The organism is Stieleria maiorica (genome assembly GCF_008035925.1).
Lineage (GTDB): Bacteria > Planctomycetota > Planctomycetia > Pirellulales > Pirellulaceae > Stieleria > Stieleria maiorica.
In genome coordinates this window covers 3409254-3524596 of the sequence record NZ_CP036264.1, presented here as the reverse complement: position 1 = coordinate 3524596, position 115343 = coordinate 3409254, and the positions used below count along the sequence as shown (strand labels likewise).

The 115343-nt window shown below is 59.0% G+C and carries 79 protein-coding genes (2 of these 79 cut by a window edge); 41 read left to right on the top strand and 38 right to left on the bottom strand.

What is annotated here, in order from left to right; genetic code table 11:
• The 3 genes from Mal15_RS12160 to Mal15_RS12150 all read right to left on the bottom strand — a co-directional run.
• Window positions 1-125, bottom strand: the start of a protein-coding gene (locus Mal15_RS12160; RefSeq protein WP_147868008.1) for a glycosyltransferase. 1222 nt of this gene lie to the left of the window's left edge; only the first 125 of its 1347 coding nucleotides appear in the window; the start codon lies at window positions 123-125; the stop codon falls past the left edge of the window.
• Window positions 126-334: 209 nt separating this feature from the next.
• Window positions 335-2161, bottom strand: coding sequence for a sigma 54-interacting transcriptional regulator (locus Mal15_RS12155; RefSeq protein WP_147868007.1), 1827 nt, complete (start codon window positions 2159-2161; stop codon window positions 335-337).
• Between the two features lie 400 nt (window positions 2162-2561).
• Window positions 2562-4409: a carbon starvation CstA family protein gene (locus tag Mal15_RS12150; RefSeq protein WP_147868006.1), complete on the bottom strand. Its 1848-nt coding sequence runs from the start codon at window positions 4407-4409 to the stop codon at window positions 2562-2564.
• A 245-nt stretch (window positions 4410-4654) separates the two neighbouring features.
• Between Mal15_RS12150 and Mal15_RS12145 the strand changes: the two genes are divergently transcribed.
• The 4 genes from Mal15_RS12145 (at window position 4655) to Mal15_RS12130 (ending at window position 10969) form a co-directional block, all read left to right on the top strand.
• On the top strand, window positions 4655-5722 hold the full coding sequence (locus Mal15_RS12145) for an NAD(P)/FAD-dependent oxidoreductase (protein WP_233903419.1): 1068 nt from the start codon (window positions 4655-4657) through the stop codon (window positions 5720-5722).
• 588 nt (window positions 5723-6310) lie between these two features.
• A complete protein-coding gene (locus Mal15_RS12140) occupies window positions 6311-8068 on the top strand; it encodes a divalent metal cation transporter (RefSeq protein WP_147868004.1) in 1758 nt (585 codons plus the stop codon).
• A gap of 226 nt (window positions 8069-8294) precedes the next feature.
• Entirely contained in the window at window positions 8295-9542 is a 1248-nt protein-coding gene (locus tag Mal15_RS12135) for a PQQ-binding-like beta-propeller repeat protein (protein ID WP_147868003.1), read from the top strand.
• 299 nt (window positions 9543-9841) lie between these two features.
• A complete protein-coding gene (locus Mal15_RS12130) occupies window positions 9842-10969 on the top strand; it encodes an EF-hand domain-containing protein (RefSeq protein ID WP_147868002.1) in 1128 nt (375 codons plus the stop codon).
• Window positions 10970-11258: 289 nt separating this feature from the next.
• Here the strand turns inward: Mal15_RS12130 and Mal15_RS12125 are convergent, their stop codons facing one another.
• Both Mal15_RS12125 and Mal15_RS12120 read right to left on the bottom strand, forming a co-directional pair.
• Complete coding sequence (locus Mal15_RS12125) at window positions 11259-13694, bottom strand: sulfatase-like hydrolase/transferase (protein WP_147868001.1); 2436 nt, start codon at window positions 13692-13694, stop codon at window positions 11259-11261.
• A gap of 471 nt (window positions 13695-14165) precedes the next feature.
• On the bottom strand, window positions 14166-14501 hold the full coding sequence (locus Mal15_RS12120) for a Rieske (2Fe-2S) protein (RefSeq protein WP_147868000.1): 336 nt from the start codon (window positions 14499-14501) through the stop codon (window positions 14166-14168).
• 213 nt (window positions 14502-14714) lie between these two features.
• Between Mal15_RS12120 and Mal15_RS12115 the strand changes: the two genes are divergently transcribed.
• The 5 genes from Mal15_RS12115 to Mal15_RS12095 all read left to right on the top strand — a co-directional run bounded on the left by Mal15_RS12115 (window position 14715) and on the right by Mal15_RS12095 (window position 23717).
• Window positions 14715-17528 (top strand): M16 family metallopeptidase, encoded by a 2814-nt coding sequence (locus Mal15_RS12115; protein ID WP_233903418.1) that lies wholly within the window; start codon window positions 14715-14717, stop codon window positions 17526-17528.
• 1004 nt (window positions 17529-18532) lie between these two features.
• Window positions 18533-19411 (top strand): glycosyltransferase family 2 protein, encoded by an 879-nt coding sequence (locus tag Mal15_RS12110; RefSeq protein WP_233903417.1) that lies wholly within the window; start codon window positions 18533-18535, stop codon window positions 19409-19411.
• 150 nt (window positions 19412-19561) lie between these two features.
• A complete protein-coding gene (locus tag Mal15_RS12105; RefSeq protein WP_147867998.1) occupies window positions 19562-20872 on the top strand; it encodes a PQQ-binding-like beta-propeller repeat protein in 1311 nt (436 codons plus the stop codon).
• 259 nt (window positions 20873-21131) lie between these two features.
• Window positions 21132-21791 carry a hypothetical protein gene (locus Mal15_RS12100; RefSeq protein WP_147867997.1) on the top strand — a complete coding sequence of 220 codons (660 nt, stop codon included), beginning with the start codon at window positions 21132-21134 and terminating at the stop codon, window positions 21789-21791.
• Window positions 21792-21794: 3 nt separating this feature from the next.
• The gene (locus tag Mal15_RS12095) at window positions 21795-23717 is read left to right on the top strand and encodes a hypothetical protein (protein ID WP_147867996.1); all 1923 of its coding nucleotides are present in this window, start codon (window positions 21795-21797) and stop codon (window positions 23715-23717) included.
• A gap of 122 nt (window positions 23718-23839) precedes the next feature.
• Here Mal15_RS12095 and Mal15_RS12090 read toward each other — a convergent pair whose 3' ends face one another.
• Window positions 23840-25285 (bottom strand): sulfatase, encoded by a 1446-nt coding sequence (locus tag Mal15_RS12090; protein ID WP_199773853.1) that lies wholly within the window; start codon window positions 25283-25285, stop codon window positions 23840-23842.
• A gap of 297 nt (window positions 25286-25582) precedes the next feature.
• Here Mal15_RS12090 and Mal15_RS12085 point away from each other — a divergent pair, with 297 nt between their 5' ends.
• The 3 genes from Mal15_RS12085 (at window position 25583) to Mal15_RS12075 (ending at window position 31037) form a co-directional block, all read left to right on the top strand.
• The gene (locus tag Mal15_RS12085; protein WP_147867995.1) at window positions 25583-28024 is read left to right on the top strand and encodes a PSD1 and planctomycete cytochrome C domain-containing protein; all 2442 of its coding nucleotides are present in this window, start codon (window positions 25583-25585) and stop codon (window positions 28022-28024) included.
• Between the two features lie 2 nt (window positions 28025-28026).
• Window positions 28027-29502 (top strand): DUF1501 domain-containing protein, encoded by a 1476-nt coding sequence (locus Mal15_RS12080; protein ID WP_147867994.1) that lies wholly within the window; start codon window positions 28027-28029, stop codon window positions 29500-29502.
• 245 nt (window positions 29503-29747) lie between these two features.
• Complete coding sequence (locus tag Mal15_RS12075) at window positions 29748-31037, top strand: hypothetical protein (RefSeq protein WP_147867993.1); 1290 nt, start codon at window positions 29748-29750, stop codon at window positions 31035-31037.
• Here Mal15_RS12075 and Mal15_RS12070 read toward each other — a convergent pair.
• The 18 genes from Mal15_RS12070 to Mal15_RS34030 form a co-directional block, all read right to left on the bottom strand.
• Window positions 31005-32522 carry an FHA domain-containing protein gene (locus Mal15_RS12070; protein WP_147867992.1) on the bottom strand — a complete coding sequence of 506 codons (1518 nt, stop codon included), beginning with the start codon at window positions 32520-32522 and terminating at the stop codon, window positions 31005-31007. The two genes, Mal15_RS12075 and Mal15_RS12070, sit on opposite strands and share 33 nt — an antisense overlap.
• 48 nt (window positions 32523-32570) lie before the next feature.
• Complete coding sequence (locus Mal15_RS12065; RefSeq protein ID WP_147867991.1) at window positions 32571-33092, bottom strand: hypothetical protein; 522 nt, start codon at window positions 33090-33092, stop codon at window positions 32571-32573.
• 76 nt (window positions 33093-33168) lie between these two features.
• A complete protein-coding gene (locus Mal15_RS12060) occupies window positions 33169-34473 on the bottom strand; it encodes a TIGR02270 family protein (protein WP_147867990.1) in 1305 nt (434 codons plus the stop codon).
• 194 nt (window positions 34474-34667) lie between these two features.
• Window positions 34668-35582, bottom strand: a complete 915-nt coding sequence (locus Mal15_RS12055; RefSeq protein ID WP_147867989.1) for a hypothetical protein — start codon at window positions 35580-35582, stop codon at window positions 34668-34670.
• A 6-nt stretch (window positions 35583-35588) separates the two neighbouring features.
• Window positions 35589-36554, bottom strand: coding sequence for a DUF4150 domain-containing protein (locus Mal15_RS12050; RefSeq protein ID WP_147867988.1), 966 nt, complete (start codon window positions 36552-36554; stop codon window positions 35589-35591).
• Between the two features lie 19 nt (window positions 36555-36573).
• Complete coding sequence (locus Mal15_RS12045) at window positions 36574-37617, bottom strand: 3-oxoacyl-ACP synthase (protein WP_147867987.1); 1044 nt, start codon at window positions 37615-37617, stop codon at window positions 36574-36576.
• A gap of 12 nt (window positions 37618-37629) precedes the next feature.
• Window positions 37630-38724 (bottom strand): DUF2169 family type VI secretion system accessory protein, encoded by a 1095-nt coding sequence (locus Mal15_RS12040; RefSeq protein WP_147867986.1) that lies wholly within the window; start codon window positions 38722-38724, stop codon window positions 37630-37632.
• 6 nt (window positions 38725-38730) lie between these two features.
• A complete protein-coding gene (locus Mal15_RS12035; RefSeq protein WP_199773852.1) occupies window positions 38731-39258 on the bottom strand; it encodes a DUF6484 domain-containing protein in 528 nt (175 codons plus the stop codon).
• Between the two features lie 3 nt (window positions 39259-39261).
• Window positions 39262-41352, bottom strand: coding sequence for a type VI secretion system Vgr family protein (locus tag Mal15_RS12030; RefSeq protein WP_147867985.1), 2091 nt, complete (start codon window positions 41350-41352; stop codon window positions 39262-39264).
• Between the two features lie 176 nt (window positions 41353-41528).
• Complete coding sequence (locus Mal15_RS12025) at window positions 41529-42011, bottom strand: Hcp family type VI secretion system effector (RefSeq protein ID WP_147867984.1); 483 nt, start codon at window positions 42009-42011, stop codon at window positions 41529-41531.
• Between the two features lie 192 nt (window positions 42012-42203).
• Window positions 42204-43181 carry an FHA domain-containing protein gene (locus tag Mal15_RS12020; protein WP_147867983.1) on the bottom strand — a complete coding sequence of 326 codons (978 nt, stop codon included), beginning with the start codon at window positions 43179-43181 and terminating at the stop codon, window positions 42204-42206.
• Window positions 43181-44359 (bottom strand): DUF2169 domain-containing protein, encoded by a 1179-nt coding sequence (locus Mal15_RS12015; RefSeq protein WP_147867982.1) that lies wholly within the window; start codon window positions 44357-44359, stop codon window positions 43181-43183. The genes Mal15_RS12020 and Mal15_RS12015 overlap by 1 nt, the downstream gene beginning before the upstream one ends.
• The gene (locus tag Mal15_RS12010; RefSeq protein ID WP_147867981.1) at window positions 44356-45462 is read right to left on the bottom strand and encodes a hypothetical protein; all 1107 of its coding nucleotides are present in this window, start codon (window positions 45460-45462) and stop codon (window positions 44356-44358) included. Before Mal15_RS12010 ends, Mal15_RS12015 begins: the two co-directional genes overlap by 4 nt.
• A 51-nt stretch (window positions 45463-45513) precedes the next feature.
• Window positions 45514-46488, bottom strand: coding sequence for a DUF2169 family type VI secretion system accessory protein (locus Mal15_RS12005; RefSeq protein ID WP_147867980.1), 975 nt, complete (start codon window positions 46486-46488; stop codon window positions 45514-45516).
• An 8-nt stretch (window positions 46489-46496) separates the two neighbouring features.
• On the bottom strand, window positions 46497-46916 hold the full coding sequence (locus tag Mal15_RS12000; RefSeq protein WP_147867979.1) for a hypothetical protein: 420 nt from the start codon (window positions 46914-46916) through the stop codon (window positions 46497-46499).
• Between the two features lie 26 nt (window positions 46917-46942).
• Entirely contained in the window at window positions 46943-48928 is a 1986-nt protein-coding gene (locus Mal15_RS11995) for a type VI secretion system Vgr family protein (protein WP_147867978.1), read from the bottom strand.
• Between the two features lie 169 nt (window positions 48929-49097).
• Window positions 49098-49580 (bottom strand): Hcp family type VI secretion system effector, encoded by a 483-nt coding sequence (locus tag Mal15_RS11990; RefSeq protein ID WP_147867977.1) that lies wholly within the window; start codon window positions 49578-49580, stop codon window positions 49098-49100.
• Window positions 49581-49782: 202 nt separating this feature from the next.
• Entirely contained in the window at window positions 49783-54546 is a 4764-nt protein-coding gene (locus Mal15_RS34030; protein ID WP_167546755.1) for a hypothetical protein, read from the bottom strand.
• Window positions 54547-54742: 196 nt separating this feature from the next.
• On the opposite strand from Mal15_RS34030, the gene tssK reads away from it, so the two are divergent.
• The 17 genes from tssK to Mal15_RS11900 all read left to right on the top strand — a co-directional run bounded on the left by tssK (window position 54743) and on the right by Mal15_RS11900 (window position 77600).
• Window positions 54743-56203, top strand: coding sequence for a type VI secretion system baseplate subunit TssK (gene tssK, locus Mal15_RS11980; RefSeq protein WP_147867976.1), 1461 nt, complete (start codon window positions 54743-54745; stop codon window positions 56201-56203).
• Window positions 56204-56263: 60 nt separating this feature from the next.
• Window positions 56264-56902 carry a DotU family type IV/VI secretion system protein gene (locus Mal15_RS11975; protein WP_147867975.1) on the top strand — a complete coding sequence of 213 codons (639 nt, stop codon included), beginning with the start codon at window positions 56264-56266 and terminating at the stop codon, window positions 56900-56902.
• 22 nt (window positions 56903-56924) lie between these two features.
• Window positions 56925-58610 carry a type VI secretion protein IcmF/TssM N-terminal domain-containing protein gene (locus tag Mal15_RS11970; RefSeq protein ID WP_147867974.1) on the top strand — a complete coding sequence of 562 codons (1686 nt, stop codon included), beginning with the start codon at window positions 56925-56927 and terminating at the stop codon, window positions 58608-58610.
• Window positions 58611-58621: 11 nt separating this feature from the next.
• Window positions 58622-59029: a hypothetical protein gene (locus Mal15_RS11965; protein WP_147867973.1), complete on the top strand. Its 408-nt coding sequence runs from the start codon at window positions 58622-58624 to the stop codon at window positions 59027-59029.
• Window positions 59026-59748: a sigma-70 family RNA polymerase sigma factor gene (locus Mal15_RS11960; RefSeq protein WP_167546753.1), complete on the top strand. Its 723-nt coding sequence runs from the start codon at window positions 59026-59028 to the stop codon at window positions 59746-59748. Before Mal15_RS11965 ends, Mal15_RS11960 begins: the two co-directional genes overlap by 4 nt.
• A 57-nt stretch (window positions 59749-59805) precedes the next feature.
• Entirely contained in the window at window positions 59806-60954 is a 1149-nt protein-coding gene (gene tssA, locus Mal15_RS11955; protein ID WP_147867971.1) for a type VI secretion system protein TssA, read from the top strand.
• A 131-nt stretch (window positions 60955-61085) separates the two neighbouring features.
• Entirely contained in the window at window positions 61086-61604 is a 519-nt protein-coding gene (gene tssB / locus Mal15_RS11950) for a type VI secretion system contractile sheath small subunit (RefSeq protein WP_147867970.1), read from the top strand.
• Between the two features lie 67 nt (window positions 61605-61671).
• Window positions 61672-63171: a type VI secretion system contractile sheath large subunit gene (tssC, locus tag Mal15_RS11945; protein ID WP_147867969.1), complete on the top strand. Its 1500-nt coding sequence runs from the start codon at window positions 61672-61674 to the stop codon at window positions 63169-63171.
• 140 nt (window positions 63172-63311) lie between these two features.
• Window positions 63312-64892 (top strand): type VI secretion system contractile sheath large subunit, encoded by a 1581-nt coding sequence (gene tssC / locus Mal15_RS11940; RefSeq protein ID WP_167546752.1) that lies wholly within the window; start codon window positions 63312-63314, stop codon window positions 64890-64892.
• A gap of 201 nt (window positions 64893-65093) precedes the next feature.
• The gene (locus tag Mal15_RS11935; protein WP_147867967.1) at window positions 65094-65900 is read left to right on the top strand and encodes a type VI secretion system accessory protein TagJ; all 807 of its coding nucleotides are present in this window, start codon (window positions 65094-65096) and stop codon (window positions 65898-65900) included.
• Entirely contained in the window at window positions 65901-66395 is a 495-nt protein-coding gene (tssE, locus tag Mal15_RS11930) for a type VI secretion system baseplate subunit TssE (RefSeq protein WP_147867966.1), read from the top strand.
• Window positions 66392-68233 (top strand): type VI secretion system baseplate subunit TssF, encoded by a 1842-nt coding sequence (tssF, locus tag Mal15_RS11925; protein ID WP_147867965.1) that lies wholly within the window; start codon window positions 66392-66394, stop codon window positions 68231-68233. The genes tssE and tssF overlap by 4 nt, the downstream gene beginning before the upstream one ends.
• Window positions 68197-69342, top strand: coding sequence for a type VI secretion system baseplate subunit TssG (tssG, locus tag Mal15_RS11920; RefSeq protein ID WP_147867964.1), 1146 nt, complete (start codon window positions 68197-68199; stop codon window positions 69340-69342). Before tssF ends, tssG begins: the two co-directional genes overlap by 37 nt.
• Window positions 69343-69387: 45 nt before the next feature.
• Window positions 69388-72183, top strand: coding sequence for a type VI secretion system ATPase TssH (gene tssH / locus Mal15_RS11915; RefSeq protein WP_147867963.1), 2796 nt, complete (start codon window positions 69388-69390; stop codon window positions 72181-72183).
• Between the two features lie 61 nt (window positions 72184-72244).
• Entirely contained in the window at window positions 72245-74182 is a 1938-nt protein-coding gene (locus Mal15_RS11910; protein ID WP_147867962.1) for a serine/threonine-protein kinase, read from the top strand.
• A gap of 96 nt (window positions 74183-74278) precedes the next feature.
• Entirely contained in the window at window positions 74279-76180 is a 1902-nt protein-coding gene (locus Mal15_RS11905) for a WD40 repeat domain-containing protein (protein WP_147867961.1), read from the top strand.
• A gap of 61 nt (window positions 76181-76241) precedes the next feature.
• Entirely contained in the window at window positions 76242-77600 is a 1359-nt protein-coding gene (locus tag Mal15_RS11900; RefSeq protein ID WP_147867960.1) for an SHD1 domain-containing protein, read from the top strand.
• A 125-nt stretch (window positions 77601-77725) separates the two neighbouring features.
• On the opposite strand, the gene Mal15_RS11895 is transcribed toward Mal15_RS11900, so the two are convergent.
• From Mal15_RS11895 to Mal15_RS11885, 3 genes are all read right to left on the bottom strand, one after another.
• Window positions 77726-77995 carry a hypothetical protein gene (locus tag Mal15_RS11895; protein WP_147867959.1) on the bottom strand — a complete coding sequence of 90 codons (270 nt, stop codon included), beginning with the start codon at window positions 77993-77995 and terminating at the stop codon, window positions 77726-77728.
• Between the two features lie 336 nt (window positions 77996-78331).
• On the bottom strand, window positions 78332-78571 hold the full coding sequence (locus Mal15_RS11890; protein ID WP_147867958.1) for a hypothetical protein: 240 nt from the start codon (window positions 78569-78571) through the stop codon (window positions 78332-78334).
• A gap of 96 nt (window positions 78572-78667) precedes the next feature.
• Complete coding sequence (locus Mal15_RS11885) at window positions 78668-79366, bottom strand: hypothetical protein (protein WP_147867957.1); 699 nt, start codon at window positions 79364-79366, stop codon at window positions 78668-78670.
• A 244-nt stretch (window positions 79367-79610) separates the two neighbouring features.
• On the opposite strand from Mal15_RS11885, the gene Mal15_RS11880 reads away from it, so the two are divergent.
• Window positions 79611-80714, top strand: coding sequence for a baeRF3 domain-containing protein (locus tag Mal15_RS11880; RefSeq protein ID WP_147867956.1), 1104 nt, complete (start codon window positions 79611-79613; stop codon window positions 80712-80714).
• Between the two features lie 6 nt (window positions 80715-80720).
• Complete coding sequence (locus tag Mal15_RS11875) at window positions 80721-81308, top strand: O-methyltransferase (protein WP_147867955.1); 588 nt, start codon at window positions 80721-80723, stop codon at window positions 81306-81308.
• Between the two features lie 34 nt (window positions 81309-81342).
• On the opposite strand, the gene Mal15_RS11870 is transcribed toward Mal15_RS11875, so the two are convergent.
• The gene (locus Mal15_RS11870) at window positions 81343-82650 is read right to left on the bottom strand and encodes a Gfo/Idh/MocA family protein (RefSeq protein WP_147867954.1); all 1308 of its coding nucleotides are present in this window, start codon (window positions 82648-82650) and stop codon (window positions 81343-81345) included.
• A gap of 201 nt (window positions 82651-82851) precedes the next feature.
• On the opposite strand from Mal15_RS11870, the gene Mal15_RS11865 reads away from it, so the two are divergent.
• Entirely contained in the window at window positions 82852-85494 is a 2643-nt protein-coding gene (locus Mal15_RS11865) for a M1 family aminopeptidase (protein ID WP_167546750.1), read from the top strand.
• Window positions 85495-85734: 240 nt separating this feature from the next.
• Here the strand turns inward: Mal15_RS11865 and Mal15_RS11860 are convergent, their stop codons facing one another.
• The 3 genes from Mal15_RS11860 to Mal15_RS11850 form a co-directional block, all read right to left on the bottom strand.
• The gene (locus Mal15_RS11860) at window positions 85735-86631 is read right to left on the bottom strand and encodes a rhomboid family intramembrane serine protease (RefSeq protein WP_147867952.1); all 897 of its coding nucleotides are present in this window, start codon (window positions 86629-86631) and stop codon (window positions 85735-85737) included.
• A gap of 40 nt (window positions 86632-86671) precedes the next feature.
• Entirely contained in the window at window positions 86672-87211 is a 540-nt protein-coding gene (locus Mal15_RS11855) for a DUF1579 family protein (RefSeq protein WP_147867951.1), read from the bottom strand.
• A gap of 224 nt (window positions 87212-87435) precedes the next feature.
• Window positions 87436-90996 carry an aminotransferase class I/II-fold pyridoxal phosphate-dependent enzyme gene (locus Mal15_RS11850; RefSeq protein WP_147867950.1) on the bottom strand — a complete coding sequence of 1187 codons (3561 nt, stop codon included), beginning with the start codon at window positions 90994-90996 and terminating at the stop codon, window positions 87436-87438.
• A 680-nt stretch (window positions 90997-91676) separates the two neighbouring features.
• Between Mal15_RS11850 and Mal15_RS11845 the strand changes: the two genes are divergently transcribed.
• Window positions 91677-92975 carry a hypothetical protein gene (locus Mal15_RS11845; protein WP_233903415.1) on the top strand — a complete coding sequence of 433 codons (1299 nt, stop codon included), beginning with the start codon at window positions 91677-91679 and terminating at the stop codon, window positions 92973-92975.
• Between the two features lie 603 nt (window positions 92976-93578).
• Window positions 93579-95255, top strand: a complete 1677-nt coding sequence (locus tag Mal15_RS11840; protein WP_147867949.1) for a cation:proton antiporter — start codon at window positions 93579-93581, stop codon at window positions 95253-95255.
• Between the two features lie 35 nt (window positions 95256-95290).
• Here the strand turns inward: Mal15_RS11840 and Mal15_RS11835 are convergent, their stop codons facing one another.
• Window positions 95291-96769, bottom strand: coding sequence for a sulfatase (locus Mal15_RS11835; RefSeq protein WP_147867948.1), 1479 nt, complete (start codon window positions 96767-96769; stop codon window positions 95291-95293).
• Window positions 96770-97117: 348 nt separating this feature from the next.
• Here Mal15_RS11835 and Mal15_RS11830 point away from each other — a divergent pair, with 348 nt between their 5' ends.
• Together Mal15_RS11830 and Mal15_RS11825 are read left to right on the top strand one after the other, a co-directional pair.
• A complete protein-coding gene (locus Mal15_RS11830; protein ID WP_167546749.1) occupies window positions 97118-98278 on the top strand; it encodes an FG-GAP repeat domain-containing protein in 1161 nt (386 codons plus the stop codon).
• Window positions 98279-98644: 366 nt separating this feature from the next.
• Entirely contained in the window at window positions 98645-99703 is a 1059-nt protein-coding gene (locus tag Mal15_RS11825; protein ID WP_167546748.1) for an ROK family protein, read from the top strand.
• A gap of 7 nt (window positions 99704-99710) precedes the next feature.
• Here the strand turns inward: Mal15_RS11825 and Mal15_RS11820 are convergent, their stop codons facing one another.
• Window positions 99711-101276 (bottom strand): sulfatase, encoded by a 1566-nt coding sequence (locus Mal15_RS11820; protein WP_199773851.1) that lies wholly within the window; start codon window positions 101274-101276, stop codon window positions 99711-99713.
• Between the two features lie 178 nt (window positions 101277-101454).
• On the opposite strand from Mal15_RS11820, the gene Mal15_RS11815 reads away from it, so the two are divergent.
• Window positions 101455-102273, top strand: a complete 819-nt coding sequence (locus Mal15_RS11815; RefSeq protein ID WP_147867945.1) for an ABC transporter ATP-binding protein — start codon at window positions 101455-101457, stop codon at window positions 102271-102273.
• A gap of 182 nt (window positions 102274-102455) precedes the next feature.
• Here the strand turns inward: Mal15_RS11815 and Mal15_RS11810 are convergent, their stop codons facing one another.
• Window positions 102456-103142, bottom strand: a complete 687-nt coding sequence (locus tag Mal15_RS11810; protein ID WP_147867944.1) for a 3-keto-disaccharide hydrolase — start codon at window positions 103140-103142, stop codon at window positions 102456-102458.
• Window positions 103143-103209: 67 nt separating this feature from the next.
• A complete protein-coding gene (locus Mal15_RS11805) occupies window positions 103210-105360 on the bottom strand; it encodes a Tex family protein (RefSeq protein ID WP_233903414.1) in 2151 nt (716 codons plus the stop codon).
• Between the two features lie 326 nt (window positions 105361-105686).
• Between Mal15_RS11805 and Mal15_RS11800 the strand changes: the two genes are divergently transcribed.
• Window positions 105687-106448, top strand: a complete 762-nt coding sequence (locus Mal15_RS11800) for an exodeoxyribonuclease III (RefSeq protein WP_147867943.1) — start codon at window positions 105687-105689, stop codon at window positions 106446-106448.
• Between the two features lie 209 nt (window positions 106449-106657).
• Window positions 106658-107908: a CehA/McbA family metallohydrolase domain-containing protein gene (locus Mal15_RS11795; RefSeq protein WP_233903413.1), complete on the top strand. Its 1251-nt coding sequence runs from the start codon at window positions 106658-106660 to the stop codon at window positions 107906-107908.
• Here Mal15_RS11795 and Mal15_RS11790 read toward each other — a convergent pair whose 3' ends face one another.
• From Mal15_RS11790 to Mal15_RS11780, 3 genes are all read right to left on the bottom strand, one after another.
• Complete coding sequence (locus Mal15_RS11790) at window positions 107909-110374, bottom strand: YidC/Oxa1 family insertase periplasmic-domain containing protein (protein WP_147867942.1); 2466 nt, start codon at window positions 110372-110374, stop codon at window positions 107909-107911.
• 195 nt (window positions 110375-110569) lie between these two features.
• On the bottom strand, window positions 110570-111796 hold the full coding sequence (locus tag Mal15_RS11785; RefSeq protein WP_147867941.1) for a protein-L-isoaspartate(D-aspartate) O-methyltransferase: 1227 nt from the start codon (window positions 111794-111796) through the stop codon (window positions 110570-110572).
• Between the two features lie 189 nt (window positions 111797-111985).
• Complete coding sequence (locus Mal15_RS11780) at window positions 111986-112756, bottom strand: class I SAM-dependent methyltransferase (protein WP_167546747.1); 771 nt, start codon at window positions 112754-112756, stop codon at window positions 111986-111988.
• A gap of 138 nt (window positions 112757-112894) precedes the next feature.
• Between Mal15_RS11780 and Mal15_RS11775 the strand changes: the two genes are divergently transcribed.
• Window positions 112895-114271: a DUF1501 domain-containing protein gene (locus tag Mal15_RS11775; RefSeq protein ID WP_147867939.1), complete on the top strand. Its 1377-nt coding sequence runs from the start codon at window positions 112895-112897 to the stop codon at window positions 114269-114271.
• A 380-nt stretch (window positions 114272-114651) separates the two neighbouring features.
• Window positions 114652-115343, top strand: partial view of a DUF1549 and DUF1553 domain-containing protein gene (locus Mal15_RS11770; RefSeq protein ID WP_147867938.1) — the start only. 1813 nt of this gene lie beyond the right edge of the window; the window shows 692 of its 2505 coding nt (coding positions 1-692); its start codon is at window positions 114652-114654; the stop codon falls past the right edge of the window.

Below are 115343 nucleotides of genomic sequence, written 5' to 3'. Positions count from 1 at the left end.
CCCGGCGCCGAGAGGATGGCCAAGGGGCGACCGGACGAGGTGTTCAATTCGGACGAAAATGTTCGGGTGATCGGTCGACTCGGGTCGCAGGTGGGATCAGCCGTTTCACGCAAGCGTACGGGCATATCAGAATGAAGACGACAAACCGATGCCCTTAGGCTCACACGCTACCACTGAAGTTCATTTGTCATCAGCCGTTTCGCTCGAGCGGCCTTCCCGTCGGGTCTAATTTAGCGGGGTTGGTTCGAAGCCCGATGCGTGAGCGAGGTGCGCCGCGTGGCCCCTCGCTCACGCTTCGGGCTGGCATCATCGCACCGTTTCTGGTCGGACCGCTTTAGCGATCGATTTCGTATTCGGTGAGTTTCCGGTATGCAGTGGCGCGGCTGATCCCCAGCAATTTCGCGGCTTCGGGGACACTGCCGCCGGTTCGTTCGAGTGCCTTGGTGATCAATCGTTTTTCCCATTCGTCGATTCGAAACGTATCGAGTCGACTGATGCCGGCATCACGCAGCCCCAGATCATCGGATTGGATCTCATCGCCGTCGGCCATCACGATCGCGCTGTCGATGACGTTTCGCAGTTGTCGAATGTTCCCCGGCCACATGTATTGCCGCATTCGGTCGCGAGCTTCTTTGGAAAGCTTCAACCTGGCGCGGCCGTGCTGCATGCGAAAGTGTTCCAGGAAATAGTCGATCAACAAATCCAAATCGTCGCCCCGTTCTCTCAGCGGAGGCAGCAACAATTCGAACACGGTCAATCGATAGAACAAGTCTTCGCGGAAACGTTTCTCTCGGACGAACTCCGCCAGGTCGCGGTTGGTCGCCGCGATCACACGGACATCGACGTGGACTTCCTGGGTTCCGCCGACCGGCAAAAACGGATGGCCTTCGAGAATCCGCAGCAATTTTGCTTGTCCCTCCAGCGTCAGCTCTCCGATCTCATCGAGAAACAACGTGCCGGTGTGGGCCTGTTGGAACCAACCTTCGTGATCGCTATCGGCACCGGTGAAGGAGCCTTTCTTGTGTCCGAACAGTTGGCTTTCGATCAACTCTGATGGGATCGCCGCACAGTTGACGGTCAACATGGGGCGTTTGGAACGTTTGCTGCTGCGATGGACGGCGCGGGCGACCAGTTCCTTGCCACAGCCGCTTTCCCCACGAACCAGCACGCAACCGTTGGCTGCCGCGACGCGGGCGATCTTTTCCTTCAACCGCAACATCACCGGGCTTTCGCCGATCAATTCATCCGTGTCGGCGTTTCGTTTGGCGATCTGTTTGGCCTCGACACGCAATTGGTCATGCTGCAGGGCGCGGTCCAATCCGACCGCCAACAATCGGGCCGCCGCGATCGCCAATTCAAAGTCGATTTCGTTGAATGACGGTCGGTTGCGGTACAAATGCAGGATCCCGATGTTCGCTTCGTTGGTGTCCAGCGGGACATAGATCGCGTCGGACCAGACGGACTTTGCCGGCAGCTTTTCTTGCAACTCCTCGTCCGAGGAGCGTTTGTCGTTGACCCAGATGGCTTCCCCACCGCCGACGACGCGGCGCAGGATACCGCGGCTGACTTTGACCTTGTCGACTTCGTCGGTCGGTTCGACCTTGTGCGGGCGTTGGCGGCCGTCACCGCCGTCAAAGGAAAGTCCCACGGCATCGGCGCTGGTGCGATCGCGAAGCAATTTCAACACCGAATCGATCACTTCATCCGGATTTTCCAGCCGCAGCATCGAAAGGCTTAGCAGGTACAGATCGAACAAATAGCCGGCATGGGCGACGTCACGCATCGGGTCGTCGGTCGAACGCGTGTCGATCAGCGAGACGTCTTGGATGATCGTCTGGAACGCATCGTCCAATTCGGCACTGTCGGAGGACGGATCGATGAAACGCATTTCCGTCCCGCCGATCGTCAGCACACACTGATCGGCGATTTGGGCCGAATCGATCTTTTGGCCGTTGACCAACGTCCCGTTGCGGCTGCCGGTGTCACGGACCTGCCAGCGATCATCCTCGTAGAACACGACCGCGTGAAACCGGCTGCAAACCGGATCGGACAGCATGATTTCACAGCTCGATCCGCGACCGACGTGCATCGGCCGTTGTGGGTCCAACGGATAATGGCGGCCTTTCTCGGGCCCGGTTTCAACCGCAAGATACGCGACCATGATTCATTCACGTCGTGGGGTAACATCGGCGACCGACCGAAAGCAATCTTCGCCTTCCCTGCTGCCGACTCCCACCATGATAATCAGAATCTCATTTTAAGACTAGAGAGATGAGAGTCCTGGTGCTGCGTTCCCCTTCGATGTTTCGGTTCATGGGGGGCGAGAAAAAGGGTCAGGCATGAATGGCACGGGCTTAGTGAGCCGACGGCGCTAGCCGCGGGCCTTGATATGCCTTTAACACGGCGGTCAGGCCCGAGGCTAGCGCCTACGGCTCAGCGTCTTGGCTTAACCCCGTGCCATTCGGGTCAGGCCTAGGCGCCAAGTTTAGACGACACCCTCCCCGGAGAGGGTGTCTATATGGGTAGCCAACCTGCAGCCATCCAATCGACGTCTCCGTGGATCAGCCGCCGGACCCCGCGGCGGTCTCGGCTGGTGTTTCCAGCACACCTTGACAGCGTCCCCAGACCATCACGCCTTCGACGACCATCCAACCCTGGAGCGCCAGGATCGAAAATCCGAAGGTCGTCAACACGACGTTCCCCGCGGGCAGCCAGTTGTAAAACAGGTCGTACGTGATCGCCCATGCCGGCATCAGCAACATGATGAACATCGGGATCATGATCGACGCCAGCGGTTTACTGCGGCGGGCCAAAAAGATCAGTGCGACCATCAGCGCCAGACCGGCCAGCAACTGATTGGTGGCCCCGAACAGGGGCCACAACACCAACCCGCCCGTGCCGGGGCTTTCACCGGCAAACACGGCGATTGTCAATCCGACGCCGACGGCGATTCCGGTCGCCACGTATTTGTTGGCCAGCGGTTTGGCACCGGCCGAAAGCGCCAGTTCGCTGATCACATAGCGTTGCAGGCGTGTGGCAGTGTCCAGGGTTGTCGCGGCGAAACAGGCGACCAGGACCGCCATCGTCGCGATGGCCAGTCGCAGGGGCAGCCCGAGCGCGGACAAGAAATTTGCACCGCCGTCAACAAACGCCCGCAGCTTCTTTGCCAGATCTTGCTTTTTCCACCCTGCATCGGGCTCTCCGTCGGCCCCGGTCCGATAGTACTCCCGCCAGGCCTGGTTCCCGGACACATCGGCACGTTCGATCGTGACCACGGATGTTCCTCCGCCACCGGTCGTCGTCACGCTGCGATGGAGCGGTCCCATGCCCACGCCGGCCGAGCAAGCCAAGATTACCAACACCGCCAACATGCCTTCCAGCAGCATGCTGCCGTATCCAACCGCCTGTGCGTCGCTGGCTTTTTCGAGCTGTTTACTGGTCGTGCCGCTGCTGACCAAACAGTGGAATCCGCTGCAGGCACCACAGGCGATCGTGATAAACAGAAACGGAAACATGCTGGGCGCATCGGCGGGGACTTCGCTGGCAATCATCGGCGCCGATTCGGTCAATTGAGCTTGTCCGGTCAATGAAGCGATGCCCAACCCGCCCAACAACAACGCCAACGCCACGAACAGTTGCAAACTGTTGATATAGTCGCGCGGCTGCAGCAACAACCAAACGGGCAAGACCGAGGCGATGAAGGCGTAGATCAGCAGCGCGATGGTCCAGACGACCGTCGGCGTCCAGAACAAGCTCTCGCTGGGCAAATAGGGCTTCAGGTCAAGGGGCAGGTGATACGCGCCCACGTAGACTGCGACGTACAGCACGGCCAATCCGACCAGGCTGGGAATCACCAACCCGCCTCCGCTGCGATAGCGCAATCCGATGATGACCGCGATCGGCATCGCGATCCAAACGCTCAGCACCGATTCGGGATAGATCGAAAAGATTTTGGCGATGACCAATCCGAAGACCGCCAAGACGACTGAGAGCGCGAGCGAGAGCACGATCAGAAACAGCACTTTGGCACGTGGAGAGATCAACCGACCGGCGGCCTGTCCGATCGTTTGCCCTTTATTGCGGATCGAGATCACCAAGGCGGCCAAATCGTGGACGCCCCCGATCAAGATCGACCCGAAAACGACCCACAACAACGCCGGCAACCAGCCCCAAAACACTGCCAATGCCGGTCCGACGATCGGTCCCGTCCCGGCGATGCTGGTGAAATGGTGGCCGAACACGATCGATTTCCGAGTCGGGACGAAGTCCACATCGTCGCGGCATTCCTCGCTAGGCATCGTCGCGTCGTCGCTCAACCCGAACAGCCGTTTGGCCAGCCAGCGGCCATACGTGTTGTAGGCGATGACGAATCCGACCATCGACAAGACGGCGACAAAAAGAGTGCTCATGGGCAGAGGCGGCCAGGGGGTATGAAATGGCGGGAGGGGGCCCGGGAGGGCCATTCAATCGAAACGGCCGAGTTTAACCGATCGGCAACGGTTTGTCGTTTCCAGTCTCCATCAATTCCGCCCACGCCGGGGCGATTACGGCCCGTTCCAGGACCTGGCCGGCCCGTACCATGGAACAGCCGCGGACACGGTCCTATAATCCCCAACCCATTCGCAAGAACCATCTCTGCAGGAGTTCTCACACGGTGAGCAACGAGATCGAAAAAACCATCATCATCGGCAGCGGACCTGCCGGTTGGTCCGCCGCCATCTATGCCGCTCGGGCGAACCTGAACCCGGTCGTCTATGAAGGGACCGTCAAACCGGAAATGATCCCGCTGGGGCAATTGGCGTTTACGACCGAAGTGGAAAACTTTGCCGGTTTTCCCGCCGGTGACATCCGCGCGTTCGTCGAATCGGCGGTGGACAAGGACCGCCACTGGAACCTGCCGCCGGTCCCCCAAGGCCACGAGCGCGACGGCAAGCCGCACTACGCGGTTCAAGGCGTCGAGCTGATGGAATTGATGAAGCAGCAGGCGCTCAACTTCGGCACCCGTGTGGTCGGCGAAGATATCGTGTCGGTGGATTTCAGCGGGCCGATCAAAAAGCTGACGACCAGCGGCGGCGCAACGGTCCAGGCCCACACCGTGATCATCGCCACGGGCGCCCGGGCGAATTACCTGGGGCTGCCCAGCGAAGAGGAATACAAGAACAAGGGCGTCAGCGCCTGTGCGGTCTGTGATGGGGCGTTGCCGATCTACCGCAGCAAGCCGCTGGCCGTCGTCGGTGGCGGTGACTCCGCGGTCGAAGAAGCCACGTATCTTGCCAACCTGAAAGGCGCCGACACGATCTACTTGCTCGTACGACGCGACGAAATGCGGGCCAGCAAGGTCATGCAGGAACGCGCGATCAATCACCCCAACATCGACATCCAGTGGAACACGGTCGTCGAGGAAGTCCAGGGCGACGGCAACCTGGTCAATAACCTGCGCGTCAAAAGCACCGTCGACGATTCGCAGCGAGACCTGAAAGTCGGCGGGATGTTCGTGGCCATCGGCCACACGCCCAACACGTCGTTCCTGGAAGGAGCCGTCGACATGAACGATAGCGGCTACATCCGCTGGACCAAATCGTTCCGCACCAACACCTCGGTCGACGGCGTGTTCGCCGCGGGCGATGTGGCCGACGATTACTACCGCCAAGCGATCACCTCGGCCGGAACCGGCTGTATGGCCGCCCTAGACGCCGAACGCTACCTGGTCGAACTGGAATAGCCCATCTCGCCACGAACGACGGTCCCTTCCGGGCCGTCGCTCGATCGCACTGTACGACGGTCCCTTCCGGGCCGTCGCTCGGTCGCACTGTACGACGGTCCCTTCCGGGCCGTCGCTCGATCGCACTGTACGACGGTCCCTTCCGGGCCGTCGCTCGATCGCACTGTACGACGGTCCCTTCCGGGCCGTCGCTCGGTCGCACTGTACGACGGTCCCTTCCGGGCCGTCGCTCGATCGCACTGTACGACGGTCCCTTCCGGGCCGTCGCTCGATCGCACTGTACGACGGTCCCTTCCGGGCCGTCGCTCGATCGCACTGTACGACGGTCCCTTCCGGGCCGTCGCTCGATCGCACTGTACGACGGTCCCTTCCGGGCCGTCGCTGCTTTCTTGCATCCTTCCGCAACGAAGCTCGTCATCAACAATAGGGATGCGTACGCGCAAAGTTTTGGGGAGACGGGAGCTCTTTTCGATCGGGGTACCTGAGATGATTCGGTTGGTATCCACCTCACACACCAGCCCCATCTTCGGCTATATTTCGCGACTGACTCCCCCCGCTCCCACCTCCTTCTCTTTTGTCGCGTTATCGATGTCCGATCAACCCAACCCCGGTTCCGACACTTCCGCCGCGTCTGCTCCTCAAGTCAGCGAGAAAGTGCTCGCCGACCGCAAATTGTTGCTCGACGCACAGGCGAGCGGAAAAACGCTTTCGACCTACGTGCGATTGTCCGGACCGGGATGGTTGCAGGCGGCGATCACGCTGGGCGGAGGCTCTTTGGCCGGAGCACTGTTTTTGGGCGTGTTGGGCGGGACCAGCATGCTCTGGTTGCAACTGCTGGCGATCACGATGGGCGTGATCATGCTCTCGGCGATCAGCTACGTGACCTTGTCGACCGGGCGGCGGCCGTTCGAAGCGATTAACAGCGAGATCAACCCGGCGCTGGGATGGGGCTGGATCATTGCCACGGCGATGGCCAACATCATCTGGTGCATGCCGCAATTCAGCCTTTGTTACGACGCGATCGACAAGAACCTGGCCAACCTTGCCGGCGGCGGCGGGCTCGGCGATGCAACCAGCACCAAGATCATCGTCACGATCGTCTTGTTTCTGGCCGCCGGGTTTGTCGTGTTGCTCAACACCAAACAGGGAAGGGCGGCCAAGCTGTTTGACATCGTGCTCAAGTCGCTGGTCGGTATGGTCGTGATCTGTTTCTTCGGCGTCGTGGCGTTACTGGCGATCAATGGGGAACTGGAATTCGGTGGGATCCTGGCCGGGTTCATTCCCGATCTGTCGCAGTGGAACAATCCCGCCGGCGAAATGACGTCCGTCGTTGCCTCGCTGGGGCAAACCGAACAAACCTATTGGACCAGCCAATTGGTTTCCACGCAGCGTTCGGTGATGATCGCCGCGGCGGCAACCGCGGTGGGGATCAACATGACATTCTTGCTGCCGTATTCGATGCTCGCGCGAGGCTGGGACAAACCGTTCCGCGGCTTGGCCCGATTCGATTTGTCGACCGGCATGGCGATCCCGTACGTGGTGGTGACCAGTTGCGTCGTGATCGCATCGGCATTTTCGCTGCACAACACCATCGACGATTCGTTGGCCAGCAACGATTTGGCCACCATGCAACAAAGTCCCTATTACAACGGTGTTGAACCGATCTTGTTGGGACGCGTGGATCATGAACTGGGTGCCGAAGCAGCCGAGTCGATGTCGATGGACGAGAAGTTACGGCGTGTGGCTGCACTGAGCGTCGAAGAAAAACGCGTGGCATTGTCGCTGGTCAAGCGAAACGCGTTTCAGTTGTCCGGCACGTTGGAACCGCTGTTGGGTCAATCGCTCTCCAATCTGGTCTTCGGACTCGGCGTGTTCGGGATGGGATTCTCGACCATCGTGATCTTGATGCTGATCAACGGCTATGCGTTCCGTGAGATGATGGGCCAACCCGACGGCGCGGTTCCGTTTGTTGTGGGTTGTTTGGTCGCGGGGCTTAGCGGAGCGACCTGGTGGTACCTGTGGGACGGCGAAGCCAAGTTCTGGCTGGCCATCTTTGCCAGCACGTTCGGGATGATGCTGTTGCCGATCGCCTACGTGACCTTTTTCCTGATGATGAACAACAAACGGATTCTCGGGGCGGAGAAACCGACCGGGGGACGCATGGTGGCCTGGAACGTCTTGATGCTGTTCGCGGTGATCGGAGCGATCGTGGCGGCCGTTTCGGCGATCGGTGAAAAAGCCAACGATCCGAAATCCTTCCCCGTGATCATCGGCCTGATCGTGGTCTACGGTATCGCGGTCGTGATCGGGTTCGTGAAGAAACGTGGCGGGGCTGTCGCGGGTTAAATGTCAACACCTGGCGAATGGGTGTGCCGCCCGGACGCTGGCGCGAACCGGCTGATGTCAAACGATTATCAGCCGTTTGGCGCGAGCCTACGGCGCCTTCCCTTATTGCCGATGCCCGTGCCATTCGGGTCGATTTTTGCTTCCTTTCTAAATGCGATCGGATCGATTATTCTGGGCGGGTCATCATCCCGCCTGTTCGGTCCCACCTGCGAATTCCAGAGTGAAAATGAAAAACGTCGTCCTGTTTGCGGCCGCCTGCTTCACCGTTGCTTCTCCCGTCAGTTTCGCCGAAGACTGGCCCCAGTACCGTGGGGTTGCCGCCGATGGGAAATCGGCCGAGTCGATCGGCAAGGCGGACTGGAGCAACGGACCGAACGTCATTTGGAAGACGGAAACCCCGTTGGGCTTCAGTTCCTTTGCCGTCGCAGAGGGCCGCCTGTTCACCGTGATCGCGACCGAAGGATCGGAGGTGTTGTTGACACTCGATGCGACCTCGGGTGATCAGCTGTGGCGATTGCCGATGGGCAGCAGTGAGTACGAACAGGGCGGCGGCAATGCGGGCGCCGCGGGCAACATGGGCGGCGACGGTCCGCGATCGACCCCCGCAGTCTCCGACGGCAATGTTTACGTTTATGACTCCTACATGGTGCTCCGCTGCGTCGATGCCGAAACCGGAAACCTGGTTTGGAAACAAGACATCATCAACGACTTCGCCGGCCGCAACATCCGATGGCTGAACGCCTCCAGCCCGCTGGTCGATGGCGACGTGGTGTATGTCAGCGGTGGCGGCGCGGGACAAAGCTTCCTGGCGTTCAACAAGAACGATGGCCAGCTGATCTGGAAAAGCGGTGATGAAACTATCACCCACGCGACGCCTTCCTTGGCGACCATCAACGGCAAAAAACAATTGGTCTACTTTGTGCAATCGGGTCTGGTCGCGGTCGATGCGTCGACGGGTAGCGAACTATGGCGGACCGAATTCCCGTTCAGCGTTTCCACCGCAGCCTCACCGGTCATCGAAGGCAATCTGGTGTATTGCTCTGCCGGCTACGGCGTCGGTGCCGGACTATTCCAGGTTCAAGGTGGCGGCAAGGTCGACGAGGTGTGGTTCAAGGCGAACGAGCTGATGAACCACTGGAGCACCCCGATCGTGCACAACGGACACCTGTACGGGATCTTTGAATTCAAAAAATACGGCCGGGCGCCGCTGCAATGTGTCGAACTGGCGACCGGTGAAATCAAGTGGAAAGAATACGGGTTCGGCCCGGGCAACTGCATCTTGGTCGGCGAAAAACTGGTCGTGTTGTCCGACGCCGGTGAAGTCGTGATCGCGGCGGCCAGCCCCGACGCCTATCACGAATTGGCCCGAGCCGACGTGCTGAGCGGAAAGTGCTGGTCGACGCCGGCGTACAGCGACGGACGCATCTACGTCCGCAGCACCGAAGAAGCGGCCTGCATCGAGATCGGAAACTGAAGCGGCAAAACCAGCCGCTCGGCACCCCATCATTCTGCCCCGTATCATTCTGCCATCTCTCCCCAGCCTTCCGCCGACTCGAAAGCGCCCGGTGGGTGGGAGAGGAGGTGGGAAGATTTAGGAGGTAAGAAGATTGGCCGAATCGAATGGGTGGTTTAATTCATCATTTTCTCACCCCCAAAATTTTCTTACCTAATTTCCGCAGCGTTCTCGCTACGTCCCAGCGCATCGCCCGAATCGAATAGAATCACGGGGGTGGATAACCTCCCCCGCGATTCGCATTCCGTATTCGGTGCCTCATGCTCAAGTCTCTACTTTGCATCGCTCTTTCGACCGCCGTGCTTGCCGGCACGTGCCCGGCACAGATCCTCTCTGGCGACAAAACGGATCTCTTCGCATTGGTCATCGCGCCGATCGATCTGACCGATGCATCGCGTTCGATGACCGTTTACGACACCAATGAAGACGGTGCAATCGACAAAGACGAACAAACGCGGATCCGCTGGCAAGATGAAATCGACCAGTACGATCTCAACCGCGACGGCAAACTAACGCACCTGGAACTGTGTGTCCGATTCGCGAAGATTCGAGACGATTCGGGAGTGACCCAGCAGGTCATCAACAACGCCAAAGTGTTTTTGCGACGACACGACAAGAACGGCAACGGCCAGCTCGATCCCGACGAGATCGCGAACGGCTGGCCGAGCAATCCTGAAGAATTCGACGCCAACCACGACGGCGTGATCACGCTTGCCGAAATGGCAAAACAATTCGCTTACATGGCCGGATTGCGCCGCGAAATGGGGATCGAGCAAGTCGATCAAGTCACCGCGATTCGCACGGTGCGAAAACTTGACGCGGACAAGGATCAAAAGCTGGACAAAGACGAACAGCAAGGGGCATATCTGCCTCTGCCCGCGAAAGAATTTGACGAAAACGACGACGGAAAACTGGGCATCATGGAAATCGCGACGATGCTGGCCAAATACCGTCGCGATTCCGGAATGAGCAAGTCGGACCTCGCGAAGGTGCGTTCGCTATTTGAACGATACGACCGAAACTCCGACGGCATGATCGACCAGACCGAGTTCACCGCCGGGGATGTCTTCGGAGCTACAGCGAGAGGGAATCCGCTGAACGAATTTGACGAAAACAAAGACGGTCAGTTGACGCAAGCGGAAGTCCAACAGACGATCGCCCGGACACGGAAATCACTCGGCTTTAACGACGACGATCTCGCCGAAGCCAGAAAGTTGCTCACCCGCCACGACAAAGATCGAAGCACGTTTATCGAGGAAGCGGAGTTCTACGAGTCGCCTGTTTCTGGCCAGCTCGCCAACTCCGTTTTGAAACAGGCCGACGGTGACGATGACAAACGCGTTTCGCTGATCGAATTGGCCAAGTACATCGCCAATCAGAAAGACTGAACCTTCGGGCCAGACGGCAGAGCCAGACTCGGAGCCCCGTCACGCCAGTCGTGTCCGACCGATCGCTGACTAGCTTTCCCATCATTCTGCCCCCGCATCATTCTGCCCCCACATCATTCTGCCTTCTATCGTTTTGCCCCCATCGTTTTGCCCCCATCGTTTCGCCCCCTCTTCTTGCTGCCTCACTCCGGCTACGACCGCCGATGACAGAGCGTGGTGGCTGGTCGGAGAGGCAGGAAGATTTTTTGGGTAGGAAAACGGACGCCATGGCATGCACAGCATGCCCTACTCAGTCACCCTTTGCAGCATCGATTACGAAGTCGACTAACTTTTGGCTGCGGAAGAAACCTTCCCAGAAATTGTGGCCTTGCCCATCGACACGCTCCAACGTGATCGCGGCTTCATTGCCGGCCGATTTGTAGGCCGATTCCAACACCGCCGAATTCCGCTCGATCGGAACCACGCGGTCTTCGGTTCCATGAATCACGTAAACCGGGATCCCCGCTTCGGCGACCACGTTCAAGTTCTTCGCAGGGTTCAGTTCCTGCTGTCGCTGCTCTAATGCTTCCGGCGTGACCCCATAGACCGGTGCGGCGCGTTCGACGCCCGGATAGCTGGTGTAGTCGAGCACCGGGTAGATCCCGCCGATCGCCGCGACGCGCTCGGGACGTTCGATCGCGAACCGGCTGACGTACAACCCGCCACGGCTTCGGCCCAACAATGCCGGCTTGGTGCTGTAGCCTCGCGAGACCATTTCGTCGTACAGGGCGTCGAAGAATGGTTGACTGTGCGGGCTACCGTAGGCTTCACCCACATCGATTCCCGCGACCGCGATGCCGGCATTGAGGAATTGCCGGTGCATCCATTGCTCGTGCTTGTCGGGGTATCGAGACAGGGCGGGGGCATAGAAAATCCAGGGCATTCCCAGTTTGGACTTTGCCGGCGAATCAGGCTTCATCAGAAACGCGTGGCGGTCGGCGACAAAGAACGTTTCACCGCCGGGCAACACCTGCGAGCGTTTGATCCGCCCGGCTTGCTGGGCCTTGGACATCACGTCGGATTGACGCGTCCATCGGGATCCTTTGCTCAGATCCTGAGCTGACAGATCTTCGGTGGCAAGTTCAACCGATTCGGCAAGTTGCTTCTCCCAAGCGGCAACCAATTCGGCCAGCTTCTCGGCATGCGGCAACGCGAGATCGACGGATTCGATCCGATCGTTCGAAAGGTCGTACAATTCCCATGGCTCACCGACCGGTGAAACCGCTTTCCAGCGGCCCTGCCGGATCGCTCGATGTCCGTCGTGGTACCACCAAAGCGTTCGCTCTTCGGCCGAGTGTTGCGCGTCCAGGTCCGCCAGGAAACTGATCCCAGGCGGTGCAGGGGCGCCATCCGGATGCGTCGCGCCGGTCAGTTCGAGCAGCGTTGCGGCGACGTCGATGACATGCTGGGGATTGCGTCGGAATTGGCCGTCGTCCTTGATTCGATTGGGCCAGGAAACGATGAACGGCGTCGCGATCCCGCCTTCATGCGTCCACGTTTTGTGGCGGCGAAACGGGGTGTTGCAGGTCGTCGACCAACCGGGCCCCAGGCAAAGATACGTCAGTGCCGACCCCGGTGGCTCGTTGGGATCGTGCCCATCGCCACGGACCATGATTTCGGCGCTCGCCCCGTTGTCGGACAGGAACATGACGATCGTGTCGTCCCAACAACCCATCGACCGGACTTGATCCAAGACCCGTCCGATGGCGATGTCCATTCGATGGACCATGGCCGCATGGATCGCCATCTTGGTCGCCTGGAATGATTTCTGTTTGTCCGTCAATTGATTCCACGGAACAGGCCGATTGGTTTCTCCCTCACCCAGGATCTCAAAGGCTTCGGGAAAGTGATACGGAGGCCCCAGGTCGCGTTCGACCGATGAAACGCGATTGGCGGTTTCAGGATCCAAAATCCCCATCGCCTGCATCCGTTGCCAGCGTTGTTTGCGGATCGAATCCCAGCCGTCGGTGTAGGTGTCGGCGTAGACCGCGATGTCTTCGGGCAGGGCGTGCAGCGGAAAGTGGGGCGCGGTGAAAGCCAGGTATTGAAAGAACGGCTCTTCGGCGTGCTGTGCGGCGTGTTCCTTCAAGTTTTCAACCGCGTCGTCAGCCATCGAGCTGGTCAGGTACTCATCATCGCGGAACTCCAGCGGCTGCTTCGGTTTTTCGTTGGCGTCCAGCTTGGGGCTGAAATAGCGTCCCACTTGGTTGAGTGACGTTTTGTCGAAGCCGCATTTGGTCGGCGTGCTATCGATGTGCCATTTACCGGTGTGGTAGGAGCGATAGCCGACCTGAGACAGCATCTGCGGAAGCAGCACGGCCCAATCGGGTCGCAGGCCACGGTTGCCGCCGCCACTGGGGACTCCCGGCAAAAAGTCACGTCGAATCTGTTGGGCATAGTAGCCCGTCAGCATCGAACCGCGCGTCGGCCAACACCGCCCGGTGTTGTAGAACTGGGTGAAGCGCAATCCGTTGTCCGCCAGTGCATCCAAGTTCGGCGTCTGGATCTCGCCGCCGTAGCAACCCAGATCAGAGAACCCCAAATCGTCGGCCAGGATCAAGACGATGTTGGGACGCTTGGTCGATTCGGCCCGGAGGACTGCCGGAGCGACGCACAGCGTGAAAAGGAATGCAGTGGCGAAGACTGCCTGTGTAACGATGGGACGTCGCGGAAAACGCGTGGACATTCGGCTGCAACCAGGCGAGGGGGAGGTGGGGAATCGCAAGGATTTCGTGAGATCGTGCCTCAGTTTGACGCCTCGCCAACCAATTCTCAAGCAATTTCAGCGCAGCGGTCGAAGCGACCGAGGCATCGCCGGTGTTCAGTGTGTGTTACATGATGGGATAACGAACAATGGGCTAAACGATGGGGGCAAAACGATGGGAGCAAAACGATCACAACCTAAAACTGTTTTGCCCCCAATGATTTGCCGTTGCATTTTGGTCGGAGCAACGATTCTGCGATGAGACCAATAGGACACATAGGACTGATAGGTCCCATCTGTCGTATTCGTCCTATCGATCTTCAGGGCCATTCACCGCGGCGGTCAGGCCCACAACACGGACTCGGCACTTTTGAGCGGTCTGTCAGTGGACGGTCCATCGCAAGTGCCGGAATTGCGTCCGCTGTCTCGTGGGAACGCCTCGCTCTGCAATGCCTAGATCTGGACCTCCAACCGGCCGTCTTTCTCGCGCACCGGGAAGGTCCGCTGGAGGGGTTGGCGGTTGACCGTTTGGATTCCGGTGGCCAGCTCGTATTGCCAACCGTGCCAGGGGCAGGTCACGCAGGTCTTTCCCGCGTCGGTCTGGGACAGTTCTCCTTTGGCGACCGGGCCGCCTTGATGCGCGCACAACCCGTCAATTGCATACAGCGAATCGCCATCTCGGAAGATCGCGATGATGTGCTCGCCCACCACCACTTCGATCGCCTGGCCGTCGGAAAGCCGGTCGGCGCTGGCGACATCGATCCATGTGTTTTGGGAATCTGGTTCCATGGTTCCTGTGAATTTTGGGGCATCGGACGCAGATCGGTGCCCCACGCGCTTCGGTAGGTCCGGCCGACCGGGCGATACCAGTTTGGCTGCCGGGCGCCGGATCGCATCCCCAGCTATGTCCAGCCGGCCCCTGCGATACAATACCCGCAATGACTCAATCATGCGATCGCGACATGCCGGTCCAATCGAAACTGGAAAAGACGGAGTTTGAAAGTGAAGCGAATCATCCGCCCTATGGCCGCGTCCTGCGTCGTCACACTGTCCCTGATGCTCGGCGCTGCCGCCGGGCAAGACGGTGCGGCCGCCGAAACGTCGACCGAAACCAACCAAAATGACGGTGAACAATCACCGAAGGAACTGATGAAAGTCACCGAAATCGAAGGCATCTCAGAATACAAGCTGGAAAACGGCGTCCGCGTGCTGCTCTTTCCCGACGACAGCAAGGAGGTCGTGACAGTCAATATGACCGTCTTCGTCGGTTCCCGGCATGAAGGGTACGGCGAAGCCGGGATGGCACACCTGCTGGAGCACATGCTGTTCAAGGGGACCCCGGCTCACCCGGCGATCCCCAAGGACCTGACCGAGCGTGGGGCGAATTTTAACGGCACCACCTGGGTCGATCGCACCAATTACTACGAGACGCTGCCGGCCAGCGAAGAGAATCTGCGATTCGCCTTGGAACTGGAAGCCGACCGTTTGATGAACAGCTTCATCAAGGGCGAAGACCTGGAAAGCGAAATGACGGTTGTCCGCAATGAATTCGAACGCGGTGAAAACTCGCCCTTTCGCGTCTTGATGCAACGCATGCAATCGACGGCCTACGATTGGCACAACTACGGGCAATCGACCATCGGCAACCGCAGCGACATCGAACGTGTGCCGGTCGTCAGTCTGCGACGCTTTTATCGCAAGTATTATCGCCCCGACAACATCCTGTTGATCGTGGCCGGGAAATTCGACGAGTCATCGGCGATCGAAATGATCGGCGACACGTTCGGCGACCTCGTCGCCCCTGACACGCCGATCGACCCGACCTACACGACTGAACCGCCCCAGGATGGTGAACGAACCGTTGTGCTGCGGCGCGTCGGCGACGTTCAGTTGGCTGGTGCCACGTACCACGTCCCCTCCGGCAGCCACCCGGATTTTGCCGCCGTCAAAGCACTTGCGATCGTACTGGGGGATGAGCCCAGCGGCAGGCTTTACAAGAATCTTGTTGAAACCAAGATCGCCAGCAATGTCTATACGCTCGCCTACGCCTTTGCCGAACCCGGTTTGCTGATGGCGATCGCCGAGGTCCCCGAAGACCACTCCATCGAAACCGCTCGTGCCGAATTGATTGCGGTGCTGGAGGATTCGTTCGAAGAGAACCCGATCACCGAGCAGGAGGTCGAGCGCGCCAAGCAGCAAATCCTCAAGCAGCGTGAGCTGGAAGCCGCCAACACCGACAAGCTGGCCGTCTCGCTGAGCGAATGGGCGGCCCAAGGCGATTGGCGACTTTACTTCCTGTTCCGCGACGTCGTCGAAGAGCTGAATGCGGAAAAGGTACAGCAAGCCGCCCAGAAGTATCTGGTTCGGAACAATCGAACCGTCGGGTTGTTCATCCCCAGCGAAAATGCCCAACGCGTCGAAATCCCCGAGTCGCCTGATCTTCTGGCCAAGCTGAAAGACTACAAAGGACGCGACACCATTCAGGCCGGCGAACAGTTCGATCCGGATCCGATCAAAATCGAGGAGCGAACGCTGCGGGGCAAGCTCGACAACGGGATCGAGTACGCACTACTGCCGAAGCAAACGCGCGGCGGATCGGTGGCTTTGTATTTGACGCTTCGTTTCGGCACCGCGGAAACGATGATCGATCGCTTGGGTGCGGTCGAACTGTTGGGCATCCTGATGGCCCGTGGCACTGAGTCGCTGGACTACCAGGCCTTGCAAGATGAATTGACTCGGTTACGCGCCGAGATGCAGCTCTTCAGCACACCCGGCTTGTTGCAGCTTTCCCTGAAGACCAAACGCGAGTATTTGGGCGACGTGATTACCCTCGTCGGCGACGTGCTGCGACACCCGCGGCTGAGCGGCGATGAATTGGAGGTCATCAAGCGGCAGGTGGTCACCGGGCTGCAACAGAGCGCCAGCGAACCGACGGCGCTGGCCGCTCGCGCGGTCAAGCGGGAGCTTTCTCCCTATGGCAAAGATGACATTCGATACGTCCAGACCTTGGACGAAGAGATCGCGATGTACCAGTCGGTCACGATCGATGAGGTCAAGTCGCTGTACGACGAGCTGGTCGGCGGAAACATCGGCGAGCTTTCCATTGTCGGCGATTTCGACGCCGATGAAATGAAGTCGCAGATCGAAAAGATTCTCAGCGGCTGGGAATCGGATGTGCGCTACGTTCGCGTCGATCGACCGGCGAATTCCGACGCGGACGGATCGCTGGCAACGATCAGCACACCGGACAAAGCCAATGCGTTTTTCTACTCGTCGCTGCAGATGGACTTGGCCGATACCGACCCCGCCTACGCTCCGCTGGTGCTGGGGAATTTTATTCTTGGCGGCGGTGGGCTGAGCAGCCGCCTGGCCGACCGAGTCCGCCAGCAAGAAGGACTCTCGTACACCGTGCGGAGCGGATTGAGTGCCCGGGCCAAAGACGACCGCGTCGATTTGACGATCTATGCGATCACCAACCCGGAGAATAAAGACCGTTTGATGGAAGTGATGCGTGAAGAGATCGTGCGGCTGAGAGACGAAGGCGTGACCGAGGACGAATTGACCAAGGCAAAATCCGCGTACCTGCAGGCCGAACGCGTCCGACGCGCCAACGACGGGTCGCTGGCGAGTGAATTGATCCAGACCATGTTTTTGGATCGCACCATGAAGGCAGCGGCCGAGCACGACCAACGGATCGAATCGGCGAGTATTGAAAGCGTCAATGACGCGATCCGCCGCTACGTCGATTGGGATAAGCTGGTCAAGGCGGTCGCCGGCGATTTCGAATCCGAAGCGGCCGACCAAGAATCGCCGTAGCGGAAACTCGCGGGCGGCTTGCTGATGCTAGCCCGACGCATACGCAAGGGGCCACACGCGCCCCTTGCTTACGCGGCCTGTCCACGCAGTGCGAAATGCGAATGGACTCGTCGCCTCGTCCACTACCCGTAAACCGATCGGCAGCGAGCTTCCATCAGCGCAAAAAAAAGGCCGCCCTCTTCCATGAGGGGCGGCCCAGTTTTTTGTCATTTAGCAGACCGGTCCGGCACATCCATGGCCGAGATCCGGGCAACCGACTATCAATGACAAAGTTGGAAGTTACATTCCCTGTTGCAAATCCGGGGTTTGACTTGCCGGCGATTCCAATCGGTGCCGTCTTCCAGGAATCAACAGCCTCGCTACATCCGCCGAGGCTGCTCTGAAGCTGACGCGTCCTTCGTCAATTTCAGCTGATTGTTTTTGTGCCCCATTTTTCACCTGTCCCGGGCGAGCCGGTGTTCCTGCCAGGCTCTTGTGATGGGTCGGCTTACGTGACGCCGGGCGGTCCACCTGAGAGATCATCCAGGGGAATTGTTTTGATCGCACAAAGCGAAACCGGATTTCGCAAACGTGTTTGTCGACTCACGACAAAACGTCTCCCGTGCAAGAGTGAGAAGTCAAAAAGTTGCTGCGCCGTCGTGAACAACTTTTCCACAACCACAGCGGTGTGAGAAATGTGGCGATCTTCGATTCGAATGTCAACAACAAAGTTTGACGACTGTGCAGAGTAGTGAACGAGAGTTGTTGAAAGTCTCGCGAATTCCGCATCCAAACACATCGATTTTTTTTTGTGATTCGATCGTGCCGGTTCTCGATCGTTGCGACCGATCGGTGTCTGATCCGAGCGATCGGATTTTAGTGAACCCGGCCAACAAATCATTCGATCGACAGACACGGATTTAAATCCACAGACGCTTCTTTAAATCGACCGACATGGAAAACTTGGTTGGATCAGCTACCATTATCCGTACACCGGCACCGCTCACATCCGCTCGATGAACTTCATGTCTGACCCCGACGATGATTCGCTGTCCGATCCTGTGCCCTGGCAGTCATCGGCGGCTTTGGATGGTTCCGATGGCATTGCGAACCGTAGCGTGTATTGGCGCACCGACTATGTCCGCAAGATGCGTTCAGAATTGGGGCGCGATGTTTGTCGCAAACTCGCCATCTTTGAGTTGCCCGAGGGCTTTTTGCTATCGGTTGTCGTGCCCGTCTTCAATGAAAGCGGAACGGTCGCAGCGGTCGTGGATCGGCTTCGCGCGACCGGATTACCGCTGCAAATCATCTTGGTGGACGACGGCAGCAAAGATGGAACATTAGAAGCGATGTCGTCGCTGGAACAAGATCCCGATGTGATCGTGATCGCGCACGAAAAGAATCGCGGCAAGGGCGCCGCGATTCGCAGTGGGTTCGAGCGAGCGACCGGTGACATCGTGGTCATCCAGGACGCCGATCGCGAATACGACCCATCGGACTTTCGCGACCTGCTGCAACCGCTCGTTGCCGGCGAGGCCGACGTGGCGTATGGGACACGCTACGGTCACTATGATCGCCAGCTCTCGCCCTGGTGGCATCAAACGATCAACGCGTTCATCACGCTGTTGGCAAGCATCGCCATCGGGATTCGCTTGAGCGACGTCGAGACGTGTTACAAGATGGTCCCGCGGAAACACCTGCTGCGGATCATGCCCGATCTGCGGGAGAATCGCTTCGGGATCGAGATCGAACTGACGGCAAGGTTGGCGCGGTTGGGATTGCGGTTCACCGAGCGTCCGATCCGCTACCAGCACCGCTGGTACGACGAGGGCAAAAAAATCGGCTGGCGCGACGGCGTCGGGGCTCTGTGGTGCATCGTCAAGTATGGCGTGTTCCGCCGCTAGCTGGGCCCCGAAATCACGCGTTGACTTAGCGCGCGGTCGCCGTTTTGGCGGGATTGGGGCACGGGTTGCCCTGCGGACGATTTTTCTGGTTAAAATTGGGCTTTCTCCCCTCGGCCCCTCCGCCACCCAGTCCTACCGAACGGTCTCTCCATGCCTTCCTTCCTTGCGTCCAAGGTCGCCCCCTGTTGCGATCGTCTTGCCAAGTGCGTCAATGCCAGCCTGATCGGTTTCCTCCTTTTCGCAACGGCCCTTTTCACGACGGCCCTTTCCACACCGGCCGCGTCCGCCCAAGCCGATGATTGGCCCGGTTTTCATGGTCTGGGGATCGCCGGCGTGCTTCCCGATGCCCGGCTGCCCGAGGGCTGGGAAAAGCAAGCCTATCGCTGGACGTTTGATTTGAAGACGCGTGACGTCGGCTCGATGGCGATTCAAAACGGACGCGTTTATTTGCTCTCGATGTCACCGGCCAAACCATCGATCCGATTGATTTCGATCAACTTGGGATCGGGGAAAGTGAATTGGACGCGTGAGTTTCCGCATGCCAAGAACCATCTCCACAGCCGCAACACGCTCGCATCAAGCACCCCGGCGACCGACGGTCAACATGTCTACGTCGCACACAGCGATCGCCAGCACACATGGTTGAGGTGCCTGGATCATCAAGGCAACGAGATCTGGCAGCGGGATTTCGGCATGGCTCAAAGCCAACACGGATTTGGAGTTTCGCCAACGGTGCATGGAGAAACGGTCGTGCTGAATTTCTCGCAGCAAGCCGATCGGGTTGAAAATGGTCAACCGGGGACCAGCCGCATGATCGCGGTCCACCGATCGACCGGCGAGACGATTTGGCAGACCCCCGTCACGTCGACGCGGGTGTGTTACGGAACACCGGCGATCCGTGATGGCAAAGTGATTTGCGCCAATACAGGGGACGGCATCTACGCGTTATCGCTTGAAACCGGCAAGATGCTTTGGCGGTTGCCCGTGTTCAAAATGCGCTGCGTCAGTTCGCCGGTGGTCGCCGGCGATTTGGCGATCGGATCCAGCGGCAGTGGCGGCGGTGGCAATCACTTGGTTGCCGTTCGCATGCCCGCCAGCGAGACGGACACTCCGCAAGAGGTCTATCGGATCGAAAAAGCGGCGCCCTACGTGCCGACCTCCGTCGTGCATGACGGAATGCTCTTCACCATCGACGACAAGGGCATCGCTTCCTGCTATGACGTTGCCACGGGTAACCTCCGTTGGACCAGCCGCATCGGAGGCACCTACAGTGCCTCGCCGATCGTGTTGGGAGACAAGGTCTTGGTGATCAACCTGGATGGCGAAGCCACGGTGCTTCGAGCGGCGGGGAAGTTTGAAAAGCTGAGCGAAATCAATTTGGGCGGGCCGGTCGGCGCGACACCCGCCTACGCCAACGGGCGCTTGTTGCTGCGTGTCGGTACAGAGCTTCGCTGTCTGTAGCACCGCACGCCGCGTCGAAGCGCTGCGCAACCGGATGGCGTGATAACGTCAGCTTCGCCTCCATCGCTTCGCCGACGCCGATCGAATCGTGAATCGGCGTGTCGGCAAGCCGATAAATTTTTTTCATGCACCGGCCGTTTCTGCTAGTCTGGGCGGACCGCTTTTCTTCCCGCCGCCGTTCTCGCTTTCACTGTTCGCCCCACGGCGGACCGATCGCCCGAGTTCGACGCAGACGCTGCAGCTTTTCCCGGTGCATCTGATGAACGCCATCTCTTTGGTCCGCCGTCGTGGTCCGACGCAGATTTCGTCCCCCAACGATTCGCGGTGGCGACATCGGCGGGCGAGATGGCTGGCACTAGCGATCTGTTTGGTCGCGTTACCGGCTTGCTCCAAGGAAAAACTGAAGGAGCTGGCCGACACGGTTCAGAAGGAAGGGGAGAGTCTGGTCAAGGAGAGCAAGAAGATGACCGACGCCTTGGTCGAAACGGCCGAGGAACCGTTGGCGGAGACGGGCAAGATTCTCCTCAAGACGCCCGAGCCGTTGGAGATCGATCAAGCCGTCGTCAAGGTGCACGTCGTCGGAGACGGACGCAAGCATTCGTTGCAGATCACCAGCTATCCGCCCGGAGCCGAACGCACGCCCGCACCGGCTGTATTTTTGCACGCGACGACCGACGTGGAAACGGTCGCCCTGCTGGCAGGAAAGTCGCTGCCGTGCAACATGTTTGTCGAACCACGCGCCGGTGCGCCGATCGCACGCAACCCGATCGGCCATCCGGTCTCGGTCACCTTCGAATCGATGAACATGCAGGAGAAAACGATCACCGCAACGATCGACGCCTGCACGTTGATCGATTCGAACGATCAACCGCTGGCGATCGCCGGCGGCGAAATCCTGGCCGTCGTCGAGGGATTCTGACCGATGAGGACGAATCACACGCCGACGCAATCCATTCACGTCGTCACGTTCGCCAAAACGTCGAACTTGACCGCCCGCGGGATCCACCTTCTGGCGCAGGTCGCTACGTTTGCTCGACGACTCCTGGAGTCTGCTGTGGAAGACAATGCGGCAAGATTTGCCGGACTGGCGATCGCCCTGTTTGCGGTCACAGCGATGGCGAACCCGAACACCCAGGATCCCCACAAACCACTCAGCGCCCTCGGGACGATTTCGGGGGCCGAAAAACAGATCCAGGCGATGTACGCCAAATTTGCCGAGTGGGAAGCTTTGGTGATCAGCAGTGCCGAAGCGGTGAATGCAGGGCGACGGTTTCCACACCAACAACTCTCCAGAATCTATCCGGAAACTTCTCGAGGCATTTGGTACGCGGAACAGCTCGAAGCGATGGGCGAACCGGCCGGAAAAGACTTGAAACGCAAATTCACCCTGCTCCGCAAGGCGATGGGTAATTTTTCGACCCGGCTGCAAGAATTCCAACCTAAAGAACTCGCAACGCTGCGGAATGAAACCGAGAACCGCCGCAAGACGCTGGCACGAGCCGCGGAACTCGCAGGCGAAGGAAAGCTGGTCGAAGCCGAACGAACGATTCGGACGCTGCACCTGAAGCAACTCCAAAGCGTCTTTTACCTGCCCCACTCCCAGGCCAGGTCGTTTGAGAATGAAGTCAACGTGCCACACCTCGAACTGCTCAATCGGCTCAACCGGCAACGCCGCAAAGACTATCAGGCCGAAGCAAAGGTTAAGATTCAAGCGTACGTGGATGCCGTCGAAACGTTGAAAACGGAATCGAATCGCGTCGCAACGGAGTTGCAGCATTCCTCGACCGTGACAATCAAGGGTGGTCAGGCCGGTGATGCGGGCGACGCGATCGAGTACGTCATGGTGCTGTGGGGCAATGCATCCGCAGCGGTCGCGCGAAGTGTCGCCGTTGCGTGGGCGTTTAGCGATCGTGATGCAAACGCAACCGCCGAACCATTTCAACGAATCATCGCTCAACTGGAATCGATCGGCAATGAATCCGTCGCGAACGTCGTGACGAGCGCAGCACAGTCGACACCTAGAGATCAAGTCGCCGTGCTCTATCCGAAAGTCCTTCGCGCACTCGCACAACTGGACCGAAGGATGCTCGGAACGTTGGATCAAAACGTTATCACCGCTGCCGGGCAACTGGCGGCAAAGGCCCCGGACTTCGCCGAACAGGTCCAACGCTATTCCGATGCGACGGTCGAACCGACGCGATGGAGACGACGTTACGCGGCACAGCAAATCCGCAGTGTTGAACGTGATTTTCCTCAAGCGTCAAACCTGTTGAATCGCGAACTGGCCCCCGAATCGACCGGTCCACCGGGAATCTACGGGGCACACTCCTCGCGTCCCCGGATCTTGACCCCCGGATTGCTCTCTTACCCGGCCGATTGGATCGTTCGCGATGCCAAGACCGTGCTGGGGATGACGACGAGCGACGGGCCGACCCTGCGGCTTTCCCCAACTGCCGACGCGGCGATCGTTCCCCAAGACCCACGTCATTACACCAGTCTGACGGCGACATTTCCGATCGACGACTACCTGGCCGACCTCAAGGATTGTTTGTTACTCGATGACTCGCACGGGCCATTGGATTTATCTGCCGCGGACGCACTTTCATCGGCCGAACTCCAAGAGTTCCAGACCGTCGGTGGCCGGATCGCTGGACTGACACTCGAACCGTTCGTTTCACGCTTCGCGACGATGCCGGATCAAGCGTCCGCGTTGCTTCCACTGAATCGACTACCGAACATTGATGCACGGTCGGCCCCCGCCGAGCAGATGATCTGGCGGGTCGACCTGGAACCGCAATGGGTGGCCCACTCCATGTTCGTCGCGATCCGTCCGCCGGCGCAATGACATCGCCGATAGGACATCGCCTCTGAACGTAGGGGGGGCAGAATGACACGGGGCAGAATGATGGAAGACGCCGCCCCTTTTTTGACCACCCAATTTATTGACCACCCACGAAGGTGTCCCGACTATTTTTTCGCTCGTCGCCACTGCGGTTTGGCTTCGGGTTGTGCATCCAAATTGGCACGCAGCATCGCAACGGTTTCGGCCGCGCTCGCGGCGAGATTCTTGGTTTCCAAAGGATCAGTCTGGTAATCGTAAAGCTCGATTTCAGCGGTGTCGCGTGCATCCCCCGGTTTCTTCCATTCCACCATTCGATAACGCTCCGTGCGAATGGCCCTCCCGAGCCGACCGCCACGTGGATAGACGTGGGTGACAAAGTTGCGTGCCGGCGTGTTGGGATCGGCGACCACGCCGGCAAAACTTTGTCCGTCCAACCCGACCGGCATCGGCAAGCCGGCCAACTCGGTGACGGTCGGGTACAAATCGACGGTTTCGATCAGCGCCTCAGATGCAACGCCACGGCCGCCTTGAGGCGCGGCAACGATGATCGGAATGCGCGCGGCTTGTTCATAATTGGTATGCTTGCACCACATGCCGTGATCCCCCAGATGCCAACCGTGGTCGCCCCACAGCGCCACAATCGTCTTGTCGGCCAACTGCAAACGATCCAGCGCACCGAGCAGCTTTCCGATTTGCGCATCGGTGTAACTGGTCGCGGCGTAATACCCATGGATCAAATGCCGTGTGGTCGCTTCGTTGATTTCCCCCGTCGCCGGCATGTCGCTGTAATTTCGAAGTTCACCAAAGGACGTCCCTGCATAGCTGGGCGCATCCCGCGGCGCCGTGTTGACCGTCGGCATCGGCAACTTGCTCTCGTCATACAAGTCCCAATAACGTTTGGGTGCGACAAAGGGCAGGTGGGGTTTCAGGAATCCGACCGCCAAAAAGAAGGGCTGATCGGTTCGCTTCGTGTAGGTTTCTAATCGACGAACGGCTTCTTCAGCGATCAATCCGTCGGCGTAGGTGTCGTCGGGGACCTCTGCCGATTCGGTCGCCGGGCCGCGGACTTTTCCCTTCGCATCGGGCTTCCGCATCGCCAAGTTTTTTTCAAGGACATACGCGGAAGCTTTGGGACGCCATGACCGCGTGCTCCAGGAATCGACGTCATCGCGATTGCCGTGACCGGTGTGGTAGATTTTACCGAGTCCCTCGGCCAGGTAACCGTTGCGTTTGAAATGCTGGCTGAACGTGACGACGTCCGGCGCGGCGTCTCGAAAATGGGTCGGCAGGTCGTAAACACCGATCGTCGGTGGTCGCAAACCGGTCATCAACGCATTGCGGCTGGGCGCGCAGACCGCCTGGTTGCAATACGCCCTGTCGAAACGAACTCCTCGCGCAGCGAGGTCATCGATATTGGGAGTGACGGCAACCGGATCGCCATAACAGCCGATCGTCGGCTTCAAGTCATCGATACAAATCAACAGGACGTTCGGCGGTTTGGTATCCGACTGGGCCATCGCCCCGACCGTCGTAAGAGAAAGCAAACCGACGAGCAAGAATCGGCAGAACATCTTGAAGGCACCGATGGGGGTGGGGGGGAAGGAAGCCGGGGTCGAACTGGCGACGTGCATCGCCCTGCGTCAAGACTCAATCTAGCTGGATAGCGTTACGTTGTTGATGAAACATCGTCGATCGCTGTGCAGAAACAGCTACTTTCGCCAGAGGGTGGCCCCCCGGCGTTGCCCACGCCCTGGTGAGCGTCGCTCGCGTCAAAGTAACGCTGTCCAGCTGGAATCATCCATCAAGGGCCCACTATAATGCTGGAAGTCGGGACATTGGCCCAACCGTGATGATTCAATGGATTTTTTATGCGACGAAGTTGTTGTTTACTGCTCTGGGTGCTGACGGGGCTGGTTTGGTGCGGCGTTGCCCGATCGGCCGGCTCGGACGATCGGATCGTCTCGTTCAATCAAGAAGTCCGTCCGATATTGTCGGACACCTGTTTTTTCTGTCACGGACCGGACGAAGAGGACCGGCAAGCGGATGTGCGTCTGGACGTCGCGGGGCACGTTGATCTGGAGGAACTGGTCGCTCGGATCACCTCCGACGATCCGGATTTGCTGATGCCGCCGCCGGAATCCAACAAATCGCTTTCGCCGGATCAGATCACGACGTTGACCCGTTGGGTGAACCAGGGCGCGCGATACGAAAAGCATTGGTCGTTCACTCCGCCGGCTGAGGTCGCAGCGCCGACGATTCCCGGCGCCGAAGGATTGACCAGCGGCATCGACCGGTTTGTCGTCGCGGCCCTGCGAGAGCGTGGCATGACGTTTAACGAAGCCGCGGACGAACGGACGCTGATTCGCCGCGTCACGATGGACTTGACCGGTTTGCCGCCCACACGAGATCAGATCCGCGCGTTCCTGGATGACACGTCACCGCAAGCCTATGAGAATCTGGTGGACCGGTTGCTGGAATCGCCGCAGTATGGCGAACACATGGCGCGCTACTGGTTGGATCTGGTTCGTTTCGCCGACACCAACGGATTGCATCACGATCACTATCGCGAGATGACGCCCTATCGCGACTGGGTGATTCGCGCCTTCAACGACAACATGCCGATGGATGAATTCACCATCGCGCAAATCGCCGGGGATCTGTACGAACAACCGACGACGGACCAACTGATCGCTTCGGGTTTCAATCGATTGCACCTGATCATCGACCGCGGCACCGCGCTTCCCGAAGAGAGCTTTATGCGAAACGTGGTCGACCGTGTTTCCGCCGTCGGGACCGCCTTCCTTGGGTTGACGCTCGAATGCGCGGTGTGCCATGACCACAAGTACGATCCGATCACCCAGCGAGACTTTTACCAGTTCTACGCGTTTTTCAACAACTTTGACGGCGAACCGGAAACCGGCGGACGTCGCGGATTGGACTTCAAACGCGGGCTGCAGCCTCCTTATCTGGAACTGCCCAGCAAAGATCAGGAAGCAGAACTTGCCCGATTGAATCAACAGATTGCAGACGTCCGATCGAGCCTGAAACAACTGGATCAAGCCGCGAAGGCTGACGAGCAAGCATCCCAAAACGGCGATCTCCCAAACGGTGACCCCGAAAGTGAACGTGGCGATGTCGATCCCACCCGCAAGCAACTCGGCGAGGAATTGAATCACCTGCAAGCGGCGCGGGACCGGCTGATCGAATCGATTCCTGCCACGCTGATCATGAAGGAGCGCGCCGAAGTCCGTCCGGCACATATTCTGGTTCGCGGCAACTACGATCAGCCGGGCGAAATGGTCCAACGCGACACGCCCAGTTTTTTGCCACCGATGAAATCCGACCGGTCGATCAAGACACGAATGGACTTGGCACAGTGGTTGGTCGACCCGGACAATCCCTTGACGGCACGCGTGGCGGTCAATCGATTCTGGCAACAACTGTTTGGTGTCGGGATCGTCAAAACCTCCGAGGATTTCGGGGCACAGGGTGAACCACCCAGCCACCCCGCATTGCTGGATCATTTGACCAATCAATTCATCGAATCGGGTTGGGATGTCAAAGCGTTGTTGCGGCAAATCGTGCTTTCGCAAACCTATCGGCAATCCTCCGCTGCCACGCCGCAGCAGTACGTCGCCGATCCGCAGAACCGATGGCTGGCGCGCGGTTCGCGGTATCGCTACGACGCCGAAGTGATTCGCGATCAGGTGTTGGCCGTCAGCGGATTGCTGAACCCGACCCTGTACGGAAAGAGCGTCAAGCCGCCTCAACCCGAAGGGCTGTGGAAAATCGTGGCGATGCCCTATTCGTACCCACGCGTCTTTGAACCCGACCAGGGAGACAAGATTTATCGCCGTAGCGTCTACTCGTTCTGGAAACGCGGATTGCCGCCGCCCCAGATGACGATCTTTGACGCGCCGACGCGGGAGAGTTGTTCGGCGCGTCGTGAGCGGACCAACACGCCGTTGCAAGCGCTGGTCCTGATGAACGAACAGCAGTACTTCAACGCCGCGATGACGCTTGCGTCACAGTTGCTTCAGCAATCTGAAATGAGCGACCGACAGCGGATCGAACTGGCGTATGAATCGATCACGTCAAAGATCCCAAGCGATTCGGCGATGAATCGGATGCTCGACGCCCTTCAGCAATTCCAATCGGTCTACCGCGACAACCCGGAAGCTGCGTCAAAAATGGTCTCACTCAGTGGCCCGCAAAATGCCACGCATGACCAGTCCGAACCGGATCTGGCGGCGATGACGATGCTGGTTCACTCGCTGCTGAACCTTGATGCCACCAAAACCAGAGAATAAACATGGACTGGATTCGACCGACCGACGACCGACGTGGATTTTTGAAGGATTGTCTGCTGCGGCATTGCGGCATGGGGCTCGGCGCGAGCGCGCTCGCATCGGTGATCGCGCAATCACAATCCACGGCCGCACCGGCCCGTGGCAACGCAGGCGCACTGCCCGGCGACGGACTGCATTTTCCCGCCCGCGCCAAACGTGTGATCTTTCTGTTCATGGCCGGTGCGCCCAGCCAGATCGATTTGTTTGACGACAAACCGGATCTGCACAAACAGTTCGGCAAACCGCTTCCCCCCAGCGTCAGCAATGGTCAACGCGTGACCGCAATGACCAAAGGGAAAGCCCAAATCGTTGCCCCCTCGATGTTCTCGTTTGCTCCCCAAGGGCAAAGCGGGATCCAAATGAGCGAACTATTGCCACACCTTTCCAAAGTGGCCGACGACCTGTGCATCGTCAAAACACTGAACACCGATGCGATCAATCATGACCCGGCGAAAACTCTGTTCTGCACCGGGTCACAGATCCCCGGCAAGGCCAGTCTGGGCTCCTGGCTCAGCTACGGGCTTGGACGGATGAACGAGAACCTGCCCGATTTTGTCGTGATGAACTCCGCCTATTGGACCGGCGGCACCGGCAACGTCCAAGCGCTCTACAGCCGTCTGTGGGGATCGGGATTTTTGCCCTCCAAACACCAGGGCGTGTCGTTCCAACCCTCCGGTGACCCGGTGCTGTTTCTGTCCAATCCGCCGGGCGTGATCAAATCCAGCCGACGAGAGATGTTGGATCTGGTTTCTGAACTCAACGAGCAACACCTGGACGAAATCGGCGACCCGGAGATCAAAACAACCATCGCACAACAACAAATGGCGTTTCGGATGCAAACGTCGGTTCCAGAACTGACCGATTTGAGCGACGAACCGGAGCATGTTCTCGCCCAGTACGGCCCGGAAGTCCACAAGAGCGGTTCGTTTGCGCGGAACTGCCTGTTGGCGCGCCGGATGGTCGAACGCGGCGTGCGATTCGTCCAGTTGTTTCACCGAGGTTGGGACCACCACGTCGGATTGCCCAAGAAACTGCGCGGCCAAGCGTACGACGTGGACCAGCCGTCGGCCGGACTGATCGCGGATCTGAAACAACGCGGTCTGCTGGATGACACGCTGATCGTGTTTGGAGGCGAATTCGGACGAACGACCTTCTGTCAAGGAAAACTGACGCCGACCGAATACGGCCGCGACCACCACCCGCGTTGCTTCAGTGTTTGGATGGCCGGGGGCGGAATCAAAGGCGGCATGACGTACGGCCAGACCGATGAGTTCAGTTACAACATCGTCGAAAACCCCGTCCACGTTCGCGACTTTAATGCCACGATCCTGCACCAGTTGGGCATCGACCACAAACGGCTGACGTTCCCGTTTCGCGGGCTGGACCAGCGATTGACGGGGGTCGAAGAGGCACATGTGGTGCGGCAGATCTTGGCGTAGTGGGAGCGGCAGAATCATTCGGGGCAGAATGATCGGGGAAGTGCTTGTTTTTGCCCCCATCGTTTTGCCCCCATCGTTTGACGCGATTTTTCGCTTTTTCAGAATTCACCGACAACAATTCTTGCGACCGGACGATTACGCCGATGTCCTTCTGTCGTCTCTCATTGCACCGATGATCGCTTCACAAGGCATCCCCATTGATTCACCGTCTGTAATCTCGTTCTTTCCAACCAACCTTTCCGACGATGGCTGATCTGCGCATCCCCGGGCCCGTGGGCACGGATGTTTCGACACTGCCGAATGATGCTGGGACCAACCAGTGTCGGTTGACGCCCACGCCGGGTTCCGTTGGGCGTGAGGGCGGTGTGGAGTCGATGTCGTTGGATGACCGGTTCGTCAAAGTGTTGCATTTGACGGGGCCGAAATTGCCGGCGGAGATCCAGGAGGAGTTCGAAGCCATGCTGTCGCCGGCCAGCATCGCGATCATCGTTGGCGTGTTGGTGGTTTGGGCCGGTTCGCACTACTTCGGCGTGGGGTTCATCGCCGATGCGTTGTTGTTGGTCGTGGGGTTGGGCTTCTTAGGCTGGCAGGTCTGGTCGGTCGGCAACGATTTTGTGTCCTTCGTCGAACTGACCTATTCGGCGCGCAGCGAAGCCGATCTGGAAAAGGCCTCCAAGCATCTGGCTAACTTTCTGGCCGTGGTCGGCGTGGCCGCATTCATGGCTCTGATCGCCAAAGGCGCCAAGCGTTACGGCCCGAAGATCAAGAACATGCGTGGGATCATCAAGGCGGCCGGTGCGGCTGACGCAGGCATGCCGCCGAACCACTTCCGAGCGTTTCTGCGGGCCGCGGCGAACCCCAATCGTCCCCGAATCATTCTTGTCCGGCAGACCAATCCGAAATCGGTTCGCTGGATTCAGAAAGGTTTTCCAGCGAAACCGAAAGAGATCAAATTCAAAACCAGCAAACAAACCGGCATCGTAACTTGCAAAGACATTTCCGAAGTCGGCAAAGCGCAGAAAACGATCCGTTCGGGCAGCAACAAACAATACTTTGTCGTCGACCGGAACCGTCGTACGGCGACCAACGGCAAGGGGGAAACGATCGACGTCAGCAACGCCGATTGGCCGGTGGAACCCGGTCAGGTCGTCGATCCGCTGTCACAGAAACCGCTGGTCGGCGACTACGACTTGATGGGCGTCATCGACCCCAATGCCAAAGGACGGAACATTGCCCTGGCGGTCGACAATACGGCCAACGCCCGGGCCGGAAAGCCGGCGGGAACACTGACCGATGACTTCACCAACACCGACATCAAAAAAGTCGCCGCGGACATCAATAAGCAACTCGACCAGGACCGAGTCTTGCACGGTTCACAAGAAGCCTTTGACAGCCTAGACAATCTGGCGGCCGACGAATTGGTCGTCGGTTTCTTTCCCGACGGTCAAGCGATGTCGTTCAACCGCGAAGGGCTGAAGACGTTCTACCAATCGATCGGACGTTCAACCTTGGACTTGAAGAAGTTCATGGAGTGAGTACCGCTGCAGGTCAAACGGGCTGCCGTTCCAGGTGCCCTCGTACTTGCCACGCAAGCAGGCTTCCCAGCGCGAACGCATATCAAGCTGCTGAAGCAACTCCGGCGTCGGAGCCCCACTCGTTTCGATCCCCTGGTGATACCGCGTCCCGGAGGCGAATTGCCCGCAATGGCGATCCCATTCCTGTTGAGCTCGCTGAACATCGGGAAGCATGAAATCGTCGTCCTGTAGTGTCGCGACATCCTCCGAACCGAACTCCCAACCGGTGATCCGCGAAAACGCGGAGCCGGCCACAACGACAACCGCCAGGTCATCGCTCCGCATGGCATCGAATAAATCGGGCAGGACGGCGGGGTGCCCGTATGATGCGAGCCATTCAAAACGCCCCGGGCCTAAATCCGAATGACCAATCAAACTGCGAATCAAGTCGAGATCGATTGGCAATCCCAGGATGGAAAGCATCTCGAGCGCATCCCATTGATCAGGACTGGGGTCACACGCGCATTCGCGACAGAAGTCCAAGAGCCAAGCTTCGCGGCACCACGCGGCGGCGTGGATCGCGGCCCGACGGACGTGCGGGTCGTTGTCGCGGACACCTTCCTGAAACGATTGGCCGAAGCCACCTCGCTGTCCACTCGATGGGGCGGATTCACCGATCGTGACCAGGAACTCGGTTTGCCCGGCCACGATCCGGTCGCCAGTACGCACCACGGTGGTCGACTTCTTGACACCGTTGACCGCTGTGCCTGTTCCGCTACCAAGGTCCGTCAGCTGCCAACCCGATCGTCCATCGGCGAGCGAGAAATGAGTCGCCGAAAGCTTCGGGTCTGCGATCGCAAAATCAGAGTTTTCGGTTCGGCCGACGGTGACGCTTTGGCCGGGACGCAGAATCGATTTTCGGCCGCGACCGAATTCCGAGACGACTTCAATCACGGCGCCGGTTTTGGGCCGATGTGCCGAGGGACCGGAACCGTCGTACGCCGCGCGTTCGTCTGCGGCATCTACCCGTGTGGGGTTCGTCGGGCTGATCACATCGGTTTGTCGCAGAACCTGTCCGACGGAGTTGGAGAGATGGGGCTTCGATGGATTGGAGGCAACGACTGGGGATTTGTGCCGCGGCGGCGGTTCCGCCGGAAGATCGTTTTGGGGCGCCGGGAAATCGGTGGTCCGCGACGTGCCCGAAGCCGGCTGTAAGATGAAGACACGAAAAACCGTTGAACCGGCTTTTATCTTGATTCCATCGGTGATGGGTTGGCGTGAGATCTTCTGGCCGTCGACGAGCGTGCCGTTGGTGCTGTTCAAGTCCGTCACGGTGCAACCGTCGAACTGCACCGACACTTCGAAGTGACGCGCCGACATCGTCGGGTCATCGGGATGCATCCAATCGGACGCTTCGCCTCGACCGACCACCAACACGGCGGGAGCGCGAAGCGATCGTTTACGGGCGAAGCCGGCACCCTCCACGATTTCGAGAACGATTTTCATCGGTGCGCCTCGCCGAGTCGAGATGGTTCTGAGCCCGTGGCGGATTTATTATGCATTGGGGGACCTACTGATGGTATTCCACGCGCGCTCTCGAACGCGTGGATCGTCGTGCCCCAAAAACTCCAGTAACCTGTTCGGCGTCAGCGATTTCTGATGAGTGGCCAAGATAAGCCCGATCGCTGAGGCAACATCGGCATCGGCGTTCTGATAGATTTCCTTGAGCGGAATCTGGACAGAGTCGATACAACAATGGCAAAACGCTTCGATTACTGCATCTAAATTGCATTGTTCCAATTGGTTGAAGATCCGTTCGAAAGCGCCGAGTTGTGCGAGACACCAGGCCGCTGCGAAGGCGATGGACTTGTCTTCCTCGCCCAATCGCGGCGCGGCCACCTCGAAGCACTGATCACCTGCGACCAAAAGTCCATCCAGATGTGCGGCGATTCGATGATCCAGTTCTTGGACGTCTTGTTCGCGATAGTCGGGCGAACTGATGGCGTCGGCCCGTTGCGACCACAGGAAACCGATTTCGTCCAGGTGCTCGAGTAAGATTTCAACCACGGCGGCCACGTGCAATTACTCTCAAGTGAAGAGTCAATACTTTTGGGTTCGCGCCGACGCGTCGCCACGCCTGCAACCACGACCGTCAGCAGCTGGATGCGGGGCCGGATTCCAGCTGATTGCACCGATATTCTTCGGTGGGCAAACGACCACAGCCGAGCGTTTTGATTTGACTCGGTCCCCGGGCACGGACTTCCATCAGCGGAAATTGGGGGTCATCGATCGCCAACTCGATCGCCGCCGTGGCCCGTTCGCGCTGCCGACCCAAGACCAGGATTTTCCGCTGCCAATCGGGGTCGGACACGTCCCATCCTAGCAGATAGCGGACTCCGGCAGCGAACCGGTCATGGTGCGTCTGCCACCACGCCGCGATATCTTCTGGGCTCGGCCAGGGCAAGTTTTCGTCGGCATCAAGTTCCACATCGTCGTTGTCCGGGTCATCATCTGGGCCGGCAACAAAACCCGTGGGCCATTCGCCTTCCAGCGGCCGCTGGTCCAGTCGCAGTCCGGTGATCCGCGAAAAGGATTCGCCCGCGACCCTGGCATGCTGAGGAATCTTCATCATCTCCAGCAGCCACGGGATGCCATCCACGATCCCCAAATGACCCGACAGAACCGTTGCCAATCGCAGCTGTGCGTCACCGCCTTGGGCGAGCTGATTGATCAACCGACTTGCCTGATCGATCGACATCACACTGGTCAACAACCGCCCCGCATCGCCGGAAAAACTTGATTCGGACAACGCAAATTCGGTCATCGCGCCGACCGCTGCCGGATCCCCCCGGCGCAAGGCGAGCGACCACGCGGCATGAAAACGTACGGCGTCGTCTTCATGCGCCACCAATCCGCCCAATCGGTCCAACAAGTCGGTTCCTCCCAGCGTCCCCACACACCGGGCGGCGCGGGCCACAACGGTTTCGTCGTCATCGCTAATCCAATCGACCAGCCGATCACCGGGATCGACGCGGTGCAGATCATAGGCCGCGACACCGACATATCTCCAAAAACCGTCATCGCGTTGCAAACACTGATCCGCCAGCGGCAGGCAGCGTTCCCACGGCACCCAAGCCAGCGCCGAAATCAGTGCCCGCCGTAGTTCGCCGGAACCATCAACGGACTGAAACGCAACTTGCTGCTTCTCAGCGTCCCCCGCCTCGATTGCCAATGCGGCAACCACGAAGACCTCTCCCGGTTCCTGCCATTTCAATTCCTCGACCGCCAAATCCCATCCAGCCGCCCCGGCCAGAATCAATCCTTCCAGATGCGCCTCCAACCGACCATCAAGTTCGGTTAGGTCCCGCAGCGAGTAGTGCGGTTCCCCAACCGCAGCATCGCGCCGCAGCCAAGTCGCCGACGCGCCGGCAGCATGTTGGTCGAGGATGAAATTCATGGGGCATCGTAGTGAAAAGGTTCAATGCACACTCGATCGTAGCCGCTATCGAGATTTTGGCACTTCCATGGAAAACCAGATCCATCGGACGCTCTGGTTGCCGAAGCATCTCAAGGCCCGCGGCTAGCGCCGTCGGCTCACTAAGCCCGTGCCTTTCAACATGGATGTGAAGGAGCGTCCAAATCGCTTCGCATCTATTTTGGAATTCGATGTCCAAAGAAGTACCGCACGCCGTGTTCAAATTTGTCCGCCTCCCCGCTCTCAAAAAACGTTTCCAGAACTGAACTCGCCATAAGTGGCTGAAATTTCCGGTCCAGAAAAAAACCGGAGCAATCGATCCCCGTGGATGAATCGAATCTGTGCCGGAGAACCAGGAACATGGCACTCAACGATGCAAAATCAATCTCTGACCTCAATAGTGAAGCCATGTATTCCGCGAGTTTAACTACACCGAACGGGTTGCCGAGAAGAACCGGCGAGTCAGACGCGGCGCATCGACTCTTCAGTTCGACCATGGAATTGTTTACTAACGCAACATACTTCTTCGTAAACCCTTCAGACAATACACTTTCAGTCGCGATCTCTTCCGTCGTGCTCCCATCAGAGTCGTCATGAAACAATCGCATTTCCGTAATCGGACCTTCCCATTCTTCGAGCAGGATCCCGAGCCGCAAACTTATCGTTTCCCTGTCGCGAAAAGCTTTCGCAAAGGCCCAACGTTCCAACATTGCAGGAATTAACGACAGACAACCTGCACTGACCGCAGCTGCACACGCTTCGACAGATAAGTACTCGTTGCCGTGCAAGATAGATTCACGCAAGAATTTCAGTTGCGCATCGGTCCCGGCAGATCCAATCAGTTCAAGTGCAATGTTTGTCGCAACGGTATTTTTGGATTCGACGATCACTTTCTCTAGATGTGATAGTTCGCTGAAGTCACCTCGCTTGGCCCTTGCAAGGCTTTTCAGAAGAACCCTCCAGGGATCGTCCATTGCAAAGTCTCGGATCTCAGGATCCTGACCGCCGGCAAAATGGTAGTCGAGCCCTCCCCAGGAGAACGTCCCCTTAGAAATGAAGTCGGGGACTCGGCGATCGGTCTTGCCGGCCATCATTGATTACCCTCGCAATTTCGCGGCAATGTTGCCTTGTACTTCACCCAACGCATCCTCCGACACCTTGCAATCGGGGTCGGTAACGGGCTGGACGTTGTTCGGATTCGTTGGACAACCGCCCGCCGAAACGGGAACTTTGTGGGCGAATTGTGTTCCGGGCGGGTGTTTCGCAACCAGTTCTTTTTTTAGTTCACTGTCATCCCACTGCATTCGACTTGCAGTGGTTTCGTTCGGGATCTTAAAGCCTTCGGGTGTCCGTGGCTTCTTCTTGGTTGGTGCTTTCGTTGGATAGTATCTCTTGCACTGTTCGGGGGTGCTTTCATCAGGCAGGAATTTACATTTTGCATTTTTGGCTTCGGCATCAGCCAAGATCTGTTTGTGTTTCTTGCTTGTTGCATGTGAATAGTATTCCTCGTGACTCATCGACGTCGACTCGTTTCCCGCCCTCATATTGGCGAGATCTTCCTTTTGAGCGGAGCAATGCGGGTCCTGTCCGCAGCAAGGGCACTTGTCGTCCATGATCCGAGCCTGGGCCATCGAATCCAGATTGGCCATGATCATCGAGTTGCCGATTTTGCACATGTGGTTCGACGTGGTCAGATCGATGTGCCGATCCACGTTCTTGCCTTCAAACTTGACGTCCATCGACCACGCGGTGAAGTAGGTCTTTCCGGTGATCACGTGGGTGATCACGCCGGCACCGAGGCCTTTCGTCGCCGCTTCGTCACCCAGCGGTGAGGTCTTGTAGAAAGATTTGTCTTTCAGCATCACCTCCTTACCACTGATCTTGACGGTCTTGCTGCCGTTCTTCATGTCCTTCGAGAACGACGTGTCCGGATAGGGGATCGGGATCGGGCCGGCCGGAGGTGACGGGGGACTCAGGCACACGTCGGGGAAAGCCGCGATGACTTTTCCATCACCCGCCTTACATGCGATTTCGTTTCCGTTGGCGAAAACGTCGTTGGACATGGATCGATCCCCTCCCTATCTATGCTGCAATGTAATCTTGTTCGGCGGACCCAACGCTTTGGACGATCGCCACCGCTCGGTCGCCGCTGACGGAGCTGGCGAATTGTGCGGAGTAAGGACCGGGGGCGTACCGTTTTTTGAATGCGTAGTAGCTCCAGATCAACTGGCAGATTGCCGCCGCCGCTCCGGTATCTCCGATCGTGTCCGAACAGTGCCAAAGAGGCAAGGATTCGCGCACCTGAAACATCACCCGTTGCAATGCCAGCTCCTGCTCTTTGAATCCGTAACTTTCGCCGGTGACATCCGCGATACGAAAGTCGACTTCGTGCATTTCGATCTTGGCATCGGCCAAAGCCGCCCTCGCCGCATCGGCCAACCCGATTCCCAGCAACGGCTCTTGGGAGAGTACATTCACTTGTTCTTGACCAAACCCCAGACCTCTGACGTGAACGTTCATGTCGGCATCATGCGCCGATCGTTGGACCAAGACAGCGGCGGCGGCTTCCCCTGGAATCGCCCCATCCGAATTTTCCAGCGTTTTCAATCGCCAAGATTGATTGAGCCAATGGAGCGTCCGCGCATTAACGAGTGAATCGACGCCGCACACCAAACAGTGCTCGCTGCCGGCCTGGAACAGTCGGCGAGCGATTTGAAGTGCACGGAACCCGGCGGTGTGCCCGGTAGCGACGCATTGAGAATGCTCGCGGCTGAATCTGACGCCCAGCCGTTTTTCGACCTCGGCGATCATTTGATTGCCGTCGCCAGCGAGTGGCGCCGGTGCGGTCGGTTCAGCAAGACAAACGATCAACGGAACCGAGCCCCAGCTCATTCCAGCCGTCTTTGCCATGCAATCGGACAGCGACTGGCAAAGCAGTTCCGCCAGTCTTTGTTCGTGCCTGAGTCCAAATTCCAAGTCGGGCACAAACCCGCCAATGATGGGTTCACCCGAATTATCGACAAAGGGTAATTCCTGAAACCCGTCGACTCCCGCACGCATGGCGGCACAACTTGATTCCGCATTCGGGCCGACCGCACATACCATCCCGGTTTCAGTGACGTACATTGCGGTTCTGCTTCAACCTCCCTGTCCGTGTTTTGCAGCAATCATTTCGCTCAGCGAGCCGTACGATTGTTTGCCGGACGTCCGAACCTTGGGCTGTGGTCCCACGAACACTTCCCGCAATGCATGCAGTCGGGGACCGATCGGAATGACCGCTCGGGACACGACGATGCAGCGTCGCAGATCCGGTTCGATGATCGCTGTGTCTTGAACACAGGTCGCATGCTCGACGCGGTCACGAAAGACACACGTGACGGGCAGGTGCAGTTGCGGTATCGCAAACTCCAGTCTGCCGCTGGGAGTCAGTCCGGTGCACTGAACCCACTCGCCCCCGCGAAAGTGGTCGAACTGCTGGTCTTCGGGAGCCGATTGAAAGTACTGGTCGTCAAAGTCGGACGGCAAAAACGGTCGTTGATTCCTCAGCCACGACTCGTCGTACGTTCCCGCGTACCGGACCCGCGGTTGCCAGCCACGCCCGAGAATTCCGAATCCTGCCGGAGAAGGCGTATCGGTGAACGAGGCGATCCGATTACCGGGCAGCTCAATATTTGGCAGTGCGGATCCGCGTGCCGCTTTAGGGTCCCTGTTCTTGTGATATCCGATGCCGACCAAATTGCGCAGCTCCGACCCCTGGTGCATTTGATGGTCGTGCGTGTGGTCTGATCCGCCGAAGGATCGTTCGTAGATGATCGGCATACTCTCGAATGGTTTCGGCTTCGATGGCTTGGGGCCCAAGACGCCATCTTGCCAAATACGGTCACCGATCACGACAAGTTTCTTTTCGGTGCCATTGACCGTCACAGAAACCTCCATCTCCGACACGGGCGCGCCGCCGGGGGCATAAGCCGTCGCATTCAGGATGATGTCCGATTTCGGCTTAAACCGCGCGAAATCGCATTCGTACTTGATGCTCGTTTCTCCCGGATCGCCGTAGTGCTCGTCGGCATACACCAAGCCGACCTGCTGCTCGGCAAGTGTCACGGCTTGGTGGGCGTCGTCAGGAATATCAAACGTCCCTTTCACGACGATCACGCAGTAGTCCTTTCCCACCTTGTCCGTGGCGACAGTGAGTCCTGCCTGCATTCCCGTGGTGTTTGAGGAGATCTGCATGAGGGTCTAATTGATCTGAACCGAGCCGCCCTTGATACGGTTGGCACCGGACGAACGACTGGACACGTAGGCGCCGCGTATCAACACCTTTCCGGATCGTGTGAGCGTGATACTGGCTTTTCCACATTGAAGGACGATTTCTCGATCGGCCGAGAGCACAAGCCGCTGGTGATCAACATCCGCGACGACGGTCGACGCATCATGCGTGACTTCTTGTGGCGGTTGAATCACTCCCATAATGATCGGTCGGCTCAGATCTCCAGACTCAAACATCAATACAACGTCGCGTCCGACGTCGTTGGCAGTGATCTGGGCGGTGGATCTCGCGATACTTCCCTGCTCGCTCGGATTGCCTGGAAAATCGACCCGCGGAGTGCCGTCGTCATGCAATCGTGCCAGACGCCCGACAACAACCGAAGCCTGCGGCATCGCCCTTAGAGATTGCCGCGTCGCCGTTGGGCCTTGATCCATTTTCGGCTCACGATCGTCTTCGGAATTCAGCCGTCGCGAACGAGCGGGGGTTGACTGTAGCATGGCTTAGTTCTGCAGAATTTTCTTGCCTTTGAGGACCATGTTCTTGCTGGCTTTGCCGGTGATTTTCCCCGAGCCGTTGATCGTGATGTCTTTGCCGGAGATCGAAATCGTACCATCTTTCTTCATCGTGATGGATGCTTTGCCGGTGGTGATCGTGATCTGGTCGCCGGCGTTGATCGTCAAATTTTTGGCGACCGTCAGCGAGTCATTGGCACCGACGTCGTGGCTGCGATCCTTGCCGACCGAGACGGTTTCTCCTTTGCCGACGGTTTCGGCGCGATCGCCGCCGACGGAAATCGTTTCGTTCTTGCCGACGGATTCGGTCCGATTTTCGCCGATCGTGATGGTTTCGTTTTTGCCGACGTCTTCGGTGCGATCTTTGCCGATCGAGATGGTTTCGTTGACGCCGACGCTTTCGGTACGGTTGTTTTTGATCGTGATGGTTTCGTCGTTGTCGACCGTTTCGGTCCGGTCGTGTTTGACGTGCACCGTTTCGTCGTTGTCGATCGTCTTGCTGCGGTCATGTCCGACCCAATGCGTTTCGTCGTTTTCGACTTCGATGTCCTGGTTCTTTTCGGCGTGGATCCAAACCTGTTCTTCGCCCTTGAGGTCTTCGAATCGGATCGCGTTGGCGTTGTCCTTCCCGCCGCCCTTGCTGCTGCGTGACAGATAGCCGCTTTGGGTCTTGTTGGCCGGCAGATCCCAGGGCGGCATGTTTTGCGCATGGTAGACGCGACCGGTGATCAACGGTCGATCCGGATCGCCTTCGAGAAAACTGACGACGACTTCTTGATCGATCCGTGGAATATCGATGCCGCCGAAACCGGATCCCGCATGGACCTGCGAGACACGGATCCAGCAACTGCTCTTGTCGTCTTTTTCGCCGTAGCGATCCCAGTGAAATTGGCATTTCACGCGGCCGTACTCGTCGGGATAAATTTCCTCGCCGGCCGGGCCGGTGACGATCGCGGTTTGCACGCCGCTGATGATCGGCTTGGCCGTGGTGCGTGTGGTGCGGAACACGCGTGAAGCGGGGATGCAGGTGATCGAATTGCGATACATCAACCCTTCGCCCCCGCCTCCGGTCTCATAGGCCAGCGGTTCGCTGCCGGAGTGCTGGATCGCGGTGATCACGGCTTCGGCGCCTTGCTGGCTGCTGTCGCGGTGTTGATCGACGGTGAACCGACCACCGGTTTGAAACGTCTTGCACAAACTGGTCGCCGAAACGATGTCGTGGCGCGTTTCCTCGGCTTCGATTCGCAACCGTGTTTCGCCGCCACCGATACTCTTGTCGGGATACTCGCCGGGGTAATCGTAGATCTCGTAATCACTGACATCGGGCAGGTCGACAACGGTCCCGGTATCGGTGCCAAGATCGTCGCTGGGCGTTTTGAAATTGTAGTCCCGCTGCGCCCATTTGCCCGGCACGAACAGGAACTTGCGTTCCCAACTGGTCAGGTGATCGTCGATCGCCCGCGACCCGATGTCGTCGGGAAAGTCGACGTTGGCTTCGGGCAGCGTGTAGTAGCCGTCCTTGTGGTCGGTGATCACCATCTGGTGGGCACCGTCGGAGTGTTTGAAGTAGTAGAAGATGCCTTCTTGCTCCATCAGCCGTGACAAGAAGTTGAAATCGGTTTCGCGATACTGGACGCAGTATTCCCAGTCTTTGTGATCCAGTTGCAGATCAGGCTGGTAATCGGCAAACCCGTATTCGCCCAAGACGGCATCGATGATGTCGGGGACCTTGGTGTCCTGAAAAATCTTGCAGTCGCTGGTCTGGGACAGAAACCACAACCAGGGCACGACTTCGACGCGATAATTGCGCCGATCCTGGCCGTCGACGTCGCCGCAGGAAAGGCTTTTGACATAGCCGTGCCAATGGCGTCGCGAGTTGTCGGCCAGTTCGATGCTCCAGCCGATCGGCGTGCCGACGATGTCCTGCGGTTTGATGCCGGGATCGTCGCTGATCAGTTCCAAGTGGTAATGGAACAACCGGCCCATTTCTTCATTGCCGGTGAAAGAGATCAGAAACAGCACATCGTCGCCGAGAACCGTGGTCAAATTCAGGAGCCGGTTTTGCTGTTGAAGTGCCATTGCTCGGCCAGGAAAGGTGGTGTGTGCGGTGCGGCCGCTGCCCGACATAGATTATCGAATCTCCGAGCGTTGCACGCTACCGCTGAACACCAGCAATACGCATTGTCCAACAAAAACGGTCCGATCGCCTGAGCGGGCGACCGGACCGATTGCGGATTGACGTTTCGTGCGGCCGATCAGCTTTCGCCTTCTTCGACCTTCCAGCTGTACTCGATGTTGCCCTTCTTCTTGCCCTTGGAATCGTTCTCGGTGTAGGTCACCTTGATTTCTTCGAAGTTCAGTGAGAAGTCTTCGGTCGGAACCGACTCGCTTTGACCGGCACCGCCGATGCTGTAGCTGGTCACCAGCACGTTCTTCAGTTCATAACGGTAGTAGGTCACACGGCCGGCGTCGGTGTACGAGGCGGTGACGTCGATTTCGACCTTCGGATAGACTTTGCCCTTGCACACCGATTCGGCAATCTTGGGACTCGATTTGTCCAGTTCCTTGGCGCAGGAGATGTCTTCCAGGATGACGTCACCGCGTCGACGCGTCGATCCGGTGGCCGAACCGCCGGGCTGGTGAACCGCTTGGCTGAACGACAGCAGGTCGCTCCATCCCTTGTGATCCTTGTCTTTGCATTCGCCGTCGACGCCATCGAATTTAATGTAAGCAGCCATTTCGTTCTTTAATGTGGGGGAAAGTCAGTGGAAAGTGGTGATTCATCGTCACGGCGAAGTGCCCCGCCGCAATGCACACTAGCGTTCTCGCGTCATCGGTCGATTTGTTGCGGCGAGAATTCGAAAAAAACACAAAACCTGTTCTTGCCCGCTGATTCCCCGCTCTTTCGGTGGTCGTCTGAACAGGTCGCGTCAGGACGGATTCAGTTGTGCCAGGCAATCTTTGTTGACCAGAACCAACAATTGCGGTGGATCGGGACACTCGGCCCAAAGTAGATCGAATCCGTCGACCAGATTGTCCAGATACACGTCGTCCGAATCGACGATCAAACGCGTGACTTCGGCCGCATCCGCGCTGCACAGCATCCACTGGGGGTTGGCACGCGCATGCGTCGCGCCTCGGCCTTGAGCGGCCAAGCCCAACACCCGCAGGACCAGCGCATCGTCGCCTTGGGTGACCCAGCCGACGGTTCCAAGCTCGCCGTCGATCGGCCATTGGCTTAGTGGCTGCTCCATCGGCTTCAGTGAAACCGACAACCGTTGCTGAATCTCTCCGTGGAGATGCCGGGCGACGAACAGGGTTGCCGGCGGATCTTCGGCAGGCGGTGCAACATCGTTTGTGGCGTCCGGCGATTGGCAAGCCGGTGGAATCAGCCGGAACACGCGCGTGGAATCGGATCGTTCGATGCTTGCCAAGGCCGATCGATGTGCTGCCAACCCGTCGGCTTGTTCGCTCGGATGGGCTCGCAGTAACGTCGCTTTGTCGGTCGAGCGAACGATCTGCCACCGCGGCGGTCGGGCGTCGGGGGATTTCCCCACACCGGCCTTTGCAGCGGGTGATTTCTTCGGTCGCGAAACGCCTCCGGTCGAAGCCGGCTTTGGGGCGTCCATTTCAACGACGAATCGCATCTGCCCGGCTTCAATCCGGTCGCCGCTGGACAGCGTGGTCTGTGTGACCGGTGTACCGTTGCAGCAGGTCGATTCCGCCAGCGCGGTCAACGTGCAACGATGGAAATCGCACTTCAGTTGGAATTGTTGGGGCATCATCCCGGAGTGCGGAAACGCCACTTCAGCCGACTCATCGCCGCCGACAACCACCGACTGTCCCGGGATCAACCAAAACCGACGGCCGTGATTGATCTCCGAGGTGACTCGCACGACGACTCGCATCAGTTCCAAATCGCCTCAAACGGCATGCGTTCCAGTTCCTCGGGCAGGTAGGGCCGTAGCGCCTTTGCCGACCCACGCCACAGAATCGTCATGCGTCCGGTGTCCGGGTAGATCACGATCGTGTGGATCACCGCCTGGGTGTCGTTCAGTTTTCCCTGTCGGCCATCGGTTCGCAACGTCGGAACCTCGTCGGGCAACGTGAATCCCCACTGGTGCAGCGACGGATGGATGTTTCGCAACGCCACCTGCTCTCCGCCGGTCAGGTGAGGCAGTTGCAGCGGTAGCGGGGCGCCGTTGAGTCCCGCGATAAAGGTCGACGGATTGCCGCGAAAGTCTTCATGCCAAATCTCCGCCGGCACATAATTCGCCTCGATTTCAATCACCGAGGCGATTTCCGGATCAAACCAGGGCACGAATCCCATCAAGGCATTGCGGGGGAACATCCCATAGTCGACCCAGTCGGTCGCGGCCGGCAGCGGCATCCGCGGCCACTGGTCGATGTCGCCGTAGGTCAGCGTCTCGGGAGTCAACAGTTGGGAGGGGGCTTCCAGATTGGGAAGCGGAATCGGCTGGAACGTCGCGGGGTCCAGTTCCATCAAGTACCCCATCCCGCCGGCGTTGCGTGGATACCGGAACGGGCTGGCCGCTTCGAGATCGATCTCTTGGCCGCGGTATTGATCGGCAAGTTCCAAGAACGGATTGCCATACTTTGCCTCTGAGAGCGTGTCCACACCGCCGTAGGCGTGGGAGAAGCACAGCGGAACCTTTTCGACGGGCTGGGGAGGTGAAAATTGCAATCGGTTTGTTGTCGTCCGATCGGCCATGCGGTCACCGCTGACATGAATCATCATCCGATGCGCGTCGACATCGACGCCGGCCAGAAACGCGGTGCGGCCGTCGCCATAGGCGTGGCCTTTGACGATCACATCCGTTTTCTCTTTGTGCGGATGAAGATCGCTGTCGCGCTCCATCAATGCGGGATGATCTGCGTTAGCCAGGGCTTCGCCGCACAACGGTTCCTGTTCTTCATCGACGTACCAGTGGCCGTCGACCCAGCGATACGTCCGCTTGGCCAAGACCGAAAGGATGAAATCTCCGTTGGACGTTCGCCCGGAAACCTGGGTCGCCAGCGGCAGCTGGTCCGTCGCCGCGGCATCTTGTGTCGTGTTCTGGCTCATTCGTAGGGTCCGGGATTATCGGGTCCGCAGACGCCGCCGTCGTCGGGCGGGTAAGACGCATTCGGCCCGTCGTCGCCCGCCCCACCGGCATCGGGACCGGGTGTTCCGGCATCGGGACCGGGTGGACCGGCATCCGGTGCGGGCGGGCCGGCGTCCGGTGCGGGAGTTCCCGCGTCGGGCGTCGAACTGGACGGTGGTGAAGAGGGATGTTCGGGGACGCTCGGTTCGTTGACGTAGTCCGCGGCGCCTTGGGCCATCGACGTGGTAACGTTCCCGACACCGACCTCGTCGACCAACGTCGGACCGCCGATGGTCGCGTTGTCGGCGCCCATCGGTCCGCCGGTGAACCAGCCGGTGATGTTGCCGGCCAGCTCGCTGGTGATACTGGGAACGGCGTTGCGTCCGGTTTGAACGCGAGCGTTGTGCGCGTCGGCAAATTCACGGGCCACGCGATTGATGTCACGGCCCTTGATGTTTCGTCCGGACGAACGCAAGAACGCTTTGGCCGCCGCTTTGGACAACAGCTGTGGGCCGAAGCGATAGGTCAGGTAGGCGATCTGCATTTCGAATCGCGCCGCGATCAGCCCCCCGGCTTTGCCGCCGGCCCACTGCAACAGCGACTGCAACCCGAAATCGAGCAACATGTGCACGGAGCCGTAGATCATGTCGGCCAACGACATCGCGACCATGTGCGTGTTGAGCGCCAGCACCATCCCCGTCGGCGTGGGCACCGGCGTGCCGCAGTTCAGGTTCATGTTGACCATCAGCGACATGGCGACACAGATCGGTTTGCCTTCGGCCGGATAGCGTGCCACCCCGAAATAGGACTTGGACGAACTGAGCGGAATTTCGATGGCCAACAGAACGCTGGGCGGACCGATGTGCGGGATCAAGAACCCGATGTCGGTACCTTGCTGCATCGACATCCCGTACCCCATGCTCAGGTGGGTCGGCGCGTACGAGGCGATCATGCTGGTCCCGATCAGCACCATGCCCGTGCGGTAGGGGACCGGCGAGGGTGCCGGCGAGGGCGATCCGGGCGGCCAAGGGATATGGAAGTCAATGCCCATCATCGGATGCCAGTGTTTCATCACGGCGTGCATTGATCTGCTCCCAAGAAAAACGGTGTCATCGCCATCTGATTGATTCCACGATTAGGTTTGCGGTTGTCGCAATCGAAGTGCGCAGCTGCGTTTTTGCATGGGGTAAAAACGATAGCGAAACGGGTATCTCCAGCCGATAAAGACGCGTTTGGATTCACATTCGATTCCGATCTGATCGATCTTCAGCGGCGCCACGATTTGTTCCTCATCGAATTGCAGCACGACTTCCAGATCGGCATTTGGGATCGCAAACGCAAGCGATCCGTGCGGGAACACGCCGTCGACGATGACGTGTTGACCGGGCTGGACCGAGTCGACGATCAAATGGGGGAACGCGCTGTTGAACAGCCTGGGGTCCAACTTCTTCATCTCGCCGGTGACTTCGTCGATCACCATGAACTTCTTCAACTTGGGGCCGAATGCCATCGGGACGGTGCCGGTGGCGACGGGCTCGCCCTGGTCGTCCCACTGGGAAATCGGATTGGCGGGGTCTTCCAAATTGGGCAGCGGCGATCCGGCGGCGCTTTCACGCGACAGGTAGTACCCGCGGCCGGCGGGATTGTCGGCGTAAGGGATGTCCAATTCGTCCCAGACATCGCTTCCGCCGTAGGCATGACTCAATTCCAGCGGCATGGACCGAAACGGTTGTGGCTGGCCGGGGACCAGATCGCCGTCGCGTTCGACCCAGACGCGGTCGCCGAAAACCGAGACCGCCGATTGGAACGAGTCGCCGACGCGAACGACCACCTGTCCGCGCGTCGGGTCATCGCGAAACGGGCACGCCTGGCCGAACACCAACACATCGACACCGCCACGGTAGAACACTTCGTCGCTATCCATCGGCCCGCCATGGGGACCTTCCCAGGGTTCGGCGGAAACAATCCAGGGCTGTTCCTGTGACAGCACCAGCCCACGGTCGGTCAGATCGTACGTGACGCGGCAAGTCACCGACGCACAGAACCGGTCTTCGTCGATTGCGCCGCGAAACAGCAGAGCCGGAAACGGAGTTGTGTTTTCTAATTCCATCGGACGGACTAACAGTTCACTCGTACACGTTCGCCGTTCAGCCGAACATCATCGTTGGCTTTGACGTTGACATCGCCGAGTTCCGATTCGATGGATTGGCTGCGACCGACCGAATGCATTTCGCCGCCGCTTTTTAAACTCAAGTCTCCATCGGTCGACAAAGCCATCGAATCACGAGCATGGATCGAGACCTTGCCGGCATCAAACGCGAGCGGGCCGTCGACCGAAACCTGCAGCCCGGCGCCGTTGAGCATCAGGACCGGCCCGGATTCGGTGATCTGAATTTCCAGCCGACATTTGCCGTCGACGGACATCAGGTGCACGGACTGTCGCTGGCCATCATCCTGTAATCGAAGCGACTGGCCGTGCCGCAGCGGGACGATGGTCGCATCGGCATGCGGGGTGTTGCTGGAGGGCGTTTGTGTCATCAAATGCGGTGCCTGTGTTTTGTTTGCTACGAATTGACTTTGACGACGCCGCCGACGATGTTGACCGTTCCGGCGCCGGCGATGTCGACCATCGGGCCGGAAATCTTGATCCCGCTGTTGCTGATTTCGACGACGGATCCGCCGACGGACAACTTGATCATCGTTCCGGCGTTGATTTCCAGTGTGGTGCCCACGTCCAGCGTGTCGCTGCTGGCGACGGTCGTGCTTCGACTGGACCCGGTGTTGTCTTCCTGTGATCCGGTCACGTTCAGTGTCCGATTACCGCCGACGGTGACGTCGCGATTGGAACTGACACTGAGTGTGGAATTAGCGCCGATCGAGACGTCTTGATTGGCACCGACATTCACGGTGCGATCGGCCCCGACGTTGATTTCCTGGTTACTGCCGATGCTGACCGCTTCGTCGACCGAAACGTCCCGCGTGCGATTGTTCAGGACGTGTTCGCGGAGATCGTTTTCGATGGTCGAATCTTTATCGAATTGCCCGTGTTCGCGGATCAGTTCGTTGCCTTTGGTGTCGTCCATGACGTACTCATTGTAGCCGCCACCGCCTTTGGTGCTGTTGGACTTGATGCCGCTGATGTTCTTGGAGTCCGGCAGCCCGTAGGGCGGCATGTTTTGTGCGTGATAGACGCGCCCGGTCACCAGCGGCCGATCGGGGTCGCCTTCAAGGAAACTGACGACCACCTCTTCGTCGATGCGGGGGATGCTGATTCCGCCGAACCCGGAACCGGCGTGGACCTGGGACACCCGGATCCAACAACTGCTCTTGTCGTCTTTTTCGCCGTAACGGTCCCAATGAAACTGACATTTCACGCGGCCGAATTCATCGGGATAGATTTCTTCACCGGGCGGGCCGGTAACGATCGCCGTCTGGACGCCGCTGATGATCGGCTTGGCCGTGCTGCGTCGCGTTCGAAACACGCGTGAGGAGGGCAAACAGGTGATGGAGTTGCGGTATGCCAACCCGGCGTCCTCACCGGTCTCGTATCCCATCGGTTCGCTGGCGCTGTGTTGGATCGCCGTGATCACGACCTCGGCGCCCTCTTCGTCACTGTCGCGATGCTGATCGACGGTGAACCGCCCACCGGCCTGAAACGTTTTGCACAAACTGGTCGCCGCGACGATATCGTGGCGCGTTTCTTCGGCCTCGATCCGCAGCCGCGTTTCGTCGCCGCCGACAGTCTTGTCGCCGTATTCGCCGGGATAGTCGTACATTTCGTAGTTGCTGATTTCGGGCAGGTCGACGACCGTCCCCGTGTCGGTGCCCAGGTCGTCGCTGGGCGTTTTGAAGTTGTAATCGCGTTGGGCCCATTTGCCCGGCACGAATTCGAACTTGCGTTCCCAGCTGGTCAGGTGGTCGTCAATCGCCCGCGAACCGATGTCGTCGGGAAAATCGACGTTTGACTCTGGCAGCGTGTAATAGCCGTCTTTGTGATCGGTGATCACCATCTGGTGAGCACCTTCGGAGTGTTGGAAGTAATAGAAGATGCCTTCTTGTTCCATCAGCCGTGACAAGAAGTTGAAGTCCGTTTCACGGTACTGGACGCAATACTCCCATTCCTTGTGCTCGAGCAGAAAGTCGGATTTGTAGTCGGCAAATCCGTAGTCACCCAGGACTTCGTCGATGATGTCGGGCACCTTGGTGTCTTGAAAGATTTTGCAGTCACTGGTTTGGGTCAGGAACCACAGCCAGGGCACGACTTCGACGCGGTAGTTGCGCCGACCTTCACGATCGACGTCACCGCGGGCCAGACTTTTCACATGGCCGTGCCAGTGGCGGCGCGAGTTGTCGGCCAACTCGATGCTCCAGCCGATCGGGGTGCCGACGATATCTTGTGGCTTGATGCCCGGATCGTCACTGATCAATTCCAGTTGATAGTGAAACAGCCGCCCCATTTCTTCGTTGCCGGTCATTGACGTGAGCAGGAGCACATCGTCGCCGAGAACCGTGTTGAGATTCAAGAGTCGGTTTTGCTGTTGAAGTGCCATTGCTCGATCAGAAGAGGGTGGGGTGGGGGAACATCATGTTGTCTCGGCCGACCATCCGCCTGTCAGGGTCGAATCCTGTCAGAGTCGATTTTACCTGCCAATGCAAACCGGTCCGTTCGCCACCGCGGCAAACGGACCGAGCGCCCGATGTGGGGAGTCCAGCGGCGGATCAACTTTCGCCTTCTTCGACCTTCCAGCTGTACTCGATGTTGCCCTTCTTTTTGCCCTTGGAATCGTTCTCGGTGTACGTCACCTTGATCTCTTCGAAGTTCAACGAGAAGTCTTCGGTCGGGACCGATTCGCTTTGCCCGGCACCGCCGATGTTATAGCTGGTCACGAGCACGTTGGTCAGTTCATAGCGATAGTAGGTCACACGACCGGCATCGGTGTACGAGGCGGTGACGTCGATTTCGACCTTCGGATAGACCTTGCCCTTGCACACCGATTCGGCGATTTTGGGACTCGATTTATCCAATTCCTTGGTGCAGGAGAGGTCTTCCATGATGACGTCGCCACGACGCCGCGTCGCACCGGTGGCCGAGCCGCCGGGTTGATGGACCGCTTGGCTGAACGACAGCAAGTCGCTCCATCCCTTGTGGTCCTTGTCTTTGCATTCGCCATCGACGCCATCAAACTTGATGTAAGCAGCCATTGTAGGTTCCTTGGGGTGAGGAAGGACGGAAACCGTGAGTAATTTGCTTGGGCGATTTGGTTCGCCCCGATGCACACTCACGTTCTCGTACCCGCGTCGCGTTTGTTGCTAGAAACCGAATTGAAAATGTGGAAAATCCGATCCGCGCGCGTGCCGGGTCGGGGGCGGGCGATCGGCGCAGATCCGCCTCCCGCGGCGGCCGTTATTCGGTTTCGGCTTGATCCAGGCTCAGAGAAAGCGGCTTCGACTTGCCCGGCGTGGTGTCGATTTCCAGGTCTTTCCAGGTCAATTCCACGCTAGTATTTTGCTTCGTGCCCTTGAATTTCAGTTCGTATTTCCCTTCCGGCAAGGGGCCGAAATCGAAGCCTTTGTCTTGGCCGAGGATCGTTTTTTCCTTGCTGGTGACCGGGGCCGGGGCGGGGCTCAGAAACAGTGTCCCGTTCATTCCGGCGCGGGTGTTGATGACGCCATGCAGTCGCCCCATGGCGACTTTCGGTTGGTCCGGTTTTCCGTCGCCGGGCGTGGCGGCCGGTGCGGGTTTCTTCGCGATGGTGATCGGGTACAGATTCGTGCTCTCGTTGCCGGCCGCATCGGTGGCTTGAACGACGACGTTGTAATCACCGGCGACTTGAAACTTGAAAATGCTCTTGGCCGCCGGCAGAACCGCAGGGGAAACGGGCGGGTCGAAGGCGTGAAAATCGGTTTTGGTGTTCGCCTTGCTGTCCAGCGTCGTGTCGAGCCCGATATCGATTCTGGAGATCCCGGCCGCCTTTGCCCCCAAGTCGCTGGCGGTGACTGAAAACTCCAGCGTCGACGCTTCGTAATACGGGCCACGCTGCCGTGGGCTGATCGAAATCAGGTTTTTGTCCGGAGCGGTCGAATCCAACACCGCGGTGATCAACGCGTTCTCCTGTTCGATGCCGTCCAGTTTCAGCGTGGCGTCGATCGGGATCCGCTCGTCGCGGTATCGCCCCTGGCTGAGTTCGACCTGGATGTCACTGACCTGGGTGGTCAGGGTCATCTCGCCTTGATCGGACAACGGTGTCGCAGTCGTTTGAATGAATCGGTCGGTTTTGTAACGGGTGAAGCGGCGGCCTTCGACATCCAGCGAGACCTCCGGGTCGCTGGTCCGGGTCAGAAAACCAAAGTCCGCTTTGATGGTCGCGATCAATTGGTCGCCGTCCCCTTTGAAATAAACTTCGTCTTCAGGCCAATAGTATGACGTGGTCGGTTGTTCGGTGCTTCCCTGCGGTCGCCGGGTCAAGGCGATCGAGCCGAAACGGATTTCGTTTTTTAACTTGGCCGCACCGATGGCCCCCGGTTGATGTTGGACGACATGCTGAATCGCCCGCGGCCATCCATCGACATCCAAACGGCACCACGACTCTCGGTTGCGGCGGACGACGGGGACGCGAAAGAACGCTTGCGATCGACCGGCTTGGGGATTGAGGTCCACGAACAAGCTTCGCGGGGGCACGCCGGTTTCGGCGGCAAAGTCCGACCACTGGTCGTCTTGAACCCAGCGGACGTTGACCGGGACCTTTTCCAATTCGGGTAAGGCGTCGCGACGCGCGTCGCCGTCGATGTCAAATTCCAGCTCCACATTCACTTCGACTTCGCCGTCGTTGTAACTGACCTTGGTGGTGACGTAATCACTCGGCGCCCAGGGTTTGGCGACCAGGCAAATGATCTGGTCCTTTTCCGGCATCACGTTGTCATTCGCGTCGACCAACCGACAGACCAACGCCATACCGTGGCTGATGTCCGTCGGCGTGGCATCGGCGGCAGCCGCCGGTGGCGGTGCGGCCGCGGCGGAGTCGGACGATGAAGCGGGGGATTGAAAACGCAGCGGCACACGGCCCTGGTCGGCGGGAATCGACACCGTCGCGGGGCCATTGAGGATCTGGTTGGGCAGCAAGAACTTTTCCAGGATTCGCCCCTTTTCGTCCAAAATCCCACCGGCCGGGTTGGAGTAAAGGTTGGCGGCAAAATCCGGCCAGTAGGCGGCCACATCATCGGGCATCGGCTTGGGCAGCTTGATCAACCAGACCTTGGCCAGACAGGCCTTGCCGGATTCATTGAACGCTTCGAATCGAAACGGCGTCTTGCGTCCATTGAAGGTCCGCAACCACAGCCCGCCCGGCAGGCTGCCTTCGTCACTGAGCACCTCTCGGGAACAACCGATTCCCGGCGGCGACGACGCGACCAACCTTAGTCGATTCTCTCGTGGCAATTCGATCGGCAAGGAATGGATCCCGACAACGCCGTCGATTTCGTCGGACACGCGGTCGGCACGAATCTGCAAACGGAGCTGCAACTCATCGCCGCGTCGGGCCAAGTCCGCGGGCCGGATCTCCAGCGACAGGTCGCGCGACGAATCGGCGTCGACGGTCACCGCCACCGGAGCACCGGGACGAGTGGGGACCAAGCCCGGCGAAGTCCACTCGACCCGGGCGCGCGGCGGGCCAAAATCCCCCGAGGACGAACGCAATTCGGCACTGACCAACAACCGGACCGGGCGGTCGCGGCCGGGATCGATTCGCAGCGTCAGCTTGCCGATGTCCTGCATCGTTTCCAATCGCACGACCGCCGATTCCCCCAGCTTTTGCCCGCTGTCGTCCAAGATCACGACGCTGGGATTTCGAACGACCGGCTTCGGGGTGATGGCATGGATGATCGGTCGCCCGCCAGACACGAGATTAACGCGCGGGTCGATTCGCAATGAAGCGGAAAACCGCTCGGCGAACGCCGCCTGCTGGTCATTGCCCTGCTGCAGTGCGACTTTCCAGTCGGTGTTGCCGACAGGATTGCCGTCGTCCTCGCGTGGTGTTTCGAATCGCGCCAGTTCCGACCGGTATTTGGCGATCGCGTCGCGGGTCCGCTGCGGCGGCGTGGGCATTGCGAAGGCGACGTTGCCCAGATCGACCTCTCGATCCTCCGTGTCGGTCGCGTCGACCCGTGCTTTCATCAGCGCCGATTCCAGCCGTCGCCGTTGGTCGCCGCTGGGAAGCGGGCTCCGCAGCCAAGCCCAAGCAATGCGATTGAGTTCCCAGGTGCGGGGCGGATCATCCAGGGCAAACCCGGCGAGCACTTGATTGACGGCACCCTCGACATTGCGGTCGAACACGTTGATCGCACTGTGCAGTCGCGACAGTTGGCGGTCAAGCGTCCCCTGGTCGGGAGTCTCGGCCCCGGCGCCTTCGGCGAGGGAACGCTCGGCCTGGAGCACCGCGTCACTGATCCCCTGGTCCGGAATCGGCGCGCCGCCGAGCGCGGCCTGACGCTGGAATTCCAGCCACGACCAAAGTCTCGATCGCGCCACCGCGACAGCGTGTTGCAATGCATCGGCGGTGCGAAGTCGCCGATCCGGACGAACGCCCTGCCGCGCCGCCTGATGGTCTAAAACGATTCGCCTGAGACGGCTGACGATGTCGTCGGAAATCGTGTCGGCCGGTGCCCCGCCGGGGGCCTGCCCTTTGACGATTCGCTGCAGCGTTAGCAAATCCGTGGCGACCTGGCGCGGCGTTTGGGTCGGCGATGCCGGGTCGAAATCTTTGACTTGACCGGCGAGCACCAAGACCAGCAATCGCCGCCACAGGTGGGGCGCCAGCGCGATCGCGCTGACGTCCTGTTCTTCGCCCGAGCCGGCCAGGGGGATCGATTCGAATTGGTCGCGGATGTCCCAAAACGTCAAGCCTGCGGCCGGCCTGTCGGCGGTCGGGCTGTCGCTGCCTGAGGGCGGCGTCGCGTCGGTTGGCGCGGCGGCAGACGGCGGCGCGGCGGCGGGATCGGTGGGCGTCGGTGCGGTGTCGGCCTGATCGTCGCGAGTGCCTGCCGCGGGCGTGCCCGCCGCGGGCGCAGGTGGCGGCGCCGCTTCGCCCGACGGCGCCTGCAACACGACCGGGGTGATCGCAGGGGTCGGTGGTCGCGACTGGGAAATTTTGTCGGCAAGATCGTCGGCCAGTTCGCCGGAGTCTTCCGGCGTGCCCGCTTCCCCTTCGCTCGTTTGGTCCGCCGTCGCCGGATTTACACGGGCGATCCAGACATCCAAGTCGCCACTGGACAACGCGTTCGAATCGACTCGCCCGATGCCCCCCCGCAGCAGCATCACGCGCGGGCTGTCCGTTTCGTTATTCCGCGGCATTCGCTGGTAGCGATCGGAGATGAACGCACACAACTCGTCCAGCTCGATCTTCCGATCCGCGTTCAGGTCCGCGCCGCCTTGAATCCCGTCCAGCAGCGTCTGGGTGGACAGTGGCAGGTGCGTGTTCGGATCCCAACCCACGTTCTGCATCGGTCCACGCGTCACCAGCACCCACACGCGGTCGGCCGCGGGTCCGTTCAATTGTTTGATCGTTTCGTCAAGCTGGGCAAAGACCTCATCATTCCACTGGCCCAGCGAAGGTTGGGCGGCCAAGGGTTCGGCGTCGATCACGACCAACCGTGTGCCGCGGAACGATTTCGGTGTTTCGTTCGCCAGCGGCTCAAGAATCTCGGTCAGCGGCAACAGCCCTTGTGGCGTCTGGGGCGACGCACCGATCGCCAGGTCGCTGCACGCCAGGGCGGGGCGATCCTGTTGGTCCCGCATCAGATAGCCCCGCAAGATCACCATGACGGTGTCGTCGGGGTCGCTCAGGTACTTTGAAACAATTTCGGTCTGCTGAAAACTGCTGCGAATCACTTCGCAATTGCCGCGCAAATCTTCGGCCTGCAACTGCGACTTCAACGCCTGGCGCGCGCCGGCGCCGAACATCGGTGGTGTGACGACGTCGGTGTCGTAGTCGTTGGAAACCAGAACCGTGATCAATTGCCGACTCGGCCCCGGCATCAACATGTACAGGAACAGTAACGTCAGCGCGATCGCGACGAGCGTCAGCAGCGTCTTGATCGTTTTTCGTTTCCCGGCTTGACCGCTTCCGGCACGCCGCCACGATTGACGCTCGCCGTATTTGCCTGAGGTGCTCATCTTATTGCGATCCAACGGAAGAAGTCTGATCCCTATGGGAAAAGTTTACCTAGTGGGAACGATACCCGACACCTGCTAGAGTATCAGAGCACAGTGGATCTGAGCACAGTGAATCTGAGCACAGTGGAATTGATGGCAACGGTGCGATTACTGATGGCAGATTACAGACGCCCCCGGTGAGGAGAACACTACAGCGATGCACAACGAGAGTGTTGCTTGGTTAGAGGGGATGTTTTTACGGCCCCATCACATGCAGGCCGCCGAACGAAGTATCGACGAGAATGCGAGACAGCATGTTGCGCTCGATCACGGATACAACTATGGCCTTCGGCAGATCAGTTTCAGCCGCGAAGCGATCGCCAACGGTCAGTTCGAATTGAGCGAATGTCAGGCGCGACTGCGCGACGGCACGGTGATTTGGATCGATTCGGCGCAACAACCCGACCGAGTGGATTTGGGTAAAACAGGTGGATCGGTCAAGCGAAGTTTGTCCGACGCGTTCGATCAGGTCGAATCGATCGATGTGTTCTTGGCCGTCCCCAAACTTCGACTCGGACGCCCCAACACCTTGCCCGAGCGAGGCGGACAGCATCGCTTTGTCGGACTTCCCGGCACGGTCGCCGATGAAAACGCGGGCGGAAACGAGCAAGAGATTTCGCTGCGGACGTTGAATGTTCAGATTCTGTTAGGAACGGACAACCTGGCCGGCTATGAAACGCTGCCGATCGCTCGGATCAAACGCTCCGGTGCCGCCGAGGCCGCGCCGGAATTGGACAGCGACTACATTCCGCCGGTGCTGGGCTGTGATGCCTGGCCGGAATTGGCGCGGGACTATGTCCGCGCCGCCTACGACATCATCGGTCAAAAGATCGAGGTGCTCAGTTCACAGGTCATCACCCGCGGGATCATGCAGGGGGCGCCTGAGGCCGGCGACATGAACCGGTTGCTGATGTTGACCGCGCTCAACGCCGGCTACGGATCGCTGCGGTCGTTGGCATTTGCCCGGGGGGTGCATCCGCACGTCGCGTACACCGACCTGTGTCGGATCGTCGGATCGCTTTCCATCTTTCGCTCCGACCGTCGCCCGGGTGAGATCCCGATGTACGACCACGACGACCTGGCGCGAATCTTCCGCTGGGTCCTGGAGGAGATTCGCACACTGATCACCGAAGTCCAGGAATACAAGTTCGAGCGACGCGACTTCATCGGCGCCGGCAAGGGGCAGGAAGTTTCGCTGGACCAGAAATGGATGAGCAAGGGCTGGGAATGGTACATTGGAGTTCAGTACGAGCAGATCACGGCGGCCCAGTGTCGTGAATTGCTGGAGATCGGTCGGTTGGATTGGAAGTTGGGCAAAAGCGAGAAGGTCGATTTCATGTTCCGTTTTCGGCAAGACGGACTGAAAATCACCGAAACGAAAGCCCCGCGGGCGCTTCCACAAGGCGACAACTGGCTGTTTTACAGCGTCAACAAAAGCGGGCCGGCGTGGGAAGATCTGCGCTCGGACGACTCACCGCGGTTGGGCGTCCGTTTCAAGGAGGCGTTGATCGCAAATTTGGCAACGTTGCAGGGAAAGAAGGAGCTGCAGATCAAGGATCAAGGCGTCGACGCCACGCTTAAGCTAAGTTTGTTCGCCGTCCCCACCGCCGAAGACTGATACCCCGATTCGCCGCAGCTTGCGCGCCCCACTTTCGCCTCGGATCAACCCTTTTCCTCTATGTCGCCTGAATTCGCCGCCGCCGTCGACCCCGTCTTCATGTACGTTTCGTCCGTCGTGGATGAAATCGAGGCGAACAAGAGTCCGAGCCCGGAGGACATCAGCGCGAAGATCCGAGGGTTATTGGACAATGCCGAAAATATGCTCGGCCGCCGTCCCGATTGGGAGCTAGCCAAGTATGCCCTGGTCGCCTGGGTCGATGACTTGTTGATCGAAGCGGCTTGGGACGGCAGCAATTGGTGGGAACAGAACCGGTTGGAGTTTCAGATCTTCAAAAGCACCAGCGCGTTTTCCAAGTTTTACGAACAGAGTCAAAAGGCGACCGAGTTGCCTCAGAAGGACGCGTTGGAAGTGTTTTACGTTTGCGTCGTGTTGGGGTTTCGCGGGCTTTACGCAGACCCCGAAGCGACCGCCCAACACGAACACTTCGGCGTGCCGGCTTCGCTGGATGAATGGGCCCGCCGGACCGGTATGGCGATTCAATTAGGGCAGGGCCGTCCGCCGATCCTGGAACAAGGTCGTCCCGGCCAAGGGGCACCGCCGCTGGAGGGAAAGTACTTGTTGATCAGTTCGGTGATCTGCTGCGTGCTGTTGGCCGCGGTCGCCGTCGGAATCGGAAAAATGTTGGTGTGGCCATGAGTGTCGAGAGGAGGCGATAAAGATGGGCAGCGCGATACGCAGTTTTGTCGATGCGGTCTTGTACCCGTTTCGTCTGTTGGCGCGGATTCCCAGCAGCGTCATCAGTTCGCCCAAACGCATCCTGGGGCTGTCGCTGCAGGCGCGGGCCGCATGGTTGCTGTTCTTCGGGTTGCTGATCGTCGCCATCGTTTGGGCGATCATTCGTTTTTACACCGACCAGACCGAACAGAAGGCCAGCTTCTACTGGCGTGAGCTTCCGGCGATCTTTGCCCTGGTCGTGGCGATCCCGGTCGTTGTTTGGTTTGCGCTCAAGTTGTGGCTGGAGGGCGAACCGTCGGCGTTTCCCGACATCGACCGCGCCTGGGAAACGGCGCTCGGGGCGATGGAGGAACAATCGATCGATCCGTCCGAGACGCCGATCTTCTTGATCGCCGGCCCGGGGACGGTGGAATCGGTCAACGCGTTCATGGCGACGTCCAACACTCAATTCCCGGTACGCGCTCCGCTGGGTCCGGCACCGATTCACGTGTTCGCCAACCAGCAAGCCATTTACGTGGTGTGCACCGAGTGCTGCCAGTTGAGCAAACTGCTCGGTTCGCCACGGGATTCGACGATCGTGCCCGGACAGATGCCCGGTGCGCCGCAGCCGTTCCAGGCCGATCGCACGATGGACATCAGTTCGATCGGGCAATCCCCCGCCGCGGCGATGCGTCCGCCGATGCCTCCGGCCGCCGGCAACCCGTCGGCTTACTCGGCCGATGTCCGCAATACCATTGCCGGGCTGAACATCCCCGTGCCCCCGCAGAACCAGGGCGCGGACATGCGCGGCACGATGATGGTGGGTGACGTTTCCGGCGGGATCAAAAACCCGATGCAGCCGCAGGGTGGTGGCATCGCCAGCGCGATCCTGACTCCCAGCGATGCCAGCATGGCGACGGCGCGGTTGGCGTACCTGTGCCGGTTGTTTCGGCGCTTGCGTGACCCGCTGTGCCCGATCAACGGCGTGATCGTTTCCACACCGTTCCGTTTTTTGGCCGACGGCTCGCAAGACATGGTCAATCAAATCCTGATCGCCCTCAAGGCCGATTTGGCCTGCCTTCGCGGAGCACTGCGAGTCCGTTGCAGCGTGACCCACGTGGTCGATTCGATGGAACTGGAAACCGGGTTCCGCGAACTGGTGCGACGCGTCGGTGCGGAACGTTCGTCGGTGCAACGTTTCGGCAAAGGATACGGGTTGTGGAATCTGCCCACGGCGCCGCAGTTGGACGCCGTGGTCAAACATGCCTGCGGAGCATTCGAAGACTGGTCGTACCTGCTGTTTCGCGAAGGCGACGGGCTGAGCAAGCCGGGGAACCGACACCTGTATTCGCTGCTGTGCCGAATCCGGTCGACGTTCCAACCGCGGCTGGCCCATTTGATCAAGTCGGCCTACGCGATCAACGCCGCCGGGCCGCACCTGAGCGACAATGAACCGTTGCTGTTTAGCGGTTGCTACTTCGTTGCCAGTGGCGCGATGCCGGATCGCCAAGCGTTTCTCGCCAGCGTGTTCAAGAAGGCGACCAACGAAGAAGAAGAGTTGGAATGGGGCAGCGAAGCATTGGCCGAAGAAGATCGGATGCAGACCGGCGTCCGCATCTTGATGGTCGTCAACGGTGCCTTGGTCGCGACGATCGTGGGACTATTGATCTGGTACTTTAACGCAGAGTAAACGAGCGTCCGATGTCAGCCCAGCCTTCACCGTCGCGCGGGACCTACACGCGTTACCGCGATGACGATGACGCATCACGCGGCGCCCAGGGGCGGCCCCAGGGCCAAAAGGGACTGACACCGACGCAGAATCAGCAGCTGCTACAAGAGGTGTTGGGCGAGACGCTCGTGCGGAATCAAGAGAATTCCCAGCAGTTGCTCGAAACGCTCCGCAGGTTCCGCATTCGCCATCAGGATCATGCGATCGATCCGGGGCTGTTCGTCTTGATCGCCAAGGCGGTCCTGAAGCATCGCCTGGGGGTGCGGTCGCGCCAGCTACCGGCAGAGCTGTATGACGAAGTCGGCGGGGCGTTGTGGTCCAATGAACAAAGTCGTCGTCGCATCGAGCGGTTATGGAACTCTTTAGGAGCGGAATCGTGAACGCCCAATCGAGCGATGAATCATCCGCCGGTGGAGAATCGCCGGCCGATTTGATCAACGAAGCCCAGGGGTTGGTGCATTCGCTGGCGATGCGTGTGCACCGCTCGCTGCCGATCCCGATGGATCTGGACGATTTGATCGCCTATGGCCAGTTGGGTTTGGCCGAAGCGGCCCAGAAATTCGACCCCGACTGCGGCACCCGCTTCACCACGTTCGCCTACTACCGTGTCCGGGGGGCGATCTACGACGGGGTGTCCAAGATGAATTGGACCAGCCGCGCGCGGTTGCGGCGATTGCGATTTCGCGACATGGCCGAGGACGTGTTGCGCAGTGAATCTTCCCAGGGAGAAAACGCTGACGAAAAATCCAATTCCAGCGAGGATGCCGATTGGTTGGGCAAGATGACCGAGCGGTTGGCGATCGTCTATCTGGCCAGCGGTGATGAAGATTCCGAATCGAACGTCTTGGCCCAGGCGGCCGACCAGCATGAGATCCCCAGCAAGGTCGTTGCAAACCGCGAAATGCAAACAACGCTACGCAAATTGGTCGATGAGCTGCCCAACGACGCAAAACGATTGATCTCGACGATCTATTTCGAGGGTTTTTCGCTGACCGAAGCTGCCGAACGCGTTGGGATCAGCAAGAGTTGGGCGAGTCGTATCCATGCGAAGAGTTTGGACCAAATGGCACAAAGTCTGCGCCGCAGTGGTAACGATTGACTGCGTTCTCCGCTAACCGAGTAGAAACCTTCACCGTTACGGCATCGAGAGTCCATCATGGCATCCGAACCGACACTTGATTTTGATCAGCTGATCGCTCCGATTTCAGACGATTCGCCGAGCGGGCAGTATTTGCGTCGCAGCGATTTCGAGCGGTTTCAGCGGGCCAAGGACGCCCGGGCCGAAGCGGTCAATGCGGAACGAAAGATCCGCGAGTTCGCGATGTACGACGAAGACGAACTGGCCGCGCTGCAGGAGCAGGGGCAGGCGGTCGAAGTCCCCAGCGCGCCGGATTGGCGGGTCGTGCTGGACCAATGTGTCGACATCATCGCCAACCATTCCAAAGACCTGTGGGTCGCCTCGTGGCTGATCGAGGCCAACACGCGACGCAACGGCTATGCCGGCGCGCGGGACGGGTTTCGATTGGTCAACAAGATTTGCGAGACGTTTTGGGAGGGGATTTACCCGCCGCACGACGAGGATGACGGATACCTGGACACCGTTTCCCAGATCACCAGTCTGAACGGCCTGGAGGGAGCGGGGACCTTGATCGCGCCGTTGGAGGAGATCCCGCTGCTGCCCGGATACGGCGCGCTGACCTTTGCGGCCTATCGCGAAGCGACCACCGGCGGCGGTGGCGGGGAGGTCACCGAAGGGGACTTTGACAACGCGGTCCGCCAAATCGACCTGGACCAATTGCGACAACACGAGGAAGACATCGCCGAGGCGATCGAGGCCTTTAAAGAATTGACGGCGACGCTGGAAGACAAGTGCCGTGTCGATGGAGACGAAGAGGACCATACGCCACCGAGCAGCCAGATCCGACGCACCTTGGAATCGATTCAGCAAGCGTTTTCCAACCTGACGCGAAACCTGTTGTCCGGCGATTCCGATGCCGGTGGTGAAGGGGACGCGGAGGCGTCGGCGACGGGGCTGACTTCCAACGCCGCACCTCAGGTCGATCTGGCACAGGCCCAGGTTAACAACCGCGAGGATGCGTTTCGGATGTTGATGAAGGCCAGCGAGTTCTTCCGCAAGACCGAGCCGCATTCGCCGGTCAGCTACATGTTGCAGCAAACCGTCGAGTTCGGACGCATGGACTTGCCCACGTTGCTGCAAAAATTAATCCAAGACTCGAGTGTTCTTCGAAACCTGTCCGAGCGGACGGGGATTCCGGTCAAGGACGATGAATACGATGAGGATTGAAACCGTTTTTCACTGGTTTCTTGTCACCCGGTCGGCTGGTGAAGCTTGCCTGGGGGGGACCGGTGACTTAAAACCGAATGATACCGGGGCTCGTGCTCGAGCTTACAAATCGCGCGTCTGGAGATGATGAGATGGCCGAAAGCCAACAACAAAAGTTGAACCGTGTTCGCAAGCCTCGTGTTCACATCACCTATGAGGTGGAAACCGAAGGTGCACAGGTCGTCAAAGAGTTGCCCTTTGTGGTCGGCGTGATGGGCGATTTTTCGGGTGACCCGACGACCAAGTTGAAGCCGTTGAAGGATCGCAAGTTCATCCAGATCGACCGCGACAACTTCAACGACGTGCTGCAACGGATGACACCGGGATTGAACATGCGCGTCGAAAACACGCTGGCCGGCGATGGCAGCGAAATGTCGGTCAACTTGGACTTCAAATCGATGGACGATTTCGAACCGGCGAACATCGTCGACAAAGTCGATCCGCTGAAGAAGTTGATGGAAACTCGCGACAAGCTCCGCGACTTGGCCACCAAGATTGATCGCAGCGACGACCTGGAAAACGTGCTGGAGCAAGTGCTCAAAAACAGCGATCAACTGAAACAGCTATCCGGCGAGCTTGGCGTCGACGCCGACGAGCCGGCGGCAGAATAGAAACCGCCCCCCCCTCGTCGTTCAATCCATTCTGAATCAATCCCCCGATGTGAGGAGTCAACTTGCCATGAGTGCCGGTGAAACTGAAGGCCAAGCGGAACAGCAGGCAACGACCGAAACCGAAGAGAGTGTCAGTCTGTTGGAAACCGCGATCGCGGCGACCAAAAAAACAGAGCGTTCGCGCGCCGAAGAGCTGATCAAAACGCTGACCGAAGAAGCCCTGAAGGGGACCGTCACGTTTGACAAGGACGTCATGCGATCGATCAACGCCGCGATCGCGGGCATCGATGCCAAAATGAGCACCCAGCTCGCCGCCATCATGCACAACGAAAAGTTCCAAAAACTGGAAGGCTCCTGGCGTGGGCTGCACCACCTGGTGATGAACAGCGAAACCGGCGAGTCGTTAAAGATCCGCGTGCTCAACTGCGGCAAACGCGAGTTGTTCAAGGACATGGACCGCGCGGTCGAATTCGACCAAAGCCAGCTGTTCAAAAAGCTTTACGAAGACGAATTCGGGACCCCCGGCGGTGCGCCCTACGGCGCCTTGATCGGCGATTACGAATTCACCAATCACCCCGAAGACGTCGACCTGCTGACCAACATCAGCGGCGTCGCCGCATCGGCGTTCTGTCCGTTCATCAGCGCGACCGCGCCGCAGTTGTTCGGCTTCGACGAATGGACCGAACTGTCCAAACCGCGTGATTTGGCGCGGATCTTCGAGTCGGCCGAATACACCAAATGGAAAAGCTTCCGCGAAAGCGAAGACAGCCGCTTCTGCGTGTTGACGATGCCGCGAACGCTGGCCCGGTTGCCCTATGGTGCCAACACCAAGACCATCGACGAATTCGCGTACGAAGAAGTGCCGGTCGGCAAGAAGGGCGAATCCATCCACGTCGAACACGACGAGTTCTGCTGGATGAACACGGCCTACGTCATGGGCGCGAAACTGACCGATGCCTTCGCCAAAACCGGTTTCTGCACGACCATCCGCGGCGTGGAAAACGGCGGCAAGGTCGAAGGCTTGCCGTCCTATATCTTCAAAGCCGATGACGGTGACATGGACTTGAAGTGCCCGACGGAAATCGCGATCACCGACCGACGCGAAAAAGAACTCAGCGATCTGGGCTTCCTGCCACTGTGTCACTTCAAGAACACCGATTACTCGGTCTTCTTCGGCGCCCAGACGACCCAGAAACCCAAGTTGTACGATCGCCCCGAAGCGACGGCCAACGCCGCGATCAGTGCTCGACTGCCCTACATCATGGCGACCAGCCGGTTCTCGCACTACTTGAAGGTCCTCGGGCGAGATAAGATCGGATCGTTCATGGAAGCCAGCGACTGCGAAGCGTGGCTGGACCGGTGGATTCACAACTACGTCACCAGCGACCCCAATCCGCCCTCGGACGTGCGGGCACGCTACCCTCTGGCCGAAGCGAGAGTCGAAGTCAAGGAAATCCCGGGCAAACCGGGTTCCTACAACGCGGTCGCCTGGATGAGACCCTGGTTGCAGATGGAAGAATTGACAACCAGCATGCGAATGGTCGCCAGTATCCCGAAGCTGGGTTAAGACGCAGGTCAGGCTGTGCCTGACAGTCCTTTGACGTAGCTACGCTCGAATCGAGTGTGGAGACCATGGAAGATCCACCTTCTGGCGAAGGTAGCTACGTTAGAAGGTTCGTCCACCACCATTGCCACGAGCATGCCACGATGTCGCCTGCCCAGTTCCGCTCCGATGGATCGCCCCTCACCGAAGTGCTCGCGGAGTCGCTGCTGGAGCAAGTCTTGTCAGCCGGTGTGGCGGAGTCGGACCAGACAACGGCTCGGGCGCCGTCCCGGCCCAATCATTCAGCGCCAGCCCCGCTGCACCAGTTTCTAGCCGCGACGGGTGTCGAGCAGGCGCTCGAGTGCTGGTTCGGCAAGCATTGGAGCCGGGATGCACGATTACGGGACAAGCAATCGCTGCTCGCCCGATTGGCAGCCGACATCGCCGAGATCGATCGGTTGCTCAACGACCAGATCAACGCGATCTTGCATCACCCCAAGTTCCAGCGACTGGAATCCTCCTGGCGCGGGCTGGCATTCTTGGTTCGGCGGGCGGACATCGAAAGCGATCCGATGATCAAGGTGCGGGTGCTGTCGGCTCGCTGGAAAGAACTGGAAAAAGACTTTGAACGCAACGTCGAATTCGACCAGAGTGCGTTGTTCAAGAAGGTCTACGAAGAAGAATTGGGCATGCCGGGAGGGGAACCCTTCGGAGTCCTGATCGGGGACTACGACATCCATCCACGCGTTTCGGCAGAACATCCGACCGATGATTTGTCGATCCTGCGAGCACTCTCGGGCGTCGCAGCCAGTTCGTTTTGTCCCGTGCTGCTGGCGGCCAGTCCGGAACTGTTGGATCTGGAAAGTTTTACCGAGCTGCAGGTCACGCGCGATCATGAGTCACGCCTGTCGCGGCCGGACTACCTGAAATGGAATGCGCTCCGCGACGACGAGGACGCTCGCTTCATCGGGATGGTGTTGCCCCGGATTCTGATGCGGGGGCCCTACGAGGACGACGGCAGCCGCGTGGATCGATTCGTGTTCCGCGAAGACGTCTTCAGCCCCGGAGGAAGGCATTACTTGTGGGGAAATCCGGGTTATGCCTATGCATCGGTCTTGATGCGTTCGTTCGCGACCAGCGGTTGGTTGGCGGACATCCGCGGGCTGCGTCAAGATTTCGAAGGCGGCGGATTGGTGTCGGATTTACCGGCGCTCAGCTTCCCCTCCGACGCCCCCGGCGTGATCCCGCGACCGATGACCGAAATCGCCGTCACCGATTCGCTGGAACGGCAACTCAGCGATCTGGGCTTGCTGCCGATTTGCGACTGCAAAGACACACCGATGGCGGTGTTTGCCAGCGGACAATCGCTGCAACGCCCTAAAAAGTACGACACCGCGGACGCAAACACCAATGCGAAAATCAGCGCCATGCTGCCGTACATGTTGACGGTCTCCCGCTTCGCCCACTACATCAAGGTGATCGGCCGGACGAAAATGGGATCGTTCACCACCGCGGAAGAACTGCAACGCCTGCTACACGATTGGATCATCGAATATGTCACCGCCGATCGCGAAGCAAGCGCCGATGTCAAAAGTCGCAAACCGCTTCGCGAAGCCAGCATCACGGTCCAGCCCGACCCCGGTAAACCGGGCTCGTTTTACTGTATCATGCGTTTGGCGCCACATTACGAACTCGATGAAATGGTCGGCAGTGTGCGGCTGCAAACGCGAATCGGACGTTCGTAGCTGGATAGCGCCACATTCCACAAGAAACATAGTGAATCGCCGGTCGAACGTAGCTACCTTCGCCAGAAGGTGGATCCCCGGGGTTTTCCACGCTCTGGTGAGCGTAGCTACGTCAAAGTGACTCTGTCCAGCCGACCTCCGATTAATCTCCGACACCCAATTCCCTCACTTTTGCTCACCGTCAATCAGAGGCATTCAACCATGACAAACACTCCGATGGAGCTGTACGAAGCGGGACGGCTGAGCGAGGCGGTGGACGCGTCACTGGCGATGGTGAAAGCCAAGCCGGCCGACGTGGGACTGCGGTTTCAACTCGCCGAACTGTCCTGTATCGCCGGGAACCTCGATCGCGCCGACAAGCAACTTGACACCGTGTCGAACCAGGACGCCCAGGCGGCCATCGGCGCGGCGTTGCTGAGACAACTGGTGCGTGCCGAACTGGCCCGTCGCGAGTGCTTTTTCAAAGGCCGCGTGCCGGAGTTCCTGGGGGAACCGTCGGAAAAGCTCAAAGCCCACCTGCAAGCGTTGACCTTGTATCGATCCGGCGACGTCCCCGGTGCCGCGGCGGCCATCGAACCGCTGGTCGAAACGGCTAATTTGAACCAACCGGTCCAGGTCAATGACAAGCAGGTCGATGACCTTCGCGATTTAGATGACCTGTTGTCCCCGGTCCTGGAGGTCCACACGACGACCGGCAAATATTTTTGGGTCGATTGGAACCAGATCCTGGATTTGGAAATCCATCCGCCCAAACGCCCCTTCGATCTGCTCTGGCGACAAGCGTCGTTGTCGATCGAATCGGGACCCGACGGCGAAGTGTACCTGCCGGCCATTTATCTGGAACCGGAAGAAGACGGCCCGACCGACGCCAATCTGCAACTCGGTCGCGGCACCGATTGGGTGGATTCGGGCCAGGGGATCGTTCGTGGACGCGGCCAAAAAATGCTGCTGGTCGGCGACCAGGACATGCCGATGTTGGAACTGCAATCGATCCGGCGTGGTGAGTAAATGTCGCGTGTCCCCAATGACCGCCCCCTGATCCCCAGCGTGCTCGATCGGCTGATCGATTGGGAGCCCCACAACCGGACCGAAGCGCCGATGAACCGGACGCAGGTGTTGCAGCAGATGAAAGAGAGCGTGGGCCGCGATCTGCAATCATTGTTGAACACACGCTGTCGCGCCACCAGTTGGCCCGATGACCTGAAGGAACTGGATCGTTCGCTGTTCGCATACGGCATTCCCGACTGCGTCGGCATCAATACCGGATCGCGGGAACAGCAAGAGATGCTGCGTCGCATGATCTTGCGGTCGATCGAAACCTTTGAACCTCGCTTGATCAACATTCAGGTCCGGCTGGCCGACACCAGCGACCCGACCGATCGGGCACTGCGGTTTCGAATCGACGCGATGTTGAAAGTCGACCCCGCTCCCGAGCCGGTGATTTATGACAGTAAACTGGATGCGACCAGTGGGGATTTTTCCGTGCGTGGAGTTCGCCGATGACGGATCGATTGCTGCCTTATTACAACCAGGAACTTCAATACCTGCGCCGCTTCGGTTCCGAGTTCGCCCAGGAGCATCCCAAGATCGCCGCCCGGCTTCGGCTCGGCGACGACCTGAGCGAAGACCCCCACGTCTCGCGGATCATTGAATCGTTCGCGTTGCTGTCGGCGCGGACGCGGCTGAAACTGGACGACGACTTCCCCGAAATCACGCACGCGATGCTTGGCGTGCTGTATCCGCACTACCTGTCGCCGATCCCGTCGACCGCGGTCGTGCAGTTTGCGCTCGATCCCCGACAGGCGGAACTGGTCGGCGGATACACGATTCCGGCCGGGGAAGGCGTTGAAACCGAGTCGACCGAAGACGGTGCGTGCCAGTACCGGACCGTGTACCCGGTCACGCTGTTTCCCTACAAGGTCGCGACGGCCGCCTACAAGGGACAGCCCTTCCAGTCGCCCCCATCGCCGCTGTTGCCCAAGGCCGAATCGGTTTTGCACGTGCAACTAAAGAGCTTTCGTGAAGCGATTGCGTTCGAAACGATGGAGATGACGTCGCTGCGGTTCTTCATTCGCGGGATCTCTCACGCCGCTATGGATTTCTACGAATTGATTCATAACGATTCGATCGAAGTCCTGCTGGCCCGTTCCCCCACCGATCCCAAACCGATCCGATTATCGGCCGATTCGATCTACCCGATCGGGTTTGAAACCGACGAATGCATTTTTCCGCCGCAACCGAGAACATTCAGCGGTTACCGATTGTTGTCGGAATACTTCGCGGCGCCTGAAAAGTTCATGTTCTTCGACATCCGTGGCATTTCGAAAGAGGACCTTCAGGGTTTTGGCGGATCGCTGCACTTGTACGTGTTGATGAAACGCCATGTCGGTGCGGTGGAACAGTTCGTCGAACCGGAAACGATTCGGATCGGATGTACCCCGATGGTCAATCTGTTCGAACAACGTTGCGAACCGATTCGGGTCACGCATGCGATGCCGGAGTATCGCGTGATTCCCGATGCTCGCCAGCCGCGCGCCTTTGAAGTCCACAACATCACCAGCGTCACGGCGATCGATTCCAACCGCGACGAAAAGGTTTATCACCCGTTTTACTCGGTCCGGCACGCCGGGGAACAACGACTGCGGCGCGGATTTTATCACCTGCATCGGCGTCGATCCGGGCAGAGCGGTGGTGCCAAGGATCTGGCGACCGAAGTGTATTTGTCGCTGGTCGATCTGGATTTCCAGCCTGATCAAACCGATGGAACTGTGCTGGACGTGCGGGCGCTTTGCACCAGCCGGAATCTGCCGCAACGATTGGAGTTTGGCGGAGGCCGTCCGAAATTGCAGTTGGTCCATGGCGGACCGCTGGAGCCGCCCAAATGTGTCACGCAGCCCCGCATCACGCTGCGACCGCCGCTGGAGAAAGGCACCTATTGGCGGATGATCAGCCATTTGTCGCTCGGGCACGTGTCGCTGTTTGACGCCGACGAAGGAGCCACGGCACTGCGAGAGATTCTGGGGCTGTACGACTACATCGGCAAAGGCGACTCGCAGCAACGCATCGATTCGATTCGCTCGGTCAAGTGCAGCCCCGGCGTGGCGCGGTGTCAAAACCCGTCCGGCGGATCAACCCTTTGCCGCGGTTTGGACCTGGAGATCGTGATCGACGAAGAACGCTTGAGCAGCGGCGGAGCGTATCTGTTGGGCATGGTGCTTGAGCGGTTCTTGTCCCTGTACGCTTCGATCAATTCATTCACCCGAACCTCGCTACGAAGTAGCTTGCGAGAGCAAGAGGTTGCCCGATGGCCGGCGCGATCCGGAAGACAGACGTTTCTGTAAAACAGCGGCTTGTCGATGAGCCCTATGAGTTCAGTTTCTTTCAGGCCGTTCGGTTGTTGCTGACCGGTGCGCTGTCGCGCATGGATCACGACTTGTCGCTGGGGCGAGGTCCCCGCCGCGGCCGCCTGGGAACGGTCAGCAACATCTCCGAAGAAGCCGTGCGGTTCCGGTCGGATGTATCGCTCGGTTTTTCCCCCAGTGAGATCGTGGCGCTGCAACCCCGGCAAACAGAGGACGACGATTCCGTCGAAACGACCAGGCAACCGTGGGAGATGCAAGTCGCGTTTTGGGGGCTGATCGGTCCGGCCGGCGCGCTGCCGAATCATTACACCCAGCTGGTGATCGATCGGGTTCACAACAAAGACACCGCGATGCGGGACTTCTTTGACATCTTTTCGCACCGTCAGTTGTCGTTCTTCTACCGGGCGTGGGAAAAGTACTTCTTGCCCGCGGGATTCGAGAATGCGATTCATGACTCGCGTCCCGAATCCGACCTGATTCGCGAAGCCCTGTTATCGATCGTCGGACGTGGGACCAAACAGGTTCGCAATCGTTTGGAATCCTCCGACGACGCCTGCGTCTACTACGGCGGCCAGTTCGTCGATCGGCCGACGGCCGAGTCGCTGCGTGAGATGGTGTCCGATTACTTGCAGTTGCCCGCCAAGGTGCTGTCACTGTTCGGGCAATGGCTGGTGTTGCCGATCCCCGAGCGATCACGGCTGGGGCGGCTGGACGGACACTGCCAAATGGGCGTCGACACGATCATGGGCGACCGGACTTGGGACCCCAGTTCAAAGTTTCGTATTCAGATCGGACCGGTCACCTGGCAGCAGTTCGAAAGTTTGATGCCGACCGGGCATTCGTTGGTGCGGATCTGTCAATTCATCCGCAGCTATGTCGGGCTGGAATTCGATTTCGACCTGCAAGTCATCTTGCTCGCGGACGAAATTCCGGTCTGTGAATTGCCTTCGGAATCCTCGTTCACCGGGCCAGACGAATCGACCCAAGTCAAACCTTACCTGGGCTGGAACACTTGGCTTTGCAGCAAACCACCGGTGCATGACAGCGACGACGCGGTTTTTCACCACGACGGTGCGCCGACACGCTAGAACATATGATGTCTCCCTCTCTGTCCTTCGACGCTTGACTGAACCATGGCACAAATCAACCTGAAAGAACTCGTCGGAAAACTCAACGACACTTGCCGTGGCGCCCTCGAAGCGGCGGCTGGACTGTGTCTGTCGCGAACCAATTACAACATCGAAATCGAGCACTGGTTGCTCAAGTTGGCCGAGAACGAGAAATCCGACTTTACGATCGCTTGTAAGGCATCGGGCGTCGATGTCGGTGCACTCGCGGCCGACCTGAACAAAGCGATCGACAAGTTTAAGACCGGCAACGGTCGCCCGCCCGCATTGTCTCCTAACGTCGTGGACCTGATTCGCGAAGCCTGGTTGTTCGGTTCGGTCGATCACGGCGTCGCCAAAGTCCGCTCGGGACACCTGCTGGTCGCGCTGTTGACCTCCACGACGCTGCGACCGCTGGCCCGCGACGCATCGGACGAGTTCGATGAAATCAACGGCGATGCGATCATTCAAGATTTCGGCACGCTGCTGGCCGACAGCGAAGAGTCCCAGGTCCCGATGGCGGCCGGCGCGGCCGCACCTCGTCAAGCGACCGACCCGACCAAGCCGTCCGCCGGACCGACGAAAACGCCCTCGCTGGACCAGTTCACGATCGATTTGACCAGCCGCGCCGAAGCCGGACAGATCGACCCGGTGCTGGGACGCGATCCCGAAATCCGCCAAATCATCGATATCCTGACCCGCCGACGACAGAACAATCCCATTCTGACCGGTGAAGCGGGGGTCGGCAAAACGGCAGTCGTCGAGGGGTTCGCCCTGCGGGTCGCCGCCGGCGATGTCCCCGAATCGATCCGCAACGTTCGCATCCGCACCTTGGACCTTGGGCTGTTGCAAGCCGGTGCGGGAATGAAGGGCGAGTTCGAGAATCGGCTGCGCGGGGTGATCGACGAAGTCAAAGGCTCTCCGACACCGATCATCTTGTTCATCGACGAAGCCCACACCATGATCGGCGCCGGCGGACAGGCCGGGCAAGGCGACGCGGCCAACCTGCTCAAACCCGCGCTCGCTCGGGGGGAATTGCGCACCGTCGCCGCGACGACCTGGGCGGAATACAAAAAATACTTCGAAAAAGACGCCGCACTCGCACGACGATTTCAAGTCGTCAAGGTCGATGAACCCGACGAACCGACGGCAGTCGAAATGATGCGTGGTTTGGTCGACACGCTGGAAAGCCACCACCACGTCCGGATCATGAACGACGCCGTCGTCGAGGCCGTCAAGCTGTCCAATCGCTACATCACCGGACGCCAGCTGCCCGACAAATCGGTCAGCTTGCTGGACACCGCGTGTGCGCGGATCCAATTGAGCCAATCGGCGACGCCGCCCGCGATCGAAGACGCCACCCGCCGCCGCGACCAACTGGACGTATCACTACGCATCCTCCGCCGCGAAGAACAAACCGGAATGGACCACTCTGATGACATCACAGCCGCCGAAGAAGCCAAGGCCGCGGTGGAGGAACAGCTCGTCGCGCTCAACGAGCAATGGGAAACCGAAAAAGAGCTGCTGGCCAAAATCATTGACCTCCGCAAGCGATTGGATAAAGACTCGCCCGAACGGTGGAAGGCGGAACAGAATCAGGAATCACCCGCGGATGCGACGAAGGAAAAGAACGCCGCCGCCAAGGATGCGAAACCCGCCGAAAAAGTACCGGACAAAGCGGCCGGAGAAGAGCCTGCACCGCCGACCGAAGAGCAGCTTCAGGCGTGGCGAAAGGAACTGGTGGCCTTGGAAAAGGAACTCAAAAAGGTGCAAGGAGAAACACCATTGCTGTTTCCCTGTGTCGATTCCAGTGCGATCGCGGAAACCGTCGCCGCCTGGACCGGCATCCCCGTCGGGCGGATGGTCAGCAACGAAATCAATACCGTGCTGAACCTGAAAGATCTGATGGAGGAATCCATCGTCGGACAATCACACGCGCTCGATCGGATCGCCCAGAGCATTCGCACCAGCCGAGCCCAGTTGCGTGACCCCCGCATGCCCATCGGCGTGTTCCTGTTGGCGGGTACCAGCGGCGTCGGCAAGACCGAAACGGCAATCACGCTGGCCAACCTGCTGTACGGCGGCGAGCAAAACATGACCACGATCAACATGTCGGAATTCAAAGAGGAACACAAGGTTTCGCTGTTGATGGGATCGCCTCCCGGCTACGTCGGTTATGGCGAAGGCGGTGTGCTGACCGAAGCGGTGCGCCGCAAGCCGTATTCGGTCGTGCTGTTGGACGAAGTCGAAAAGGCGCACCCCGGAGTCCAAGACATCTTTTATCAAGTCTTCGATAAAGGCAGCATGAAAGATGGCGAAGGGCGCGACATCGATTTCAAAAACACCGTCATCATCATGACCACCAATGCCGGGACGAACCTGATCAAGAGCCTGTGCGCCGACGATGAAACGATGCCCGATGCCGACGGTTTCTTGGAAGCCGTTTTCCCCGAGTTACTGAAGACGTTCAAACCGGCATTCCTGGGACGAACGAGCGTGATCCCGTACTACCCCCTCAGCGACGACGTGATGAGCAAGATCGTGCGGCTCAAGCTGGGCAAGGTGCAACGTCGCGTGGCCGACAGCTATGGTGCACGGTTCACGTACACCGACGCGGTCGTCGACGGCATCCGCGCCCGCTGCACCGAAGTCGACACGGGGGCTCGCAACGTCGATCACATCCTGAACAAGTCCCTGCTACCGGAACTGTCTTCGCAAGTCCTGTCCAGTTTGGCCACCAGTGCATCGATCGCCGAGATCGAGATCGACATGAAAGACGATGAATTCGTCTACAACGTCGTCAGCGAAGACCCGCCCGCGTAATCGTAGCGGAAGCCGCCAAGGCTATCGGCCACCGACTTAGACGCTCCCCCGAGACTTGACCGTGGGCAAATCAGAATTTGAAGAGCTGTGCGATCGCTTTGAAGCATCGTGGCGTGACGGCCATCCATTACCAATTGAGTCGCTGTTGGCCGAGTTGAAGACGGGTGACCGAGTCCAATTGCTGCGATCACTTTTGGACATCGAATTGGAATATCGCTTCAAGAGTCACCAACCGCCGTCGACGGTGGAATACGAAGCTCGATTTTCAGATCAACAAGAAGTGGTCGCCAAGGCATTCACTTCCGTTAGGAAGCGGCTTCGGTCATCGACCTTTGACGAATTGCCTGAAACGGCGTTCGCGTCGAAAGACATCGCGAATTCAAAAGAAATCGAGCTTCTAACGCGTGTCGGTCCGTACAAGATTCTGCAGCCCCTGGGGCGTGGCGGAATGGGACAAGTCTTTTTGGCCGAGCAGACCGAACCAGTTATCCGTCGCGTCGCAGTCAAGGTCATCAACACCGACACACCAACGAAAGAAATTCTGGCTCGTTTTGAGGCCGAGCGGCAAGCCCTTGCGATGATGGAGCATCAACACATTGCAAAAGTGTTTGACGCCGGTGTTACGAATACCGGTCGGCCGTACTTTGTCATGGAGTGGGTCAAGGGGGTCCCGATCTCGGAACACTGCGACAAGAACAAACTTTCGCCCGAAGATCGATTGGAACTCTTTGTTCAAACTTGTCGCGCCATCCAGCACGCTCATGCAAAAGGGATCGTGCATCGGGATATCAAGCCGTCGAACGTGTTGGTGACGCTGGATGATGGAAAGCCGACGGTCAAAGTCATTGATTTCGGTTTGGCCAAAGCAATGCACGCAGCGACCCGACTAACCGACCGAACGCTGTTCACTCAACACGGCCAAATTGTGGGGACGCTTGCTTACATGAGTCCCGAGCAAGCTGAGTTGAGCTCTCTGGATATTGACACGCGGACGGATGTCTATTCTCTGGGGGTGGTTCTTTACGAACTTTTGACCGGTTCCACCCCGATTACTGCGGACGAAATCCGCTGCAACGCCTTTGACCGCATCTTGGCTTTGATCCGAGAAGCGGATCCTCCTCGTCCCAGCATTCGGCTGAGCGATTCGGGGGATGCCCTCACGGGGATATCCCAACAGCGTCGAACGGATCCACGACGATTGACCGTTATTCTTAAGGGCGATCTCGACTGGATCGCATTGAAGGCCTTGGAGAAAGATAGAAATCGGAGGTACGACACTGCGGCGGCTTTGGCCGATGATGTTCAGCGTTTCCTAAAGAATGAAGCAATCGAAGCGAGGCCTCCGAGCTTCAAATACCAGCTTCAGAAGTCTTTCCGCAAACACCGAGTGAGATACCTAGCAGCCAGTACGATGCTTTGTTTGCTGTTGGCTGGGTTGGCCGGCACGGGGACCATGTGGCATCTCGCACGCGAAAACTATCGACAGGCAAAAGCCAACGAACGCCGAGCCATCGAACAGGGAAATCGGGCAGACGCGGAGGCGGAGCAAAAAAGGCTGGAGGCGAATCGGGCAAATGAAAATGAGGAGCTTGCAAAAGCGGAGGCTGCCGCAGCAAAGTTTCAACTGGCCAATGCCCGTTGGGATGCCGGACGAGCCGGGGAGGCGCGACGTGTGTTGCATCAGATTCCCGCTGAATACCGAGACAACTTCGAATGGCACTACTGCAACAGGCGATTTCGAGGTAGTGAAGTATCACTGTACGGCCACACCAGCCCCGTGCTGTCGGCATGCTACAGCCCCAACGGCGAACGAATTGTTTCCGGATCGAGGAATGAATTGATCATTTGGGATGCGATCACCGGAAAGTCTCTGATTCGTCGCGAGGGGGCAAGTGTCAGCGTTTCCTGCAGCCCAGATGGACGACGGATTGCTTCGATTTCAGGTGACGGGGTAATCTCGATCTGGAACCTCAATTCTTCTGACGGAGAACGTTTTTAAGAGCAGTGGGACAAAGCAGAACAAATTGAGATCAAGACGCTCAGCAAGTTCTTTCGAGGCAATCCCTGTGTGCAATTCAGTCCGGATGGGAAGTACTTGGCAGCGAACAACATTAACGACGGAATCACCATATGGAGTGCCGATACGGGGGAAGAATTCGCAAGGTTCGGCGGACAAGACGCGGGGATGAAAGACCTGTTCAATGTCGCCTACAGTCACTACGTTGGGTTCAGCCCCGAGGGAAAATACATCGCACTGGCTAACTCCAATGGACTAAAGCTGTGGAACGCACAAGCAACGAGTGAGGAAGGCACTGTTGAAAGTATTCTTGACGTCCGCGCGGCAACGAACCTGTCTTTCAGTCCAGACGGAACTACCGTGGCGAGTTCGTCAGCCAGGGGAATAAGTCTGTGGAACTTGGTGACGGGAACTGAGCGAACAACGATTCAGTCCGGGGAGACTCGTTCGGTTTCCATCAGTCCAGACGGATCGTTCATCGCCGCGGGAGGCTTCGATGGAGTGATCGGCATTTGGGATGAGAGCGGACATTTGCTGCTGAGATTGCTTGCAGGCCACGACGGACCGGTCAATGGAGTTTGCTTCAGTCCGCATGGCCACCGCCTCCTTTCTTGGGGACAGGACCAAACGCTGAAGATCTGGAACTCGGTCGGCGGCGACGAGACAGCCGTCGTCATGCGCGATGTCGAATTCAAGACGAATGAGTACTCGCGTGATTTTCAGCCGCATTTAGTTCGCGGCTGCCTTGGTTTCAGCCCCAATAAGCAAGCAATTTCCTTTCTGAGTGACTCGAGCACAATCACAGAGCTCGATCTCAATCAATATGATCTTCGAGAGTTCGAATATCCTAAGACAACGCGCAAACCGCTGGGGCAAATTTGCAAGATTCGTGACCTCGCCTATCGCTCAGACGGTACTTGCGTCGCTGCCACCACCGAGCACACCGGACCGGGACTCAGCTATGTCGTCAAGTGGTGGAACACTCATACAGAAACGGTGCTCGGAAGAGCCGACATCCAACGAAAAAGCGACGTGATGGTAAGATTGAGTCCTCAGGGCTCTCGGATTGCGACAGCGTCAACAGGCGAGGATGGCCTGTTGGTGTGGGATGTCCAAACGGGCAGAAAGTTGAGAGCGTTGGATCGGTCAAAGACTGGCAACGTCTACCAAATGTGTTTTAGCCCGTCGGGCAGCGAGTTAGTCACCATCAACTACGGTTCGATGCGGTTGTGGGATGTCTCATCCGGCAAAGAACTGGTGACCTTTGATGTGCGTTCCATCATCGCGAGTCTGCATCCCTCTTCACCCACATTATTCACCGGTGTTTGTTTCAACGCATCAGGCAACCTTGTTTTGACCGGGGACAATCAGGGGACTCTGGTTGTTTGGGACGCAAAGACTGGGCGTGAACTCGAAACAATCGCGGGGCACAAAACCGCGGTGACAAGTATCGCCTCGGATCATGGTGGCAACCGATTCGCTTCAGCGGATCGCAATGGTTCAATCAAACTCTGGGAGCTAAGGGAAGTCGATCGCGATACCCCGGACTCCGGCGTGGGAATTGGTGGAAGCGAACTGTTGAGCCTTCAAGGTCATCAGGGCGCGGTTACCAGTCTTCATTTTTGCCATGATGGACGGCGACTCGCGTCTTGTGGCGAAGACGAAACCCTGAGGATTTGGGATGCGACACCGATCGCGGGGGCGAATCTCCCAAACAGTGCACTTGCCTACAGATCTCACATTGGCCGCCCGCGAGCGTCGTGGCACCAGCAACGCTGTGATGAAATACTCGAAGAAAGTGATGAAGGACTCGAAGCGGAAGAATGGTTTGCAATAGCGTTCCACAGTGCATGGATATGCAAGATGCGTCCCACGTCAGCTGAGGCAAGAGATCGCTTGCGCAGTGCTCATCAACATCTAGTCTTCCTGAGTGTCTTGCCGCCGGGCGTTAAAGAGGTGTTGGCGCTACCTGATCTTTAAGTATCGTGGCGATCCGAAAACGGTACAACCCGCCCCCCCACCAGCACGAGAAAATCCTGTCATGCGAATCCCAGCGATCGACGAAAGAATGGCACGAATACGGCACCTGCATTTTCGGGCAGCTAAACACTGCGTCATCGCGTCGATCACTTTGTTCCTTGTTGCTGCCGCACAGGCAAATGCGCAAGATCCCAGCACTCGGGTTTGGCGCGACGTCACCGGGAAATTCTCAGTGACGGCGGAATTGCTTGGTTCGGACAACGGCGAGGTGAAGCTGCGTTTGAAGGATGGGAAAGACATCTCTGTGCCCATCGAACGATTGAGCGCTCAAGATCGAGCTTTTTTGGCGGGATCCACGCCGCGGACAAAACGCACGCCCGTCGCAACCAACATCGCAATTGCAAAAAGACTCCTAGCAGCTCCGTTGCCGTCCGCGGAAATCGGACTCACCGAACTCCAGCAGTTACTACCAATCCCTGTGTTCCTCGACATCCGTGCAATGGAAAGCATCGGGTTTGGTACCGAGACGCAGGTGAATCTCGCCAAGGGGCACGCAAGCCTTCAAGACCAATTGGATGATGCGCTCAATGGCCTCGATTTGTCGTGGTGCACGACTCAGACCGCGCTCGTGTTGACTTCCAAGGAAGCACTCGAAAGACGCTTCGCTGACACAAGGTTCTATCGCATACCGACGCCACGAGGGCGGGGCGGGGCGGGACCTCTTTTTGACCGCGACGCAGTCATCCAACAACTCAGTCAAAGGGTATCTCCGCAAAGCTGGGAGCATCTGGGTGGCCGAGGCACGGTGAATGCAATTCCCTACTTCGTTGATAAATATGTCATCACACAATCTCCCGATGTCCACCGCCAGCTCGCAAAGACACTGAAGATCAAATCGATGCCAAATGTATACAAGCATCGCTTGGACTTGACCGCTGTCACCGTGTCCATGGAAACCGCCCCAATCACTGAGATCCTTGACTCGATCAGCCAACAGATCAACGTCCCCATCGAGCCGTCGGCGAAACTCTCTCAAGTGGGACTGGATCTGTCGAAGACTCGATACAAAAGCAGCATTCACCTGGAAAGCGTTTCCGCCAAGGATGCGCTCGACCTCTTGCTCTCGCAGGTGGACTGCACTTGGGTCGAGGACGGCAAAAAGCTCATCGTCATGGATTCGAATGAAGCCGAGAAGACACTCTCCTCAAAACGGTTTGCCGTGAAGCTTCCAGTGCCCGAAACGAGTTCGTTCATCCATCTGCTTACCGAGAGTGTTGCTGCCGACAGTTGGGAAGCATTTGGTGGTCCAGGGACAATCATGCCAACACGAGGACGCGCCGGTCTCTTAGAAATCAAACAGGGCCAGCCTGCGATGCGTGAGGTCGAGCAGTTCATGCTTGAGCTGAATGCAATCCAATAGGACCCCAGATCTACCAAACGTCGTTAAGAAGGTGAGGGGTAGCCGTGGGTTCGGTGCAGAAACAGTGTTGCAAACGAGTTTGACGACTGAGGGGGCCTATTGGTGGAACGGCGACAGTATCCGCTCTACATCCGACTCGCGCTCGTGTCCGCTGCGACCGGAGTCGCGGGGTGGTTGATACGGTTTTTCGCTTCGTCGTTCGTCGACCCAAGCACGAATGCAAAACTGTACGATCTGATGCCAGCGGTTGGCTCGTCGATCATGTCGGCTTGCTCGTTGATGTTTCTGATCGTTGCCGCCGCCACCGTCATCGATTGCGCACGTACCAAAACGTTTACCCGGACGCATGCGTTCGTCCTGTTGGTTGCTGCTTGCGTGACGATCGCAGCCGGCATCGACGGTGCTTACCCGCGCTGAATTGAACCGCCAAACCTGGCTTGTCGGTCTCGGCATCCAGGCGATCGAGCGTGGCAACCACGTCGTCGACCCGCGTTTCGCCGAGCCGTTTGAAACGGATCACATTTGGTTCTCGTTTCGCCCCACTGGGAACGCGGATCCGCCGCCGGGGAGCGAAACCTTGGCGGCTTGTTGGTTGATCCGGCTTCACGCTCCCTATGCTAGCCCAACCCGTAAGCGAGGGACGCCGTTTGGCCCCTCGCTAACGCGTCGGGCTAGCATGGATCTGCCTCGCCTCTCGGGCTCGTAATTCGACAAGCCGTTGGGGAGTTCCGCTACAGCTGCCAGAATCCCGCCACGAGGCCGATTGCGTACACTAGGATCCCCAACAATCCTAGGACGATCAGCACGGCAAACGCTTTGACCTGGGACAAGCACAGCAGCATGGACGCATGGTAAAGCTTGTCCCTGTCGGGCTCATCCAGGTACGCGCGGTCTCTCCAGAAGAACACACCGATCAGAATCAGCATGATGACCGGAGCGACTTGGCGGTAGACGTCCATCTCGGTATTCATCCACTCGTCGAAGCGCATCCGGTCGGCCAGCCCCGTCCAGTTCGCGACGATTGCGTGGAGAAAATCCTATCGGAGTGCCCGGTCGCGAGCGAAGTTTCACACCGCTTCCGCGAGGCCCAGGGCCGAGTCGCGAAAATAGTCCGACGCGGTCGTTTCCGGTTTGGGTGCTTGTTTCGTTCGATGCAATTGCCAGTCGACCACTAGCAACCCATAAGTCTCGATTTCGCGGATGCAATTTTCGGAGATCGGGATCAGTTCGCTGTTGCCAGACTCCAGTCGTTCGGTAACCTGTTTCTGATGTTCGTCGACAAGCAGGTGAATCTCATCGCTGCCCACAACCGCGACGGTGAACATCGCTTCGGGCGGCATGTCGGCAAACATGCGGGGTAGTTTGTTGTGGGACGACGTTTCAACCATGTGCCCGTCGGCACAAAGCGATCGAAGTGCGGTCGAAAACTCGGACGGATAACCACCAAGAAGCTTGCGGGTGGCACAATCCAACAGCAACGTTGTTCCGTCTGCGGATAGGTAGTAGCTGGAATAGGATTCCATCCCGCGATGTTTGCACAGTTGATTCACGCATTTGCGGAACCCGGCTTGTCTTAGCTGGGCATCCCGCCGGGTGCGTGAATCGCGCAGGCACCGGGGCAATTGATCGTCCGGCACCTCCGTGAACTCGCTGACATTCAGATCGGGAAAGACACCGCGACTGCGAAGTTGTGTCTCGATGAATTTGGCCAGCATCGAACACAATCCGCCGATCAGTGGCACGATCAATACAGCTTCCCAGTTCATGTTGAGACTTCCTCGGGGACGAATCGATTCGAAGAAAGTCTAGGACGATGACCTTGTGAAGCCTGTTAGCGAGCCGATGAAGTCGCCCGATCCTCGTTGGCCGGCCCAGTTGTAGCGACTGTGCGGACCGTCGCCTCGGTCGTCAGGATGTCGGCGACCGTCGCCGGTGGGGGCGCGTTCGGCATTCCATTTGCAACCTCGCAGTAGGGGACAAAACTTTTCCTCTAGATAATGCGAGATTGCCATGTCAACGACAATCAACGACATCTCACCCAGCCGTCTCACTCCCGAAGATCTGAAAACGCTCGCCGAAACGTCTGAAAATCCCTGTGTTTCGATCCTCATGCCGACGCACCGATCGGGACCCGAGACGCGGCAGAATGCGATTCGTTTCAAGAACCTGCTCGGTGAGGCGAAACAGAAGCTCGAAGACGCTGGGCACGATTGTTCGATTCTTGAACCGCTTGAATCACTATCGACCAACTTTGATTTTTGGCAGCACCAGAAAGAAGGGCTCGCAATTTTCTTGACGTCCGACCAAAGGCGTGTGTTCCTTGTCGATCGGACCGTTCCAGCGTCGGTGTCCGTCGCCGACGAGTTCTTCGTGTTGCCGCTGTTGCGTTCCGGCGAGGACGCCGAACGACCACTCGTGCTCTCGTTGACTTGGGATAGCGCGAACCTGTATCGCTTTGATGGCGAGTCACTGGAATCGATGCCAACCGAAATGTTGCCCGCGAAATTCCACGATCTCGTCTTGCCACGTGATCCCGAAGAGAATCTGCAGAACACCAGCCATCGTAGCCATGGCAATGCCGGCGCGACATCGACGGCGATGTTCCATGGGCATGGCGAAGGAGAAGACAAAATCGAAGCAGACCGCCGGCAGTACCTTTCGATCGTCGGCGATCAAGTCGCCGGTGCAGTCTACGATTCGGGAAGTCCGTTGGCGCTGGTCGCAACGACCGAAGTGGCCGGGCATTTCGAGGCAGCGACCGACGTCCGCGTCGATGCAAAGATCGAGGGAAGTTCATCGCAGTGGAGCGACGAAGAACTTCGAGAACGCGTTTGCCAGACGCTCTCAATTGACCACAAGGCGGTCGAACAAGACACGGCCGAACGATTCGCAGCCGCGATCGCACAAGGGAGTGGATCCGACGACGTCTCCGAAATCACCGCCGCCGCTGCCAATCGACGCGTCGACTCGGTGATGGTCTGTGTTGACAACTTGGAGGCAGCGGAACTAAATTCGATCGTCGTCGACACCCTACGTCACGGCGGTTCGGCCTTCCGATGTGCTGCTGAAAAAATGCCGGGCAATGCAACGGTCGCTGCGATCTTTCGGTACTAATGACAGATGGCCATTGACGCCTATTTGGAACAACTCTATCGCGACGGTTGCCGCAACGACGATGCGGCGGATTCGCGAGAGGGAATGATGCTCAACATCACCCCGTCGACGGGGATGTTCCTGGATCTGCTGATCCGTGACTCCAAGCCCTCGCGGATTCTTGAACTCGGAACGTCCAACGGCTACTCCACCCTCTGGATCGGACGCGCTGCGGCGGCGATCGACGCGACGGTGGACACTGTTGATGCATCGGCGGCGAAGCTGGAACGCGCCAAGGCCAACCTGGCGGCATGTGATCTGGCCGAAAAGGTCACCGTCCACCAAAGTGATGCCGGTGACTTCCTGCGGCAATGTGCTGACGATCAATACGACCTCATTTTTTTGGACGCGGACCGCTCACGATATGTGGATTGGGCGCCAGAGTTGCTTCGCGTGCTGCGATTCGGGCTGATGGTTGTCGACAACGCCGTTTCCCACGCCAGCGAGATGTTTGAATTCCGCCGAACCCTTTCGCAAGGGTTCGGTTTCTCGGTTGTCGTCCTGCCCATCGGAAAGGGGCAGATGGTGGTTCAGAGCTCATCGGGCCGTGAATGACCCGCTGGAAGCCTATCCCACCGGTTCGACACACTTAGACCGCAGCGATGTCCCAGCCGTCGCGGTAGTCGCGGCGTAGCCATGCGTTGGCGGAATCGTCGTTGGTGAACTGCATTGCTTTGCCGTTCCATTTCAACGTTTCACCTCGGTATCGCACGGCGACGTTACCCAGCAGAACGGCTTCGGTCAGCGGACCGCCGTAATCAAATCCGTCGCTGGGCTGTTGGCCGCTGATGATTCCGTCGACCCAACCGTGGTAATGGTTCAGCCCCTCGACTTCATCTAACAGGGCGCCGCTGGAGACGAAGGGGGCACCGACGTGTGGCAAGACCAAGCTGGCTTGTTCTCCGACGAACAATGAACCACTTTTGGGCAACGCTTGATTGGAGGGAAAATCCGTACCGCGCAGGGTCGGTAGCCGCCCGCCGTCATACCAGGTGATCGGCAGCGCTGGGCGAGCGGTCCAGTCGGTCCCCGGAAAGACATATTTGACGGTCGTTTGTGCCGGCCAGACTTCATCGTTCAGTCCCGTGTGGTCGGCGGTCAATTCGATTGGTGCCGCATTGATTTTCAGCGCCGTGAAAACCGGATCCAAGATGTGACAGCCGAAATCACCGAGCGCGCCGTTTCCGAAGTCCTGCCAATCACGCCAACCCCAGGGGTGATAGATCTTCCAGCCACCGTAGGGGCGTTCCGGAGCGACGCCCAACCACTGATTCCAAGCCAACGTCTTGGGGACGTCTTCGAGAGTCTTCGGACGGCTAATGTGGAACGATTTACCGTGTCCCGTCGCAGCACACCAGCTGTGCACTTCCTTGACTTTGCCGATCACGCCTGACTGAATGGCGGCGACGGCGGTGCGGTAAAACGTGTGCGAGTGGATTTGATTGCCCAGACGCGTGATCACGCCCGACTGCTTGGCTTGCAATGCCATCTGCCGAGCCTCCCAGACATTATGGGTCAGTGGTTTTTGACAGTAGACGTGTTTCCCCTGACGCATCGCATCCAAACCGATAAAGGCGTGCATGTGATCCGGTGTGGAGACGGTGACGGCATCGATCGAATCACCGTGCCGAGCCAGCATTTCGCGGAAATCTTGATAAACCGGTGCTCCCGGGGTGAGATCCTTGACCTTTTCCGTGCGGGAGAGGTCGACATCGCAATACGCCACCATTTGAGTCGCGGCGTGCGAGTCCATTTCTTTGATGTCCGACCAACCCTTGCCGTCGCATCCGATGCCCGCGATCTGGACACGGGAATTCAAGTTTTGTCCACGGACAAAGGCGGGGGCAGCCGCGATCCCGGCGGCAGAGGCGGCGAGGAATTGACGACGACGAAGCATGGCAGGACCCTGCGGGAAAAAGGTGGGAGAGGGGGGAATCATCGAGGAGCGACCAATGTAGTCGATTCCGATGGGCCGTGCCGCTCGCAATCATCTCGGCACGCAGTACACTGTTCGCCAAGGATGATGCCGAGCCATCGGGCGGATCGGCACCCTCGGTTGAAAAGTTGACGCACCACGAGCCCCCGTTGAATGAACCCCATGTTTCGTTTTGACCGCTGGTCCTTGACCGCTCTATTGTTCTGCTGCTTCTTCGGCCACGCCACAGGCTCCGAATTCATCTGCCGCTATTGCGCCGACGGTCGCTCGCACGCGATGATGCCGCTGGGGTTGGAATTGGACGGTCGGTATCAGTACGCCCCGGACCGTCAAGTCGATGTGTTGCATTTGAAGCTGGACGTGACACCGGACTTTGGCGCCCGGACCGTCGCTGGGACGGTCAGCATCACTGCACAACCGATCGCCAAGCCCGTTGAAATCTTGCGATTGGACGCGATCGACATCAAAGTTCGCCGCGTCCGCTGCGAACAAGCGGCGGTCGATGATTTCATTTCAACCCGCGACGGATTGCAGATCGCCTTTCGCGATCCCGTTGAGGTCGGAACCGAATTCACGCTCCAAATTGACTACTCCGCCCAACCCAAGGCGGGGCTGTATTTCCGCACCCCGGAAATGGGCTACCCCGAACCAGACACCCACCTCTGGACGCAGGGAGAAACACACGAAGCGCGTCACTGGTTCCCTTGTTTCGACTACCCCAACGAGCGTTCATCGACGGAAGTCATCTGCCACGTCCCCGAATCGATGGTCGTGCTGAGCAACGGGAAACGGATGGGCCAGACGATCGATCCACAGGGATTAAAAGCCGTGCGTTGGCTGCAAGAGAAACCGCACGCCAACTATCTGATCTGTCTGGTGGCGGGAAACCTGGAAAAGCTCGAAAAACGACACCGCGAAATCGAACTCGGGTTCTTCACGCAGCCGACACTTGCCGAGCACGCGGCCAATTCGTTTCGCGACACCCCCGACATCATGGAGTTCTTTGAGCAAGAGATTGGGATCCCGTTTCCGTGGGACAAGTACTATCAGGTGACGATCCGTGACTTCACCGCCGGCGGGATGGAGAACACGTCGCTGACCACGTTGACGCACAACACAATCTTCTCCACCGCGACCGAAAACATCCGCACGACGCGAAACTTGGATGCCCACGAAATGGCACACCAATGGTTCGGCGACTACGTGACCTGCAAGGACTGGAGCCACCTGTGGCTCAATGAAGGCTTTGCGACCTATTACACGCACCTGTACGAAGGTCACAAGTTCGGCCGCGACGCGATGCTGTATGGTTTGTACAAGGACGCAACCGGTCGTGTCTTGCCCCAAGACAAAGACACCAAACCGATCGTGTTCCATGGCTACAAAAATGCGATGCAGCAGTTCGATTATCGCTCGTACCCCAAAGGCAGTTGGGTGTTGCACATGTTGCGCAGCCAGCTCGGTGCGGACCTGTATCGCAAATGTGTCCAGGAGTACCTGCGCCGGCACGCGTTATCGAGTGTCGTGTCGGACGATTTACGTCAAGTCATCGAAGAACTGAGCGGCCGGCCCATGGACCGCTTCTTTGACCAGTGGCTTTATCATCCACGGCACCCCGATCTGAAGATCACGTATAAGTGGATGCCGAAGGAAAAGCTGGCCAAGGTGAACATCAAGCAAACGCAAAAGCTGAGCGACGATGTGCTATTGTACCACTTTCCCACCAAGCTCCGATTCATGGTGGATGGCGAAGTCGTCGACCGCGAGATCGAGATCAGCCGGGTCGAAGAAGACTTCTATGTTCCGCTCGTCAGCAAGCCTTCGGTCGTCCGCTTTGATCCCGACTACACCGTGTTGGCAAATGTCGCGTTCGACAAAGGCAACGATCTGCTGGAGGCCCAAATCAACAACGTCGACGACATGATGGGACGCTTGCTGGCCTGCGTCGCGCTTGCCGATCGCAAGACGGATGCGTCGGTGAAGTTGCTGGCCGAACGGTTGAACTCGGATCCGTTTTTCGGCGTTCGAATCGAGGCGGCCAAGTCGCTCGCCAAACACGATAGCGACAAAGCTCTCGAAGCGTTGCGATCGAGCTGGCAAGGCCAAACCGACGCGCGGGTCCGACAGGCGGTCGTGCAACGGATGTTCGGCCCATTCACTGCCGAAACACTCGAATTGGCGTTGGAGGTCTTGGACAAAGAGGCGAATCCCGCGATCCAATCCGCTGCGATCGGCACGTTGGCTCGGTTCCACGGCAAGAAGTCCCAAGAGAAGTTGACCAGTCTGTTGCTGTCCGAATCGTTCGGAAACGAAGTGGCCGACGCGGCAATCGCAGCGATCGGAAAAATGAACGCGCCCGAGTTGGCCCCCGCGCTGCTGTCGGCTCTGCAGACGCGGCACGCGGAATTCGATGCACGGGACTTTGGACGTGGACTGGTCGCGTTGGCCAAGACGGCCAAATCGCTCGACGACCGGCACCCTGACAACAGGGACGCGGTGTTTCAGTTTCTCAGTTCGCAACTCGAACACCCCAAGTTGACCGTCCACACCGACGCGCTGAGTGCCCTCGGCCAACTGGGTGACCGACGCGCCGTCTCGGTGATCGAAGCGTACACCGATTCGGGAGACACGCGGATCGCCGACGCCGCCCGACGCGCACTCGGTGATCTCAACGCAGCGCGGACGTTGGTGCCCGCCGAAATCATCGACCTTCGCAAGACGCTGGCGGAACTGAAACGCGAGACGGAGAAGTTGAAGAGCGAGTTGAAGGAGTTCAAAGCGCAAGACGACGCCGACGACGAGTGACGCGACAGCCCAATGCCAGCGCAACTTGTTCCCAGGCTCTGCCTGGGAACACACTGCACCGGAGGCTCCGCCTCACCGATTGCAGACAACACGTGGCGGAGCCACACCGACATTGCGTTCCCAGGCGGAGCCCGGGAACGAGGGGAGAACAGGACAGTACGAGGCGTGAAACGCTAGCGAAGGGACCGTGAGTCAACCCGCTTCCGACGAGGGCCACTCGCTCACGCGTCGTGCTGGCAATCAGGTCACACTGAGCGCCACGACCCAGGCCAGAGTGACGACCGCAAACGTGGCCAGTCCGGCCAGCCATTGCGTTCGTTCATCGGCCAACCATCGCGTCGGAATTCGGCTGCTGATCGCTCCGATCAACAATCCGGCGAAGAACCCGGTCACGTGTGCGGTGACATCGGTTCGTTCGCCGCCGACGCCGATCAGTGCCAACAGCATCACACCGGCCACCAACGGCCGCCAGCGACGCAATAAACTTTCGCCGCTGGACCGCCTGGGCCGCAGCGCCGCCGCGACCAGCAGCCCCAACGCGGCGAAGACGGCCGTGGAGGCGCCGACCGACCTGTGCTCGGGTTGCTGGACCAACGCATTGAGCCAATTCCCGACCGCGCCTGCCGAAACGATCGAAAACCATGCAATGCCACCGCCGACGGTTCGTCCGGCAAGGAATCCGAACAGGATGCCGAACAACAGATTCGAGGCCAAGTGTCCCTCATCGACGTGCAGGGTGAGCGCCGTCACGCAGCGCCACGCATCCCCGGCAAGCACTTTGCCCGCCTGCATTTCGCCGGGCGTGAACAGGTCCCCCCCCAGCCCCCACGGCAACGTCGACAAACCGATCACAACGACGACCGCGGCATACACGACCACACCGATGGCGGCGCCGGCATAGGTCGGGGTCACCGAGACGGTCTCCGTCGAACGGGACTGGTTCTCCCGGCGGTACTCCTCCAGTTCCCTCTGAGCGGCGGAAACGTCTTCCGCCGCAACGATCAATCGCCAACGACCGCGACGTGATTGGGCACCGGCCGCAATGCCGGCCGCTTCCAGGACCAGACGCAGTTCCATGCAGGCGGACCGATCCCCCGATTCGAAGACGACTTCGTGATCTTGTGGTGATCCGCTCACGCTGATGCTTGCGTCCTGTCGGCACGTCGCGGACGCATCGTCATTTCTGTTTCGCTTGGTAGGTCAACACAAACGTCTTTGCCCATGCATCAGATTCCTTTTTCTTTTGATACATCGTCATCGTCGACGGCTTTCCCGGGGCATCGGAGATGACCGACTTCATTTTGACCGGTTCATTCGTCATCGGGTCGATGTCGTCGAAGACCATTGTCAACTCGTGCTTGGCTTCGTCATACGTCCCCTCCATCACCGCCAAGTAGGGTGACATGTTGTTGGCCCAGGTGCCGATGTATTTCTTCTTGATGGGATCGTACCCGCTCATCCCGCGTCCCTTGTACGGCCCCGATTCGAACTTGGACTCCACCCAATTCCCGCCCAAGATCGCGGTGTTGGTTTCGGTGAACGGAATCTCCATGGCGTCTCCATCGGGTCCCTGTGGCCAGACCTTCATCGTGCCGGTCCGGGTGCCGACGGTTTTCGCCAAATAGGCGTGTTCTTCGGACGGGGCCGAGGCCTCGTCCTGGGCGAGTGCGAGGGAGGCGGTCAAGCAAAACGCTGCCATCAAGACAAGAACTTTCATCAGTCGCTCCGGGAATGCGTTGGGCGCGGAAGATCACACGATTGAGTGGTCTGTGGTAACACAAATCGTTCGGCAGATCGATCGCCGCCCGGAAAAAGATGAAAATTAATGCCAGCGAGACGCGTCAGGTCGACTGGTCCTTTTTCCTGAAGGAACTGGACGAAATGATTCCGCACGACCGAGCAAAAGCGAACGCCTGGTAAACCGCAGTGTCGACGATGCATCTAGGCCGACGCGGCGGTGGCAAAACCGAGTTCGGCCAGGTGATGCGAGGTGCGTTCCACCGCAAATCGGATTTGCTGTTCGGAATGTTCGCTGGTCAGGAAGAACCTCAGTCTGGCGGCGGATTCGTCCACGGCCGGATAGAGGATCGGCTGGACGTTGATCCCGTCGCCTTTGAGTCGGTTGGACAAACGCAGGGCGACCATCGAATTGCCGGTGATCACGGGGATCACGGGGGTACCAGCGCTGGCACCGGTGTCCAGTCCGGCGTCTTTGCAAAGTTGCAAAAACAGTTCACTGCGTTGACGAAGCCGATCGACACGCTCGGGTTCTTTTTCCAGTGTTTCGATCGCCGCCAGTGCCGCGGCGACTTGTGCCGGCGGCATTCCGACGCTGAAAACGAATCCCGGAGCCGTGTAACGCAGCAATTCCACCAGGGCGTTGGAACCGGCGATGTAGCCGCCGCAGGAAGCCGCCGACTTGGAGAGCGTTCCCATCCAAATGTCGACGTCACGGGCATCGATGCCATAGTGTTCCGCCATGCCTCGGCCGTGTTTTCCCATGGTGCCGAAACTGTGGGCTTCGTCGACCATCAACATCGCGCGGTGCCGCTTTTTGACGGCGATGAATTCCGGGACGTTGCAGAAGTCGCCGTCCATGCTGTAGACGCCTTCGACGATGATCAGCACACGACGGTACTTGGAACGGATTTCCGCCAGGGTGCGGTCCAGCGCCGCGTAGTCGTTGTGCGGGAACGGCCTGCGGCGGGCGCCCGAGAGCAACGCACCTTGGACGATACTGTTGTGGGCCAGCGCATCGTGCAAGATCAAGTCGCCTTCGCCGACCAGGTGACCGATGGTCGTTTCATTGGTCGCGTGACCGCCGACCATCAGGATCGAATTGTCGACACCGATGAATTCGGCGATCTTTCGTTCCAGTTGACCGTGGATCGGCTTTTCACCGGAAACCAGCCGACTGGCCGAGACGCTGGTGCCGTAGCGTTGGACTGCATCCGCGGCGGCCTTGGAAACGTCCGGATGGCCGCTCATCCCCAGGTAGTTGTAACTCGCAAAACTGATCAGTTCTTTTCCGTTGACGACGGTGGTGTCGGCGACAATGCTCTCGTGGACCGTGAAATAAGGATTGGGAACCCCGGTCATCTGCATCTGTTCCATCGTCGCCTTGAGCCGGCGGTACTCGGCGAACTGCTCGACCCGATCCTCCGGTTCCACGGCCGGTTCTTCGGCGACCGGTCGGGCATCGGCACTGACCGTGATGGTTTGATGGGCGGCGTCGGCAGTTCCCGTCAGCATCGCTTCGGCACGCGCATCGGCCCCCGGCGGAAGATAACGCTGGACGGCCAAGGCGGTCTGGCCGATCGTTTCGATCTCGTCGAGCACCTGTTCGGGGAACCGGCCGCCGAAGGTCCGTTCCAGGTTACGGGCGATTTCCAGGCGTTCCAAGCTGTCCAGTCCCAAGTCCAGGACGATGTTGGTGTCCAGCCGCAACGACTTGGCACGCTCGCCGGCCACGGTTCGCACATGGTACTGAATCGCCGCAACGACCAGCGGATTGACATCCGCCTCGTTGACGGTTTCGCCGCGTCCGCCCGCGGCGGCGGCCTGCATCATCGGCATCGCTTCGCCCAGGGCGGCCGTTCCGGCGACCTCTTCCCAGCGGACCCATTTGGCAATCAATTTCAGCTCATTGTCGCGCACGGCGTGCAGGCAAGCGTGGCGTTGGATTTTTCCGCTGCTGGTTTTCGGGACGCTGCTGTTGCGAACCAGATAGACCGCGTCGGGTGGCAGATCGTGTTCATCGGTGACGGCGCGTCGGATGGCTTGGATTTGGGCGTCCCAATCGACATCGCGGACACGGGCCGCTTCGGCGACGATCGCCAGCTGTTCGCGACCGTCATATTCCATCGCAAATGCGGCGACCGCACCGGCTTGGACGATCGGACTGGAGCGTTCGACCGTTTCTTCGACGTCCTGGGGATAGCGATTGACCCCACGGACGATGATCATGTCCTTCAGTCGGCCGGAGACGTACAGTTGGCCCTCGTACAAAAACCCCAGGTCACCGGTCCGCAAGAACGGCCCGCGGTCGTCGTCGGTCATCGCCTTGAACGTCCGTTCGGTCGCCTCCTTACGCTGGTAATAGCCCGCGCCGACCGAGGGGCTGTCGACCCAGATCTCGCCGATCTGGTCGTCGGCCAAAACCTTGCGGGTTTCCGGATCGACGATCAACACCGTTTCGTTGGGAAGCACCGCGCCGCAGCCGACCAACTTGCGTGCCGACGGGTCGTTGTCCTCGCGCGGGACGACGTGCTTCTTGTCCAGTTCAAAGCGATCAAACGATTGCAGTACCGGACGGGTCTCGCTGGGACCGCCGGTGACGATCAATGTCGTTTCCGCCATCCCGTAGCAGGGAAGACTGGCCGAAGCGCGAAACCCGTACGGTTCAAACTTTTGACGAAACGCTTCGAGCGTGTTGGCGCGAATCGGTTCGGCACCGTTGAACGCGATCGCAACGGTGCTCAGATCCAGCCCTTCCATCTCGGATTGGGCGATTTTGTCGACACACAGTTGGTACGAAAAATTGGGACCGCCGGTCACCGTCACGCCGTACTTGGTGATCGCGCGCAACCATCGCACCGGTCGCTGCAAGAACGTCATCGGACTCATCAGCACGTTGGTGCAGCCGACGAACAAGGGCATCAAGATCCCGCCGACCAGCCCCATGTCGTGGTAGGTCGGCAGCCAAGACAGCCCGATGGTTTCCGGGGACGGCTCGAACGCGTGCCAGATCAATTCCGCGTTGGCGACCAGATTTCGCTGAGTCAACATCACGCCTTTGGGCGATCCCGTCGATCCCGAGGTGTATTGCAGCACGCCCAGCGTGTCACCGTCGATCACCGGCTCGCGATAACGGTCGATGTCGCGGCAACTGGGACAGTCCGTGCCCAGGACTTGGACGCCGACCAAATCTTCGTGCCACGTTTGACCGGTCAAACGCTCGGCAACGACCCGAGTCGTCAACGCCCACTTGGCATCGGCATCGACGACGATCGAACGGATCCGCGACGCCTTTCGGTTCGAACGCGGTGGAAACGCCGGGACCGCGATCGCTCCGGCGGCATGGCAGGCAAAAAAACCGACGATGAAGTCCAATCCGGGTGGATACAACAACAAGACGCGATCCCCGGGACGAATCCGACACTTGCCTTGCAGATAACCCGCCAGCCCGCGGACCTCCCGCCACAATTCGTCATAGGTGAGCGAAGTGTCGTGCGTCTCGACGTCTGTGAAGCGGAATGCCGCCGAATCGCCGCGATGCCGGGCCCAATGCCGCAGAATCGCCACGTAATGATCTCGGGGGGGAGCGACGTCGCCAAAAAATTGCTGAAAATCCACGAACCCAACCAACGCGTAATGACGTTTTGTCCTGCGGCCTTTGGTCTCCGTCCCGTTTCGCACGCTGGCAGCCGACTCGGCAGCCGGGCGGCGATCCCGATCCTCGGGATGATCGACGAAATCGATCGGTTGACCGTCGGGCTCCATCGGACTCCGGAACCCCGGTCGACCAGAATCAATGGACAACACTCGGGATGCGGAAGGCGGATGGATCCGAAAATGACAGTGAAACCGGTCCTAACACACGCGCTACAGGATACCTTGTCCCCGCCACCCTTTACGACGCCCCAAATCCACTAAATCTGGTGTCTCGGGACCACATTGACACGATCAGGGGCAAATATCGGGGGGCAAGCCCCAGAAGACCGCCGTTTCAGCTTGCTCGGATTCGCCAAGGGGTGCGATTCTCGCTGGCACCACTGCCGCCAGAGACGCCGAGCATCGCAAAAGGCCCAGACACAACCTAAAGAGAAGCCCTCCCTGGAAGGGGCGTCCGGTTTTTCAGTCTTTGATTCTAAGGGGGTTTTGCCATATTCCTCTGGCCGCCCTGAACCACACGGAGGGCGATTGCCCACGGATGGCAGCGCGAACCCACGGATCCCAGGCCGCATTACATCCGTGGGTTTGCGCTGCTATCCGTGGGCTTCTTCGGTTCCTCCAATCCTCTTGTCCGAACGCACCACGTCAAAGCAAGCTTCCTGCCAAGCGGAGTGAAGCGCGTAAACACCTTGTATCTCCGAGGTTTAAAAACGCACGACCTCGGCAGTAAGGGGCGAATGGGACGTACACATTCCTTTATCATTGGCTGGGACTGGGGCAATTTGCCTGTGTCGATTCCACCACTTGATTCACAACAACTTCGCGACATGAAACCCTTTGTACTACTCGGCGTGCTCTTGACTGCTTTCCCCGGTGCGGTTGGCGCCCAAGGGCAAACCGTTGAACTGGACCAGAGAATGGGACAAGCCTGGGAGGTCGTCTGGGGACGGTTCTTTCACCCGGATTCGCAAACGTTCATGGACTACCTGAGCAGTTACGAACCCGGCGAGGAATTGGCACACTTGCCGACCGCCGAAGAGGTCGGCCGGCAGTATCCCAATCCCTGCGGCTACAGCACGGGCATGGAAGACGGCATGATCTTGGGCGGTGCGATGCTGAGCACGCTTTGTGACCGATTTGCCGTCACCGGTGAAACGAACCTGCGCGAGGATGCCGCGCGAGTGTTCGCCGGAATGCGACGCTGTGCGACGGTGCATGGGGTGCCCGGATTCGTCGCCCGAAATGTTTGCATCGAAGATGGCCAAAGCGTCTACATCAATTCCTCCCGGGACCAATACACGCACTTCGTTCACGGGCTTTGGAAGTACTATCGCAGTCCCCTTCCTGACGAAGCGACGAAAACCGAGATCGCCGGCATTTTGGCCGACGTCGCCGAGCGGATGATCGAGTTCGTGACGCCGGAAAACAACTACGACTTTTGTCGCGCCGATGGCACGCGTTGCCCGCTGGGCATCTGCCGGATGTGGAACGTCCAAGCACACGAAGCGGCGCGACTGCCGATGATCTATGCCGCGGCCTGGGAAGCGACCGGCCGCCAGCGTTATCGACAACTGTGGCGTCAATACACCGCCCCGGCCGTCGAACAATCGGCGTCGCCTTCCGAACACAGCCCCGCCTATGCACTGTTGCAGATGCAGTGTTCGCTAGAAGTGCTGTATGAATTGGAGCCCGACGAAGAGCTGAAAGGCAAACTGTTGCAAACCATGCAACACGTCAGTTCGCTCGCAGCACCTCGGCTGGAACACGTCATGAAAGCCATCGCGGGAAAAAGCGACGAGCAATTGCAAATGCTGGGTCCCGATTGGCGAAAGGTCCAGGACTGGATCAATCAGGCCGGATACATGAACCCGCAGTGGGGACCGTATCGCGAGATCTGGCACGTGATTCGTGAGGCCGGCGAATCCGCGTTGATCCCGATGATGGTTGATGGGGCCGTGATCGACGAGCGTCAAATGATGCAACTGAACGACATCGCATCACGAATCGATTACCGACGCTGTTCGAGCTGCGGCATCGTCTATCACTTGGCCGCCTATTGGAAAGCACGCCGCTGTCAGATGCAGTGAAGGGTGCGCGATGGGGATCGCTTCCGGGGAGTTGGGGCAAAACGATGGGGGCAAGACGATGGAAGGCAGAATGATACGGGGCAGAATGATGGGTGCTTGAAGGCATGTGCGCCTCGTTAAGAATTCCCCCTCCCCGGCAGAAGTCGTGCGGTTTGTAAGTCTTTGTTCGTAACGGGTTTTCTAACACTCTCTCTGTACATTGGTGTCTACGCAAGTCGGGTCGAAATCCAGGACATGGCCCCCTCATCCCCAGCCCTTCTCCCCCACAATGCCGGGAGAGAAGGGAGCCAGTGTAAGTTGTGTAGACACCAATGCCCTCTGGGAGGGTCAAGCATAGCGAGGGGAGGGTCGACGGATCCCCGACCACATCACATCGGCGGGTTCGCGCCGCCGTGGAACGTATCGTCACGTGTGAGAGGGAGCTGCACGCCCCGGCGGCCGGCTGCGGGATTCGAGATCACGGTAGATCGGTTCAACGTCTCGGTACCCGCCGCTAAATTGCAACTCGTGGCCGCCTGCGCTGACAAAAATCTTCACGGACGCCACATTTGGATCTGGTGCGGTATTTTGCCGATTGACTCGTGTCCGATCATGGGCGGATTGATGGAACTTTGGACAATTCTTCGCGACATTGTGGTGCTGTTGGGGGCATCCTTGTTGGTCGGCGGCGTTTTCTCGCGTTTCGGCCAAAGTCCGATCGTCGGCTACTTGTTTGCCGGCATGATTCTGGGCGGGCCCGGCAGCGTCCACGCGGTCGGATCGGAACATGAGATCGAAGCGATTGCGGAGTTGGGCGTCGCGCTGCTGCTGTTCAGCCTGGGGCTGGAGTTTTCGGTCCAGCGGTTGAAAAAGCTGGGCGCCAAGCCGCTGCTCGGTGGTGCGTCACAAGTCGTCTTTACGATCGCCCTGGCGTTTGCCGGCGCCAGTCTGTTCGGGTTGGGCGTCAAGGAATCCGTCGCGTTCGGCGCGATGGTCGCGCTCAGCAGTACGGCGGTGGTGTTGCGAATTTTGGCCGAACGCGGCGAAGTGGAGATGCCCCATGGTCGCAACAGCTTGGGTGTCCTGCTGACTCAAGACATCGCGGTCGTGCCGCTGGCGTTGCTGATGACGATTCTGGGCGGCGAAGGCAGCGCCGGCGAGATGCTATGGAATGTCGGCCGATTGCTGTTGATGGCGGGCGGACTGATCCTCGGCTTGCTGTTGTTGACCAAAATCGCGGTGTTGACGTTGGGCACATTGACGTTGCATCGCAACCGCGAGTTGACGGTGATCTTTGCCGTCGTCACGGGCTTGGGCGCGGCGTGGGCGTCGCACGCGGTCGGGATCTCGCCGGCAATGGGCGCATTCTTGGCGGGAATGCTGTTGGGCAGCTCGGCATTCGCGACCCAGATCCGTGCCGACATCTCGCCCTTGCAAGTCGTCTTGCTGACCTTGTTCTTTGGCGCCGCGGGGATGGTGGCCGACCCGATCTGGATCGTCAAACACGGTCACATCGTGGGGATGGTCGTCGCCGCATTGATCGTCGGAAAGTTGTTGGTGATCTGGGTGATCTTCGCCATGCTGGGACAAACCACTCGGGTTTCGGTTGCGACGGGGTTGTGCCTGGCCCAGGTCGGCGAGTTCGCCTTTGTGCTCGGCAGCATCGGTCGAACCAGCGGCGTGGTCAGCGAGGACACCTACGCGTTGGTCGTCTCGGCGGCCATCGTGTCGTTTTTCCTGAGCGCGTTCCTCGTGCCAGCGGCTCCGCGGCTGGGCAACTGGGTGGCAAGCCTGTCGGGAACACAGACGGAAGCGACGGACGACAGCGACCCGCTTTCGCCGCCACCGGATGTCGCCATCATCGGCTTCGGACCGGCAGGCCAGATCGCCGCCCGTCCGCTGATCGACAAAGGGCTACGCGTGACGATCATCGAACTCAATCAAGTCGGCGTCCGCAAAGCAAAACAGCTGGGTTTTCACGCCGAGATCGGGGACGCCACCCAGAGCGACGTGCTGGAGCACGCGCGGCTGAATGAATGCAAGGCGATCGTGATCACCGTACCACACCACCAGTCGGCGATGACCATATTAAAGCATGTTCGTCGCAACGCCCCCTACGTTCACACGATCGTCCGCTCCCGCTATGAACTCCACACCGACGATTTTGTTTCCGCCGGAGCCCATGTGGTAACCGGCGACGAACAACAAGTCGGTGAAAGCCTGGCGGGCCATCTTGATGAATGGCTGACGACTCGGGAATCGAGCTATGATCCGGCGAGCAGTGGCACACGGTCTGCCTGAGTGCTGATGGACTGCTTGCCGGCGACAATGCGGCCTCACTTCGTTGACTGCAGCTGACGATTAAACTGCACGCGAACACGTCGGCTGCCCGCGGGGATTGCTTCTGCTGCTTCGACCCGTTCGCTCAACCGGGTGGCCAGCCGCCGACGCTGCGATGCATAGGCCGGATCGTCGGCCAGGTTGTGCATTTCCCCGGGGTCCTTGGACACGTCGTACAACTCCACGCCGTCGCTGCCGTCGGTTCCCCAACTGGTGTAGCGAAACTCCGGCGTCCGGATGCTGTATCCTCGATCGAACTGGGTGAATGCGGAATCACGCACGCTTGCAGCAGGATCTTTCAATGCGGGCACCAGGCTGATTCCGGAAACCGACTTCGGAATCGGCAACCCGGCCAGCTGCGACAGCGTCGGGTAAAAGTCGACCATTTCCGCCATCGTCGCGGCGACACCGCCGTCCGAGACGCCCGGACCGGCGATCACCAGCGGCACGTGTGTTGCGTTTTCGAACAGCGTCGTTTTCTGATAGTGACCGTGCTCGCCCATGTGATAACCGTGGTCGGATGTGAACAGCACGATGGTGTTGTCGTCCAGCCCGGTTTGGCGAAGTGCGTCCAGGATGATGCCAACTTGCGCGTCGGCAAACGAGATCGATGCGTAGTAGGCCTGGATGGCTTGTCTGGCCAGATCGGGATCCAAGTCGACCTGTTCTTTCTTTCGTGTCAGCGACTTTGCCGCGGGTTCGGGAATCGTGTCCAGGTACCCCTTCGGCACGCTCGGCACCTTGATCCGATCGATCGGATACAGGTCAAAATACTTCTTTGGTGCGACGTAGGGCGTGTGAGGGCGATAGAGCCCGACGGCCAAGAAGAAGTTTTCGCCGGACTGGGAAAACTGCTTCAATTGCCTGACGGTTTCAGCGGCGGCAATGCCGTCGGTTTGCTCGGCGTCGGTTCCCTCGGCCGCCAACCAGCTGAGTGTTCCGCCGTATTGTCCGGGGCGCAGCGTAATCACCTGGTCTTGATCGATCACGTCGCGACCGCGTGGGTTGAACGTCTGGTTCCACGAATAGGGATCGTCGTGGCCGCCGGTTCCGATGTGCAGCGGCACGTTGTAATGATAGATCTTGCCGATTCGGGAAGCGAAGTAGCCGGCGTCGCGAAAGTGTTGTGACAACGTGGTCACGTTCGGAGCCCGCTCGCGAAGATGGATGGCATTACGTTGGATCAGCGTTTGATCCGGGTACCAGCCCGTCATGAACGAGGCTCGACTGGGGCCGCACAGCGGGTATTGGCAATGTGCGTTTGCAAAGCGAACACCGCGGCCGGCCAACGCGTCGATGTGGGGTGTTTTGACCTGATCGTGTCCGTAACATCCGATGTCACAATTCAAGTCGTCGCAGATCAGGAACAGGACATTGGGACGCTCGGCCGCACGGCAGATCGCGGAAAACGTCGGACCGCAAACCAGCCAAGCGGCCGCGACAATCAAGGGGAAAGCGAATCGTAGTCGAGGCATGGCGGGGTGGACTCAGGGGGTAGGGAAGCTCGATGGGCGGGAAGCAAGGTATCGAATTCGCAAACCAATTATTGCAGAAGTCGTGCTATGATGCGGCCAGCACTCCAAGCGACGAATCCCTCCCTGAGCGAAACCGTGCGGTATCATGCCTCGTTCCCGGACTCCGCCTGGGAACGGAAATCACCCGAGGCTCCGCCTCTGATTGCACGCGGTGGTTGGGGAGGGCTTGAGTGGACACCAATGCCCCGACGGTGCGTGATGATCCCGTTTGCTACTTACAACGACGATGCCGCGCGGTCCCCTTCGTTGCAGGCGTCCCCCAAGTTTCATTCAACGAGGAATATGATCATGTGGAAACCTTCACTCGCGATCCTATGCTTGATCACGTCGCCCGCGTTTGCCGATCCGGTTCCGGAGTTCGCTTGGAAAGCGGTGGAAATCGACCAGATCCAGATCGGCTATGGCATTCAATTGGCTGACGTCGACGGTGACGGAAAAACCGACATCGTGCTGGCCGACAAGAACACGATCCAGTGGTACCAGAACCCGAGTTGGACGAAACATGTGATCGCCCGCGACCTGACACAGCGTGACAACGTCTGCGTGACGGCGCGTGACATCGACGGCGACGGCAAGTGCGAAATCGCGGTCGGCGGCCAATGGAATTATCGCGAAAGCGTCAAAGATGGGGCGGTTTTCTACCTGGATCCGCCGGCGGACCGCACCCAACCATGGCGGGCGATCAAGTTGCACAACGAACCGAGCACGCACCGTATGCATTGGGTCCGTGTGGGCCAGGACGACTATCAATTGGTGGTCAAACCCCTGCGTGGCAAAGGCAGTGTGGACGGCGACGGTCCGGGGTTGAAGGTGCTGGCGTATTCGAAACCCGACGATCCCGACCAGACCTGGGATTACGAGGTCATCTGTGATTTCCTGCACCTTTCACACAATTTTCACCCGGTCAATTGGGACGAGGATGTGGAAGAGGAATTGATCATCGCAGCCAAAGAAGGCGTATGGCATTTCGACCGGCAGCGAGACGGCTGGAAATCCACCCAATTGACCCAGCCCTTTGCCGGTGAGATTCGCGACGGTCGGCTGCCCGGCGGTAAACGCTTCATCGCCACGGTCGAACCCAAACACGGCCAACGCAGCGCCGCGTATCGTCAACCGGACCAAAAAGGCGAACTCTGGACGCCGCTCCCCGTGCTCAGCGACGACCTGAAGGACGGACACGCGGTCGCCGTCGCCGACTTTCTGGGTGTCGGTTCCGATCAGATCATCGTCGGCTGGCGCGCGATGAACGAACCGGGAGTTCCAGGGATCACGATGTTTACACCGATGGACGACGCAGGAACCGAGTGGCGGGAAACGCGGATCTCCCGGGAACGTGTCGCCGTGGAGGATTTAAAAGCCGGTGATTTGAACGGCGACGGCAAAGTCGATCTGGTCGCCGCCGCTCGCCAGACCAAGAACCTGGTGATCTTTTTTAACGATACGGAATGAAGTTGTGACGAATCCGACCTTTCGTGTCTGGCATTTCCATGGACGGCATCCTTCTATGGTGGTCGCGGAGGTTGTACGACGTCCTTTCCAGGTCGTCGCGGAGAGTCCAGCGGACGACGGCCCGGAAGGGCCATCGTACATTGAGAGATCGTACGGTGAAAAACGCCCGACCGCCTGGGTGGGCCGATTACCGTGGAGGGTTTGGAAACTTTCCGGCAAACGGATATGCTTGCTACTAATCCTTCGGCCGACAGAATCGAAACATCGGTCGGAGGAAGCCTCCTCTGAAATCACGTCGGCAATCCGCGGAACGCAAGTGGCCGCTCGATGCCGCGAAATTGGCCTAGCATACGGAAGACCGCAGTGGTGAAGTATCGTATCGGGATTGATGTCGGCGGAACGACGACGACGATCGCAATCGGAAACGACGCACGTGAAGTCGTCCAGGTTTCCGAGCAATTTGAATCGCGGACGGCTGAAGGTCCCCAAAGTACCGCCCAGGCGATCTTGGACCAAATCGAAACGCACTTGGGTGCCCTGGGCGGATCAACCGACCAAATCGTCGATGTGGGTTTGGCGACGCCGGGGCCGGCGACGCTTGACGGTGTGCTGCTGAACACGCCGAATCTGCCGCCGAAGCTGTGGGACAACTTCCCCTTTCGCGCCACACTGGAAGAAAAAATCCGCGACTGGTCTCCACGGGCCTCGGTCCATTATATCGGCGACGGCCAAGCGGCGGCGTACGGCGAGTATTCGATTCGCAGCGGTGCGTTCACGTGGGAACGCGTCGGACCGATGGCGTCCGGCCCCACGCAGCTTTCGTCGCTGTTCATGTTGATCGTCGGCACCGGACTCGGTGGCGGGCAAGTCCAAGACGGCCGCGTGGTGCGTGGAAAAGAGGGGCGTGCCGGACACGCCGGGCACGTGCTGCTTCCGCCATATGCCTTTCGATACGAACATGACCAACAACTACGCGTGGGCAACGCGATGTGCACCGCCGAGTCGGCGATCTCGTTGACCGGACTGACGCACCAATTGGGATATCGGTTGACGTTGCCAGAATGGAGCGACCATCCATTGAACGCGGCGGAAGGTTCCACACGCGACAAAGCCAAGACGCTGCGCGGGCTGGCGGCCAAAGGAGATCCGTTGGCGCTCGAGTTGTTTGATGACCAGGCCCGCGCCCTGGGGATCACGCTGTTGGACCTCAACTACATCGGCGACTTCGACCTGCTGATCATCGGCGGCGGCGTGTGCGACCTGTCCGCCGATGTGAAAGCACGTTACAAGCGGATCGCTGAAGAGGCGTATCACGAACACGCACTCGACGGATTCCGGAATCTCGATTGCCTGGAGTTTTCAAGCTGCGGCGACGAGTCACCCGTGATCGGTGCGCTCGCGTTCGCCTACACGATGGCGCTGTGATGCCGGCTCAGTCGAGTTTGTCTTCCGGGACGATCTTCTTGTTTTCCCAGTAGAACCCGTCGGCGCGCTTCTCCAGGATGCGTGCCGCGCTGTTGGGGGCCAACGGAGCTTCTTCCTTGGGCAGATAACCGCTCAAGCGGTCGATCACCTGGCGATACTGCGCGGACTGCTGAACGGTGGTGTTCCTCTGGGCCAATAGGTTCTTGTGTTCGAACGGGTCAGCGACGGTATCGTACAGTTCCTCCGCACCGTCGGCGTAAACCACGTAGCGCCAGCGGGTGTCGCAAACCGAATGATTACCGGCGTTGTGCGTGCAGATCGCGGGACGCTCGCGCGGTTGGTCGGGATCGACCAGCTGCGGCACCAAACTGAGTCCCTGTTGGCCGTCGGGGATCGGCAATCCGGTCAATTGAGAAAGCGTCGCGTACAAGTCCAGCAGTTCGGCGGGCTGATTGCACTTGGCAGCTGCCGGGACATCAAACTCCGTCAATCCATCGGGCACGGAGATGATCAGCGGAACACGGGTGCTGTGACGCCACAAGCTGTTCTTGCCAGAGATCGCTTTCTCGCCCATGTGATAACCGTGATCGCTCCATAGCACGACGATGGTATTGTCGGCCAAACCCGATGCGTCCAACTGGTCCAAGATGCGTCCGACCTGGCTGTCGACAAAACTGACCGACGCCAGGTACGACCGCGTCAGGTTCTTCAGTTGGTTGTTCTCTCGCAACCAGCTCGTCCTCGGTTCGGGCAGGTACCAGTGGATGTACCAGGACGATTCCGAGGTGTCATCGCGATCGCCTTCCAAGATCGGCGGCATGACCAACGTTTCCTCAGGGTACATGTCGTACCACTTTTGTGTCACGTAACAGGGCACATGGGGCAAGAAGAAACCGGCGGCCAGAAAGAAAGGTTGTTCGGGAGTCTTGGACAGTTCGGCGAGTTGATCGACCGCCCAACTGGCGACCTCCCAATCACCTTTGTCTTCATCCTTGTGTGGAAACGTTCCCCAGTCCATCAACGGGTTGTTGCCACCGGGGGTCGGCCCGATCAACTTTTGCTTGGGCCGGGCACCGACCTTCGACGGCGGCCCCCACACGTCGGCTTCCTGGGCCGGTTTATGGCGACGCCCATTGGCACCGTGATGGATCTTGCCACCGATCAAGCTTTTGTATCCATGGGCGCTAAAGTGCTGTGGCATCGTGACCAGATCGGACAGCGCGTCCACGTTGCGAATCCATGGCTGCAACCCATAGACACCCGTCGTGGTCGGTCGACGCGCGGTCATGATCGCCGTTCGGCTGGGATTGCACAGCGGAGCCTGGCAATGAGCGTTGGTGAACGTGACCCCGCGAGAAGCCAATCGAGCCATCGCGGGCGTTTTGACTTGGGGGTGTCCGCCGAGCGGTTCGACCCAATCGTTCAAGTCGTCGATGGCGATCATCAACACGTTGGGACGCTTGGGGGCCGCGTCTTCGCAGACGGCAGTGACTGATGTGACAACGCTTATGCTGATCAAAGCGATGCAGGTCAGCGGCAAGGACTTAGCGAATTGCGATCGAGAGGAATTCACGGTGGATCGGGAGGGCTAGTTGGGGGGAACAGGCTTACTTGCTGTGGAACGGGGGACGACGAATCGTTCCCGGTGGCTCATATTGTACAAGCTTGGCTGACGCGCCGGTTTCCCGGCGTCTGTTTTCTAAATCACCTGCCCACCCTTTTGACTCACCACAGTAGGGGATGCCCCCGCCTTGGATACACCACTGATCGAAATCGACGACGTGTCTGTCTTTCGAGAACAAACGCAGATTCTGCGGGAGGTCTCGGTTCGGATCCCTCGCAAACGTCACACCGCAGTTCTGGGACCGAACGGGTCGGGCAAGAGTTCGTTGCTGAAACTGTTGACGCGTGACTTTTACCCTTCGGTGGAAAAACGCGGGCACCAGGGCACGGTCCGGATCTTGGGGGAATCCGAGTGGGAGGTCAGCAAGCTTCGTCGCCAAATGGGAATCGTAACACCGGCGTTGGACTATGAATTCAGCTTCGGTCGAACCGGTCGCATGACCGTTTCCGAGGCAGTCGCCAGCGGATTCACGGCCACACGCCTGAAAGAATTCGGCCCCAGCGTGGATCACACCATGGCCGACGCCATCGACCGTGCCATCGAAACGGTCCAAATGTCCGATTTGAGACACCGGACGCTCGACACGCTGTCCACCGGCGAACGACGGCGCGTGATGATCGCGCGGGCGATCGTGCATCAGCCCAAGATCTTTGTGCTCGATGAGCCGACCAACGGACTGGACATGACCGCCCGGGCGATGTTTTTGGAGATCCTGGAATCGATCACGATGCAGGATGCCATGACGATGGTCTTGGTCACTCACCACCTGGACGAGATCCCGCCGGCGATGAATCACGTCGTCCTGCTGGACTGTGGCCGGATCGCATTCGACGGGCCGAAGTCAGAAGGGCTGACGGCGACAAGAATCTCGTCGCTGTTTCGCGCCCACGTCGACGTGGACGCACGAGCCGACGGCTGGTACCGCGCGGAAATGGATAGGGGATAGCTGCGCTGGTGTCCAGGCTTTTGCCGCCTGCGGAAACAGTCTTGTTCCAAGGCTCTGCCTTGGAACGCACTGCCGATGTGGCTCCCGCCACACCGAGGCGCACAACGGGAGGCGGAGCCTCCAGAAATTCCCGTCCCAGGCGGAGCCCGGGAACGTGGCGGCGCAGCGAACCGCTGGCGACGTTACAGCGGCTTGATCTTCAAGTTGCGCCAGCGGACTTCATAGGTTTCGGTCTTCTTGCCGATGCCGTGGACCTGTAACCCGAACATGCCTTTGGGGTGCGTCTTGTAGATTTCTTCGTCGGTCAAATCGGCGATCATCTCACCGTTGATCCAGACCTTGATGTTCGGGCCTTTGGCGACCACGCGATATTGATTCCACTGGCCGTTTTTGAAGTGGTCGTGTTGGTTGACGGAGTTGTCTTTCGATTGGGGTTCGGGCGACAACCATCCACGGCCGGTCGCTTCGCCGTAAATGAAGCCGGCTTGTCCCGGTCCTGATTCGATTTCGACTTGGGGACCATACAGACGGCCGCCGTGGGAGTTTTCGGCATCGACGTTTTTCAGCAGCGATCGGATTTGAACACCGGAATTGAGTCCGTCGTCGACCTTGACTTCGAACATCAATTCGAAATCGCCGAACTGTTTGTCGCTGGTCAAAAACGTGTTGGGGCTGCCGGCGGCGGTTTTGCCGGCGATCACGCCGCCGTCTTCGACCTTGTAGGTCGCGAATCCACTTTTAACGGACCAGCCGTCCAGCGTTTTACCGTCGAATAGAGGAGTCCAGCCGTCATCGGCACCGGAAACACTCATGGACAGGACCGAAAAAGCGAAAACAGTCAGCAACGTTGCGAAAGATCTGCGGAGCATTGGGGGTCTCAAAAAAGGTGGGTAACTGGGGGAGGGACAGATTATAGATCAATGGGCCGCGGCGCGGTCAAAACTTTCGCGTCAATGAGATGCGTTTTCGTGGGACGTCGACCTCCAGCACCTTGACCTTGACAACATCCCCGACCGAAACGATGGCGTTGGGATCGGAAACGAACTGGTCGGAAAGCTGGGAGATGTGAATCAAGCCGTCCTGGTGCACGCCCAAGTCGACGAACGCGCCAAAGTGGGTCACGTTGGTGACCACGCCTTCGAGCACCATGTTGGGTTTGACGTCGCCGATTTCGCTGACGGTGTCATCGAATTTCACCGCCCGAAACTCACTGCGTGGATCCCGCCCGGGTTTGGCAAGTTCCGCCAAGATATCCTGGACCGTGACGACGCCAAAGGTTTGATCGGCAAAGTCTTCGGGGCGGACTTTTTGACAGATTTGTGGATTCCCGATGATCGCCGACACATCGGATTTCAGATGCTTGGCGATCCGCCGGACCAATGAATAACTTTCCGGGTGCACGGCGGATTGGTCCAACGGTTGGTCACCGCCCCGGATCCGCAAGAATCCCGCCGCCTGCTGGAACGCTTTCTTTCCCAATTTGGGAACCGACGTCAGCTCGCTGCGGCTGGCGAATCGGCCGTGGTTGTCGCGGTAATCCACGATCCGTTCGGCCAACTTGGGTCCGATCCCGGCGACGTGCGACAGCAGCGAGACGCTGGCCATGTTCAAATCGACGCCGACCTGATTGACACAGGATTCGACCGTGCGATCCAGGCACTTGCGGAGCTGAGTTTGATTGACGTCGTGCTGGTACTGGCCGACGCCGATCGATTTCGGATCGGTTTTCACCAGCTCCGCTAGCGGGTCTTGCAGCCGTCGGGCGATGCTGATCGCGCCGCGGACGGTGATGTCCAAATCGGGGAACTCCTTGATGGCCACTTCGCTAGCGGAATAAATCGATGCCCCCGATTCGCTGACGGTCGCCTTGGTGATGTTCAACTTGTGATCGCGGATCAAGTCGGAAACGAAAGCGTCGGTTTCGCGTGACGCGGTCCCGTTGCCGATCGCGATCAGTTCGACGTTGTGCTTTCGGATCAACGCCAGCAAGGTGTCGGCGGCGGCCTTGGTGTCGCTTTTGGGCGGGGTGGGATAAACCGTCGCGTGCTGCAGAAACTTTCCCGTCCCGTCGACCACGGCGACCTTGCATCCGGTTCGGAATCCGGGATCAATCCCGATCGTCACCCGCGGTCCGGCCGGCGGTGCCATCAGAAGCTCGTGCAGGTTTTTTCCGAACACTTCGATCGCTTCCGCGTCGGCGCGTTCTTTCAACTGTGCCAGGACGGATGATTCGGTCGCCGGCATCAACAACCGCTCGTAGCAGTCTTCGACACAGCCGTCCAGATCGTGAAAGAATTCGAAGTCTCGATCGGGCAGCAGCTTGCGTTTCAGATCACGCAGCTCACGATCCCCTTCGATCTCCACGCCCAGACGCAGCACGCCCTCGGCCGATCCCCGCAACATCGCCAGCAGCCGGTGTCCGGGAATCCGCTTGACCGATTCTTGCCGATCAAAGTACTGGTCGAACTTCTCCGCACCTTCGGCGTTCTTCTTCCCGCGTTTGACGACCGAAGTGACCTTGCCGAACTTGGTGGCTTGGTCGGCCAGCCAAGTGCGGGTCTGGGGATCTTCCGACCACTGTTCGGCGATGATGTCCAATGCTCCGGCGAGTGCGGACTGGCCGTCGGGGACTTCTTTTTCCGCGTCAACAAACGCGGCCAAGACGTCCTGTTTGGATCGATTGAGTTTTCGCTGGCTGGTGAGCAGATCCGCCAGCGGTTGCAGTCCCCGCTGGCGGGCGATCGTGGCCCGAGTGCGGCGTTTCGGTTTGTAGGGCAGGTAGATGGCTTCCAGCGTGCGCAGGTCGGCACACTGCTGGATTTCCTTCCGCAGCGCGTCGGTCAGCTGCCCTTGTTCGCTGATGGTTTTCAACACCGTTTCTTTGCGAGCGGACAAGGCGGCGGCACGCTCCATTGCGTCTTCGATCGCCCGCAACTGCGTTTCATCGAGCGTTCCGGTCGCTTCTTTTCGGTAGCGTGCGATGAAGGGGATGGTGTTCCCCTCGTCCAACAATTCGACCGCCTTGCGGACCTTGGCCAGCGGCAGCCCCAGATCGTCGGCAATTTGTTTCAACGTTTGTTCGTCCATCGCGGCGCGACCTCGTCCGTGTTCGTGTTTGGCGGTTTTCGAAGCGTTTTTGACCGGCGGAAAGTTATAGCGAATCTTTTCTCGATGGAAGAGTAGCGGGGGGAGAGTGGGATCGCAGCACTCGTCTTCCGTCTCAGCTTCGTTTTCGGCTGGGCTGGACAGTCGCCGTCCTCTCCGAGGTCGGCGTGGAACAAAGCTTCGCTTTCGGGGCGCCGAGTTCGGAGAACACGGCGACTATCCGAACGCATCGACAAATGCGAAAATTTAGTTGCGGTAGACTACTCGTTCTTTACCTCATCAATTGCTAAACCCGAACAAATACAATCATGAAGCTGGTCTCTTGGAACGTGAATGGAATCCGTGCGGCGATGGACAAGGGGTTTCGCCAGTTCGTCGAAGTCCACCAGCCCGACATCCTGTGCTTGCAGGAAACCAAAGCCGAGCCACAACAAGTGGATTTGGCGTGGGCCGACGACCTCGGTTACCACCAGACCTGGAACTGCGCCACCAAAAAGGGCTACAGCGGGACGACGATCTGGAGCAAATCCGCGCCGAAAAAGACCAGCCTTGGAATCGGTGACGAGTCACACGACCAAGAAGGTCGGGTGGTGACGGCGACGTATGAGGATTTTCACGTCGTCAATGTTTACACGCCCAACTCCCAACGAGGACTTGTGCGGTTGGAGTACCGCCAACAGTGGGACGCCGACTTTTTGGCTTACATCAAAAAGCTCAATCGACGTAAACCGGTCATCTTTTGCGGCGATGTGAATTGTGCCCACCAGGAAATCGATCTGGCCAACCCCAAATCCAACCGCAAGAACGCCGGATTCACCGACGAAGAGCGCGCGGGCTTGGACAACATCGCCAAGGCCGGGTTCATCGATTCGTTTCGCCAGTTCGATCAGGGGCCTGGCAACTACACCTGGTGGACGTACCGGATGAACGCCCGCGAGAAGAACGTCGGGTGGCGTCTCGATTATTTTTGGGTGTCGAAACGGTTTTGGAATCGTGTGGCCGGTGCCAAAATCCATAGCGACGTGTTCGGATCGGATCACTGCCCGGTCGAATTGACATTGGTGGAGTAGCGCAGGCGCGCGCGCCCGATCGTCGCAGGGGTGATCCCGGTTAGACTGAACCTCGCTTGGCGCGCTACACGCCGGAATCTGCTGGGGAAACGTAGCTACCTTCGCCAGAAGGTGGGTCTGCTATGCTTTCCACGCGTTGTGCTGACCACGCTCTGGCGAGCGTAGCTACGACGACGAACGAATCCTTTAGCTTCGAGACGATCCAAACCATGAATCGACTGTTTTGTTTCATCATCGCCACCCTTGGCGTGTTTCCCCTGATCTCCGTGGCCGCGGAACCCGTGATGGACGATCAGGTCCGTTGGTGGAAAGGCAATCTACACACCCATTCGCTGTGGAGCGACGGCGACGAGTTTCCGGAAATGATCGCGGATTGGTATCGCCAGCAGGGTTACCAGTTTCTTGCCCTGACCGATCACAACGTGTTGAGCGAAGGCATGCGTTGGATGGGTGTCACCAAGATCGTTGCCCGCAGCGATGACGGTGTGGTCGGTCGCTATCGAGATCGCTTCGGCGACCACTGGGTGGAATCGCGAGCGAACCCGGAGACCGGCGACCAAGAAATCCGCTTGAAGCCGTTGGATGAGTTTCGGCATCTGCTGGAAGAACGAGGCCGATTCATCATGATTCCCGCCGAAGAGATCAGTGATCGTTCGGAAGGGAAACCGGTGCACATCAATGCCACCAATTTGGCCGAGGTGATCGCGCCGGCCGGTGGAGCGACGGTCCGCGAAGCGATGCAAAACAACCTGCGGATCATCCTCGAACACGAAAAGGCTCACGGCCGCGAAGTCTTGCCGCACATCAATCACCCCAATTTCGGCTATGCGATGACCGCCGAAGATCTGGCCGCGGTGGCCTCGGAACGGTTCTTTGAAGTCTACAACGGCCACCCGGGCGTCAATCATCTCGGCGACAAGGATCACCCCGGCATCGAACAGATGTGGGACCAAATCAACGCGATCCGCTGTGGCGCCGCCGGCATCGCGCCGATCATGGGACTGGCCACCGATGACTCACACGAATATCACGGCAAACCGGGGTCACGCCCGGGACGCGGCTGGGTGATGGTTCGCAGCCGTTTCTTGACGCCCGAACACCTGATCCAAGCGATGAAACGTGGCGACTTTTATGCATCCAGCGGCGTGTCGCTCGCCGACGTCAGCTTCGATGAATCGACGCGAACACTGTCCGTCGACATTCAGGCGGAGATCGGCGCGGCCTATCGCACCGATTTCATCGCCACACTGAGGGATGAATCCGCCGAAGGCAACGCGGCGGACCTGCACAAGATCGGCGTCGTGGTCGATTCGCAAGAGGGGACAACTGCGAAATACCAGATGACCGGCAACGAATTGTATGTGCGTGCGGTGGTCACCAGCGACCGGCCGCACGTCGATCCGTCGTTCCCCGATCAGTTGCAACAAGCGTGGACTCAGCCGGTCGGCTGGAAGCAGTGATCAGCGTTTCTTCTTTTTCGGCGGACGCTTCCGTTTACTCGGCGGCGTCGTCGGGGGCTCGGGCGTTTTCTGGTTGACCTGCTCGAGAAGTTTCTCGGTCAGTGTTTTCTTCCCATCGCCATTCCTCTTAGTGGCGACGGCATCGATCACATCGCCGTCGCCGTCCAGGTCGAAATGCTTGCCCTTGGGCAACGTTTTCTTGACCAGCAGACGCTCGCCGATGCCCCACAGGCTGCTGGCGATGAAGTAGATGCAAAGACCGGCGGGAACGCGGAAGAAGAACAGGCCCATGAACAAGGTCATGATCGTCATGACCTTTTGGGTCATCGCGGTCTGTTCGTCCGTGGCCGGCGGCATGAACAGCTTTTGTTGGGTGATGAACAACACGACGACGAAGATCGGCAGGATGTTCAAGTAAGGCCCCAACCATCCGGTGCCACGCCCGGCGATGAAGTCCGGCATCCAGTCGCCCCAGTACATGAATTGATCCGGGGCGGCCAAGTTGGATGCCCAGCCGTTGGGCGACCAGAGCGGTTTTTGCCGCAGGTCGATATCGACCGACAGGGCGCGGTACAGGCCCATGAAAATCGGCAACTGCAAAAACATCGGCAAACAACCGGCCAGCGGGTTGAACCCGACGCGTTTTTGAAGCGCCTGTTGGGCCTTCAAGCGGCCTTCCATGTCGTCCTTGTACTTCTCGGCGATCTTCTTCATTTCCGGCGCCAACTCTTGCATCCGCTGGGCGTTGACCGCGGCGTTTCGGCTAAGCGGGAACATGCAACCGCGGACGATCACGGTCAACAAGACGATCGCGACGGCATAGTTACCGACGATGCTTTGCAGGATATGCAACAGCCCGGAAAGCAGGCTGGAAAAGAACGAGAACCAGCCGTAATAGACGAAGTCGCCGATCCCGTGTTGATCCAACAAGTCAGGCTCTTTCGGTCCGGCAAACATTTGGACCGATTGGCCGAACCCTTTGCCCGGCGGCACCTCGATGGTCTTTCCATTCAGGAAGAACGAAACGTTGACCGCCCTCTCTTTGTGTTTTTCGATGTCCGAGGCGTCCGCGACGATCGTTGCGCTGGCGCGGTCGTAGGAGCCCACCGAGGATTTTTCTGGCGGCGGCATGAACGCGACGGCAAAGTACTGGGCGTCGACGCCGATGTATTTCAAATCACTCGCCGCTTCGCTGCTGTCGGAGGCGAAGATGGGATAGTTGGGGTCCTCGGGCGTCTTGCGAGCTTCTTTCAGCAGCGTCATCCCGCTGATCAATCCATGCCCATCGGCCGTCGTTCGGTAGACCGCGTCACGGGCGGCTGCTCCGCTGAAGTTGGGGCTGATCTTGTTGCTGTACCACCAGCCTTCGGGTGTGATCCCGTTGGGGCCTTCCAGACGCAGTGCCAGGTTTTGCGGATTTTCGCCCAGGTTGACGACTTCGACGTCCATGTCGACGACGTAGCTGCGGGGCCGAATCGTAAACGTCCGCGTCATCCGCACCGGTTCTCCGCCGATGCTTTCCAAAGCCTGGGAACCGATCGTGGTTTCAAAACGGATCGTCTCGCTGCCGTCATCGCCGGTCTGTTGGCTGGCGGTCCACATCAGCGATTCGGGGTCGGCCATCGATTGCAACGATCGCTCTCCGATCGGGATCGATTTGCGGCCGACTTGGGCCAGGGTGACAAGACAGGACAGACGCGACAGGTTGCCTTTGATTTCATCGTCGCCGCCGTAGGTTGCCAACCGAATCAGATCCAGCGGGTGCTCGGAGAGTTTGGCTTCGAACAATAACGTCTTGGTCGAATCGCCGCCGCGGACGACTTCCACGGTGACCGCGTTGCCCGGTTTGGAGGTGGCAAGCGATTCTTGAATGTCGCTGACCGACGCGATCGGGGTTTCGCCGATCGCCACGATCACGTCACCGACCTGAATGCCTTTTTCCCCGCTGGCGGCCACGGCAAGCGCGGCGGGAGTTCCCGGTCCGACGACATTGACCGTGACGCCGTCGATCTTTGCGTTGGGTTGGCCGGCAAAGTAGCCCAGATAGCCGCTTCGTGTGTCGACGCGGCGATAGGCAAAGCGGCCGTTTTCGTCGCGGGTGGTGATTTCGATCCGCTCGATGCCCGCGCCGCGATTGCGAAACGTGATCAGCAGGTTGTGCTTATCCGCCGGATCCATCGATCCGATCGTGAACCACTCGGTTTCCCCTTTCGTCGATGCGATTCCCGCTGTTTCCGGGGTCTCTGATTCCGCGTCCTCGTCGCCTGATCCCAGGACTTCGTCGCTGGTCGGCGCGGTCGATTCGGCCTGGGCGACGTCCCCACCGTCCTGCGCGGCAACTTCGGCGGCTTGATCGGCCGGCGGAGCTTGTTCGGGCTGCGGCGGTGCGACGACGGCACGGAGGGACAGGTAAAAGAACAGGAATGCCGCCGATGCGACGACAAACGTGTAGGTGCGGCGATCCACGATCGATCCGGTTTGGTTGGATGTAGGGGAAAGTCCACCGGCGGTGATTCGACGTGGGTTGGCACGCCTGGGTATCGAACGGGAACGCCTGGGAGTGGTTTGCGGTGGGGGTAAAGGGCTGAAAAATGAGCGTTCCGGGCGCGTATTCTGGCCCCCAGGGAGGATCTTGGGAAGGCGAAGAGGGGAAGAAGCCGCTCAGCGGCCGATTTTTTCCAATCGGACGTCGTCGAAGTCCGCCCGGCCGGTCGCTCCGAACAGGCCGACACGCAAAATCGCCTCTCGGGTCTTGATCGGCACCCGGATCAACCGACTGTGCTGGCGCCAATCTCGGCTGCCGCGAAACGGCCCCAAATAAAACGTCCCCAGGTCACTGCGCAGTTCGTCGTACAGCGAGATCGCGATCATCGGCATCGCATCGCTGCCCGGCCCCTTCTGAATGTCTTCGGTACGAACCGTCCCGCTCAAGCGAATCTGGGACACTTCGCGGCCGTCGATCGCAATCCCTTGCAGCAGGTGGGAGTTGCGGCCAGGGGTTTCGTTACGAAAGCTGGCGTAGCGATTGCCCTGGGGAGCCCTGTCGCCGGCGGAGGATTCCACTTGCGTGACCTGGCGTCCGTAGTACCAACCGGGGACGAATTCCAGCAAAGAGGCTTCATCGCCCGAGGGCGCCGCTTCGAAGTCTCCGTTGACGGCCTCCGGATTGGCCGGATCCGGTAGTGTGGTTCGACTTTCTTCCGCTTCGCCGGTCATCGGCACAAACAGCGTCGGACGCAAGGCTTCGCGAATCAATTTGCCATCGGTCTTGATCAGCCGGTACAAGGTTTGTTGATAACGCTCGCCGACCGGGATGATCATCACCCCGCCTTCGCGCAATTGTTCGATCAGCGGCGTGGGCACGGATTCGGGGCTGCAGGTGACGATGATCTTGTCAAACGGTGCCGCATCGGGCCAACCCAGAAAGCCGTCGCCGATCTTGGTGGAAACATTGCCATAATCGAGCCGGGCCAGCGTTTCAGCGGCGCGTTCACCGAGCTCCCGCACGATCTCGATCGTGTAGACGTGCTCCACCAGGGGGCTCAAGACGGCCGCCTGGTATCCGCTACCGGTACCGATCTCCAGCACCTTGTCGGTCGATTGCGGCTGCAGGGCTTCGGTCATCGAGGCGACGATGAACGGGCTGCTGATCGTTTGCGAGTGACCGATCGGCAACGCCATGTCGTAGTACGCCCGCGGCCACTGGCTCTTGGGCACGAATTCATGGCGGGGCGTCCGACGGATCGCATCCAACACCCGCGTGTCGGTCACGCCGGCGGTCGCCACGCGTTGGTCGACCAGCCGATCGCGAGCGGCCTGGAAACGATCGGCCGAGGTCGCCGTCGCGGCCCCGATCAGTAGAATCACGATGGCAAGCGGTCGTCTCATGGCAGCACTGGGTTTTGAAGGGTTGGAGTGGACAGGCTTCTCATATTCCGCTTCGCGTTGAGGTGCGGGTCAACGGTAGTGGACGACGCGAGGAGTCCTCGCAAGATCGCAATCCGAATGGACTCGTCGCCTCGTCCACTACCCGAAAACCAAGCGGCGGTGCCGTACCAAAAGCCTCTTCCACGTCGGTCACGTTCGTTTGACCGCACGGGTGGCCATGAAGGTCGCGATGTGGTCGGACAACTTATCGTCGCCTCCCCAGACGTCTTCCATTATATCCGCCAGCATGAACCCGGCGTCGAGTTGTCCGCCGATCAAATCGGCGAGCGAGTGACCAAAATCGATCGGCCGTTCCGGTCCGATCGTTTGTTCGCGTTCCTCGGGCGGAAGATCCAGATCGCTGTAGGGGATCTTGAACCGCACCTTCAACTTGCCACGGTCTCGTTTGACGGCATCGAACAGAAAATTCACCGGCTGGATCATCCCGCTGATCAATGCCCCGCCCGGCTTGAGCACGCGCGCCGCTTCCCGCCAAACCGGGCGGACATCGCTGACGAAGTTGACCGAACAGGGATTAATCACGATATCAAACTGTTCGCCGGCGATCGAATTCATATCGGCCATGTCGGCTTGGACCGTCTGGATCGTCAGCCGGTGTTCTTGGGCCAGCTTCTCATCGATCGCCAACTGACCGGCGCTGAAATCGACCACGGTCACGCGTGCACCGGCCGCGGCCAACAGCGGACCTTGATGCCCACCCCCCGCTGCCAACGCCAGGATCGCCTTGTCGCGGACGTCTCCGATCCAACGTTCCGGCACCGGCTTGGTCGCGGTCAGACGAATCGAGAAATCACCGCGCCGAGCCGCCTCGATCTCGGTCGTCCCTGCCGGTGTGAACCACTTTCGCCGGCTGGTCGCGATATTGTCCCAGGCTCGTCGATTGAATTGCGTCGCGTCCAAGAAAATCCTCCCGCTGTGATCTGATTTCGAACTTCGGTTCTGCGATTGATCGTTGAATCGAATAGAATAAACGGTCCCCCGGCGGCGGCCCCCAACGCTGCGGCCTTCCCTCCTTCCAAACGCGTCCTCGCAATCGTCATGTTAAATCTGACCGCTCGCGGAACGTCCCACACCTGCAACGGCACCACCCGTAGAGACTTCTTGCAAATCGGAACCTTGGGAGCGTTGGGGCTGGGTCTGCCCCAATACCTGGCCGCCGCCGAACGTGGCGTCGTCGATCCCCACAAGGACAATCGATCCTGCATCATGATCTTTAATCTGGGGGCGCCAAGCCAGTTGGACACGTTCGACATGAAGCCCGAGGCCCCCGCAGAGGTCCGCGGTCCCTTCCAAGCGATTTCCACCAAGGGCGATTTCCAGCTTTCCGAAATCCTGCCGCGACACGCCGAAATCGCCGACAAGTTTTCGATCATCCGTTCCTGCTATCACACCGCCGCGGCCGTGCACGATGCCGGGTGGCAGATGCTTCAAACGGGCCGCCAATTCACGGGCGGAGTGAATTACCCGCATGCCGGAGCAGTGTTGCAGTACATGCGAGGACGCCGCAGTGATTTGCCCGCCCATGTGGTGCTGCCCGAAACAATGGGCCGCGGCGGTGGCAACCTGCCCAACGGTCAAGCCGGCGGCTTTCTGGGCAAGACCTATGATCCCTTCGCGTTGATGGCTGACCCGAGCAAACCGAATTTCAAAGTCCCCGATCTGTTGCCGCCGCCGACCTTGGGCGATGTGCGGATCGATCGTCGCCGACGTATGCGGGCCGCGATCGAAGGCCGCATGAAGGAACTCGAAGCGACCGAGTCGGCCAAGATGCTGGACAAGAATTTCGAAGCCGCCTACCGGTTGATGAACAGCACGCAGGCGCGCGAAGCGTTCGATTTGACGAAAGAGCCGACGAAGGTGCGCGAGCGCTACGGCATGAACCGATTCGGACAATGTTGCCTGTTGTCGCGACGGTTGATCGAAGCCGGCGTGCGATTCGTCACCATCAACACGTTCCTGACCGTGTTCAACGAAGTCACCTGGGACATCCACGGCAGCAAACCCTTCACGACCATCGAAGGCATGAAGAACATCGTCGCACCGATGTACGACCAAGGGTATTCGGCACTGCTGACCGACTTGGCCGACCGCGGAATGCTCGATGACACGCTGGTGTGTGGTTTGGCCGAATTCGGACGTACGCCGAAGGTCAATCCTGCCGGCGGCAGGGATCATTGGCCGCAGTGTTTTTCGACCACGTTCGCCGGCGGCGGCGTGCAAGGCGGACGGGCGATCGGAGCGAGCGATCCGATCGGTGCCGTGCCCGCCGACCGACCGACACAACCGGGCGAACTGATCGCCACGGTCTTCCATTCATTGGGACTAGACCTGGAAGCCGAGATCCCGGGCCCCGGCGGCCGCCCGTTCCCACTGGTCGATTTCGGAATGCGCGAAGTCAAAGAGTTGTTCGTGTAAACGTCCCGCCCTACAGGAATGTCGGGCGCAGCGAGCGGCATGCGGATCAACTTAAAAAAAATACTTCTTAGCGGGGAGGTTTTATCCTTGAGGTGCTGCGTTCACGATGGAGGTCAGGGAGAATCAAAAAAAGCCCACCGATGGCAGCGCGAACCCACGGATGTCATGCGGTCGGTGATCCGTGGGTTCGCGCTGCCATCCGTGGGCATTAACCGTCCTTGTTTGGGACGGCCAGGGGAAGTGGTAAAGCCCTTTAACAATCAACGACTCAAAACCCTTGCGACCTCCTCCAGCGAGGATTTCGTCACGGCTTGGATGAAGCCGCCGTTTAACTTGTTGCATATTCTCGCATTCCTTTTCCTACCTCCCCAACGCGTCTGATGAGACCATTATCGAATTCCTCCTGTTCCGTTTTCCTCGCGGCCGCACTCTCGCTCGTTTGCCCGACCCCTGCCTCGGCCGACGATTCGGGTTTCGCCGTGCTTCCGCGGACGATCCAGCTGTTCGGCGGCGAAGGCCGACAGCGGGTTTCGATCGTCTCGGTTCGTGATCAATTGCCGTCGTCGGTGCTTGATCCGCAGCGCTACAGCATCACGATTACCGATTCAACGGTCGCGACGATTCATGACGGCATCGTGAAGGCCGTCTCCGATGGCGAAACGACACTTCAGTGCCGGGTCGGTGACGAAGTCGCGCAGGTCCCGGTCGTCGTCACGGGCACCGAGGCGGAGCATCGATGGAGTTTTCGAAATGATGTTCAATCGGTACTTGCCAAAGCGGGATGCAACATGGGCGCGTGCCACGGCGCGCTGGCCGGTAAAGGCGGTTTCCGGCTTTCGCTGCGCGGCTACGACTGCGAGCAAGACTTTTTGTCGATCACGCGCGAGGCCCGTGGACGACGCATTGAGATGGCGGACCCGGGGCGTAGCCTGTTGTTGGCCAAACCGACCGGCGCCCTGCCGCACAAAGGCGGGCTGCGACTGGATGTGGATTCGCGTGACTATCGCGTGCTCAGCGAATGGATCGCCAACGGCGCCGCCCCGCCCGCCGATGACGATCCGTCGCTACAGCG

Coding starts and splice junctions, on each gene's coding strand:
- Mal15_RS12130 (WP_147868002.1), top strand. CDS start 9,842: ATGCTCAAGTCTCTACTTTGCATCGCTCTTTCGACCGCCGTGCTTGCC.
- Mal15_RS12140 (WP_147868004.1), top strand. CDS start 6,311: ATGTCCGATCAACCCAACCCCGGTTCCGACACTTCCGCCGCGTCTGCT.
- Mal15_RS12005 (WP_147867980.1), bottom strand. CDS start 46,488: ATGGAATTAGAAAACACAACTCCGTTTCCGGCTCTGCTGTTTCGCGGC.
- Mal15_RS11855 (WP_147867951.1), bottom strand. CDS start 87,211: ATGAAAGTTCTTGTCTTGATGGCAGCGTTTTGCTTGACCGCCTCCCTC.
- tssG (WP_147867964.1), top strand. CDS start 68,197: ATGGCCGGCGCGATCCGGAAGACAGACGTTTCTGTAAAACAGCGGCTT.
- tssF (WP_147867965.1), top strand. CDS start 66,392: ATGACGGATCGATTGCTGCCTTATTACAACCAGGAACTTCAATACCTG.
- Mal15_RS12055 (WP_147867989.1), bottom strand. CDS start 35,582: ATGGCCGGCAAGACCGATCGCCGAGTCCCCGACTTCATTTCTAAGGGG.
- Mal15_RS12050 (WP_147867988.1), bottom strand. CDS start 36,554: ATGTCCAACGACGTTTTCGCCAACGGAAACGAAATCGCATGTAAGGCG.
- Mal15_RS12035 (WP_199773852.1), bottom strand. CDS start 39,258: ATGCTACAGTCAACCCCCGCTCGTTCGCGACGGCTGAATTCCGAAGAC.
- tssB (WP_147867970.1), top strand. CDS start 61,086: ATGGCCGAAAGCCAACAACAAAAGTTGAACCGTGTTCGCAAGCCTCGT.
- Mal15_RS12080 (WP_147867994.1), top strand. CDS start 28,027: ATGGACTGGATTCGACCGACCGACGACCGACGTGGATTTTTGAAGGAT.
- Mal15_RS11895 (WP_147867959.1), bottom strand. CDS start 77,995: ATGCCGGCTGCGATCGTCACGCAAGCAGCAACCAACAGGACGAACGCA.
- Mal15_RS12070 (WP_147867992.1), bottom strand. CDS start 32,522: ATGAAAATCGTTCTCGAAATCGTGGAGGGTGCCGGCTTCGCCCGTAAA.
- Mal15_RS12125 (WP_147868001.1), bottom strand. CDS start 13,694: ATGTCCACGCGTTTTCCGCGACGTCCCATCGTTACACAGGCAGTCTTC.
- Mal15_RS11785 (WP_147867941.1), bottom strand. CDS start 111,796: ATGAGACGACCGCTTGCCATCGTGATTCTACTGATCGGGGCCGCGACG.
- Mal15_RS12060 (WP_147867990.1), bottom strand. CDS start 34,473: ATGAATTTCATCCTCGACCAACATGCTGCCGGCGCGTCGGCGACTTGG.
- Mal15_RS11800 (WP_147867943.1), top strand. CDS start 105,687: ATGAAGCTGGTCTCTTGGAACGTGAATGGAATCCGTGCGGCGATGGAC.
- Mal15_RS12025 (WP_147867984.1), bottom strand. CDS start 42,011: ATGGCTGCTTACATTAAATTCGATGGCGTCGACGGCGAATGCAAAGAC.
- Mal15_RS11865 (WP_167546750.1), top strand. CDS start 82,852: ATGTTTCGTTTTGACCGCTGGTCCTTGACCGCTCTATTGTTCTGCTGC.
- Mal15_RS11795 (WP_233903413.1), top strand. CDS start 106,658: ATGAATCGACTGTTTTGTTTCATCATCGCCACCCTTGGCGTGTTTCCC.
- Mal15_RS12015 (WP_147867982.1), bottom strand. CDS start 44,359: ATGAGCCAGAACACGACACAAGATGCCGCGGCGACGGACCAGCTGCCG.
- Mal15_RS34030 (WP_167546755.1), bottom strand. CDS start 54,546: ATGAGCACCTCAGGCAAATACGGCGAGCGTCAATCGTGGCGGCGTGCC.
- Mal15_RS12135 (WP_147868003.1), top strand. CDS start 8,295: ATGAAAAACGTCGTCCTGTTTGCGGCCGCCTGCTTCACCGTTGCTTCT.
- tssK (WP_147867976.1), top strand. CDS start 54,743: ATGCACAACGAGAGTGTTGCTTGGTTAGAGGGGATGTTTTTACGGCCC.
- tssC (WP_167546752.1), top strand. CDS start 63,312: ATGTCGCCTGCCCAGTTCCGCTCCGATGGATCGCCCCTCACCGAAGTG.
- Mal15_RS11990 (WP_147867977.1), bottom strand. CDS start 49,580: ATGGCTGCTTACATCAAGTTTGATGGCGTCGATGGCGAATGCAAAGAC.
- Mal15_RS11935 (WP_147867967.1), top strand. CDS start 65,094: ATGACAAACACTCCGATGGAGCTGTACGAAGCGGGACGGCTGAGCGAG.
- Mal15_RS12120 (WP_147868000.1), bottom strand. CDS start 14,501: ATGGAACCAGATTCCCAAAACACATGGATCGATGTCGCCAGCGCCGAC.
- Mal15_RS12105 (WP_147867998.1), top strand. CDS start 19,562: ATGCCTTCCTTCCTTGCGTCCAAGGTCGCCCCCTGTTGCGATCGTCTT.
- Mal15_RS11830 (WP_167546749.1), top strand. CDS start 97,118: ATGTGGAAACCTTCACTCGCGATCCTATGCTTGATCACGTCGCCCGCG.
- Mal15_RS12110 (WP_233903417.1), top strand. CDS start 18,533: ATGTCTGACCCCGACGATGATTCGCTGTCCGATCCTGTGCCCTGGCAG.
- Mal15_RS12030 (WP_147867985.1), bottom strand. CDS start 41,352: ATGGCACTTCAACAGCAAAACCGGCTCCTGAATTTGACCACGGTTCTC.
- Mal15_RS11880 (WP_147867956.1), top strand. CDS start 79,611: ATGTCAACGACAATCAACGACATCTCACCCAGCCGTCTCACTCCCGAA.
- Mal15_RS12075 (WP_147867993.1), top strand. CDS start 29,748: ATGGCTGATCTGCGCATCCCCGGGCCCGTGGGCACGGATGTTTCGACA.
- tssC (WP_147867969.1), top strand. CDS start 61,672: ATGAGTGCCGGTGAAACTGAAGGCCAAGCGGAACAGCAGGCAACGACC.
- Mal15_RS11885 (WP_147867957.1), bottom strand. CDS start 79,366: ATGAACTGGGAAGCTGTATTGATCGTGCCACTGATCGGCGGATTGTGT.
- Mal15_RS12010 (WP_147867981.1), bottom strand. CDS start 45,462: ATGCACGCCGTGATGAAACACTGGCATCCGATGATGGGCATTGACTTC.
- Mal15_RS11850 (WP_147867950.1), bottom strand. CDS start 90,996: ATGGAGCCCGACGGTCAACCGATCGATTTCGTCGATCATCCCGAGGAT.
- Mal15_RS11965 (WP_147867973.1), top strand. CDS start 58,622: ATGTCAGCCCAGCCTTCACCGTCGCGCGGGACCTACACGCGTTACCGC.
- Mal15_RS11890 (WP_147867958.1), bottom strand. CDS start 78,571: ATGAATACCGAGATGGACGTCTACCGCCAAGTCGCTCCGGTCATCATG.
- Mal15_RS11900 (WP_147867960.1), top strand. CDS start 76,242: ATGCGAATCCCAGCGATCGACGAAAGAATGGCACGAATACGGCACCTG.
- Mal15_RS12040 (WP_147867986.1), bottom strand. CDS start 38,724: ATGCAGATCTCCTCAAACACCACGGGAATGCAGGCAGGACTCACTGTC.
- Mal15_RS12155 (WP_147868007.1), bottom strand. CDS start 2,161: ATGGTCGCGTATCTTGCGGTTGAAACCGGGCCCGAGAAAGGCCGCCAT.
- Mal15_RS12020 (WP_147867983.1), bottom strand. CDS start 43,181: ATGCGAGTCGTCGTGCGAGTCACCTCGGAGATCAATCACGGCCGTCGG.
- Mal15_RS11810 (WP_147867944.1), bottom strand. CDS start 103,142: ATGCTCCGCAGATCTTTCGCAACGTTGCTGACTGTTTTCGCTTTTTCG.
- Mal15_RS11840 (WP_147867949.1), top strand. CDS start 93,579: ATGGAACTTTGGACAATTCTTCGCGACATTGTGGTGCTGTTGGGGGCA.
- Mal15_RS11870 (WP_147867954.1), bottom strand. CDS start 82,650: ATGCTTCGTCGTCGTCAATTCCTCGCCGCCTCTGCCGCCGGGATCGCG.
- Mal15_RS11835 (WP_147867948.1), bottom strand. CDS start 96,769: ATGCCTCGACTACGATTCGCTTTCCCCTTGATTGTCGCGGCCGCTTGG.
- Mal15_RS11970 (WP_147867974.1), top strand. CDS start 56,925: ATGGGCAGCGCGATACGCAGTTTTGTCGATGCGGTCTTGTACCCGTTT.
- Mal15_RS12095 (WP_147867996.1), top strand. CDS start 21,795: ATGAGGACGAATCACACGCCGACGCAATCCATTCACGTCGTCACGTTC.
- tssA (WP_147867971.1), top strand. CDS start 59,806: ATGGCATCCGAACCGACACTTGATTTTGATCAGCTGATCGCTCCGATT.
- tssE (WP_147867966.1), top strand. CDS start 65,901: ATGTCGCGTGTCCCCAATGACCGCCCCCTGATCCCCAGCGTGCTCGAT.
- Mal15_RS12085 (WP_147867995.1), top strand. CDS start 25,583: ATGCGACGAAGTTGTTGTTTACTGCTCTGGGTGCTGACGGGGCTGGTT.
- Mal15_RS11995 (WP_147867978.1), bottom strand. CDS start 48,928: ATGGCACTTCAACAGCAAAACCGACTCTTGAATCTCAACACGGTTCTC.
- Mal15_RS12045 (WP_147867987.1), bottom strand. CDS start 37,617: ATGTACGTCACTGAAACCGGGATGGTATGTGCGGTCGGCCCGAATGCG.
- Mal15_RS12000 (WP_147867979.1), bottom strand. CDS start 46,916: ATGACACAAACGCCCTCCAGCAACACCCCGCATGCCGATGCGACCATC.
- Mal15_RS12090 (WP_199773853.1), bottom strand. CDS start 25,285: ATGTTCTGCCGATTCTTGCTCGTCGGTTTGCTTTCTCTTACGACGGTC.
- Mal15_RS12150 (WP_147868006.1), bottom strand. CDS start 4,409: ATGAGCACTCTTTTTGTCGCCGTCTTGTCGATGGTCGGATTCGTCATC.
- Mal15_RS11875 (WP_147867955.1), top strand. CDS start 80,721: ATGGCCATTGACGCCTATTTGGAACAACTCTATCGCGACGGTTGCCGC.
- Mal15_RS11975 (WP_147867975.1), top strand. CDS start 56,264: ATGTCGCCTGAATTCGCCGCCGCCGTCGACCCCGTCTTCATGTACGTT.
- tssH (WP_147867963.1), top strand. CDS start 69,388: ATGGCACAAATCAACCTGAAAGAACTCGTCGGAAAACTCAACGACACT.
- Mal15_RS12100 (WP_147867997.1), top strand. CDS start 21,132: ATGAACGCCATCTCTTTGGTCCGCCGTCGTGGTCCGACGCAGATTTCG.
- Mal15_RS11805 (WP_233903414.1), bottom strand. CDS start 105,360: ATGGACGAACAAACGTTGAAACAAATTGCCGACGATCTGGGGCTGCCG.
- Mal15_RS11775 (WP_147867939.1), top strand. CDS start 112,895: ATGTTAAATCTGACCGCTCGCGGAACGTCCCACACCTGCAACGGCACC.